Below are 115,343 nucleotides of genomic sequence, written 5' to 3' on the forward strand. Positions count from 1 at the left end.
TCACCTTGTTGACTTCGTCGTAGTTGTCGAACAGGTAGGGCAGGTCGAACACCTCGAATTCCTTCACCCCCAGCGGGCCGAACTTGGCCAGGCTGGGCGCCAGCATCTGCACCGCGCCCAATTGCAGCGCTTCCAGCTCTTCCTTGTCCTTGTACAGCTGGCTGTTGGGATAGACCTGCACCTTCACCCGGCCGTGGGTGCGCTGTTCGGCCAGTTTCTTGAAGTATTCTGCGGCCTTGCCCTTGGGGGTGTCCGGCGACACCACATGGCTGAACTTGATGACGATTTCGCCGGCGGCCTGGGCGAAGCCGGACAGGGTGAGGCTGGCGCAGATGGCCAGCGCAGCATGCTTCAGTTTCATGAAAATGTCTCCAATGACTTTGTAGCTTTAGTTATGTATGCAAAACCCGGTTATACCGATGTTATTTTGCATAAAGTAGAAGCTCTAGCCCCGCCTGGCCATTAGGGAATTCCTGCATGCCGTTTTTCGCTGCGGCGCCGGGTGGGCTTGGTATCATCCGGAATCCTCTCCCTAGATGTGACGTCCATGGCCGTATTCGATACCCGCATCCGCCGCGCGCCGCGCCTGTTGTGGCTGAGCGTCAGCCTGGCGCTGATCGCGCTGCTGCTGGCGCTGTGCAGCCTGAGCTATCTGGTGTATCGCGACTGGCGCGACGAGCAGCAAGACAACCTGATCCAGGAGGTGCTGTGGCTGGAGCAGTCGCTGCGCATGCATCTGGAAGGGCATCAGGAATGGGGCGACAACCTGGCGCGCGATATCGCCGCGGGCAAGGTGGACAGCCGGCGCTTCGCCCATCTGGCGGCGTTTTACATGCGGGAAAATCCCGAGCTGGTGACGATAGAACGGGTGGACCCGCAGCATCAGGTGCAATGGGACCCGCACGGCATCCGCCGCGATCGCCGCAGCCTGGGACCGGCCGAGTTCGACGGACTGTGGCGCGCGTCGCGCCTGTTGCGCTCCAGCTACGGCGCGCCGTACCAGGGCGGCGACGGCAAATACCGTTTCGATTTGGCGGTCCCCATCGTGCGCGACGGCCAGCTCTTGGCCGGCCTGCGCTTCTCCTACCAACTGGACGCGCTGCTCTACCACCAGGTGCCGTGGTGGATCGCATCGAAGAACTACATCAGCATTCTCGACCTGGGCGGCAAGACGCTGGCGCAGAAGTTCGACGCCGCCGAGCATCCCGGCAACATCTCGCACCAGACCAGCTTCGACCCGCCCGGCTACGGCCTCTATCTGCGCGCGGTCAGTTACCGCAGCGGTCTGGGACTGACGCTGCCGGTGTTGACCGGGGTGATTGTATTGTTGCTGCTCACGCTGTGGTACGCGGTGTGGCGCATCCGCCGCCACATGCGCGAGCGCGCGCTGGCGGAGCAGAGGCTGGCCAAGGAGGTGTCGCTGCGCCAGGCGATAGAGGATTCGATGAAGAGCGGCCTAGTGGCGATCGGCCTGGAGGGCGAAATCGTCCGCGTCAACCGCGCCTTCTGCGACATGCTGGGCTTCTCGCAGGACGAGCTGGTGGGCAGCTACCCGCCGCATCCGTTCTGGCCGTTGGATCAGCACGGCGTGCTGGCCGAGGCGATGGACGCGGTGCGCGACAACCGCCAGCCGGAGCTCGGCTTCGATCTGACGCTGATGCGCAAGCGCGGCGACATCCTGGTGGTGCGCTTGTTCGCCACGCCGCTGGTGGAGGAGGACGGCAGCCAGCGCGGCTGGATCGCCTCGATGTTCGACATCACCGAACGCCAGCGCCAGCGCATGGCTCTGGGAGCCGCCCACCGCCGCTTCCTCACCGTGCTCAACGGCCTGGCCGCCGGCGTCTGCGTGGTGGACGAAAGCAGCGCCCAACTGTTGTACGCCAATCCCGGCTTTGCCGAGTTGTGGCTGGTGGGCGACGCCGACGCGCCGTGTTGTGTGCTGCTGCCTGGCCTGACGGCCGGAATGGCGGGTGAGGAGATTGGCCAGGAATTCATCTTCACCGGCGACCAGCGCTGCCTGCTGATCCGCCGCCGCCGCATCGAATGGGTGAATGGCGAGGCGGCCTGGCTGGCGATACTCAGCGACGTCACAGCCGACAGGCGGCGCGAAGAGCGCGAGCAAGCGCAGCAGGAGCGTTTCCAGAACACCGCCCGGCTGATCGCGATGGGCGAGATGGCCTCGACGCTGGCGCATGAGCTCAACCAGCCGCTGACCGCCATCAATACCTACGCCGCCGGCGTCAGCCGCCGCCTGCCGGAGCAACTGGAGCTGCCGGCCGGGGTGCGCGACGCCATCCACGCCATCGCCGAGCAGTCGCGGCGCGCGGCGCAGATCGTCAGCAGCATCCGCGCTTTCGTCAAAAAACACGAGCCGCAACTGGAGCGGGTGGAGCCGGCGCGGGTGGTGCTGCGGGCGCTGAGCCTGGCTGAGCCGCTGGCCGCCAAGCACGGCGTCAGCCTGCAACTGGAGCCGGACCGCCGTTCCTGCCTGCTGGACATGGACCCGGTGCTGATTGAGCAGGTGCTGCTCAACCTGATGAAAAACGCCATCGAGGCGCTGGTGGAGGCCGAGACGCCGTCGCCGTCGGTGCAGCTGCATACCTGCGTAGGCGACGGCAAGTGGCGGGTGGAGGTGGTGGACAACGGTCCCGGCCTGGCCGCCGGCATGCAGGACAACCTGTTCACGCCGTTCTACTCCACCAAACCGGAAGGCATGGGCATCGGTCTCAACATCTGCCGTTCCATCGTGGAATTCCACCGCGGCGAGTTCGGCGCGGTCAGCAGCCCGGCCGGCGGCTGCGTGTTCTGGTTCAGCCTGCCGCAGGCGGGCAGGGCGGTTGAATGAAAATGCCAATGCGATTTTCTTTGTCGCAATAAGGGCGTTGCTGCATCGCGCGGCTCTGGACGAAGCATGCTCAAGCCTTGAGGGAAGCTTAGGCGCGTGCCGCCATTACCGGCATGCCCAGCCGCTTGAAGGTATTCAGAGTTGCACTGCGGATATGAGCCTTTGCCGTCTGGCGCTCGGGTTTATATGAGGCTAGCCGGTCACCCAACAATTTGAAGCGCAGCATTGTCGTTCCGCTCAAACTGCGGCGACGATAGTTGTTCCAGTTCTTTCAGAACCGCCTGTCCAGGTAGCGGATCGCGGCCAACGTGGCATTACGCGTTTGGGTAAAATCCGCATCCTCCTACTGTATGGCATGCGCGCTCTCTAGCCGGCCACTTCGGGGATATTTCGCGGCCAGTGCTACTGGACGCATGTCTTGCCGCTCAAACTGGCCAGACATGCGACGCGGCACGTGCCGCGCCGCATGCTTGTTGACGCCGGCGCGATCGGCAGTGCCGGCCTTATGCCGTCTCGCGCAGGGTTTTGGCCGCGGCCACCATATTCGTCAAGGCCGGGATCACTTCCGCCCAGGCGCGGGTCTTCAGGCCGCAGTCGGGGTTTACCCACAGGCGCTCGGCCGGGATGCGCTCGGCGGCCTTGCGCATCAGCTGCACGATATGCTCCTGCGTCGGGATGTTAGGCGAGTGGATATCGTACACGCCGGGACCGATCTCGTTCGGATAGTTGAAGTTGTCGAAGGCGTCCAGCAGCTCCATGTCCGAGCGCGAGGTCTCGATGGTGATTACGTCGGCGTCCATGTCGGCGATCGACTTGATGATGTCGTTGAACTCCGAGTAGCACATATGGGTGTGCACCTGGGTTTCGTCGCGCACGCCGTTGGCGGTGATGCGGAACGACTCCACCGCCCAGTTCAGGTACTCCTGCCATTGCGATTTGCGCAGCGGCAGGCCTTCGCGCAGCGCCGCCTCGTCGATCTGGATTACCCGCACGCCGGCCTTTTCCAGGTCGAGCACTTCTGCGCGGATCGCCAGCGCCAGCTGGTAGCACGATACCGAACGCGGCTGATCGTCGCGGACGAAGGACCAGTTGAGAATGGTGACCGGGCCGGTCAGCATGCCCTTCATGGGCTTGGCGGTCAGCGATTGCGCGTACCGGATCCACTCGACGGTCATCGCCTTCGGGCGGCTGATGTCGCCGAACAGGATGGGCGGCTTCACGCAACGCGAACCGTAGGACTGCACCCAGCCGAATTGGCTGAAGGCGTAGCCGTCGAGCTGTTCGCCGAAGTATTCCACCATGTCGTTGCGCTCGGCTTCGCCGTGTACCAGCACGTCGAGTCCCAGGGCTTCCTGCTCGCGCACGCTGCGGGCGATTTCGGCCTGCATCGCGGCCTGGTAGCCGGCTTCGTCCAAGGCTCCGCTCTTGAACTGGCTGCGGGCCTGGCGGATCTCGGCCGTCTGCGGGAAGGAGCCTATCGTCGTGGTCGGGTAGGCCGGCAGCTTCAGCAACTGGGCCTGTTTTGCCGCGCGTTGCGCATAGACGCTGCCGCGCTGTCCCAATGCCGCGTCGATCTTGCCCAGCGCGGCTTTGACCGCGGGGTTATTGACGCGCGGCGAGGTGCAGCGCGCGGCAATGGCGGCCTGGTTGGCGGAGAGTTCGCTGCGCACCGCATCGCGCCCGGTGTTCAGGGCGGTGGCCAGCACCGTCAATTCATCCAGCTTTTGCAGGGCGAAGGCCAGCCAAGAGCGAATGTCGCCATCGAGCTTCTGTTCGCTGTCCAGATCCACCGGCACGTGCAGCAGCGAGCATGAGGGCGCGATCCACAGCCGCTCGCCCAATTGCCTGGAGATGGGTTCGAGCCAGTCCAGCGCGCTGGACAGATCGGTCTTCCAGATGTTGCGGCCATTGATGACGCCGAGCGACAGCACCTGGTCCGCGGCAAGTTGCGCGAGGACGCGGTCGACTTCGGCGCGCGCATTGATGGCGTCGATATGCAGGCCCTGAACCGGCAGTTGGCAGGCCAGCGGCAGATTGTCTTGCAGTTGGCCGAAATAGCTTGCCAGCAGCAGCTTGACTTTGCCGGTGTTCAGCGCGGTGTAAGCGGTCTGGAAAGCTTTCTGCCAATCGCAGTCCAGTTCGGTCACCAGCGCGGGCTCGTCGATCTGCACCCATTCGACGCCCTGCTTCGCCAGTTCCGCCAGCAATGCGGCGTAAACCGGCAGCAGGCGCGGCAGCAAGGCCAGCCGGTCGGAATCGTCCTTGGCTTTGCCCAGCCAGAGGTAGGTTACCGGCCCGATCAGCACCGGCTTTGCCTTCACGCCCAGGCTGCGCGCTTGCGCCAGCTGCTCGAGCAGGCGCGAGGCGTCGAGCGAGAACTCGGTCGCGGCGCTGAACTCCGGCACGATGTAGTGATAGTTGGTATCGAACCATTTGGTCATTTCGCCGGCGGCGACGCCGCCGCAGCAAGCGGCGTGCTCTTCGGCGCTCTCGGCCGAACGGCCGCGCGCCACGCGGAAATAGTTGTCCAGCGCATCACCGTGGAAGCCACGCACCCTTTCCGGCAGATTGCCGACGGTGAAGCTGATGTCGAGCACCTGGTCATAGAAGGAGAAATCGCCGACCGGCACATGATCCAGCCCGGCCTGGTTTTCCCAATGGCGCTGGCGCAGCTGTGCGCCGACCGCCTTAAGCTCCTCGCGCGAGGACTGGCCTTTCCAGTAGGACTCGAGAGCGAACTTCAGCTCGCGTTTGGCTCCGATGCGGGGGAAGCCCAGGTTATGCGTAAATGCCATGATTTCTCCTTCGCTTAATAACTTAAAGTAGCACCATCGTAGAGCGGCCTATCCATGAAGGAAAATGGTATTGTTTCATTCATCAATGAATATATTTCATGTAAAATGCCGCATGGCCATTCTTGAACGCATCCATCTGGCGATCATCCGCGCGGTCGACCAGCACGGCTCGCTCACCGCCGCCGCCGAACAGCTGCACCTGACCCAGTCCGCGCTAAGCCATACCGTGCGCAAGCTGGAAGATCAGCTGGGCGTGGCGATTTGGCGCCGGGAGGGACGCAGCCTCCAGCCGACCCAGGCCGGCGAATACCTGCTGGCCGTCGCCAACCGGCTAGTGCCGCAGCTGGCCCACGCCGAAGAGCGGCTCAAGCAGTTCGCTCTGGGAGAGAGCGGCGCGCTGCGCATCGGCATGGAATGTCATCCCTGCTATCAGTGGTTGCTGAAGATCGTCTCGCCCTACCTGGCTTCTTGGCCGACCGTCGATGTCGACGTAAAGCAGAAATTCCAGTTCGGTGGCATCGGCGCGCTGTTCGGCTACGAGATAGACATGCTGGTCACCCCGGACCCGCTCTTCAAGCCGGGGCTGCGCTTCGTGCCGGTGTTCGATTATGAACAGGTGCTGGTGGTGGGGCCTGGACATCCGCTGCGCGATGTCGCGCATGCCAAGCCGGAACATCTGATCGAAGAAACGCTGATCACTTACCCGGTCTCGATAGACCGGCTAGACATCTATACTCAGTTCTTGATGCCGGCGGGCATCCGCCCAAAGCGGCACAAGCCGATCGAAACCACCGACATCATGCTGCAGATGGTGGCCAGCGGCCGTGGCGTCGCCGCCCTGCCGCGCTGGCTGGCGGAGGAATATGCCGCCAAACTCGACGTCGCCGCCGTGCGGCTGGGACGCCATGGCATCGCCAAGCAGATCTTCCTCGGCATTCGCGAGACCGATGCCGACATCGACTATATCGGCGCCTTTATCCAATTGGCCCGCGCGCATCAGGAACACACGCGGAAAACGACATGAACGACTTCAAACGCCAATCTTTGCCGCTGCCCAACGGACAAGACAAGGTATTGCTGCATTCCTGCTGCGCGCCGTGCAGCGGCGAAGTGATGGAGGCCATGGTCGCCTCCGGGATCGACTTCACGATCTTTTTCTACAACCCCAATATCCATCCGCTCAAAGAGTACGAACTGCGCAAGAACGAGAACATCCGCTTTGCCGAGCAGTTCGGCGTGCCGTTTATCGACGCCGACTATGACCGCGACAACTGGTTTGAACGGGCCAAGGGCATGGAGCACGAGCCGGAACGGGGCATCCGCTGCACCATGTGCTTCGACATGCGCTTCGAGCGCACCGCGCTGTACGCGCACGAGCATGGCTTCCCGGTCATCAGCAGCTCGCTGGGAATTTCGCGCTGGAAAGACATGAACCAGATCAACGACTGCGGCCATCGCGCCGCAGCCCGCTACCCCGGCCTGAGCTATTGGGACTACAACTGGCGCAAGGGCGGCGGCTCGGCGCGCATGATAGAAATCAGCAAGCGCGAAAACTTCTACCAGCAGGAATATTGCGGCTGCGTGTATTCGCTGCGCGACAGCAACAACCATCGCGTATCGCTGGGACGCGAGCGGATCAAGCTGGGCGTGCTCTTCTATGGCCAGGAGAAAGTCTGATCAGGTTGGGGCTAGGCTGATATCTTCCGGAACTTGCCGGTGGTATGACCGTTTACCTCTAAGGCGTCCTGGCTACGTGCCGAAAGCGCGATAACACGGGTTTGTGTGAACGTGGCGGGCTCGCTTATGTTTTCCCATGGGCTTTTCTCATCGCCCGCCATTTCCGCAGTATTCTTCTTCACGCGGCATGAGGCAGTCGAACCTGCGCCAGGCAAGCTTCTCCCTGCACGGCGTTTTTGCTGGGGCGCTTTGCGTCTTGGCCAACTGCCGTTTCCGAGCTGTGGAGGTTGTTCCGGCAGTAGGGCGGCTCGAAACAAGCCAGGGCCGTGTGGCGTGGACTGGATGATTCCGCCGAGCGCTTGGGTTAGGGCGGCGCCGAAAGCGCTAGTCCTGCCTCAGCGTTGCTATCACCAATGCCACGGCGCGCGATGCCTGGCGGCGGCTGGTGTAATAGAGATGGTATCCGACATGGGTGGGAAACCAGTCCTTCAGCACCCAGGCCAGCCGTCCAGCATCGACGTGGGCTTCGACCAGCTCTTTGGGCAGATAGGCCAGGCCCAGGCCCCCCAGCGCGGCATCGAGCATCTGGTAAGTGGAGCTCAGCACCAGTTGCCCATCCACGCGCACTTGCAACTCGCGCGCGCCATTGCGCAACTCCCACGGCATCAAGGACTCATGGGTAGGCAGCCGCAGATTGATGCAGTTGTGCCGCGTCAGGTCCTGAGGCGTTTCCGGTGCGAGGCGGTCAGCCAGGTAGGCCGGCGCGGCCACGATGGCCATCGTCATGTCCGGACCGATGCGTGCGGCAATCATGTCTTTTTCCACCTGGCCGCCCAGGCGGATGCCTATGTCGTAGCCTTGCTCGGCGATATTGACCAGTCCATAGTCATTGCTCAACTCGATGCGCAGATCGGGATACTGCCGCAGCAAGGGGTGCAGCCGCGGCCACACATAGGTGTTGGCGGCGTAATCCGTTGTGGTGATGCGCACCGTGCCGCTGGGACGGTCGCGTAATTTGCGCAGCGTTTCGAGTTCTCGATCGATTTCCTCAAGCCGCGGGGCGATGGCGGCCAGCATGCGGCGGCCGGCCTCGGTAAGCGCCACGCTGCGCGTGGTGCGGGTAAACAGCAATAGCCCCATGCGCGCCTCTAGCGCCCGGATGGTGCGGCTGGTTGCCGATTGCGAGAGGCCTAGCTGCGCTGCCGCGCGGGTGAAGTTGCGCTCGCGGGCCACAGTGATGAAGGTCAGCAGGTCGTTCAGGTTTTCTCGAATCATTCATGCTCCATGGCATAAGCGCATGCCGATTCTGCCAGCTTATCGGCGTCGGCGGCATTCTATAAAGTATTCACCACTGAGACGCTACCGTATCGGCGCCGCCAATCATCGTTTTTGATCAGGAAAATTCGCCATGGAACTGAAGCGCGCAGGTTCGCAGCCTTCGATACAAGGATCAGAAGATTATTTCACCGGCACCGTGCGCATCGACCCGCTCAACGCTCCGCCAGAACCGGCCCGGGTATCGGTGGCTAGCGTGACGTTCGAGCCGGGCGCGCGTTCGGCATGGCATACCCACCCCTTGGGGCAGACGCTGATCGTGACCGCTGGCTGCGGCTGGACCCAATGCGCGGGCGGGTCTATCGTCGAAATCCGCGCGGGCGACGTTATCTGGTGTCCGCCGGGCCGCAAGCATTGGCATGGCGCGTCGGCAACCACCTCGATGACCCACATCGCGGTGCAGGAGTCGCTCAACGGCAAGAATGTGGAGTGGCTGGAGAAAGTGACCGACGAGGAATACATGGTCGGCCCGACCGGCTCTGCCCATTCTCATAGCCATGCTTGACCGGCGCCGCGATACGGAGAATACGTTATGAGCGGCACCACGCAAGCAGGCCCCAGCCTGGAGGCTATCCGCAGCGTCGCCCCGGCGCTGGCACACTTTACCGAGACCGCCGTCGGCGGACTGTGGGATCGCCCCGAGTTGAGCCGGCGCGACCGCAGCATGGTCACGCTGGCCGCGCAGATCGCGTGCAACCAGACCGGCCAGTTGGGCGGCACTCTGGATTACGCGCTCGCCCACGAAGTGAGGCCGGGAGAAATCGCCGAGGTACTGATCCATCTGGCGTTTCATGCCGGTTGGGGCAACGCCATGGCCGCGGTGTCGCCGGTGCGCGACGCGTTTGCGCGCCATCAGGTCAACCCGGCCGACGGACCTTGCCTTGCTGCCCTTGAACGAAGCCGCCGAAGCGCAGCGCGCGGCCAATGTGCAGGACAATTTCGGCGCGGTGGCGCCGGACGTGGTGCGCAATACCGCCGACCTGCTATGCCGCAATCTGTGGCTGCGTCCGGCGTTGGCTCCGCGCGACCGCAGCTTGGTTACGGTCAGCGCGCTGGTGGCGGCTGGCCAGGTTGCGCAGATTCTCTACCATCTGAACCGTGCCATGGACAATGCTCTGACCCAGGCCCAGGCGGCTGAAGCGCTGACGCAGCTGGCGTTCCATGCCGGCTGGCCGCATGTGTTCTCCGCCATGCCGGCGTTCAAGGAGGTCTTTGCCAGCCGGGCGCAATGATGCGGCGCGGTGAAAACGCCGCGCGCCTGATCTTGATCGCTGCCTTGATTGCCGGCTGTCTATTCGCATGCGTTTGCGGCTGGTCTGTTGCCGCCGTTTCCGTCGGCATTCTGCGGCGATGCCGGATTGGCGTTTGCCAAGGTCGGCAGATGTCGGCAAGACCGCCCCGCGCGGAGTGTGCCGTTTCAGGGGAACGCTTGGGTTCCCACTGGCATTCGATGGTTCGTCTTTCCCATTCTTCCGAATATGATTTCGGCATTTTTCTGCGTAGAATCAGACTCCTGCACCCGCTGGGCGACTCCTATCCGATGTCGGGGCTGGTCTCTGTCAAATCCGTGCGTGCCGGTTCCGGCACGCAAGCGCAGGAGAGTCATCGTGTCAAAACCGTTCATCGCCCGAGGCGCAGCCTTGCTCGCCCTGGCCTGCCAATTGCCAGGCGCGCATGCGGCTGCCGGCTATCAGGCGCTGGTGCAGCGCACCGCATACGGCATTCCGCACATCACCGCCAGCAATGAAAGAAACCTGGGATACGGCGTCGGCTATGCCTACGCGCAAGACAATTTCTGCCTGCTGGCCGAGGAGATTGCCACCGCGCGCGGCCAGCGTTCGCGTTATTTCGGCATGTCTGGCAGCTATGACAGCCCGGACAGCGAACCGATACCCAATACGCTCAGCGATTTCTATTACGCGTTTTTGAATTCGGATCAGGCCGTCGGGGCCAGTTACAATCGCCAGCCCGGCGAGGTGAAGAACCTGATCGACGGCTATGCGGCCGGGGTCAACCGCTATCTGCGCGAGACCGGTGTTGGCAGCCTGCCGACGGCTTGCCGAAACCAGCCGTGGGCGCGGCCGCTGGAGGGCCTGGACCTGATCCGCATGATGCGGCGTTACGCGGTGACATCGTCCGGCGCGCAATTCATCGCGGCGCTGCAGGCGGCCGCGCCGCCGGCGCCCGGCGCTGCGCGCCAGTTGCGGCTGCCGTCCGCCGGGGAGCCGCTGCGCGGCTTGTACGGCAGGCAGCGCAATAGCCGGCATATGGGTTCCAACGCCATCGCGCTGGGACGCGAGGCCACCCAGTCTGGCGCGGGCATGCTGTATGCCAATCCGCATTTTCCGTGGACCGGCGCTTACCGGTTTTACGAGCAGCACCTGACCATACCCGGCAAGGTCGATGTGATGGGCGTCTCTCTGGGAGGGCTGCCGCTTGTCAACATAGGTTTCAACCGCGCCGTCGCCTGGACCCATACCGTCAACACCTCGCAGCATTTCACCCTGTTTGCTTTGCATCTGGTGCCGGGAGACCCGCTGCGCTATGTCGTCGACGGCGAGGTCAAACCATTGAAGCCCGCCACGGTGAGCATTGTCGGCCGCGACGCCAATGGCGCATACCGCACGCTGAAACATACTTTCTACCTGAGCGAGCTGGGGCCGATCGTGGCGCTCCCGGGACAACTGGATTGGGATGGCGCCACCGCTTATGCGCTGGCCGACGCCAATCAGGCCAACGATCGGTTGCTGGATGCCTGGTGGCGGATGAGCCAGGCCGGCTCATTGCCGGCGCTGCGCGCCGTAGTGGAGTCGACGCTGGGCTTGCCATGGGTGCATACGCTGGCGGTGGACCGGGCCGGCAGCGTTTATTTCGGCGATATCACCGTGGTGCCCAATGTCGACAAGGCCAAGCAAGACGCCTGCGTGCCGGCAGCGGCGCGCCCGCTGCTGGGCCAGGGCGTGATGGTGCTGGATGGCGGCAGCGCCGCTTGCCGCTGGGGCAATGCCGCGGGAACGCCGCAACCGGGCATTTTTGCTGCCAGGGATCTGCCTGCCATCACGCGCAGGGACTTTGTCCAGAACAGCAACGACAGCGCCTGGCTGACCAACCCCGCGCAGCCGCTGACCGGCTACCCCGATATCGTCAGCGCGGCCGGCAAGGAGCTGAGCGCGCGCACTCGCTACGGCTTGCAGGAAATCCAGGCGCGGCTGGGAGGGCGCGGCTGTGGCCGTTTCTCCGTGGCCGGCGTGCAGGCGATGGGGCTGGCCAACCGATCTTACTATGCGTCCTTGCTGCTGGATGATCTCAACGGGCTGTGCCGGACATCCGGCGCCGGCCAGGCGCCCGCGGACGCTTGCCGGGTGTTGGCCGGTTGGGATGGCAAGGCGGAGCTGGACAGCGTGGGCTGGCCGCTGTTCCAGGCCTGGAGGGAGCAGATGAACGGCAGCGGCGTGGATTACTGGACGCAGGCTTTTGATTCCGCCCGCCCGCTGGATACGCCGCGCGGCCTGCGCATCGGCGATCCGGCCGTCGCCGCCGCCGCCCGTACCGCGCTGTTCAATGCGGTCAAGGCCTTGAAGTTAGCCGGCATCGATTATGCCAAGCCCTGGGGCGATATCCAGGTGGCGGTGCGCGGCGCGCGGCAGATTCCCATCCACGGCGGCGGCGGGGAGGACACCTACAATGTCATCGAAAGCAGCCCGTTGGGCAATGGCGAGCTCAATCCCGGATTCGGCTCCTCATTCGTGATGACGGTATCGTTTGAAACCGGCATGCCGCGCGCGCAGGCTTTCCTCACCTATTCGCAGTCCAGCAATCCCGACTCGCCGCATTACGGCGACCAGACCGAGCGCTTCAGCCGCAAGCAGTGGATCAGTCTGCCATATACCCAGGGCGAGATCCGCCGCGATCCGGCGTATTCCTTCCGCTGGCTGAGGGAGTAGTCCGGGCGCAGGTGAAAAATTGCCGGGAAACGCGCAAGCGTTTTCCCGGCACTGTGGTTCCGCGGCGGCCCGCACGCCATGCATGGGATTAGCGGCCAGGGTTCAGGCCGGCGTCTTCACGCTTACTTCAGCTGCCAGTCGGTGACCTTTAGCACCGCCGCATCGGCGTTTTTCAGATCGGTTTCGCCAATGCCCAGCAAGGTGCTCCATTGCTTGACGCGGTTCTTGCCGTTGGGCGGCTGGTTGTAGTCGTTGGTGTCCACAATCTTGCTGCGCTGCGCATAGAAGCTGGTCATGAAGGTTTTTTCGTCGGAGCTGCTGCCGGAGCGGGACAACACGCCGGCCAGCGTGCCGGAGTCGCCGCTGGCACCTTGATTGAGCGCGGTGTCGACGAAGGCGCCTATCGTCAGCGCGGTGCTGAAGCCGCGCTGGCGGGCCTGCTGGATGCTGAATTTGATATAGACGTTGTAGAAGGTGTGCCACATCGCCTCGCGCCAGGCGGCGTTGCTCTGCAGCGCGCCTATCTTGCCGCAGAAGGTTTTCTTGTCGTCGCTGATCTTGAGGATGGCACCCTGCATCGAGCCGTGCGCGCCGGCGCGGTTCAGGCCGCCGATGATGGAAGGATTGGCGGCGCCGCTGGCGGCGTCGAACTCCTTGAATAGCGCCGGGCCGTCCGGGCCGCCGTCGTTGGGGCCGCCGGTAGTGGCGCCGAAGATGCCGATGGTGAAACCGCGCCTGTCGCCGATGTCCTCGCAATAGCCGTAGAACTTGGTCCAGTCCAGCGAATCCTGCTCCGGCTTGTTGATCAGCTTCATGATGTTGTCCCACTGCTCGCCGTCCAGACCGGTGTTGGTCTTGAGAAATTGCAGCGTGGCCGGCGAGAAGTTGGCGTCGTGGTCGGATGTCTTGGCGGCGGTTTTCGCCGCGGGCCGGCAATTGGCGCCGGCGATCCAGGGCTGGCCGCCATTGGCGGAGGCCCCGGCGGACGGGATATTGCCCTGGGTCCAGTAGGCGGCGGTGTAGTTGACGCCGTCGCGGCTGGCCGCGCCGCCGGCGGAGTAGGCCGTGGCGCGGTTCCAGGCGGGGCTACAACTCTCCATCCGGGCGGCCTGCCTGGCGGGAGCGCCCGCGCTGGAGCCTTGGGCGGAGGCCTGGCCTGCCAGGGCCAGTGCGCCAACAGCGGATAGGCAGGTCAACATGATCTTGGACATATTTCTTGCGGTTGCGTTTTCCAAAGTATTCTCCGAAACGGCTGAAGGGAAGTGTTTTCGAGGCTGAGCCCCGGGTGAGACAATTTCCGTTGCGACATCGGAACTGCGGATAAAGCGTGAAGCGCCGGAAATAAGCTGATGCAGGCAATATGAGGCATTTATATGTCAATTGAATTATTTGCGCAACTCGTCTGTACAACTGTTGCAAGAATATAACGGTTTGATTTGAAAAATACTTTCCTTGAATTGACTGACCGCTTCGTGCGGTCTGGTTGGCATTGGTCCAGAGCGCCGGTTTTCGCTGCAGATGGTTTAGCGTCGCGCCGGCTATATTGAACTGATGCATGCGTAATGTTTTGCGGCGGCATGGCGGCGCAGAAGCGCTGACAGAGTCTTTAATCGGGTGAACAGTTCATGAATGGCGCCAGGTGGACCGATACGGCGACGCCGGCTGGCCAAGGCGATGCCAGGCGTGTGGATAAGGCGAGGACGCTGGCATTGCATCCGGCCATGTCGCCGTCCCGGGCGATGCGGGTGGTAGCGGCGGAATGCCTGCGCCATCTGCAGGCCAATCTGCCGGGCGCGCGGCTCGGTGCGGACCGGGAATTTGTTCATCAGGCGCGGGTGGCGCTGCGCCGGCTGCGCTGCGCATGGAAGATATTGCCTCCCAGCACCAGGGCGCTGGCCAGGAGCGGCATCGCCGAAGATCTGAAGTGGCTGGCATCCGTGTTGGGCCAGGCGCGCGATCTGGATGTGCTGCTGGATGAAACCCTGCCGGCGATTGAGGCCGCGGCGGATGAGGCTATCGGTTTTGACGCGCTCCGGCGCGCATTGCGGCTGCGCGCCGATGTTTGTCGGCGGGAAGCGCGCGCGGCGTTGGACTCCGCTCGCTGCGCGGGGCTGCTGTCGTCCCTGCAGGCCTGGCTGGATGAAAAAGCAGAGGCTGAGGGCGATGGCCGACTGCTGCCGTTTGCCCAGCAGGTTTTGCGCGGGCAGCGGCGTCGGCTCTGCCGGCTGGCGCGCGGCTGGAAAATATTGAATCCGGAACAGCGGCACGATCTGCGCAAAGAGGCCAAGACCCTGCGCTACGCGGCGGAGTTCTTTGCCTCTTTATACGGGGACGGCGAGGTGTCGCGTTATCTGTCCCGCTTGCAGCATGTGCAGCAGGGGCTGGGCGAAATGAACGATGGCGTGGCCGCCCGGCGTTTGCTGGCGCAGTGTCGGGCGGAGGGGGATGGCGAATTGGCGCGGGCGGCAGGCTTTGTCGATGGCTGGTTGGCCCATGCCGCGAGCCAGGCCAAGGGGCGGCTGGGACAGGCGCTGGAACGCCTGGAGCAAGCCGGCCGCTTTTGGTGAGGCCAGCGCTCAGGCGCGAGCGATGCTGGCTCCGCCATCCGCGAACAAGGCCGCGCCGCTGGTCAAACCGGACAGATCGGCTGCCAGATACAGCACCGATTTGGCAATCTCGGCCGAACTGGCCAGCCGTCTCAGCGCGTGCAGGTTTTCCACCCAGGCTCGCTGTTCCGGTGTTTGCATGCGGCTTGTCCCATCTCGGTGTCCGTGCCGCCGGGTAGCAGCGCGTTCACCCTCAATCCATGCGCGCCGTATTCCGCCGCCAGCGATCTGGCCAGGCCCACCAGCGCGGCATAGGCGGCCATGCCGGGCAGGCCTAGGGCGTGGCCGACAAATGATGAGGTGAAGATCAGCGAGGTGTTTTCTCGCTGCACCATGGCCGGGATCTGGTATTTGGCGCAGAGAAAGGCGCTGGTGAGATTACTGTCCAGCGTCTGCTGCCAGTCCGCCAGCGCGAGATCCGGCAGGCTGCCCAGCGTGCCCAGCGCGCCGGCATTGTTGAAGGCGATGTCCAGTCCGCCAAAGCGACCAAGCGCCAGTGATACCGCCTCCTTGGCGCAACGCTCATCGCTGGCATCCGCTGCCAGTGCGATAGCGCTTCTCCCGCGGCGGAAATCTCGTCCACCAGTCTGTCCAGTAAAGCAGCGCGGCGCGCCACGCCACGGCGACAATGTTGGACCTTCGCTGGCGAACAGTTTGGCTGTGGCGCGGCCTATGCCGGAGCTGGCGCAGGTGATGATGGCGGTTTTGTGGTTCAGCAGGCCCATGTTTTGCACCCTTATATATGGTGTGGTCGAGCCGTCAGTGTCGGCGATGGCGGCTTGCCCGGCATTCCGATTCTTGCCGACCTGTGTGGTCGCGGTCCGGCTAGGCGCATTGGCTGCTTTGGATCCGGAGGCGTCGCGCCAAGCCTGATGGGGAGTGGCCGCACCTGTCTAAAAGACCCTTGCTGTCGTCCTGGCCGCCTCGCCGTTATGCGCACCTGCCCGCGGATCAGGTCTGAAGTGGAACGGCCGCCATCCCTAGGGACGGCGGCCGTGTGTTTTTCGGCGCAGCCGGACTCAGATTCAATCCTTGTGCGCGTGGTCGACCGGCTCCAGTACCGTCTCGCGGGCTTCCGGCAGCAAGTCCGGGTAATCGCGGCTGTAGTGCAGGCCACGGCTTTCTTTGCGCAGTAGCGCGGAGCGGACGATCAGCTCAGCGGTCTGCACCAAGTTGCGCAACTCGATCAGGTCGTTGCTGACATGGAAGTTGCTGTAGTACTCGTCGATTTCGCCTTTCAGCAAGTCGATCCGGTGCAGCGCGCGCTGCAGCCGCTTGTTGGTGCGGACTATGCCGACATAGTCCCACATCGCGCGGCGCAGTTCGTCCCAGTTGTGCGAGATCACCACCTCTTCGTCTGGGTCGGTGACGCGGCTGTCGTCCCAGGCAGGAATCGCCGGCAGCTTGATCTTGTCGGCCGCCAGGATGTCCGCCGCCGCCGCCTTACCTATCACCAGGCATTCCAGCAGCGAATTGCTGGCCAGGCGGTTGGCGCCGTGCAGGCCGGTGCTGGCCACTTCGCCCACCGCGTAAAGTCCGGCCACGTCGGTGCGGCCGGCCAGGTCGGTGACGATGCCGCCGCAGGTGAAGTGCACCGCCGGCACTACCGGTATCGGCTGCTGGGTAATGTCTATCCCCAGCTCCAGGCAGTGGGCATAGATATTGGGGAAGTGATCCTTGATGAACTGCGCCGGCTTGTAGGAAATGTCCAGGTAGACACAGTCCAGGCCGTGTTTCTTCATTTCAAAGTCTATTGCGCGCGCCACCACGTCGCGCGGCGCCAGTTCCGCGCGCGGATCGTGTTGCGACATGAAGCGGGTGCCGTCCGGCAGCTTCAATATGCCGCCTTCGCCGCGCACCGCTTCGGAAATCAGGAAGGACTTGGAATGCGGGTGGTACAGGCAAGTGGGGTGGAACTGGATGAATTCCATATTCCCCACCTTGCAGCCGGCGCGCCAGCCCATGGCGACGCCGTCGCCGGTGGCGGTGTCCGGATTGGTGGTATATAGGTATACCTTGCCGGCGCCGCCGGAAGCCAGGATGGTGTGTTGGGCGGCGATGGTCACCACCTCGTCGCTGTTCTTGTCCAACGCGTATACGCCGTAAGCCTGCTTGCCCGGCTGGCCCAGCTTGGCCGAGGTGATCAGGTCTATCGCGATATGGTGTTCCAGCTCGGTGATGTTGGGATGGGCCTTGATCTTTTGTCCCAGGGTGCTTGTCACGGCGGCGCCGGTGGCGTCGGCGGCATGGATGATGCGGCGGTGGCTGTGGCCGCCTTCGCGCGTCAGGTGATAGCCGGTCTGGTGTTCGTCATCGCGGGTGAACGGCACGCCCAGCTTGATCAGCCAGTCGATCGCTTCTTTGGAGTGCTCGACGATGAAGCGGGTAGTGCCTTCGTTGCACAGTCCGGCGCCGGCGATCAGGGTATCGCGGATATGGTCTTCCACCGAGTCCTCGGTATCCAGCACCGCGGCGATGCCGCCTTGCGCATAAGTGGAATTGCCCTCCAGCAGATCGCGCTTGGTGATTAGCCCCACTTTGCGCTTTTCCGCCAGATGCAGCGCCAGCGTCATGCCGGCCAGACCACTGCCAATAATCAGAACATCAAACTTGAGCATATTTTAGAGTGTCCACGGCAGGCACCACGTGTGCCATATGCATGGGAGCGTAGCAGAATCGCCTGTTGGCGCGTAGCCATGGAGTTGTTTTCAGCGGGGTGTCGCAGTGAACTGTGGCAAATTTCTTGCCGTATCGGACAGACTATGAAAATTCTTTCCAGCCCAGTTTCATTGCACATCAATGACTTGGGTGGGTGGGTGCCGGTTTTTTGCATTTCATCCGGCAAAAGGTGTTGACGAGGGTGGGGCGCGGCGGTATAGTTCGCCTCCTCAGCTGACGCAGCGAACGAAACAAGCCGAACGAAACAGGTTCCGGCGGTGTTCGAAGCGGCCGGCACTGCTCTTTAACAGAACGAATAACCGATAGGTGTAAGTGCTTGGCGAAAGCCAAAAACTTGCACTGCAAGAGACAAGAAATACTTGTTTTATTTCTTTGAACTTGCGTGCCAGAAAATTTGCTATGAGATTGAACTGAAGAGTTTGATCCTGGCTCAGATTGAACGCTGGCGGCATGCTTTACACATGCAAGTCGAACGGTAACAGGGAGCTTGCTCCGCTGACGAGTGGCGAACGGGTGAGTAACGCATCGGAATGTACCGTGTAATGGGGGATAGCTCGGCGAAAGCCGGATTAATACCGCATACGCCCTGAGGGGGAAAGTGGGGGACCGTAAGGCCTCACGTTATACGAGCAGCCGATGTCTGATTAGCTAGTTGGTGAGGTAAGAGCTCACCAAGGCGACGATCAGTAGCGGGTCTGAGAGGATGATCCGCCACACTGGGACTGAGACACGGCCCAGACTCCTACGGGAGGCAGCAGTGGGGAATTTTGGACAATGGGCGCAAGCCTGATCCAGCCATGCCGCGTGTCTGAAGAAGGCCTTCGGGTTGTAAAGGACTTTTGTTCGGGAGGAAATCCCGCTGGTTAATACCTGGCGGGGATGACAGTACCGGAAGAATAAGCACCGGCTAACTACGTGCCAGCAGCCGCGGTAATACGTAGGGTGCAAGCGTTAATCGGAATTACTGGGCGTAAAGCGTGCGCAGGCGGTTTTGCAAGTCTGATGTGAAAGCCCCGGGCTCAACCTGGGAACGGCATTGGAGACTGCAAGACTAGAGTGCGTCAGAGGGGGGTAGAATTCCGCGTGTAGCAGTGAAATGCGTAGAGATGCGGAGGAATACCGATGGCGAAGGCAGCCCCCTGGGATGACACTGACGCTCATGCACGAAAGCGTGGGGAGCAAACAGGATTAGATACCCTGGTAGTCCACGCCCTAAACGATGTCAATTAGCTGTTGGGGGTTTGAATCCTTGGTAGCGTAGCTAACGCGTGAAATTGACCGCCTGGGGAGTACGGCCGCAAGGTTAAAACTCAAAGGAATTGACGGGGACCCGCACAAGCGGTGGATGATGTGGATTAATTCGATGCAACGCGAAAAACCTTACCTGCTCTTGACATGTACGGAACTTGCCAGAGATGGCTTGGTGCCCGAAAGGGAGCCGTAACACAGGTGCTGCATGGCTGTCGTCAGCTCGTGTCGTGAGATGTTGGGTTAAGTCCCGCAACGAGCGCAACCCTTGTCATTAGTTGCCATCATTAAGTTGGGCACTCTAATGAGACTGCCGGTGACAAACCGGAGGAAGGTGGGGATGACGTCAAGTCCTCATGGCCCTTATGAGCAGGGCTTCACACGTCATACAATGGTCGGTACAGAGGGTCGCTAAGCCGCGAGGTGGTGCCAATCTCATAAAACCGATCGTAGTCCGGATCGCACTCTGCAACTCGAGTGCGTGAAGTCGGAATCGCTAGTAATCGCAGATCAGCATGCTGCGGTGAATACGTTCCCGGGTCTTGTACACACCGCCCGTCACACCATGGGAGTGAGTTTCACCAGAAGTGGGTAGGCTAACCGCAAGGAGGCCGCTTACCACGGTGGGATTCATGACTGGGGTGAAGTCGTAACAAGGTAGCCGTAGGGGAACCTGCGGCTGGATCACCTCCTTTCTAGAGAAGGCGATCGTCAAGTACTTACAGCCTATCGGTTATTCTGTTAAGGGCAGCCAGCTCCTTGTGGGGCTGGCGTAGAAGTTTACTGGGTTTGTAGCTCAGCTGGTTAGAGCACTGTGTTGATAACGCAGGGGTCGTAGGTTCGAGTCCTACCAGACCCACCAGTTGGGGGATTAGCTCAGTTGGGAGAGCACCTGCTTTGCAAGCAGGGGGTCGTCGGTTCGATCCCGTCATCCTCCACCACAACTCAAACACAAGCGAACTCGGAAGAGTTTGGTTCTGTTTGCGTTGTAATTTTAACGCCCGATCTTTAACAAACTGAAGAAGCCGAATATATAAGACGGCGAAATGAAAGCGTAGAGTTAATTCTGTACGCGGACAAATCGTCATCTTGGGTATTTGATTGTATCTAAGGCTGCGTCGCCATATCAAAAGGGGCGGTGCAGTCGTCGCACAAACACGCTCTGTCATGAAGTGACGTAGGTTACTGAAATGATAGGGTCAAGCGACTAAGTGCATCTGGTGGATGCCTTGGCGATCACAGGCGATGAAGGACGTGTAAGCCTGCGAAAAGCGTGGGGGAGCTGGCAATAGAGCTTTGATCCCACGATATCCGAATGGGGAAACCCGGCCCTTAGGGGTCATCCCGTGCTGAATACATAGGCACGAGGAAGCGAACTCAGCGAACTGAAACATCTAAGTAGCTGAAGGAAAAGAAATCAACCGAGATTCCGTAAGTAGTGGCGAGCGAACGCGGAACAGCCTGTATGTGATAGAGATTGCGTTAGTGGAAGGTTCATGGAAAGGACCGCCATAGTGGGTGATAGCCCCGTACACGAAAACGCATTCTTGGTACTAAGCATACGAAAAGTAGGGCGGGACACGCGAAATCCTGTTTGAAGATGGGGGGACCATCCTCCAAGGCTAAATACTCGTGATCGACCGATAGTGAACCAGTACCGTGAGGGAAAGGCGAAAAGAACCCCGGGAGGGGAGTGAAATAGAACCTGAAACCGGATGCATACAAACAGTGGGAGCGGACTTGTTCCGTGACTGCGTACCTTTTGTATAATGGGTCAGCGACTTACATTCAGTGGCAAGCTTAACCGAATAGGGGAGGCGTAGGGAAACCGAGTCCGAATAGGGCGAATCAGTCGCTGGGTGTAGACCCGAAACCGAGTGATCTATCCATGGCCAGGATGAAGGTGCGGTAACACGCACTGGAGGTCCGAACCCACTAGTGTTGCAAAACTAGGGGATGAGCTGTGGATAGGGGTGAAAGGCTAAACAAACTCGGAGATAGCTGGTTCTCCCCGAAAACTATTTAGGTAGTGCCTCATGTATCACTTCCGGGGGTAAAGCACTGTTATGGCTAGGGGGTCATTGCGATTTACCAAACCATGGCAAACTCTGAATACCGGAAAGTGCCAGCATGGGAGACAGACAGTGGGTGCTAACGTCCATTGTCAAGAGGGAAACAACCCAGACCGCCAGCTAAGGTCCCAAATGATCAGTTAAGTGGTAAACGAAGTGGGAAGGCATAGACAGCCAGGATGTTGGCTTAGAAGCAGCCATCATTTAAAGAAAGCGTAATAGCTCACTGGTCGAGTCGTCCTGCGCGGAAGATGTAACGGGGCTCAAACTGATAACCGAAGCTGCGGATGGGCACAGTCAAATGTGTCCGTGGTAGGGGAGCGTTCTGTAGGTCTGTGAAGGTGTGTCGAGAGGCATGCTGGAGATATCAGAAGTGCGAATGCTGACATGAGTAGCGATAAAGCGGGTGAAAAGCCCGCTCGCCGAAAGCCCAAGGTTTCCTACGCAACGTTCATCGGCGTAGGGTGAGTCGGCCCCTAAGGCGAGGCTGAAAAGCGTAGTCGATGGGAAACGGGTTAAAATTCCCGTACTTTTGTGTAGTGCGATGTGGGGACGGAGAAGGTTAGGTCAGCAGACTGTTGGAATAGTCTGTTCAAGCCGGTAGGTGTGAAGAGTAGGCAAATCCGCTCTTCTTTAACACCGAGACGTGATAACGAGGGTCTACGGACCTGAAGTGACTGATACCACGCTTCCAGGAAAAGCCACTAAGCTTCAGCTACACAAGAACCGTACCGCAAACCGACACAGGTGGGCAGGATGAGAATTCTAAGGCGCTTGAGAGAACTCAGGAGAAGGAACTCGGCAAATTGATACCGTAACTTCGGGAGAAGGTATGCCTGTTGTGGTGTAAGACTTCGCGTCTGAAGCTATGACAGGTCGCAGAGAATCGGTGGCTGCGACTGTTTAACAAAAACACAGCACTGTGCCAACACGAAAGTGGACGTATACGGTGTGACGCCTGCCCGGTGCCGGAAGGTTAAGTGATGGGGTGCAAGCTCTTGATCGAAGCCCCGGTAAACGGCGGCCGTAACTATAACGGTCCTAAGGTAGCGAAATTCCTTGTCGGGTAAGTTCCGACCCGCACGAATGGCGTAACGATGGCCACACTGTCTCCTCCTGAGACTCAGCGAAGTTGAAGTGTTTGTGAAGATGCAATCTACCCGCTGCTAGACGGAAAGACCCCGTGAACCTTTACTGTAGCTTTGCATTGGACTTTGAAGTGGTTTGTGTAGGATAGGTGGGAGGCTATGAAGCCTGGACGCTAGTTCAGGTGGAGCCAACCTTGAAATACCACCCTGACCCCTTTGAGGTTCTAACCTTGGTCCGTGATCCGGATTGGGGACAGTGCATGGTAGGCAGTTTGACTGGGGCGGTCTCCTCCCAAAGTGTAACGGAGGAGTTCGAAGGTTACCTAGGTACGGTCGGAAATCGTGCTGATAGTGCAATGGCAAAAGGTAGCTTAACTGCGAGACCGACAAGTCGAGCAGGTGCGAAAGCAGGACATAGTGATCCGGTGGTTCTGTATGGAAGGGCCATCGCTCAACGGATAAAAGGTACTCCGGGGATAACAGGCTGATACCGCCCAAGAGTTCACATCGACGGCGGTGTTTGGCACCTCGATGTCGGCTCATCACATCCTGGGGCTGTAGCCGGTCCCAAGGGTATGGCTGTTCGCCATTTAAAGTGGTACGTGAGCTGGGTTCAAAACGTCGTGAGACAGTTTGGTCCCTATCTGCAGTGGGCGTTGGAAGTTTGACGGGGGCTGCTCCTAGTACGAGAGGACCGGAGTGGACGAACCTCTGGTGTACCGGTTGTCACGCCAGTGGCATCGCCGGGTAGCTAAGTTCGGAAGAGATAACCGCTGAAAGCATCTAAGCGGGAAACTCGCCTGAAGATGAGACTTCCCTGGAGGCTAGACCTCCCTGAAGAGTCGTTCGAGACCAGGACGTTGATAGGTCGGGTGTGGAAGCGCTGTGAGGCGTGAAGCTAACCGATACTAATTGCTCGTGAGGCTTGATCCTATCATTTGAGTGGCTTGGGAAACTGAGTGACGAAGATGGAGTGTGAGTGCGACACAATTGAGTACCCGAAAAAATATTCAGAACGCGTTGAGAGACGAGTTCAGGCTTCTTGAGTTTGTACCAGTTTATGTCTGGTGGCCATAGCGAGGTGGTCCCACGCCTTCCCATCCCGAACAGGACCGTGAAACGCCTTAGCGCCGATGATAGTGTGGCATTCGCCATGTGAAAGTAGGACACCGCCAGACGCCCGATAGCGGAACCCCAGCTCAATGAGCTGGGGTTTTTGCGTTTGGCGCGCCGGATGAGTTTGTTGAAACCCCATGGACTGATTCCATGGGGTTTTTGCGTTCGGCGGTAGCGCGTTCAGCGATCCAGCCCGCCCAGCAGCACGTACTTGATTTCCAGGTAGTCCTCTATGCCGTACTTGGATCCCTCGCGGCCCAGGCCCGACTGTTTGACGCCGCCGAACGGCGCAGCCTCGTTGGACAGCAGGCCGCTGTTGACCGCTACCATGCCGTATTCCAGGCCTTCGGCGACGCGGAAGATGCGGCCGACGTCGCGCGCGTAGAAGTAGCTGGCCAAGCCAAATTCGGTGTCGTTGGCCAGGCGGATGGCTTCTTCCTCGGTTTGGAAGCGAAACAACGGCGCCAGTGGGCCGAAGGTCTCCTCGCGGGCGACTTTCATATTGCTGGTGATGTTGCCGATCAGCGTCGGCTCGAAGAAAGTGTGGCCCAGCGCGTGGCGCTTGCCGCCGGCGATCAGCGTGCCGCCCTTGGCGAGCGCGTCGGCGATGTGCTCTTCCACCTTGGCCACGGCGTTGTGGTCTATCAGCGGCCCCTGGGTGACGCCGGCCTCCAGGCCGTTGCCTACTTTCAGCGTGGCGACGGCGGCGGCGAATTTGGCGGCGAAGGCGTCGTAGACGCCGTCCTGCACATAGATGCGGTTGGCGCAGACGCAGGTCTGGCCTGCGTTGCGGTATTTGGAGATCAGCGCGCCTTCCACCGCCGCGTCCAGGTCGGCGTCATCGAACACGATGAAGGGCGCGTTGCCGCCTAGCTCCATCGACACTTTCTTCACCGTGCCGGCGCACTGGGCGATCAGCTTGCGGCCCACTTCGGTGGAGCCGGTGAAGGAGAACTTCTTCACCGTATCGCTGCCGGTCAGCACCGCGCCGATTTCGCCGGAGCCGCCGGTGATGACGGAGAGTACGCCGGCCGGGATGCCGGCGCGCTCGGCCAGATCGGCCAGCGCCAGCGCCGACAGCGGCGTCTGGCTGGCCGGACGGACCACCATGGTGCAGCCTGCGGCCAGCGCCGGGGCGACTTTCCGGGTGATCATCGCGCTGGGGAAGTTCCACGGCGTGATGGCGGCGGTGACGCCGATCGGCTCCTTGGTCACCAGCACGCGGCGGTCAAGGGCAGGCCCCGGCACGATGTCGCCGTAGATGCGCTTGGCCTCCTCGGCGTACCACTCGATATAGCTGGCGCCGTAGGCGATCTCGCCTTTGGCTTCGGCCAGCGGCTTGCCCTGTTCGGAGGTCAGGATAATGGCCAGGTCTTGCTGGTGCGCCATGATCAGGTCGAACCAGCGGCGCAGGATGGCGGCGCGCTCCTTGGCGCTCTTGGCCTTCCAGGCCGGGAAGGCGCGGGCGGCGGCGGCCACCGCGCGTTCGGTTTCGGCCGCGCCCATTTTGGGCACCTTGGCGATTGGTTCGCCGGTGGCCGGGTTGTGCACGGCGATATGCAGGCCGCTGTCGGCCTCCAGCCATTGGCCGTCCAGATAACATTGCTGGCGCAGCAGGGTTGGGTCTTGCAGCTTCAACATAGTGGTGTCCTTGTGCGGATAGGGGCGGTGCGGCCCGCTGGCCCTCCCGCATTTTGGAGGAGGGCTGCATCGCTGATCGGATGTGGTCAGGCCTTCAGCGCGGCTTCCAGTGTGCCCAGCGCCTCGGCGAAGACTTCATCCTCGATGGTCAGCGGGAACAGGAAGCGCACCACATTGGCGTAGATGCCGCAGGTCAGCAGAATCAGGCCGTTGGCCAGCGCGTGTTGCTGCACTTTCTTGGCGAAGTCCGCATCCGGGGTAGGGCTGCCGGGCTGATTGAATTCCACGGCGATCATCGCGCCCAGGCCGCGTACTTCGGCGATCTGCGGCACGGCGCTCTTCAGACTGTTCAGTTTTTCCTTCAGCGCATCGCCCAGGCGCTGGGCGCGCTCGGTCAGCTTCTCGCTTTCGATCACGTCCAGCACCGCGTGGGCGGCGGCCACCGCCAGCGGGTTGCCGGCGTAGGTGCCGCCCAGGCCGCCGGGCGCCGGCGCGTCCATCACTTCGGCGCGGCCGGTGAGCGCGGACAGCGGGAAACCGCCGGCCAGCGATTTGGCCATGGTGATCAGGTCCGGCACCGCGTCGAAATGCTCGCTGGCCAGCAGTTTGCCGGTGCGGGCGAAGCCAGATTGAACCTCGTCGGCGATCAGCAGGATGCCATGGCGGTCGCACAACGCGCGCAGCGCCTTGACCCATTCCGCCGGGGCGGCGTAGAAGCCGCCTTCTCCCTGCACCGGCTCGTAGATGATGGCGGCGACGCGAGCCGGGTCGATGTCGTATTTGAACAGTCTTTCGAGGCCGGTGAGCGATTCCGCTATCGAGACCCCGTGCAGCGCGTTGGGATAGGGCGCGTGGTAGACATCGCCGGGGAAGGGGCCGAAGTTCAGCTTGTAGGGCGCCACCTTGCCGGTGAGCGCCATCCCCATCAGGGTGCGGCCGTGGAAGGCGCCGCCGAAGGCGATGATGCCGGGGCGGCCGGTGAAGGCGCGCGCCACTTTGACCGCGTTTTCAACGGCTTCTGCGCCGGTGGTGAACAGCGCGGTCTTCTTGGCGTGGCTGCCGGGAGTCAGCGCGTTCAGCTTTTCCGCCAGGCTGATGTAGGACTCGTAGGGCACCACCTGGTAGCAGGTATGGCTGAAGCGCGACAGCTGCTCCGCCACCGCCGCTTCCACCTTGGGGTGCAGGTGGCCGGTGTTGAGCACGCCGATGCCGCCGGCGAAGTCGATGTAGCGGCGGCCTTCGGTATCCCATACCTCCGCATTCTTCGCCCGTTCGGCAAAGAAACCGCACATCACTCCCACGCCGCGCGGGGTGGCGTCGGCCTTGCGTTGCATCAGTTGCTGCTGGCTCATGGAGATCTCCTCGGGGCCGCGTGGCGATCGCTTGGCGATGCTCTGGCGTTGTCGATATCGGCGCTGGCGGCATGCCGGCGCGTTAGCAGATCATTCTATGATCGTGTTTAGCAAAAAGCTACATGTGCAATGAAAAGTTAAACACTTGTGGCGGCAGGGGCACAGCGAGACAGCGGGGGCAGGGGCGCGCCGCACGGTTTGGCGGCCATGCGGCGCGGCAAAGGCGGGATTTAGCGGACGATCACCTGGTTGACTTCGCTCAGCACTTGCGGCTCCAGCTGGCCGGCGGATTGCGCCAGCGCCAGCTTGGCGGTGAGATAGCTGTACTTGGCGTTGGCCAGGGTGGTGACGGCGGTGTAGTAGGCCTGTTCCGCCTGCAGCAGGTCTATGCTGGTGCGGATGCCCACTTCCTTGCCCAGCCGGGTGGAGTCCACCTTGCTCTTGGCCGACAGCAGCAACTGCTGCTGGGCGCGCACCAGCGCGGCGCCGTTGGTGACGCCCAGAAAGGCCTTGCGCACATCCTCCTTCACCTGGCGGCGGGTGGCTTCCAGCTGGTCGCGCGCGGCGTCGCGCAGTGCCACCGCCTCGCGTACCTGGGAGCTGATGCCGCCGCCGGAGAACAGCGGCACGCTGACTGTGACGCCGATATTGCTGCCGCGGGTGTGCGGATAATTGCCGGACTGGTTGTTCACATTGTCGGTATAGCCGGTGTTGAGGGTGACGGTGGGCAGGTGGTTGCCGCGTTTTTCGGTGACAGTCTGCTCCGCCAGCTGCAGGTTCTGTTCGGCGCTCTTGATGCGCAGGCTGTTGCGTTGCGCCAGATCCAGCCAAGCTTCCAGGCCGGCGGGTTTTGGCGGGTCTAGCGGCAACTGGTCGCGCACGGTCTGGATGGCGGCCGGGTCCAGACCGGTCAGCCGCTGCAGATTGTGCTGCGCCAGCTCCAGATTGTTGGCATCGTTGATTTCCTGCGCCACCGAGCCATCGTAGCCGGCCTGAGCCTCGTTGGTGTCGGTGATGGTGGCGGTGCCGACCTCGAACGCGGTCTTGGCCTGCTGCAGCAGGTTGAGGTAAGTCTTTTTGCTGGCGCGGGTGGCGGCCAGCGTGTCCTGGGCGCGCAGCACGTCGAAATAGGCCTGGGCGATATCCAGGATCAGCTGCTGCTCGGCGGCGTCGAAAGTGGTGTCGGCCAGCTCCGTGCCTATCTTGCCCTTGCGGTAGCCGGTGTATTTTCCCGTATCGAACAGCGGCTGCTGCAGGCCCAAGGTGTAGCCGTGGGTTTCATAAGGAGAGTTGCGCACCACATTGCCATAGGCGTCGGCGATGGAGGAGGGCTGCAGCGGGTTGTTGTATTGGTAGTTGCCGTTCAGGCTGACCTGCGGCAGCAGCTGCGAGCGGCCTTGCACCAGTTTTTCCTGGCCGGCGTCGCGTTGCGCGCGCGAGGCGGAGAAGTCGGCATTGTAGTCGCGGGCGGCCTGCCAGGCACCGACCAGATCGAAAGCCTGGCTGGGGAGGGCAAAGCCCAGCATCAGCAGGCTGCCCAGTAAGGTGAGACGGTTGTTCTTCATTTAGTGCTCGTTATTTTTGCTGTGGAATCGCTTCTTGCTGCTCATCGCGCCTCACGCCGAACCATTGGGCGTACAGCGCCGGCAGGAACAGCAGCGTCAGGACTGTGGCCACCAACAGGCCGCCCATGATGGCCACCGCCATCGGTCCCCAAAAGGTGCTGCGGGTCAGCGGGATCATCGCCAGAATGGCGGCCAATGCTGTCAGCATTATGGGCCGAAAGCGCCGCACAGTGGAACCGATGATGGCCTCGAAGTGGTCTATGCCCTCGGCGATGTCGTGCTCGATCTGGTCCACCAGGATCACTGAATTGCGCATGATCATGCCGGACAGCGCGATCACCCCCAGCATCGCCACGAAGCCGAAAGGCGCTTGGAAGGCAATCAGCGTAAGGGTTACGCCTATCATGCCCAGCGGCGCGGTGAGCACCACCATCAGCGTGCGCTGGAAGCTCTGCAACTGCAGCATCAGGAGTGTCAGAACTGCAACAATCATCAACGGCGCCACCGCGGCGATGGCCTTTTGCGATTTACCGCTGGATTCCAGCGTGCCGCCGGCCTCGATGTGGTAGCCCAATGGCAGCGTTTTCTCCAGCGCGGCCATTTTCGGCGACAGCTGGGTGGAGACGTCCGCGCCCTGCACGCCATCGGTCACGTCGGCGCTAACGGTGATGGCCGGCAGACGGTTTCGGCGCCAGATGATGCCTTCTTCCGGCTGGTAGTCGATATGGCCGATCTGTGAAACCGGCACGAAGCGGCCGCTGGCGGTTTGCAGCATCAGATTGCCTAGACCGGCGACGTTGTTGCGCTCTTCCGGATTGAGACGGGCGACGATGGCTATGCTCTGGTTGCCTTCGCGGTACTGGCTGACCGCGCTGCCGGAGATCAGCATCTGCAGCTGTTGCGACAATTGTTGCGACGACAGACCCAGCGCGGCGGCCTTGTCCTGGTCGATGTCTATCCGCAGCGCTTTGGCCTGTTCGCCCCAGTTCTGATTGACGTGTAGCGTGGACGGATGGCTGCGCAGCAGTTTCTCCACCTGTTCGGCGATTTTGCGCACTTCATCGTGGTCTGGCCCCATCACGCGGAACTGCACCGGATAGCCCACCGGCGGGCCGTTTTCCAGCCGGATGACGCGGCCGCGAACCAGCGGGAAGTCATTGTCGAAAATCTTCTCCAGCCTGGCCTTGACGGTTTCGCGCACATGCTCGTCGCGCGTCATCACCATCAACTGCGCGTAGTTGGTGTGCTGCTGCTGCTGGTCCAGCGGCAGGTAGAAGCGCGGACTGCCGCTGCCAACATAGCTGGTGACGCTGAGGACATTGCTGTCGGCGCGCGCCAGTTGTTCCATCTTTTCCACTTGCTGCAGCGTGGCCTGGTAGCTGGCGCCGCGCGGCAGCCACATGTCCACCATCAGCTCCGGCCGGTTGGACGAGGGGAAGAACTGCTGCGCCACCAGCAGGCGGAAGGCGATCAGCGATAGCGCGAAGGCGGCCAGCGTGGCGGCAATCACCGTCTTGCGGTGGTCCAGACACCATGTCAGCAGCGCGCGGAAGCGTTGATAGAACGGTTTCTGGTAGACATCGTGCGCTTCATGATGGGCATGGCTGGGCAACAGCTTGTAGCCCAGATAGGGGGTGAACACCACCGCCACTATCCATGACAGCACCAGCGCGATGCCGACCACCGCGAACAGGCTGAACACATATTCGCCGGCCATCGATTTGGCCAGCCCCACCGGCAGGAAGGTGGCAGCGGTGATCAGGGTGCCGGTCAGCATTGGAAAAGCGGTGCTGGTGTAGGCGTAGGTGGCGGCCTGGAACTTGTTCCAGCCTTGCTCCAGCTTCAGCGACATCATTTCCACCGCGATGATGGCATCGTCCACCAAGAGGCCCAGCGCGATGATCAACGACCCCAGCGAGATGCGCTGCAGGTCGATGTTGAAGAAGTACATCGCCAGGAAGGTCATCGCCAGCACCAGCGGAATGGACAGCGCCACCACCACCCCGGTGCGCAGGCCCAGGCTGAAGAAGCTGACCGCCAGCACGATCACCACCGCCTCCAGCAGCGAGCGCATGAATTCGCCGACCGCGTCTTTTACCACCTTGGGTTGGTCGGACACCGCGTGGATCTCCACCCCCAGCGGCAGCTTGCTCTTGATGTTGCCGACGGCGAGGTCCAGGTTGTTGCCCAGTTTCAGCACGTCGCCGCCGCTTTTCATGCTGATGGCCAGCGCCAGCACCGGCTTGCCGTTGAAGCGCACGCTGGTGGCGGGCGGATCGATATAGCCGCGCTTGACGCTGGCGATGTCGCCCAGCCGGAAAGATTTGCCGGCCACGCTGACCGGCGTGGCGGCCACCGCCGCCACCGAATCGTATTTGCCGCTGGGGCGCACCCAGATGCGGTCGGACGCGGTTTCAAAGGTGCCGGCCGGCGTCATCGCGTTCTGCTGCTGCAGCGCCTGCCAGATGGCGCGGGTATCCAGGCCCAGGCTGGCCAGCTTGGCGCTGGCGAGGTCGACATAGATGCGCTGTTCCTGCTTGCCCAGCACCTGCACCTTGGCCACGTCGGGCACCCGCAGCAGCTCCTGCTTGGCGGCCTCGACGTAGCGCCGCAGATCCTCGTAGCTGAAGCCGTCGCCGCTGAAGGCGTAGATGTTGCCGAAGGTGTCGCCGAACTCGTCGTTGAAGAACGGTCCCTGGGTCCCGGCGGGCAGGGTGTAGGCGATGTCGCCCAGCTTCTTGCGCACCTGGTACCACAGCTGCGGCACGTTTTTGGGCGGCACGTCTTCGCGCAGCGATAGCACCAGCAGGCTTTCGCCTGGCTTGGTGTAGCTTTGCACGTAGTCTATCTCGCCCATCTCCTGCAGTTTTTCCTCCAGCTTGTCGGTGACCTGCTGTTCCATCTGCTCGGTGGTGGCGCCCGGCCATTGGGCTTGCACCAGCATCGCCTTGAAGGTGAATTCCGGGTCTTCCTTCTGTCCCAGCTGGGTGTAGGCCCAGGCGCCGGCCAGCATCAGCACCACCATCAGGTAGCGCACCAGTGCCTGGTGCTGCAACGCCCATTCGGAAAGATTGAGTTTCTTCATCATGCCTTCCTTACTGGGCCAGCAGCTTGACGCGCTGCTGCTCGCGCAGCAGGTGCACGCCGGCGGTCACTACCTTGTCGCCGGGACGCACGCCGTCGGCGATGGCGATGCTGTCGTTGTCGACGGTGCCGACGCTGACCGGCTTGCGGCTGACGCGCAGGCTTCGTGGATCGATCAGCCAGACGTAGTGCTTGCCTTGCAGATCCAGCACCGCGGTCAAGGGCAGGCTCAACGCCTGGCCGACCGCGTGGCCGGGGATGCGCACATTGGCGGTCATGCCCAGCTGAAGCGCGTGGCTGTCGCCGGACAGCGCGATGCGGGCCGGGTAAGTGCGGGTGGCGGGGTCGGCGTCCGCTGCCAGCTCGCGCAGTGCGCCTGGCAGCGGCGCGCCGCCCTTCCACAGGCTGATCTGGAAGCCGCCGGCGCGGCGCACCTGCTCCAGCGCGTTTTCCGGCACCTGGATCGCCACTTCGCGCGCGCCGTCCTGCGACAACTTGGCCACCGGCTGGCCGGCCGCCACCACCATGCCGGGCTCGGCCTGCATCTGGCTGACCACGCCGTCGGCGTCGGCGGCGAGCGTGGTGTAGTCGGTCTGGTTGCGGCTGGAGGCCAGGCCGGCGCGCGCCTGGTCCACCTTGGCGCGGGCGGCGGCGACACCGTTCTGCTGCGCGTCCACCTGGGCCTGGCTGATGAAGGCCTTGGCCAACAGCTCGCGGTAGCGCTTCAGATTGAGCTGCTGCTGGGCGAGATCGGATTCGGCCGCCGCCAGTTGCGCCTGCTTGGCCGCCAGATCGAGCTGGTAGTCGCCGGGATCCAGCCGGGCCAGCGGCTGGCCCTTCTTGACGTGCTCGCCGCTGTTGACCAGCTTGGCCACCACCTTGCCGGCCACGCGGAAGGCCAGCTGGGTTTCGTGGCGGGGGCGGATTTCGCCGGCGTAGCTGTCGCCGCTTGGCGCGGCGCTGCCGCCGGCGATAACGTAGCGCACCGGGCGGATGTCTTGCTGCGGGGCGGGCTTGTCCTGGCAGGCGCTGAGGGCCAGTGTCCCCAGTAGGGCCAGCCAGAGGCGGGCGGCGGGATGCTTCATGATTGCGGTTCCATTGCGGCGGACTGATGCAGTCCTTGCAGAATCAGCTGCAGCGACGATTTGAGAAAAGCCAGCGGGTCGGCGGCCAGCGTGTCGCAGCAGCCGGACACCTGGGCGAAGGAGTGGCCGAGGATCATGGTGGTCAGCATCGGCGCGATCAGCGTGTCGGCGGCATGCTCGATGTTGACCGGACGGTATTCGCCGCTGGCGACGCCGCGCTGCACGATGAGGCCGATCAGCTGGCGCGCCGGCCGGATCACCTCCTCGTAGTAGAACTGCGCCAGCTCGGGGAAATTGGCGGCTTCGGCCACCATCAGCTTGCACAGGCCGGCGGAGCGGGTGGAGCCGATATGCAGCCACCAGTCGTCCAGCGCCAGCGCCAGCAGCTGGCTGGAGCTACCCGGCAGTAGCTCCAGCTGTTGCCGCATTTCCTGGAAGCGCGCGACGATGGTGGCGCGCACCACCGCCTTGAAGATTTCTTCCTTGCTGTGGAAGTACAGATAGGGGGTGCCCTTGGTGACGCCGGCCGCTTGGGCGATGTCTTCCATCTTGGTGGCGCGGTAGCCTTTGTCGACGAACAAGGTCAGTGCCGCGTCGAGGATTTCGCCGGGGCGGGCGTCTTTCTTGCGCTGCCAACGGCTGGTGCCGGTTTCCGTCATCAAGCTCTTTCTGAATATTGGTTCAGTAATGTCGGCACTGTATGTCTTTTGGACAGGTGTCGGCAATTAATAAATTACTGTTCAGCAAGCTGGGTGATTAAAATGCAACACCGTAATCCGAATCGCCGCCCAGCCGTTAAACGCTGGGGAAACGAGCCCCGCTACAAGGAGAGAGAAAGTGGCAATCGACGCAGCCGATAAGGCGAACATCCTGGCCGAGGCGCTGCCTTACATCCGCCAGTTCGCCGGCAAGACCATCGTGATCAAGTACGGCGGCAACGCCATGACCGACGACGCGCTGAAAGAGGGCTTCGCCAAGGACGTGGTGCTGCTCAAGCTGGTGGGCATGAACCCGGTGGTGGTGCACGGCGGCGGCCCGCAGATCAACGACCTGCTGGCGCGCGTCGGCAAGCAGGGCGAGTTCATCCAGGGCATGCGCGTCACCGACCAGGAAACCATGGACGTGGTGGAAATGGTGCTGGGCGGCCTGGTCAACAAGGAAATCGTGTCGCTGATCAACAAGCACGGCGGCAAGGCGGTCGGCCTCACCGGCAAGGATGGCCACTTCATCCGCGCGCGCAAGCTGTTCCTCAAGTCCGACAACGAGGAGGAAATCGATATCGGCCAGGTGGGCGAGATCGAGCAGATCGATCCGGCGCTGGTGTCTTTGCTGGACAGCCAGGACTTCATCCCAGTGGTGGCGCCGATAGGCGTGGGCGCCGACGGCGAGGCCTACAACATCAACGCCGATCTGGTGGCCGGCAAGCTGGCGGAAACGCTGAAGGCGGAAAAGCTGGTGCTGATGACCAACACCCCGGGAGTGCTGGACAAGAAGGGCCAGTTGTTGACTGGACTCACCGCGCAGCGCATCGACGAGCTGTTTGCCGACGGCACCATCTCCGGCGGCATGCTGCCCAAGATCAGCTCCGCGCTGGACGCGGCCAAGAACGGCGTGAGCGCGGTCCACATCATCGACGGCCGCGTCAAGCACGCGCTGCTGCTGGAAATCCTCACCGCCGCCGGCGTAGGTACCATGATCCGCGCCTGACCTTTCCCCTGTGGAGCCGGTCATGGCGGTGATCTATAGTTATGGCATACCGTTGCGCGCGGCAGGATGGCAGGCCGGCGCGCGGCGGTACCACAGGCGATAAGGGGAGATAATATGCAAACCGTAAGACAACTGCTGGACGGCAAGCCGGTGCGGGCGCTGGTGTACGTCAGTCCAGACAATACCGTGTTCCAGGCGCTGCAGGTGATGGCGGAAAACGATATCGGCGCGGTGCTGGTGATGGAGTCGGGCGATATCGTCGGCATTTTTTCCGAACGCGACTACGCCCGCCGCATCGTGTTGCAGGGCCGCACCTCGGCCGGCACCAAGGTGCGCGACATCATGACCAGCCGGGTGGTGTACGTGACGCCGCAGGAGACGCTGGAGGACTGCATGGGCCTGATGACTGAAAAGCGCATCCGCCATCTGCCGGTGATGGAGGGGCAGACGGTGCTGGGCATGCTGTCGATCGGCGATCTGGTGCGGGCGACGATAGACGAGCAGGCGCAGGTGATCAACCACCTGGTGCATTACATCCAGTCCGCCTGAACTCCACGGCCCGCCAATGCGGGCCGCAGTTTTTCATCGGCTCAGGCTGGTATCGGCACGATACGTTGGCGCAGCGCCAGCAGCGCCGGCGCTACCTGTGCGCGCATGGCGGCGGCGTCGAAGGCGAAGGCCGGCCCGCTGGCGTTGAGCGCCATCGCCGGCTGGCCCGGCAGCAGCGCCGGCAGGTGCGTGCCCACCGCCATCACATCCGCCTCATACTCGCCGAAAGACGCCGAGTAGCCGTGACAGCGGTAATCGGCGCAGGCCTGCTCCAGTCGATGTTCCAGCTGTGGCCATTCCACGCCGTAACGTCCGGCCAGCCGCGGCAGCAAGGCCTGTTGTTCGGCGCAAGGCAGGCCGGCGAAGTAGGCGCGGCCTATCGCGGTGGTGGCTAGCGGCACCCGCGATCCGGTGGACAGCTGCACTGACACCCGGGACCGGCTGCGGCAGGTTTCCAGATACACCATGTCGCTGCCATCGCACAGCGCCAGGCTGACCGACACATTGTTGGCCAGCGCGAATTCCCGCATCAAGGGCGCCGCCGCCGCGCGCAGATCGTAGCCGGCCAGCGCCGCCGACCCCAGTGACAGCAGGGCCAGGCCCAGCCGGTATGGGCCGCCATCGCCCTCCTGTTGCAGATAGCCCAGTCGCGTCAACGTATGGCTCAGCCGCGACACCGTGGACTTGGGCAGGCCGGTGCGGCGTGCCAGTTCCTGGTTGGACAGCGCGCCCTCGCCGGGGCGGAACGCCGCCAGCATTTCCAGGCCGCGCGCCAGCGCGGTGACGAATTGCCGGTCTTCTTCCTGTTGCATCTTGTTCCTCATCACGACAACGGTTTTGCCACATGACGGGTAAATCGCTTTACAAGCCCGGGGCAGAGTGTTTAGTCTATTTTGCATGGTGAAATTCAATTCCGCAATGCGGAATTAATCGGGAGAAAGCATATGGCAGCACCCTCGCAGCGCGCCCCCTTCGTCTGGGAAGATCCCCTGTTGCTGCTGGATCAGTTGACCGACGAGGAGCGGCTGGCTCAGCAGAGCGCGCAAGACTACTGCCAGCAGCGTTTGTTGCCGCGGGTGCTGATGGCCAATCGCGAGGAGCGTTTCGACCGCGAGATCATCAACGAGATGGGCGAGCTGGGTTTCCTCGGCTGCACGATAGAAGGCTATGGCTGCGCCGGCCTGAGCCATGTGGCCTACGGCCTGGTGGCGCGCGAAGTGGAGCGGGTGGACTCAGGCTACCGCTCGGCGATGAGCGTGCAGTCCAGTCTGGTGATGCACCCGATCTGGGCCTACGGTTCCGACGCGCAAAAGGACAAATACCTGCCCAAGCTCGCCAGCGGCGAATGGTTGGGCTGTTTCGGCCTGACCGAGCCCGACTCCGGCTCCGATCCGGCCAGCATGAAAACCCGCGCCCGCAGGGTGGACGGCGGCTATCTGCTGTCTGGCAGCAAGATGTGGATCACCAACAGCCCGGCCGCCGATGTATTCGTGGTGTGGGCCAAGGATGATGACGACGAGATCCGCGGTTTCATCCTGGAGAAGGGCATGAGCGGCCTGTCGGCGCCGGCCATCCATGGCAAGTTTTCCTTGCGCGCCTCCATCACCGGCGAGATCGTGATGGACGACGTGCTGGTGCCGGAGGAGCAGCTGCTGCCGGGCGTCAAGGGCCTGAAGGGACCGTTCGGCTGCCTGAACAAGGCGCGCTACGGCATCGCCTGGGGCGCGCTGGGCGCCGCCGAGTTTTGCTGGCACGCCGCCCGCCAGTACACGCTGGAGCGCGAGCAGTTCGGCCGTCCGCTGGCCGCCAATCAGCTGATCCAACTGAAGCTGGCCAATATGCAAACCGACATCGCGCTCGGCCTGCAGGCCGCGCTGCGGGTGGGCCGGCTGCTGGACGAGGGCAAGGCGGCGCCGGAAATGATCTCGCTGATCAAGCGCAACAATTGCGGCAAGGCGCTGGATATCGCCCGCCTGGCGCGCGACATGCACGGCGGCAACGGCATCTGCGACGAATTCCATGTGATCCGCCACGTGATGAATCTGGAGGCGGTCAACACTTACGAGGGCACGCACGATGTGCATGCCCTGATTCTGGGCCGAGCCCAGACCGGTATTCAGGCGTTTGCCTGATAAGCCGGCGTGGCCGGAGGGCCGGCCGCGCCGTTGATTCCTGTCTGTCCTTTGGGGGCCCGGCTTGCCGGGCCACTTTTTTTTGCGGCGGGCAGCGGCGGGAGGCGCCCTGGCGGGCGCGAAGCCGAATCATTGAATTTCGCTGGCCAGAAAAGGAGAACGCGATGTCCGGAGCATTAGCGGGTATCAAGGTGGTGGATCTGAGCCGGGTGCTGGCCGGGCCGTGGGCCAGCCAGCTGCTGGCCGATCTGGGCGCCGATGTGGTCAAGGTGGAGCGTCCCGGCTGCGGCGACGACACCCGGCAGTGGGCGCCGCCCAGCCTGCCGGACGGCAAGGCCGCCTATTTCCTGTGCACCAACCGCGGCAAGCGTTCGCTGACGGTGGACATCAGCCAGAGCGCCGGCCAGGAGATCATCCGCAAATTGGCGGCCGAGGCCGACGTGCTGCTGGAGAACTACAAGGTAGGCGGCCTGAAGAAGCACGGCTTGGACTACGCAACGCTGGCCAAGCTCAATCCGCGGCTGGTGTATTGCTCGATCACCGGCTTCGGCCAGGACGGCCCCTACGCCAATTTGGCCGGCTACGACTACATCGTGCAGGGCATGTCCGGCTTGATGAGCATCACCGGCCCGGCCGACGGCGAACCGCACAAGGTGGGGGTGGCGGTGTCCGACCTGTTCACCGGCCTCTACGCCGCCAACGCCATCCAGGCGGCGCTGCTGGCGCGGGAGAAGAGCGGCGCTGGCCAGCATATCGACATGGCCCTGTTCGATTGCTCGCTGGCGATGCTGGCCAATGTTGGCTCCAACTGGCTGGTTGGCCAGACGGTGCCGCCGCGGCTGGGCAATGCCCACGCCAATATCGTACCCTACCAAGTGTTCGCCGCAACCGACGGCTACTTCATCCTGGCCTGCGGCAACGACAAGCAGTTCGCCGAAGTGTGCCGGTTGATCGGCCAGCCGCAATGGGCGCGCGACAGCCGCTACGCCACCAATCCGCAGCGGGTCGCCCACCGCGCGCAGCTGGTGCCCCTGCTGGCGCAATCCTTCCGCCGCCAGAGCCGCGACAGCTGGCTGGACGCGCTGGACAAGGCCGGCGTGCCATGCGGGCCGATCAACAATGTGGACGAGGCTTTCGCCGATCCGCAGGCCCAGGCGCGCGGCATGCAGCTGGCGTTGGAGGATAATGTCGGACAGGAAGTGCCGCTGGTGGGGTGTCCGATCAAACTTTCCGGCACGCCAGTCGAGTACAATCTAGCCCCTCCCGCTCTGGGAGAACATACTGAGCAGATTTTGCGCACGCTGGGTTATGGCGAGTCGGACATTGTCGCATTGCGCAACAGTGGTACCGTTTAAACGCTTGTTTGATTTTGACGGCGTCAGCGCTTCATAGCATGATGTCAATCAAATCAATAAGTCCCGGCGGGCGCAAAGGAGAAACGGTGCAACGCGAATACATGGAATACGATGTGGTGATCGTCGGCGGCGGGCCTTCCGGCTTGTCGGCGGCGATCCGTCTGAAACAGCTGGCGGCGGAAAAGGGCCGCGACATCAGCGTCTGTCTATTGGAGAAGGGCTCGGAAATCGGCGCCCACATCCTGTCGGGCGCGGTGATTGAAACCGGCGCGCTCGCCGAGCTGCTGCCCGACTGGAAGGAACGGGACGCGCCGCTGAACACCCCGGCCGGCGCCGACCGCTTCCTGTACCTGACCGAGACCGAGTCCATCCAGCTGCCGACGCCACCGCAGATGAACAACCACGGCAACTACATCGTCAGTCTGGGCAATTTCTGCCGCTGGCTGGGCGCGCAGGCCGAGAGCCTAGGCGTGGAGATTTATCCGGGATTCGCCGCTGCCGAGGTGCTGTACCACGCCGACGGCTCGGTCAAGGGCGTGGCCACCGGCGCGGTCGGCACCGGCAGGAACGGCGAGCTGGAAGGCGAGCCGGGCATGGAGCTATGGGCGAAGCAGACCATTTTCGCCGAAGGCTGTAGGGGCTCGCTGACCAAGACGCTGTTCGAGCGCTTCAAGCTGCGCGACGGCGCCGATCCGCAAACCTTCGGCCTCGGCATCAAGGAATTGTGGGAAGTGAAGCCGGAAAACCATCAGCCCGGCCACATCACCCACACCGTCGGCTGGCCGCTGGACACCGCTACTTACGGCGGCTCCTTCCTTTACCATTTGGAAGACAATCTGGTGGCGGTGGGCTTCGTGGTGGGACTGGACTACCAGAACCCCTATCTGTCGCCGTTCGAGGAGTTCCAGCGCTTCAAGACCCACCCGGCGATCAAGAAGGTGTTCGAGGGGGGGCGCCGCATTTCCTACGGCGCGCGCGCGCTGAGCGAGGGCGGGATCCAGAGCCTGCCCAAGCTCACCTTCCCGGGCGGCGTGCTGGTGGGCGACACCGCCGGCTTCCTCAACGTGCCCAAGATCAAGGGCACCCACACCGCGATGAAGTCGGCGATGCTGGCGGCGGAGGCGGTGTTCGAGCTGCTGGGCGACGAGGCCCAGGCCGAGGGCGGCGAAGCCAAGGCTTATTCGGCGAAGTTCCGGCAGAGCTGGGTGCGCGACGAACTGTACAAGGTGCGCAACATCCGGCCGTCGTTCCGCTGGGGGCTGTGGCCGGCGATCATCTATTCGGCGCTGGACACCTTCCTGTTCCGCGGCCGCGCGCCGTGGACGCTGCGCCACAAGCACGCCGACAACGAAACGCTGAGGCAGGCCTACGAGTTCAGTCCTATCCAGTATCCCAAGCCGGACGGCGTGCTGACCTTCGACCGCCTGTCGTCGGTGTTCATTTCCAACGCCAACCACAGCGAAGACCAGCCGGCGCACCTGAAGCTGAAGGACGCTTCGGTGCCGGTCTCCGTCAACCTGGCGCTGTACGACGCGCCTGAGCAGCGCTATTGCCCGGCCGGAGTGTACGAGATCGTCGGCCAGGACGAAGGTCAGCCGCGCTTGCAGATCAATGCGCAGAACTGCGTGCACTGCAAGACCTGCGACATCAAGGACCCCACCCAGAACATCAACTGGGTGACGCCGGAGGGCGGCGGCGGCCCCAACTACCCCAATATGTAAGCCGCCCGCCAGGGCCGAAAAATCGGGCCGTTTTCGCGGATGGCCCGGTTTTTTCTTGTCCGATCAGGCTGTTGCCGATCAAGGCAGCGGGAATTATGGCTTGACGGCAGCTGCTATCGTTGGCAGCATGCTGCACATGACTGATCGAATTGCCGTCTTGTTCCACAGCTATTCCTATTGGTACCGCCCATCCTGGCGGCGCCAGGGATAGGCTCGGCCAGACGACAAAGAGGTCAGCGAGCACATTCCCGACAAATGCCGCCGGTTACCGGTGGCATTTGTTTTTTTGACCCGACAAAGAGCGAATGATCTCCGGTCCGATCGCACCGTTTCAGATCCGGAGACACAAGCCATGAACGAAGTCCGCGACGCCCTTTCCCTCGCCCGCAGCCAAATCGCCGTAGCCGCGGGCCAGACGCTGTGCCCGGTCGCTCTGGTGACTGACGGCGAGTGGCTGGCCTATCGTCCCGGACTGCCGGCCGGGCAGTTGTCGTCCTGGCTGGCCGCCTGCGACGGCGGCGTCTGCCTGCTGGAGTCCATGTTGCCGGAAATCCGCCAGCTGGCGTTGCTGCTGGCGTTGCGGCGCGGTCTGCCGCAACAGGCCACGCCGCCGCGCATCGCCGAACCGGCCGACTGGCTGGCGGCGCGCATCCTGCTGCTGCAGTGGCGGCAGGTGGCGCTGGGGTTGGACGAACTGGCTCTGCTGGACTGCGCCAACCGTCGGGCGGCGGAGTGGGCGACGGCGGTCGGACTGGAGCCGCGGCCGGCCTTGCCGGTATTGTTGCCGGCCGGTCGCGGCATCGCTTGCCTGCAAGGTTGGAGCGCGCAGTGGATGGCGGCGGCCGGCGGTGGCGGCGCATCCGCGGCCATCGCGTCCAGCAGGCAGGCACGCGCGGGTTTGGCCGCCCGTTGCGAGATATTGCTGGATTGCTAACCCCCACTGGAGATAGAGTATGGAGCTGGAGCTGCACGACGAAGGCGAACGCAAGCTGAATAATCTGACCCTGGCGGTGTACATCCTGCAGGCGGTCAGCCTGTTTGTCGGTGTCACCGGCCTGGTGGGCGTCATCATTAACTACGTGAAGCGCGACGACGTGCGCGGCACTTTCTACGAAAGCCATTTCGAGTGGCAGATCAAGACCTTCTGGCTGTGGCTGCTGGGTACGGTGGTGGGCGCCGCGCTGTGCCTGATCCTGGTCGGCTACCTGGTGCTGTTTGCGCTGTGGATCTGGTACATCTACCGCATTGTGCGCGGCTTTCTGAACTTCAATGACCGCAGGCCGATGCCGTAGTAATGAAAAGGCGGGCGCCTAAGCACCCGCAAACGGCTCTGCGCGAACCGAAAAACCTGGCCGAACCGTCGCTCCGGCCTGAGTTGCTGTGCAGACATGCTAAACCGCCGCTTTGCCGGCACCCAGTGAAACCCGTTGCGATATTGCGCCACATCAAGCCTGGCAGGCGCAGGCCGGCTTTGGCACAATGCGCAGCCTCAATCTATACCTGCCATCATGCAAGCCGAAGACCTGCAAAGCCTCACCACCCGCGCCATGCCCTTTGGCAAGCACAAGGGTACGCTGATTTGCGAGCTGCCGGGCAACTATCTCAACTGGTTCGCCCGCGAAGGCTTCCCTCCGGGCGAAATCGGCCGCTTGCTGCAACTGATGCAAGAACTCGACCACAATGGTCTGACTTATCTGCTGGACCCGATTAGAAAGCGTTAACAATGGCAATCCAATGGTTTCCCGGCCATATGAACAAGGCGCGCAAGGATATTACCGAGCGCCTGAAAGAAATCGATGTCGTAATCGAGCTCTTGGACGCTCGCCTGCCGGCCTCCAGCGCCAACCCGATGCTGGCGCGGATGGCCAAGGGCAAGCCGCGGCTGATGATATTGAACAAGCAGGATCTGGCCGATCCGGCTATCACCTTGCAGTGGCTGGCCTGGTACAACGCCAAGCCCAATACCCAGGCCATGGGCATGGATGCGGGAGAGCGCGCGCCGGCGCAAAAGCTGGTGGCCGCCTGCCGTGAGCTGGCGCCTAATCGCGGCGGTCTGGAAAAACCGTTGCGGGTGCTGATCTGCGGCATCCCTAACGTCGGCAAGTCCACGCTGATCAACAGCATGTCCAGCCGCAAGATCGCCAAGACCGGCAATATGCCCGGCGTTACCAAGAACGAGCAGCGCATCATCCTGGCCGACGACTTCGAGCTGTTCGACACCCCCGGCATGTTGTGGCCGAAGATAGAAGTGGAAGAGGGTGGCTACAATTTGGCGGCCAGCGGCGCGGTGGGCCGCAACGCGATGGACGAGGAAGAGGTGGCGTTGGAGCTGCTGAAATATCTGCTGGCCCATTACGCCCCGGAACTGGCTGCCCGCTACAAGCTGGACGAGGTGGATGGCCGGCAAGACTGGCAGGTGCTGGAAATGATAGGCAAAAAGCGCGGCGCGGTGCTGTCCGGCGGCCGCATCAATATGCAGAAGGCGGCGGAGATCGTGCTGACCGACTTTCGCGACGGCCAGGTGGGCCGCATCACGCTGGAGCGACCGGACGAATGGCTGGCGTGGGAGAAGCGCGCCAAGGTCATCGCCGCCGAGCGCGCGATCCTGCGCGAAGAGAAGCTGAAGGAAAAGGAAGGCCGCAAGCAGGGTAGCCGCTGACGCCAGAAGCCAAAAGGCCCGGAGAACCGGGCCTTTTGGTTTGGGATGGGCGCGGACTCAGGCGATGGTATCGACGATGCTGCCGTTGGTGCTGTCGGCGACCGCCTGTCCGGCCAGCGCCGGATTGCTCTGCAGTATGGTCGCCCAGTTGCCGTTGAGGCTGGAGGCGGCGCCGCCGCTACTGCCCAGCGTCTGGTTCAGCACTTGCTGGTCGGTGCTCTGCCGAGCGCTTTCGCCGCTGCTGGGACTGAGCGCGCTGCCTTGCAACACGCCGGCGGTGGCGAAGCTGTTGAGCAGGCCGGCCGGGTCGTAGGTGGCGTCGCTGCTGTCGCCGCCGCCCAGCAGCACCACGGTGCTGGCCTCCTGCGACAACTGCGCCGCCTGGGCGGCGAGAGCGGGCGTGGAGTTGCCGTTTTGCACCACCGGGGACGGCACGGTGCCGCCGTTGAGCAGGGCGGCGCTGGCCAGCGAAATCTGTGCGGTCTGGCTGATGCTCATGGCGAACCTCTTGATGGAAAAGCCTGCCCGTGCAGTATGGCAAGTTCGCGCGCCAGACTCAATGGTGGTTAACAGCTGCTAACAAAACAAAGACTTAGCGCCATTTTTTCTCAGCCGCGCAGCAGCATGGCACCGGCGGCGATGAACAGCAGCGCGATCAACTGGCCGGCGCGCACGCTCCAGTGGACGCCGATTTCCAGGCAGGCCTGTTGCGGCCGGGCGGGGTTGTAGTACACCTGAACCGTCGCGCCGGCCGGATAGCGCTGGATGATTTGCTCGGCCAAGGCCTGGTTGGAAGAGAAACCTGGTTCCGGGATGCGGCGCTGTGTCGAGAGATGGCGCTGGCCGGCCACTTCATAACGGTAGGCAAGCAGCGCGCGGTATTCGCGCGCATCGCTGTTGTCGCCGCCGCAGCGCTGGCGCCAGTCAAGCGCGCTGCTTTCCACCCGGCCCGCCACGCTGGGCCAGCCTTGAGCGGCATCGGCCAGTCGGGCTTGTCGCCAGAGATAGGCGAAAGCGGCGACGCCGATGGCGATCAACAGCCAGGCCGGCCATTTTTCCAGCATGGGGTAGGTCTTGTGTCAGACGGCGGTGCCGGGGTGGTCGAACCAGGTGGTGAGGATGGCCTGGGCGGCCACCTGGTCCAGCGCCGGTTTCTGCTTGCGGCCGCGCAGGCCGGCTTCTTCCAGCAGGCTTTCGGCGATCACCGAGGTGTAACGCTCGTCCACCAGCCATACCGGCAGGTTGAAGCGGCCTTTCAGCCGGTTTGCGAAGCGGCGCGACAGCGCGCTCATCTCGTGTTCGACGCCGTCCTGATGCATGGGCAAGCCCACCACCAGCTGCGCCGGCTGCCATTCGCTGATCAGCTTGCCGATGGCGGCGAAGCGTTCGTCGGTGACGACGGTGTCTATGGTGGCCAGCGGATGGGGAATGCCGAGCAGGATGTCGCCGACGGCGACGCCGATGCGGCGCTCGCCGAAATCAAAAGCCAGTACGCAACCGTCAGGCATGGCCGACTTCCGAGGACAGCAGGGTGGGGTCGATTCCCAGCAGCGCCATCGCGGCGTCGTAGCGCTCTTCGCAGGGCAGGTTGAAGACGATGGCCAGATCGGCGGGCACCGTCAGCCAGCCGTTGTCGGCGATTTCCTTCTCCAGCTGGCCGCCTGACCAGCCGGCGTAACCCAGCGAGATCAGCAGCCGCTCCGGCTTCTTGCCTTCCGACACCGCCGCCAGCACATCCTTGGACGTGGTCAGCGCGATGTCGTCGGTGACCATCAGGCTGGATTGCCAGTTGCCGGCTGGAGCATGCAGCACGAAGCCGCGGTCCGGCTGCACCGGGCCGCCGAAGTAGACCAGGCCGGTGCGGGTGTCCTCGTCGTCCAGCGGCAGATCGATCTGGTCGAACAGCTGCGCCATGGCGATGCCGGACGGCTTGTTGACGATCAGGCCCATGGCGCCGTGTTCGCCGTGTTCGCACAGGTAGACCAGCGACTTGGCGAACAGCGGATCGCCCATGCCGGGCATGGCGATCAGGAAATGATTGCTCAGCGATAAGGGTTCCATATGGCCATTATGGCACAACTGGCCAGGAGCCAGGCTAGCGCAAATTGCGTCGGCGCGGCGCTGGCGGCCATGCCGCACCGCTGGCGCGGCGGGCCTGATAAAATGCCGGTTTTGCCTATCTCGACTACGAGCAGTGAGGATGTCTTGCGCCTGACCCATATCAAGCTTGCCGGTTTCAAGTCATTTGTCGACCCCACCAGCATCGCGGTGCCGGGGCAACTGGTGGCGGTGATCGGCCCCAACGGCTGCGGCAAGTCGAACGTGATCGACGCCGTGCGCTGGGTATTGGGTGAATCCTCCGCCAAGCAGTTGCGCGGCGAGTCGATGCAGGACGTGATCTTCAACGGCTCGTCCAGCCGCAAGCCGGTGTCGCGCGCTTCGGTGGAGCTGGTTTTCGACAACGGCGACGGCCAACTGACCGGTCCCTGGGGCCAGTACAGCGAAGTGGCGATCAAGCGGGTGCTGACCCGCCAGGGCGAGTCCAGCTACTACATCAACAACCAGCAGGTGCGCCGCCGCGACATCACCGACCTGTTCCTCGGCACCGGCGTCGGCGCGCGCGGCTACGCGGTGATCGAGCAGGGCATGATCTCGCGCATCATCGAGGCGCGGCCGGAAGAGCTGCGCGCCTATCTGGAAGAGGCGGCCGGCGTATCCAAGTACAAGGAGCGCCGCCGCGAAACCGAAAACCGCCTGTTCGATACCCGCGCCAACCTGGAGCGCATCGCCGACTTGCAGCAGGAGCTGGAGCGCCAGGTGGAGCGCCTGTCCGAACAGGCGGAGGTGGCCGCCCAGTACCACGACCTTAAAGGCGCGCTGACCCACAAGCAGAACCTGCTGGCGCTGGCGCGGCGCGAGGAGGCGGCGCGCAGCGAGGCGCACGCCCGCGCCGAGCTGGCGCGGATAGAAACCGAGGAAGCCGCGCTGGAAAGCGCGGCCACCCATCTGGAGGCCGAACAGGATACGGTGCGCGAAAGCCATTTCGCCGCCAGCGACGCAGTGCACGAGGCGCAGCAGCAGCTGTTCGAGGCCAATGCCCAATTGGCCAGGCTGGAAGAGGCGCAGCGTCACCGCGAGCAAAGCCGCCAGCGGCTGGAGCGCGACCTGGCCGCCGCGCGCAGCGAGCGCCAGCAATTGGTCGACAACCGCCAGCAGGTGGAGGCCGAGCTGGACGACTGGCTGCCGCGGCTGGAAGAGGCGCAATTGCGGCAGGAGGAGGCGCAGATGGCGCTGGAGGACGGCGCCGACGAGCTGCCCGGCGCCGAGGCCGCCTTCCGCGCGCTGGATCAGCAGCAATCGCAGATGGTGGCGCAGCAGGCCAACCTCACCCGCGAGCGCGACCTGTCGCGGCAAAAGATAGAACACTGGCAGCGCGGCCTGCAGCAGCTATCCGGCCGCGAGGCGGCGTTGGCGCGCGAGTTGTCCGATCTGAATCTGCCGGAACACGGCGTGCTGGAAGCCGCCAAGCTGGACGTGGACAAGGCGCGGGCGGCGCTGGACGCGGTGCGCGCGCGGCTGGTGGCGGACGAAGCCAAGCAGGCCGACCTCGCCGCGGAGCGGGAGAAACTGGATCAGCAACTGGCCGCCAAGCGCACCGAGCTGGCGCGCGCCGAGGCCGAGGCGGCCGCGCTGGCGGCGTTGCTGCAACGCGAGGCGGCGGACGAACAGCTGGCAGGCTGGCTGGAAAGCCATCAGCTGGCCGACGCGCCGCAGCTGTGGCAGGCATTGCAGATTGATTCCACATGGCAAACCGCGCTGGAGGCGGTGCTGGGCGAGCGCTTGTCCGCCCGCGCCGCCGGTCTGCCGGATCAACATCCGCCGGCGGCGCTCGTCGTGGTGGATGGCGCGGCCGGCGCGGCGAATCCGCTGCCGCAGCGCAGCTGGCCCAGCCTGTTGGGCAAGGTGCGGGCACCCGCGCCGTTCGACGCCGCGCTGGCCGACTGGCTGGCCGGCATCTACCTGGCCGACACGCTGGATGCGGCGCTGGCGCGCCGGGCGGAGCTGGCCGCCGGCGAGTGCCTGCTGACGCCGGAAGGCCACCGGGTGGATGCGGTCAGCGTGCGTTACCACGCCGAGGTCAGCGGCGACGGCCTGATGGCGCGCAAGCAGTTGCTGGACCAGGCCAGCGCCCGCGCCGAAGGTTTGCAACCGGAGGCGGACAGCCTGCAGAGAAAGCGCGACAGCCTGCAAAGCATGGGCAATATGCTGGCCGAGGCGGTGCGTGGCCAGAGGGGGTCGTTGACCCGGCTGGAAGCGGAGCTGAACGCCGTCACGCTTGAGCATGTCAAGCTGGACCAGGCGGCGCGCCAGGGAGCGGCGCGGCTGGCGGCGATAGAGGCCGAACGCCGGCGGATGGCGGAGGAGCGCGCGCATGCCGAGACAGGCATCGCCGAAGCCGAGCTGATGGGCGAGGAGGCGGCGCTGACCTTGGAAGAACTGGCGCTGCAGCTGGAGGAGGTGAGGCTGGACCGGCTGAACGCCGAAACCGGCCTGCAACTGGCGCGCAACAAGGCGCGCGACGCCGAGCGGGTGCTGCACGAGATCAAGCTGGCGCTCCATAGCGCAGAGCAGAAGGTGGCGGAGCTGTCGCGCCGCGGCCGCGAGTTGTCCGACCGCGACGAGCAATTGCAGCAGAGGCTGGAAACGCTGGCCGGCGAGGCCGAAGTGGTGGACGAGGGGGTGCCGGAAGAAGCGCTGCAGCTGGCCTTGGCCGAACGCGAAACCCGCGAGCGCAAGCTGGCTGCGGTGCGCGACCAGCTCAACCAGTTGACCGAAAAAATGCGCGAGTTGTCGCAGCGGCAGCAGGAAGCCAATGCCGCGCTGCCGGCGCTGCGCGAGGCGCGTTCCGATTGGCTGCTCAAGCATCAGGAAGCCAGGCTGGCAATGGAGCGTTTCGCCGAGGAGCTGGCGCAGGCGGAGGCCGACGAGGCGGCGCTGCTGGCCGATCTCAACGACGGCGTGAAACCGAACGCGCTGGCGGCGGAGATCGCCCGCCTGGCGCGCGCCTTGGAAGGCCTGGGCGCGGTCAACCTGGCGGCGCTGCAGGAGCTGGACGAGGCGAAGAAACGCGGCGAATACCTGGCCAGCCAGTCCGACGACCTCAACCAGGCGATGGCGACGCTGGAAGAGGCCATCGCCAAGATCGACGGCGAAACCCGCGAGATGTTGCAGGCAACCTACGAGGCGGTCAACGCCAAGATGCGCGAGTTCTTCCCGACGCTGTTCGGCGGCGGCCGCGCCGAGCTGGTGCTGACCGGCGAGGATCTGCTGGATGCCGGCGTGCAGATCATCGCCCAGCCGCCGGGCAAGAAGAACAGCACCATCCATCTGCTATCCGGCGGCGAGAAGGCGCTGACGGCGATGAGCCTGGTGTTCTCGCTGTTCTCGCTCAATCCGGCGCCGTTCTGCCTGCTGGACGAGGTGGACGCGCCGCTGGACGACGCTAATACCAGTCGCTTCTGCGATCTGGTCAAGCAAATGTCGGAGCGCACCCAGTTCCTCTATATTTCCCATAACCGGCTGACTATGGAAATGGCCGAGCAACTGGTGGGGGTGACCATGCAGGAGCAGGGAGTGAGCCGCATCGTGGCGGTGGACATCGTCGAAGCATTGAAGATGCGCGAGGCCGTCTGACATCGCCCTTGACGCGGCGCAAGCCGGTCGGCGCGGACGGATGGCATACTGCGCCGCCGGCACGATAGGCCTGATCGAAACCATTCTGCAGACCAAACACTGACGCGCGGGCGCGGCGGGCAGGCATGCCGCCGCGCGCTTGCCATTGTGGAAGTGAAGTCATGACTGTAAGCATCAAACGCTGGGAACCGGAAAACGTCATTTTCTGGCTGAGCCGGGGTCGCGGTATCGCCCGGCGCAATCTGTGGCTGTCCACCTTCTCCCTGCATCTCAATTTCAATATCTGGATGATGTGGAGCATGGTGGTGGTCAACCTGCCGGCGGTGGGCTTCCTGATCTCCGACCAGCAGCAGTTCCTGCTGGTGTCGATACCGCCGCTGGTGGGCGCGCTGATGCGCTTGGTCTATTCCTGGGTCTGGAGTTGGGTGGGCGGCGGCTTGTGGCTGGGCTTCTCCACGCTGCTGCTGTTGCTGCCGGCCTGCGGCGTGGGCGCGGTGGTGCGGGACATCGCGTCGCCGTTCTGGCAACTGTTGCTGGTGGCCGGCTTGTGCGGCATCGGCGGCGGCGCCAGCGCTTCGCATCTGTCCAATACCAGCTTTTTCTTCCCCAGGTCGGAAAAGGGTCTGGCGATGGGGCTCAACGCCGGCCTCGGCAATCTGGGCGTATCGGTGGCGCAGTTGCTGATCCCGCTGTGCATTCTCTATCCCTTGTTCGGCGTCCATGGCGGCGAGCCGCAGGTCTGGGGCCGCGGCGGCGAAGTGCATTTCGTCTGGTTGCAGAACGCCGCCTATGTCTGGCTGCCGCTGGTGCTGATCGTCGCCGCAGCCTGCCTGCTGTACGCGCATGATCTGCCCAGGCTGCGCATCACTCCGCGGGATCAGCTGGATGCGATGCGTGATCGGCACACTTGGTATATCTGTCTGCTGTACATGGGCAGCTACGGCACGTTTCTGGGTTTTTCCGCCGCCTTTCCGTTGTTGGCGCGCAGCATGTTTCCGCTGGTTGACGCCAGCCCCTATCTGTTTGTCGGCCCGATGGCATGCGCCTTGTCGCGTCCCTTGGGCGGCTGGATGGGCGACCGGATAGGCGGCGGTATCGCCACCGTGGCCAGCAATCTGCTGATGGCGCTGGGCACCGCGGGGGTTTATCTGAGTCTGCCGTCGGCTAGCAGCGGCGGCGAGTTCGCTTGGTTCCTGGCGATGTTCTTGCTGATTTTCTTCGCCGCCGGGGTAGGCAACGGTTCATCCTACCAGTTGGCCCCCAAGGTGTTTCTGCTGCTGGCCGGGCGCGAGGCGCAGCTGCGCGGCGACAGCCTGCAGCAGGCTTATGCCCGCGGCGGCAGGCGCGGCGCGTCGGCGATGAATGTCAGCTCGGTGATGGCGGCCTTCGGCGGCTTTGTCATTCCCAAGGCTTTCGGCTCGTCGTTGAGCTGGTTTGGCGGCTTTCTGCCGGCGTTCGCCATGTTCTTTGCGTTTTACCTGCTGTGCACGGCGGTGGCCTGGTGGCATTACAGCCGTCCCCAGGCGGCCATGCGCTGCTGAGCGGAAGATTAGCGCGATGTGGCGGGCCGGTTTGCTGTCCCTGGGCTTGCATGCGCTGGCCATTGCCGGCTGGTGGTGCGGGGGGACGCATCATTCGCTCCCGGTTGTCGCGGAGACGCCGGTGATGGTGACGCTGTCGGACGCGGCGGAGCGTTCCGCCCATATGGGCGGCGCGGCGGCGGCTGGAGGCGGGGTCGAGCGCCGGGCGGACGCGCGGGCGTCGGCGCGCCGCCGCTCGCTCAAGGCCGCAGCGCCTGTGGCGACCGCGCCGCGACAGGCAGCAATGGCGACGGCACCGGCTACCGGGCTTACGGGAGGGGTGGAGGCATCTACGCATGCCGGCGCGGCGCAGAAAGAAGAAGGCCGGAGCGATGGCGACCATGAGGCGCTGTATGGTCCGGCCTATCTGGAGAATCCGCAGCCCTCTTACCCAGAGCGATCGCGTCAGCTGGGGGAAGAGGGCGAGGTGCTGCTCAGGGTGAGGGTCGGCGCAAACGGCCAAGCCCTAATGGTTACGCTGGCGCGTAGCAGCGGCTTCCATCGTCTGGATCAGACGGCGATGGATGCCGTGGCGCGATGGCGTTTCGTTCCTGCCAGGCGTGGTGGTACAGTGGTCGAGTCGGAATTGACCGTGCCTGTGCGCTTTCAGCCATAGCGTGGCGCGCCTGACGGCGATCGGAGTCAGGCTGGTTCGTTCTCCTGCTGTTCCAGCGCCTGGCTGAAGCTGGCGCGCAGCCGACCCAGTTCGTTGCAGAAGCCGGACAGGTCCTGCTCGCCGAATTGCTGGAAGGCGTTGTGCATGTAGTCCAGATGGGCGGGAAAGGCCTGGCTGAACAATTGCTGGCCATGGGGAGTCAAAGCTACGAACACGCTGCGGCGGTCGTTGGGCTGCATGCTGCGGGTGACGATGCCCTTGTCTTCCAGGCGGTCGAGCACGCCGGTCAGGGTGCCTTTGGTGATAAGCGTGTGGTCGGACAGTTCCTTGCAATTCATGCCCTGGCTGTTGCCGAGGGTGGTGACCACGTCGAACTGTGGCGGTGTAAGTCCGAGCCGGCGGATGTTGAAGCTGGCGAACTGTTCAAAGGCCTGGTAGGTGCGCGACAATTCGCGCACGACCGGCAGGAAACTGGCTTGATCGGATTTTTTCATCGTAAAAGAGTCCCCGTGCTGTTCTAAGCAGTGTTGTACAGACTAGTACGGCCCTGTGACAGAGTTATCTCCAATTCTGGCACGCGATCCGGATAAATTCGCCTGTCTGAAATGTCATATTCATCCTGGTGAATTTTTCTGAGCGTTATACAGTGTTACGGAGAAAACCGTAGCTGGTCTAAGGGTCTGGACCCGCTTTGATCGGGCGCCGGCGGCGCGCCGTTCCGCTGTCAGGCGGAGCCGCCGTTTTTGCGCAGAGGTTTTGTCAAGCGTTTTTCTAATGCCAAATGGCGCGAGATGGCGGGCTTTCGTTATAATGATGCTGAAATGCCCGCGGCAGGCGGGCTGGCCGCCGGACGGGCGCGGTCGGAAGATGACAGAATCGAGGGAGGCTGGCTGGCCGGATCGCCATGGGCGCGGCAGTCGGCCTCGATTATTCGCCTTAATGCGGAATGGCTAATGAGCGAATTGCAGATTGGTGTATTGATTTTGGGCGGCGGCGTGATCGCCCTGGTGTTCGGTTTCAACATGTTTCAGGAGTGGCGTTTCCGCAAGCGGACGCACCGGGCTTTCGCGCGTCCGCATGGCGATGTGCTGCTGGACGTGCCCAAGAACAATGTGCGCGACGGCGTGAGGGCCGACCGGATGGAGCCGGTGCTGGTCGATGAGGAGCTGGATCGGGATGAGGACGCGGACGCGTCGCAGTTCGAGATCCCGGCGATGGAGCCGCCGGCCTGGGAACCGCAGATCGCGCCGCGCCATGAGCCGGCGCTGCAGCACGTCGACGTGCCGGTGATGGACGAAGAGGACGAGGCGGAGCTGGCGATGGATTCCGCCGATCATCAGGCGCTGGTGGTGGCGATGCTGGATCCGTCGCTGGACTTCATCGCCGAAGTGATGTTCCACGAGCCGCACGAACTGGCGGCGATGCCGCGCTTCAATGTCGGCAAGCGCACCCAATTGATAGGCCGCACCGAGCGCGGCCTGTGGAAGGTAGCCGAGGCGTTGCCCGGCACCCGCTACAAGCAGATCAATGTCAGCATGCAGATGGTGGACCGCTCCGGCTCGGTCAGCGAACAGGAGCTGGCCGCCTTCTGCCAGCAGGTGTCGCGTTTTGCCGAGGACCACGACGCGGCGGTGAGCTTTCCGCAGCGCCAGCAGAAGCTGGTGGCGGCGCGCGAGTTGGACCGCTTCTGCGCCGATGTCGATGTGCTGATCGGCATCAATATCGTCCCCAGGGCATCGATCGAGGGTGCCCGGCTGCGCAGTTTCGCCGAGGCGGCCGGCCTGCAGCTGGAGCCGGACGGCGCCTTCCATTACCTGGCAGATTCCGGCAACACGCTGTATTCGCTGGTGGCGGCGGACCAGATGCCGTTTACCTTCCATACGCTGTTGGACAAGTCGTTCCCGGCGCTGACCCTGCTGTTCGACGTGCCGCGCGTGGCCGGCGGGGTGGATGTGTTCGACCGCGCCGTGTATTTCGCCAAGCAGTTGGCGCAGGAGTTCGACGCGCAACTGGTGGATGACAACCGCCGGGCGTTGACCGAAGCCGGCCTCGCCCGCATCCGCGACCAGTTGCTGCATATTTACGGCAGCATGGACGACAGGGGCATCGCGCCCGGCAGCGTGGCCGCCTTGCGCCTGTTTGCCTGAATGCAGAACCGATTGTGAAAGGGCCGGCGATGCCGGCCCTTGCCGTTTGAGAATATCCGATGACCCAAGCCCATTCCGAATTGCGCGCCGGACAGCTGCGCGAGCTGCTCAACCGCTACGGCCATGAATACTACGTGCTGGATGCGCCGACGGTGCCTGATGCCGAATACGATCGGTTGTTCCGCGAGCTGCAACAGCTGGAGGAGGCGTTCCCCGAGCTGCGCCGCGACGACTCCCCCACCAGCCGCGTCGGCGGCGCGCCGCTGGCCGAGTTCGGCCAAGTCACCCACGCGGTGCCGATGCTGTCGCTGGCCAACGCCTTTTCCGACATGCAACTGGACGATCCGGCTGAACGCCACGCCGAGTTGACCCAGTTTGACGAGCGAGTGCGCAAGGGGCTGGACGCGACGGATATCGAGTACGCCACCGAGCCGAAATTCGACGGCCTGGCCATTTCCCTGCTGTATGAAAACGGCGTGCTGACGCGCGCGGCCACCCGCGGCGACGGCATCACCGGCGAGCAGGTGACCGAGAATGTGCGCACCATCCGCGCGATTCCGCTGAAGCTGGAGAACGCGCGGCCGCCAGCGTTGCTGGAGGTGCGCGGCGAAGTGCTGATGCTGAAGCACGACTTCGAGCGCCTGAACGCCGATCAGCTCGCCCGCGGCGACAAGGCCTTTGCCAACCCGCGCAACGCCGCCGCCGGCAGCCTGCGCCAACTGGATTCGCGCATCACCGCGCAACGCCGCCTGTCCTTCTTCGCCTACGCCATCGCCCAGGTGGCGGGCGCCGGCTGGCCGGCCACCCACCAGGGCGAGATGGGCTGGCTGGCCGAGCTGGGTTTTCCGGTGGTGGAGGCTTCGCTGCGTCCGGTGGTGCGAGGCGCATCGGGCCTGGCCGGCTATTACGAGACGGTGATGGCGCGCCGCGCCGGCCTGCCGTTCGAGATCGACGGCGTGGTGTACAAGGTCAACCGCCGGGATCTGCAGGATAGGCTTGGCTTTGTCTCGCGCGCGCCGCGTTGGGCGATTGCCCACAAGTTTCCAGCTGAAGAGGCGTTGACCCAGGTGGAGGCCATCGAGGAGCAGGTGGGCCGCACCGGCGCCATCACCCCGGTGGCGCGGCTCAGGCCGGTGTTCGTCGGCGGCGTCACCGTCACCAACGCCACCTTGCACAATGAAGACGAGGTGCGGCGCAAGGATGTGCGCGTCGGCGACACCGTGATCGTGCGCCGGGCCGGCGACGTGATCCCGGAGGTGGCGGCGGTGGTGCTGGAGCGCAGGCCGATGCAGCCGGCGGCCGGCGGCGACCTGTTCAGCGCTGCGGAGGAGCCGCGTTACCCGGCCTACAGCCTGCCGGCGGCGTGCCCGGTATGCGGCAGCCACATCGTGCGGGAAGAGGGCGAGGCCATCGCCCGCTGTTCCGGCGGCCTGTCCTGCCGCGCGCAGCGCAGCCAGGCGATCCAGCACTTCGCCGGCCGGCGCATGATGGACATCGACGGCCTGGGCGAGCGCTACATCGACAAGCTGGTCGAGTACGATTACGTGCGCGGCGTGGCCGACCTTTACCGGCTGAAACTGGAAGACTTGCTGGAAATGAAGCGCCGCGCCGACGAGGACGAGGGCGTCACGCCGGAGACGGTGAAGGCCGGCAAGGTAGCCAGCAAGTGGGCGGAGAACCTGATCGAGGCCATCGACGCCAGCCGCGCGCCGCCGCTCTCGCGGTTGCTATTCGCACTGGGCATCCGCCATGTCGGCGAGTCCACCGCCAAGACGCTGGCCGACTGGCTGGGCCGCATGGCGCTGATCCGCCGCTGCCCGGCGGCGTTGTTCGCGGCGTTGCCGGACATCGGCGCGGTGGTGGCGGATTCGCTGGCGGACTTCTTTGCCGAGGCCAACAATGAGGCAGCGCTGGACGCCTTGCTGCGCGAGGTGCGGCCGGCTGACGAGCGCGAGCCGTCGCCCAGGTTGCGCGAGCGCCTGGATGAGGCCGCGCTGCTTGCCAGCCTGCGCATTCCGCGGCTGACTGAAATCCGCAGCCAGCAACTGCTGGGCCAGATCGCCGGCTTGTCGGCGTTGGCCGGCGCGGAGCGCCGCCGGCTGTTGGATCTGGAACTGCCGGCCGAGGTGATCAACGCGCTGGCCGACTGGCTGGACCAGCCGGACAAGCGCGCGGCGCTGGCCGCGCTGGCGCAATTGCGCGAGGAGGTGCTGGCCGCATTGCCGCAGGCGGCGGAAGCGGAGGTCTTGCCGCTGGAGGGCAAGACCCTGGTGCTGACCGGCACGCTGCCGACCTTGAGCCGCGACCAGGCGAAAGCCATGATAGAAGCCGCCGGCGGCAAGGTGTCCGGCAGCGTGTCGAAGAAAACGCATTACCTGGTGGCGGGCGAAGAGGCGGGCAGCAAGCTCGCCCGCGCGCAGGAACTGGACATTGCCATATTGGACGAAGCCGGCCTGCAGGCCTTGCTGGCCGGAAACTGACAGGAAGACGACATGGCGCTCAAGGCAGTGGTGAAGGCCGATTTCGCCGCAGGCAACCGTCTGGCGGCGGCTGGCGATTACGCGGGAGCGATCGCCGTTTTCGACCGCTGCCTGGCGATAGACGCCAGGGACTGGCAGGCGCTGGCCAACCGGGCCAACGCGCATCTGCAACTGGGCGACAGCGCCCGCGCGCTGGACGATTACCTGGCCGCGGCGGCGCTCAATCCCGCCTCGCTCAACATCAAGAGCAATCTGGCGGTGCTGTTGAAGGAATTGGGCGAGCTGGAGCTGGCGTCCGGCCTGCTGCAGGAAGTGCTGGCGGCCGATCCGGACCATGTCGACGCCTGGAGCAATCTGGGCATCGTCCGCCAGCATCAGCTGCATTATCAGGAGGCCATCGCCTGCCTGCTCAAGGCGATAGAGCTGGGCGGCGCCACCGCCGCGCGCTGCAACAATCTGGGCAATGTCTGCACCAGCGCGCTGTTGCTGGACGATGCCGTCTCCGTGCTGCAGGGAGGGCTGGAGTTGGCCCCCGACGACGCCAATCTGCAGTTCAGCCTGTCTATCGCGCTATTGCTGGCCGGCCGCTACGCCGAGGCCTGGCCATTGTACGAGGCGCGCTGGCGCAGCATTCTGCAAGCCCGGCACGACGGTCCGCGCTGGCGGGGCGAGGCGCTGGGACGGCGCACCCTGCTGCTGTGGTCGGAGCAGGGGTTGGGCGACAGCCTGCAGATGGCGCGTTTCCTGCCGCGCATCCGCGCCGAGCATCCGGACGCCGAACTGTTGCTGGCCTGTCCGGCCACCTTCCACCGCCTGTTTGCCCAGTTTGACGGCGTCAAGCTGCTGGAGGCCGACGCGGCGCCCGCCTACGATTGCCAGCTGCCGCTGATGTCCTTGCCGGGCGTATTGGGCGTGACGCTGGACAATCTGCCGACCAAGGCCTATTTACAGTCGAGGGCTGGCCTCGAGCCGAATCTGCCGGACAGCCCGCGCTTGAAAGTGGGCGTGGTATGGGAAAGCGGCCGCTGGGGCGTGGGCATCGCCGACGCCTGGCGCCAGCACAAGTCGGTGCCGCCGGCCCTGTTTGCCGATATCTGCAGAGTCCCAGGCGTGGATTTCATCGCCTTGCAGCCCGGCGCCGCGCCGGCTGAACTGCAGGGGCTGGTGAAACAGCCGGCCATCGCCGACTTCGCCGATACCGCGGCGCTGGTGGAGGAGATGGATCTGGTGATCTGCGTGGACACCGCCATCCTGCATCTGGCCGGCGCGATGGGCAAGCCGGTGTGGGCGCTGCTGCGCGCCGAGAGCGCGCCGTTTTTCCTGGCGGATGCGCCAAGCGCGCCGTGGTATCCGTCGGTGCGGCTGTGGCGCCAGCCCTTGCCGGGCGCCTGGCAGCCGGTGGTGAAAGGCCTGATTGCCGCCTTGCGGCAGCAACCGGCATTTTGACCTGAAGCCAAGTCGGGCTAGAATGCGGCCCTGTCATTGTTCAAATCGTCATTGCGTTACGGAATCGAGATGAAAAAGATCACCAAAGCAGTCTTTCCGGTAGCTGGCCTGGGGACCCGTTTCCTGCCCGCCACCAAGGCCAGTCCGAAAGAGATGCTGCCTATTGTCGACAAGCCGCTGATCCAGTATGCGGTGGAAGAGGCGATTGCTGCCGGCATGACCGAGTTGATCTTCATCACCGGCCGCAACAAGCGTTCGATCGAAGACCATTTCGACAAGGCTTACGAGCTGGAAACCGAGCTCGAATACAAGAACAAGCACAAGCTGCTGGAACTGGTGCAGGAAATCATCCCGCCGTCGGTGTCGTGCATCTATATCCGCCAGACCGAGGCGCTGGGCCTGGGCCATGCGGTGCTGTGCGCCCGCCCGGTGGTGGGCGACGAGCCGTTCGCGGTGATCCTGGCCGACGACCTGATCGAAGGCGCGCCGGGCGCGATGGAACAGATGGTGCGGCTGTTCGACGAGACCCATGCCTCCATCCTCGGGGTGGAGATGGTGGCGCCGCAGGACACCAGTTCCTACGGCATCGTCAAGGTCAAGCCGGATGCGCATGGCCGCCAGGCCGTCGAGCACATCGTCGAGAAGCCGCGCCCGGAAGAGGCGCCGTCCAATCTGGCGGTGGTGGGGCGCTACATCCTGACGCCGCGGATTTTCGACAAGCTGGTGAACACCGGCGCCGGGGCAGGAGGCGAAATCCAGCTGACCGACGGCATCGCCGCGCTGATGAAAAGCGAGACCGTGCTGGCGCTGCCGTTCAAGGGCACCCGCTACGATTGCGGCTCCAAGCTGGGTTATCTTAAGGCCACCGTCAACTACGGCCTGAAGCACCACGAGGTGGCGGACGAATTTGCCGCCTTTTTGGACGGTTTGAAGCGCAACTGATTGTTTTATCCGTTTACGCCGCCGCATCCCGGCGGCGTCGCCTGTTCAGTCAAGGAGTCATCATGCCTAATATTTCCGAAGCCCGCGGGCTGATCAACAGCGCCGATGTGCTGTTCAGCGCCGAGGAAGTCAGCATTGCCGTCGATCGGATGGCGGTGGAGATCACCGAAAAACTGGGCGAGGAATACCCACTGGTGTTGTCGGTGATGGGCGGCGCGGTGGTGTTCACCGGCCAGCTGCTGCCGCGCCTGGCTTTCCCGCTGGACTTCGATTACGTCCATGTTTCCCGTTACGGCGACAAGACCCATGGCGGCGAGCTGGTGTGGAAGCAGGCGCCGAAGGAAGATGTGCGCGACCGCGTGGTGCTGGTGCTGGACGACATCCTGGACGAAGGCCACACCATGGCTGCCATCCGCGACAAGGTGATGGAGATGGGCGCCAAGGCCTGCTTCAGCGCGGTGTTCGCCAACAAGCTGATCGCCAAGGAAAAGCCGATCGCCGCCGACTTTGTCGGTCTGGATGTGCCGGACCGCTATGTGTTCGGCTACGGCATGGACGTGCGCGGCGCCTGGCGCAATCTGCCGGCGATCTATGCGTTGAAGTAAGACTGCGCATCGGCGGTTCCGCAGCCGCGCCCGGCATTGCCGGACGCGGCTTTTTGTCGCGCCGGCTCAGGCCGACGACTGTTGTATCAGCTCGCGCAGCCGCTGCAGCGATGCCTGCAGCTTCTGGTCGGTGCCGACCTTAAGGTCGAGCTGGCGGATGGTTTCGCCGAATTCGCTGACCGCCATGTCAAGTTTGTATTCCTGTTCGTCGGTGAGGCCGAAGCCTATCGCCAGATGCTGCACCTGCGAGCAGAACTCCAGCACCCGCTCGCTGATTTCGGTGTTGAAACGGGCATGCTGCACTTCCAGCGACGTCAGCGCCTCGGTCATTTCGTGAATGCTGACCCCCAGCACCTGATTCTGGCGTTGCAGCTGCGACTCGTTGCGTATGCTTTGCAGCCGGCATTCGGCCGCGTCGGCGATGATGGCCAGATGGTCGCGCAAGCGGCCGACGCGGTCGGGATCGCTTTCCGGCATATTGTGCAGCAGCAGGGTCAGGTGCGGGTAGTTGATGCACATGCGGTTCTTGAACGAGAAGATGCGCTCCATCGTCTGCAGATTGTCGAGGATGGAGGACGCCAGCGGCGAGCAGTTTTCGCCGTCGGCGCCAATGTCGACCACGCTGTAGTCGGGACGGCGCAGCCGGATGCTGCCTTTCAGATCGTAGCCGTTGCGTATGGTTTCCAGCAGCTGGCTGGCCAGCGTCAGCTCGTTGCCGCATTCCTGGCTGCGGCGCATGAATTCAAGCACGACGCCGAGCTCGCCGGCATTGGTCATCGCCTCGAAGGCCACGCTGCGCACGTTGGCGATCTCGGCGCTCAGCTGGTGCTTGTGCTGGCTGGCGCGCTGCGCCAGCTGGATCTTGTAACGCAGCAATTCGCCGTCTATCGGCTTGTCGAGGAAGTCGTCGCAACCGGCGTCCAGTCCGGCCAGCTTGGCCTCGTTGCCGGTGTTGGACGATAGGAACACGATCTGCATCCTGGGGTCGGCCTGCCGCAATTCGCGGCAGACGGAAAAACCGTCGATCCCGGGCATGATGACGTCGCACAGCGCCAGCGCCGGCGGGGCCTGTTCGCGCAGCGCGGCCAGCACGGCCTCGCCGGAGTCGAACAGCTGCAGCAGCCAGTCTTTCCCCAGTTCGTCCTGGATGAACATGCGTTGCAGCGGATCATCGTCTATTGCCCAGATGGTGAAGTCCGTGTTTGTCATGGCGCGCCCTTGCGGTTGTGCGGTTCTGCTGTGGTCCTGCCTCAATCTATAGCCTGTTCCGCCGCGGATGGTTCGCCCAGGGCCTGACCGATTTGCTGCAGCACCTGTTCCAGTTGCCCTTGCAGCTGTTCCAGCAAGGCCGGCACGGTTTGGAATTGCTGGTCGCGGCAGGCCTGCTCCAGTTGGCTGGCGGTCTCGGCCAGCGGTTCGGCGCCTATGGTGCGCGCGCTGCCTTTCAGGGTATGAGCCTGGCGCTGGAGCGCCTCCCTGGCCTCATTGCCAGGATCTAGCCGGAAGCCGGCAGCCTGCGTCCGCCAGTGCTCGGCGAAGCTGCGCAGCATGCGTTGGTAGCGTTCGGTATTGCCGCGTATCCGCGCCAGCGCGCCGACGGTGTCGAACTGCCGCAGCGTTTCGATGCGTAGGTCCGCGGACGCACGCTGCCGTTCGGATGGCGGCGGCGCGGCGGCCTCCACCGGAGAGGCGCACCACTTGGCCAGGGTTTGCCAGAAGGTGTCCAGATCTATCGGTTTGCTCAGATAGTCGTCCATGCCGGCCGCCAGCGCCTGGTGCCGGTCTTCGGGACGGGCGCTGGCGGTCATGGCTATGATGGGCAGTCCTTTCCGGTCCGGCAGCGCGCGGATCCGCCGGGTGGCCTCCAGTCCGCCCATCACCGGCATCTGCATGTCCATCAGGATCAGGTGGTAGTGCTGGCGCTGGACGGCCTCGAACGCTTCTTGGCCATTCATCGCCGTGTCCACGGCGGCGCCGGTGTCTTTCAGCAGCTCGCAGGCGTATTGGCGGTTGAAGGCATTGTCCTCGGCCAACAGGATGCGGTAGCCCTTGAGTGAAATGTCTTTCTCCGCCAGCTCCGGCGCGGCGTGGATCTGCTGATCGGATTTTTCCAACGGCAGTTCCACGGTGAAGACCGACCCCTCGCCGGGCGCGCTGATCACCCGAATGCTGCCATGCATCGCTTCCACCAACTGATGGCAGATGGCCAGTCCCAGGCCGGTGCCGCCGAAGCGGCGCGTGGTGGTGGCGTCGGCCTGCATGAACTGGCTGAACAGGCCGGAGCGGGTTTCGGCGTCCATGCCTATCCCGCTGTCGCTGATGATGAACAGGCAGCGGCTGAATTGCGGAGAGTCGTCCAGGCAGAGGCCCTGCAGGCTGACGAAGCCGCGCTCGGTGAACTTCACCGCGTTGGACAGCAGATTGGTCAGGATCTGCTTCAGCCGCAGCGCGTCGCCCAGATAGCCGTGGCGGAAGCCGTCCGGCCAGTCCGTGGACAGTTGCAGCCGTTTCTGGTCGATCAGCGGTTCGATCAGCGACAGCGAGCTGCGGCAGATGTCGTCCAGCCGGCAGGGGTGGATGTCCAGCGTGAAGCGGCCGGAGCGGTATTTGGAAAAGTCCAGGATGTCGTTGATGATGCCCAGCAGCGACTTGGCGGCTTCGCGCACGTTTTGTAGGTAGTCGCGCTGCTGCTGGCTGAGGCTGGTGGCCAGCGCCAGTTCGGCGAAGCCGATGATGGCGTTCATCGGCGTGCGGATCTCGTGGCTCATATTGGCGATGAACTCGTCTTTCAGCTGGTCGGCCGAACGCGCTTCGTTCAACGCGTACTCCAGCTCGGTGGTGCGCTCGGCGACCAGCTGCGACAGCCGGGCCTGCTGGTCCACCAGGAAGGCTTCGGCTTCCTTCTGCAGGCTGATGTCGCTGATGGTGCCCCGGATCAGCGCGGAGGGCGCTACGCCGTCCTGCTCCAGCATCGCGCTCTTGTTCAGCACCCAGCAGTATTTGCCGTCATGCCGGCGCACCCGGTAGCGGGTTTCGACGAAGGGCGTCTGGCCGGACAGCAGCGCGCGCATGCTTTGGTTGCGCGAAGGGATGTCGTCGGGATGGATCAGCGCGTTCCACTGGCTGCTGGGGCCGTTGATCATTTCCGGCTGATAGCCCAGCTGGGCCAGCCAGCTGGGGGAAAAGTGGATTTCGCCGCTCTGCACATTATATTCGAACACCCCCATGCCGGTGGATTCCAGCGCCTCGCGCCAGCGCTGCTCGTTGAGCCGCATCGCTTCCGCGGCCTCGATCTGCGAGCTGATGTCGTGCACTTCGGCCACGAAGTGGGTGAGCAGGTTGTGGCTGTCGTAGATCGGCGTCAGCGACATGTTGTTCCAGAAGCGGCTGCCGTCCTTGCGCCGGTTGTGCAGCAGCACCGAAACCGGCTTCGCATGGGTAATGGCATGCTCCAGCACCTGCATGGTGGCGGGGTCGTTGTCGTCGTCCTGCCAGAAGCGGTAATGCTTTTCGTGGATCTCGCCTTTCGAATAGCCGGTTATCCGGCTGACGCCGTCGTTGACGAACACGGTGGGGAGCTCCGGCATGCGGGCGTCGGCGATCAGGAAGCCGGTGGACATCGACTCGATGCCCCGCAGCAGCAGGTGCACTTGTTCATCGGCCTCGTGCATCCGGGTGATGTCGTTGAAGATCAGCACCGTGCCGTCTTGATCCAGGCCTTGCTGCTGCAGCGAAACGCTGTTGAGCTTCAGCCAGATGCGGCTGCCGTTCGGCCGCTGCATCGCCAGCACCATGCCGTCCGGCGCGGGCTGCCGCGCCTGCATGAAGGGCGTGCCGTCCTCCTGCGCGCACTGCCGCCACAGGGAATGCACGTCCATCCGCTCCAGCTGGCTCGGCTTCAGGCCCAGAATCGTCGCGGCCGCCGGGTTGCTGGCCAGGATGCGTCCATCCTTGTCGTGGATCAGCACGCCCTCGCCGAGGGCGTTGACGAGGGCGCGGTAGCGCTGCTCGCTGGCGAGCAGAGCCAGTTCCATCCGCTGCGGCTCGCTCTGGTCAGCGATGATGCCGATGAATTGCCGCTTGCCATCGACCTGGAATTCGCTGGCGCACAGGCGCAGCGGAAAGATTTCGCCATTGCTGCGCAGCCCTTGGGCGTGGATTTCCGGAGCGTCGGATGGGGAGCGGCCGCCGTTCAGGTAGCCGGCGATGTATTTTTCGAACTGGCTGCGGTATGGCTCGGGCATCAGCATGGTGACTGACTGGCCGAAAGTCGCGGCGGCGCGGTGGCCGAAAATGCGCTCGGCGGCGCGGTTGAACAGGCCGATGCGGCCGTCGGCATCGATGGTGATGAAGGCTTCCGCGGCGTTGTCGATGATGCTGGACAGGCAGGTTTGCTGCTGCTGCCATTGTCGCAACCGCCATGCTTGGCGCCGCAAGCGCCATTGCGCGATGGCTTGCGCCAGCAACAGCGCCAGGCACAGGCCGGCCAGCATCCACCCGGAGGATGGAAGCGGTTGCCGCGTGGCCAGATAGACCAGCAGCAGGGCGGCGCCCGACAGCAGGACCAGCGGCATCAGCCGGTTGATGACAATCAACTTGCGCAAGGCCGTACTCCAAGAAAGCTAGAATATTGCTCTAGTTGTAGTACGGCGCGCGGTGGTTTGGCGGATGACGCGCTGGTGCCGGGCAGGGATTACGCCGCGGCCTGGGGCAGGATGCCGCTTTCATGATGCTGCAGCCGCACCGGCCAGCGGTAGACCGCCAGCAGGCGTTCCGGCGTCAGCACCTGGGCCGGGGAGCCGCAAGCCACCACCCGGCCGGCCTCCAGCAGCGCCACTTGGTCGGCGTAGTCCGCCGCCAGCGTCAGATCGTGCAATACCTGCACCACGGTACGGCCCTGGCCGGCCAATTCGCGCAGCAATTGCTGCAACTGGTGCTGATGGCGCAGGTCCAGGTGATTGGTGGGTTCGTCCAGCAGCAGCACCGGCGCCTGCTGCGCTAGCGCGCGGGCGATGGCCGCCCGTTGCTTTTCCCCGCCGGACAACTGCTCCAGCCGCTTGCCGGCGTAATGCTCCATCTCCACGGTGGCGAGCGCGGCCTGCACCGCGGCGCGGTCCTGCGCGCCGGGACGGGTGAAGGCGCCCAGGTAGGGCATGCGGCCCAGCGCGACGAATTCGGCCACCGTCAGCGGGATGTCGGTCGGCAGGTGCTGGGGAACCCAGGCGATGCGGCGCGCGCGCTGCAGGGTGTCCATTCGGCACACGCATTGGCCGGCGAGGCGCACCGCGCCGTGGCTGGGGATGGACAGGCCGGCCAGCAGCCGCAGCAGGGTGGTCTTGCCGGCGCCGTTGGGGCCGAGCAGCGCGCTGACCCGGCCGGCGGGCAGGTCCAGCCGGATGTCGTGCAACAGCGTCCGTCCGCCTGCCTGGTAGCCAAGCTCGCGGACTTTCAGGGTGTGGGTGTCAGGCATCGAGCGGTCTCCCTTGTTGACGGCGGAAAATCCAGATGAAGAACGGCGGGCCGGCGAAGGCGGCCATCAGGCCCACCGGCAGGTCCAGCGGCCAGGCGATGTTGCGCGCCAGGGTGTCCACCGCCAACAGGAACAGCGCGCCGGCCCAGGCCGACAGCAGGATCAGCCGGCGGCGGCAGCCGCCCACCAGGAGCGCGAGCGCGTTGGGGATCATCATGCCGACAAAGCCGATCACGCCCGATAGCGCCACCGCGCCGCCGGTGGCCAGCGCCGCGCCTATGGCGGCCAGCCGGCGGGTGCGCACAGTATTGATGCCCAGCGAGCGGGCGGTTTCCTCGCCCAGCAGCAGGCAATCCAGGTCGCGGCCTATCGCGCACAGCAGCGCGATGCCCAGCGCCGCCACTGCGAGGCATAGGCCCAGCCGGCCGGGCAGGGCGGCGGACAAGTTGCCGGCCAGCCAGCTGCTGGCCGAGCGCAGCGTCAGATCGTCCGACATGAAAAGAATCAGGCTGGAGAGCGCGCCGCAGAAGGCGCCCACCACCAGTCCCATCAGCAGCAGGCCGGCCAGGCCGCCCTTGACCAGCCGGGCCAGCAGCAGGATCAGCCAGGTGGCGGCCAGGCCGCCGGCAAACGCCGCCAGCGGCAGCGTCAGGCCAGTCAGGCCCAGCGCCAGCACCGCGATCACCGCCAGGGCCGCGCCGCTTGAGGTGCCGATCAGGCCGGGGTCGGCCAGCGGGTTGCGGAACAGCGCCTGCAGCGCGGCGCCGCTGGCGGCCAGTGACGCGCCCACGCCCAGCGCGGCGACGATGCGCGGCAGCCGCAATTGGCTGACCAGCGGGTCGGCCAGGTCCGGCCAGGCGAACTGGCCGGCCGAACTCGACAGCGCCAGCAGCGGCAGCGCGATGCTGGCGAGGATCAGGCCGGGCCACAGCAGGCGGTGGCTGATGGCGCTCACATCTTCACCATCTGTTCCACCACCGCCGGGCTGTCCAGGCCTATCAGCATGGCTTGCTGCGGCGGCAGCAGATAAATCCGCCCTTGCTTGCCGGCTGGGGTGGCGGCGACCTCAGGCCGTTTGGCGAACGCGTCCTTGCCGCCGTAGACCGCCGCGGTGTGGCTGCCCAGGATGATCACGTCGGGCTTCAGCGCCTGCCAGGCATCGCGGCTCAGCGGTTTGAAGCCGTTGAGGCCGGCGGCGGCGTTGATGCCGCCGGCGGAGCGGATCAGGGTGTCCGGCGCGGTGTCCTTGCCGGCCACCAGGCTGCCGTCGTAACTCACCAGATAACGGATATTGCGCGCCGGACGCGGCTGCATCTGCTGCTGCCAGCCGCTGGCGAGCTTGCCGGCGGCGTCGGCGCGGCCCAGCAGCTGCCCCACCTTGCGGATGGCGTCGGCGAAGTCGCCGCCGTCCTCGCGGGCCGATACCTCTTCGGCCCGCAGTTTCAGCAGCTTCAGTTGCGGCCACAACGTCGGCGGCTGGGCGGCGGCGCTGCCCAGTACCAGGGTGGGTTTGAGCTTGGCGATGGTTTCCGCGTTCAGCGCGCGTGAAAAGCCCACCACTTGGGCGTGGGCCAGCTGCGGCTCCTTGCTGCTGCGGTCGCGGCCCACCACTTCGTTGGCGGCGCCCAGCGCGACGACGATCTCGGCGATGTCAGGCGTCACCACCACCAGCCGCTCCGCGGCCTGGGCCGAAACCGCCAGCGCCGCCAGCAGCGCGGCTGCGATGAGGGGCTTAGGCGACATCTTCTTGCTCCAGCGGCGGCAGTTCGCCCAACAGTTTCACCCACTCCACCCGCTCGGCGCGGCCGGGCTTGCGCTCGCCGAAGAAGGTGGCCAGCGATTCTCCCTGGTCGTCGAACAGCTCCAGCGAGGTGACCACGCCATTGTCGCCCGGCTTGCGTGTGATCCAGGCCTCGGCGATCAGGTCGGTGCGCAGATGCAGGTTGAAGTCGGGGTCCAGCACGTTGAGCCAGTCGCCCATCACCTGGACATTGCGCACGGCTCCGGTGTGGATCTGGATCATGCCGCGGTTGCCGACGAATACCATGATGGGGGTTTCGGTGCTGGCCGCGCGGCGCAGCAACTGCTCCACCGCGTCTTCGCGCACGCGCCAGGCCTGTCCCGGCGGCGCCAGGCGGAAACCCTGGCGGCGCGACACTTGCCAGCGGCGCAGGAAGGAGTGGAAGGCATGCACGTCGGTCAGGCTCTGCCATTCGGCCTGAAAGGCCGACTGGTCGATCTGCTGGTCGGGCAGTTCGGCGGCGGCGGCCTGGACCGGGTCCAGCTGCAACGCGTCGGCCTGGGCGGCGAAGCGCGCCGCCAGCGCGTCGTAGGCGGCGACGTCGCTGTCCTCGGTCAGGTAGACCTTGTGCACCGCCTCGCCGTGGCGGTCGAAGAACTGCAGGCTGCGTTGCACGCCGCGCGGCGTTTCGTTCCGCACCGCGAAACCGTGGCGCCAGTGGAACAGGAAGATGCGCAGGTCTATCACCGGGTTGATCGCCAGGCCGACCTTGCCGTCGATTTCGACATTGGCGTAGTCGCCCTTGGTTTCATGCACGCAGGCGTGGTTGCGCGTCAGCGCCATCACCCGGCCCAGCGGGGCCAGGGCGGCGAGCAGTTGCGGCCATTCCGGCCGCAGCGGCGTGGCGGCCGGATCGGCGGCCACCAGTTCGCATTCGCTGACGCCCAGTTGCTCCGCGGCGTCGCGCGCGCGCAGGCGGGGTTGGCTGGCTTTGAGCGTCTGGTAGCGATCCCATAGCTGGCTCATGGTGTTCTCCTGTGATGCGCGGGCAGGTCAGCCGCCCGCATGGATGGGGAATCAGAATTGATATTCGACGCTGGCGCTGAAGTTGCGGCCCGGCTGGGTGTAGCGGTCCAGCGTGACGTCGTTGGCGGCCATGCCGCGCACGTCGGCGGCCTTCCAGTATTTGCGGTCGAATACGTTGAACACGCCGGCGCGAATGGTGGTGCGCTTGGCCGGCTTCCAGTAGGCGGTCAGGTCCAGCGTGGCGTAGCCGGGGGTGGCGAAGCCGGGGCTTTGCGCAGTGGAGCCCGGCATGGCGGCTACCGCGGCCACCCGGTTGTTGCGCGCGGCGGCGCGCAGCAGCGCTTCGCCGCCGAATTGCGCCTGGTCGTAGCGCAGGCCCAGCACCGCCGACAGCGGCGCGATCGAGGCCAGCGGAATGTTGTTGTCCAGGTCCTGGCCATGGGCGTAGGCGAGGGAGGCTTGGGTCTGCCAGCCGGGGGCGAAGCGCCAGGCGGCGCGGGCTTCGGCGCCCTTGATGTCGACGCGGCCGATGTTCTGGTACTGGTAGGTCAGCAGTCCATTGATCGTGCCCAGGCTGGCCTGTTCGATGAAGTCGCGGTAGCGGTTCTGGTAGGCGGTCAGGCCGAAGTCGAAGCTGTCCCACTGGCCTTTCAGGCCCAGTTCGATGCCGCGGCTGGTTTCCGATTTCAGGTTGGGGTTGGCGATCACCTGATAGCCGTAGGCACGGTTGACGAAGGCCATGTTGGCGTCGTCGAACGGCGGCGCGCGGAAGCCGGACGACAGCTGGGCGAAACCGGTGTAATGGCTGGCGAACGGGATGCTCAGGCCCAGCTTGGGGGAGAAGGCGCTGTCCTGGAACGAGGGAACCGGCTGGCCGCCGCTATTGGCGTAGGCCTGGTCGGGCTGGGTGCTCATCTTGTAGTGGTCCCAGCGCAGCGACGGCGACAAGGCGATGCCGTTCGCGAACTTCATTTCATCCTGCACGAATAAGCCGACGCGGTCGGAGGTGCTGTCCGGGAAGGTCTTGCTGGGGAAGGTTTCGCCGCCTATCGTGTTGCTGGTGCTGCCGTTGGCGTTGTACTGGGTTTTCAGCCGCGGCCGGCTGGTGTCGGTGCGGGAGAGGTCGGTGCCCCACAGCAGCTGGTGCTCGGCCGACAGCGCATTGAAGCGCTGCTCGGCCTCCAGCGTCAGGCCGAGAATTTTCTGGTAGAAGTTGTAATTGGACTGGACCTGGCTTTGGTTGCCGAACAGGCTGTAGCTATTGTCGGCGTTGTTCAGCTTCTGCTGGTAGAGCTTGACCGCCAGCCGGTCCAGCGGACCCAGTTGGCGCGCCTCCCAGGACAGCGACACGCGGTTGCGCAGGGTGCGGTCGGCGGCGGTCTGGGCCTGCTGCGCCGGCACCGGGCGGCCCCTGGAGACATAAGCCGGATAGAGGGTGTTGAGCAGATTGCTGTCGGTGTCGCGGCGGTAGTGTTCCAGCGTCAGTTCCAGCCTCTGCTGCGGCGTGAGCTTATAGCCCAGCTTGGCCAGCAGATTGTCGCTGCGCCAGTCCTGCGGATTGGGCGCGGTGCGGGCGGTAGTGGCGCTGTCGTTGCCGCCCATATTGTCGGCTTCGTGGCCGTTGCGGTGGGTGTAGATCAGCATGGCGTCGGCGCGTTCGCCCTTGGCGCCCACGCCGGCGCTGCTGCCCCAGCTGTTGTCGGCGCTGGCGCCGAAAGCCTTGACGTTGCCGCCCACGCCTTGTTCTTCCGGCACGAAGTCGTCCACCGTCTTGGTGCGATAGCCGATCACGCCGCCGATGGCGTCGGAGCCGTACAGGCTGGAGGTGGGGCCTTTGACGATGTCGATGGCGCGCAGCGTTTCCAGCTCGACGAAATCGCGTCCGGCGATGGCGCCGTTGCCGTTGCCGCCGCCGTCATAGGCCTCGGGCAGCCGCTCGCCGTCTATCAGCATCAGGATGCGGTTGCCGTCGATGCCGCGGATGGTGTAGCCGGCGTTGCCGCGGCGGTTGGGATCGGTGGCCACTTCCACGCCGGGCTCGTATTTGACGGCGTCTGCGATGCCGCGGGCGAGGCGGTCGTCCAGCTTGTGGCGCGAGATCACGCTGGCGTTGGGCGCGGTTTCCGCCAGCGGTTTTTCGCTGCGGTGGGCGGTGACCTGTACGGTATCCAGCGTGGGAGCGGCGGGGTCGGCAAAAGCCGGCCAGGCGGCAGCCAGGCTCAGCATCAAGGGGGTGGCGCGGAACAGGGCCATGGAAACTCCAGTATTGTTGTCGTTTCCGCTGGCTGGCTGTCGGCTGGCTTGCGGGGTATTACTTGATCAGTATCAGTTTGCCGTTGCGGGTCAGCTGCAGGCGGTAAGTCTCGCCCTGATGCTCGATCAGGATCTCCCGCCCTTCGCCGAACAGCTGGCTGCTGTGCAATCGCGGCGGCGTGGCCGCCTTGCCCGGCAGCTGGGGCGGCTTGCCGTTGTGATGTGTATTCATTTGCTAATGATAACTATTATCATTTAAATCGGCAAGCAGGCCAGCCCGCAATCGCGCGACGGGGGCGGCACCTGTTGTCAAAGGGGTCTCCGGGCGGTTGGCGGGCATTGACGGACGGGTGAATCATGCATGAAGGCAAGTTCAAAGAAATTATTCAAGCAGCCGGCCAGGGCGAGGATTTCCTAGCATCAGCCGAAAGGATTCGGTCATAATCGGGGATAAAATGGCCGCAGCCTGCCGCTTGGCCCATGCCCGATGAAATCGGCTCATGGCGCGGCGGCACATAACAAGCAACAGGGGAGGCGTATATGTTGGCGATTATCGGCGGTAGCGGGCTGGCACAGTTGTCGGTATTGGAAGTGACGCATCGCCAAGTGGTGCGCACGCCTTATGGCGATCCTTCCTGCGCGCTGACTTTCGGCCATCTGGCCGGACAGAATGTCGTGTTCATCGCCCGCCATGGCTACGGCCATTCGCTGGCCCCGCATGAAATCAATTACCGCGCCAATCTGTGGGCGCTGCACAACCAGGGCATCAAGGGCGTCATCGCCATCGGCACGGTCGGCGGCATTCGTCCGGACATGGCGCCGGGGCGGCTGGTGGTGCCCGACGACATCATCGATTACAGCTGGGGCCGCAAACATACTTTTTTCGAAGGGCCAGAGCGTCCGGTGGTCCACGCCGAGTTCACGGCGCCATATGACGACGGCCTGCGCCGGCGCCTGCTGGCGGCGGTCGCGGAGAGCGGCCGCAGCGGCGTGGATGGCGGCGTCTACGCCTGCACCCAGGGGCCCAGGCTGGAGAGCGCGGCGGAAATCCTAAGGTTGGAGCAGGATGGTGCCGATATCGTGGGTATGACCGGCATGCCGGAGGCGGCGCTGGCTCGCGAGTTGGAGTTGCCGTACGCGCATCTGTGCCTGGTCAGCAATTGGGCGGCTGGCAAGGGCGGGGCATCCTCGGTGCAGTTCGACCCGGCCACCGGGGCCTTGGGAGTGGAGGCCGTCACCGCGACCTTGCTCTGTTTGATGGCGGGCAAATAGTCGGCGGCGCGGCAAAGCAGCAGGAGTGTAGCCGATGAAAGCAGTAATTCTGGCAGGGGGGTTGGGCACCCGCATCAGCGAGGAAACCCATCTCAAGCCCAAGCCGATGATAGAGATCGGCGGCAAGCCGATCCTGTGGCACATCATGAAAATGTACTCGGCGCACGGAATCCACGATTTCATCGTGTGCTGCGGCTACAAGGGCTATGTGATCAAGGAGTATTTCGCCAATTACTTCCTGCACATGTCCGATGTCACATTCGATATGAAAAACAACCAGATGGAAGTCCACCACCGCAATGTCGAGCCGTGGCGGGTCACGCTGGTGGATACCGGCGCCGATACCATGACCGGCGGACGCCTGAAGCGGGTGGCCGAATATCTCCGGGATGAAGAGGCGTTCTGCTTCACCTATGGTGACGGCGTGGCCGATGTCGACATTTCCGCGCTGATCGATTTCCACCGCGGGCATGGCAAGCCGGCCACGCTGACCGCGGTCCAATTGCCGGGGCGTTTCGGTGCCTTGCAACTGGATGACGACCAGGTGCAAAGCTTCGTCGAAAAGCCGCCGGGTGACGGCGCCTGGATCAATGGCGGTTTCTTCGTATTGTCGCCTGAGGTGCTGGAGCGCATCGTCGACGACAACAGCAGCTGGGAGGGGGCGCCGCTGGCCGGATTGGCGGCCGAGGGTTTGCTGATCAGCTACCGGCACCGCGGCTTCTGGCATCCGATGGACACCCTGCGCGACAAGGTTTATCTGGAGGACCTGTGGCAAAGCGACAGGGCGCCGTGGAAGACATGGTGATCCGCCTGACTGCGGCGGCCCATTGCCGTTGGCGTGGAATTGCCGGATGGGTAATTGTGCCGCGCCGCCAGAGGATGGCTCAAGAAATGCCGGCGCCGTCCGATGAAGTGGCTAGGTTGTTTGATCGTCTGGTTTAAAACAATAATTAATAATTTTTACATGGTCCGTTCGCGCAGGCCATGCTGGAGACGGAAGTGAAGATGGCGGCAAGCAGCTTGGCGCAGGCGCGGTTGCAGGATCAGGTGGCGGGACTGGCCCAGGCCTGGGACGCCGTCCTGCCTGAGGCGCCGGCCCGGCAATGCCCGTCGGAGCGTTTGTCGGCCTCGGGTCCGCGCCGCTTCGCGGCCATCTTCTTCACGCTGCGGGACGGGAGGACGCTTGCCATGGCGATGGTCTTTCCCGCGCGGCCCGTTCCGGCCGTCCGTCCGGACTCGATTTCAACAGCGCCTGCCGCAGTCCTGCCGCCGCCGGCGCGCCAATTCGGATTGCCCATAATCCGCGCCGCTCCCACCCCGTTTCGATCAGAAGCGCATCGGCGCCGGCTTGCCGCTGCGCGGCAAGCTCATAGTGCGGCGCCCGCCCGCCGGCCGGCAAACGGCTCCAGGCAAGCGCCGCGGGATCGGATGGCGGAACCGTCGTCCGGCCATTCGGTGATGTTCGATTGATGCAGTCGTCGGCAGGGGGGAGCAAGGCGCGGCAGCCGGTGCCCGTGCGGCAGCGGCCTGTTTCTTAGATTTACCATTCCAGATGGAGATGCAAATGAAGTCCTTCCACATTGAAAGCACGCTGATCGCCGATGCTGAACCGAGCTACATCATCGCCGAAATCGGCATCAACCATAACGGCAGCCTGGAGCATGCGCTGCGGCTGATCGACACCGCCCACGAGGCCGGCTGCAATGCGGTGAAGTTCCAGAAGCGCACGTTGGACGTCGTCTACAGCGCCGAGGAAATGGCGCGTCCGCGCGACAGCCTGTTCGGCCACACCAATGGCGACCTGAAGCGCGGCCTGGAGTTCGGCATCAACGAGTACCGCCGCATCGACGAATATTGCCGCGAGCTGGGCATCCACTGGTTCGCCTCCTGCTGGGACGAGGACTCGGTCGACTTCATCGAGCAGTTCAACCCGGTGGCCTACAAGATCGCCAGCGCCTCGCTGACCGACGACGGCCTGCTGCGCCACACCCGCGCCACCGGTAAGCCCATCATCCTGTCCACCGGCATGAGCACGCTGGAGCAGATCGACCATGCGGTCGAGGTGCTGGGCACCGACAAGTTGGCCATCATGCATTGCTGCGCCGCCTATCCGTCCAAGTACGAAGATCTGAATCTGCGGGTGATTCCCACGCTGCGCGCCCGCTACGGCGTGCCCACCGGCTATTCCGGCCATGAAACCGGCCTGGCGTCGTCGGTGGCGGCCGTGGCGCTGGGCGCCTGCCTGCTGGAACGCCACATCACCACCGACCGCGCGCTGTGGGGTTCGGACCAGTCGGCGTCGCTGGAGCCCAGCGGGCTGAACCGCTTGGTGCGCGACGTCAGGCTGGTGGAGTCGGCTCTGGGCTCGGACCAGAAGCGGCTGCTCGATTGCGAGGTGCCGGTGCAGCAGAAGTTGCGCCGCAAATGAGCGCGGCCGCGCCAATCCGGGCGGTATTGCTCGATGTGGACGGCACGCTGACCGACGGGCGTTTCGCCTGGGGGGTGCAAGGCGAGGTCTTGCGCCATTTCTCCTTCAAGGACGTGATGGGCATCAGCCGCTGGCGGCGCAAGGGCGTGCTGTTCGCGCTGGTGTCGGGCGAGAGCGATCCCGCTCTGCAGCGCTTTGCCGACAAGGTCGGCATTCCGGCCGACCTGTGCTATCTCGGCTACGCCGACAAGGGCGAGGCGTTGGACGATGTGCTGGGCCGGCACGGCCTGCGGGCGGAACAGGTGGCGATGATGGGCGACGACGTCAACGATCTGCCGGTGATGGCCAGGGTGGGTTTCAGCGCGGCGCCGGCCGACGCCGTCGACGCCGTCCGCGAGGCGGTGACGATGCTGAGCACGCGCAACGGCGGCTACGGCGCGGTGCGCGAGGTGCTGGATCATCTGGGACGGGCCGGCCGTTTGCCGGCAAGCGATATTCTCCGGCGCTGACAGGCGCGGAGCGAGTGGAAGCGAAATGCGAGTAGCGGATTACATCATGCAGCGCCTGGCGGCGCTGCAAGTGAAGCAGGTCTTTTTTCTGCCCGGCGGCGGCGCCATGCACCTGAACGACGCGCTGGCCATCCGGCCGGAGCTGGAGCCGGTGCTGTGCCTGCATGAGCAGGCGTGCGCCATCGCGGCGGAAGCTGCGGCCAAGCTCAGCGGTGGGCCATCGGCCTGCCTGGTCACCAGCGGCCCCGGCGCCACCAATGCGATCACCGGCACCCTGGGCGCCTGGCTGGACTCCACCCCGGTGTTCTTTCTGTCGGGCCAGGTCAAGAGCAGCGACCTGAAGGGCGACAGCGGCCTGCGCATGCTGGGCGTGCAGGAAGCCGATATCGTGTCCATGGTGTCGTCCATCACCAAGATGGCGGTGACGCTGACCGAGCCGGAACAAGTGGCGGCGGTGTTCGACCAACTGGAGCACGCGGCGCTGAGCGGGCGGCGCGGCCCGGTGTGGCTGGACGTGCCGCTGGACGTGCAGTCGGTCCAGGTGGAGCCTGAGCAACTGGCCCGCTGGCAGCCGCCGGCGCCGGAGGAGGCGCCTGACCTGGCCGCCGCGGCTAGTCAAGCGCTGCAACTGCTGGCCAGGGCCGAGCGCCCGGTGATCATCGCCGGACACGGCATCCGCATGGCCGGTGCCGCCGATGCCTTCCGCGAGCTCTACCAGACGCTGCAGGTGCCGGTGCTGACCACGTGGCTGGGCATGGACCTGATCGAGGACGACCATCCCCTTTATGCCGGCCGGCCCGGCTCCATCGCGCCGCGCTGGGCCAACTTCGCCCTGCAGAACGCCGACTTCGTGCTGGTGCTGGGCGCGCGGCTGGACATGGCGATGACCGCTTACGCGCACAGCCGCTTCGCCCGCGGCGCGGTCAAGGTGGTGGTGGACATCGATCCGGCTGAAATCGACAAGCTGCAGATGGAGATCGCGCTGCCGCTGGCGGCCGACGCCGGCGATTTCATCCGCGAGCTGCAGCGGCGGCAAGACGGCGGCGCATCCGGGAAATGGCAGGTCTGGCTGGCGCGGATCGCGGGCTGGAAGGCCAGTTATCCGCTGCTGCTGCCCGAGCATTACCGTGCCGAGGGGCCGCTCAGCCTGTACCGCTTCAGCGATGTGCTGTCGGAGCGGATGGACGGGCGCGACGTGATCGCGCCGGCCAGCTCCGGCTTCGCCGCCGAGCTGTTCCTGCTGGCACTGAGGCTGAAGGACGGCCAGCGCTGCTTCCACAACCGCGGCACCGGCTCGATGGGCTTCGGCCTGCCGGCCGCGGTCGGCGCCTGCCTGGCCTCCGGGCGGCGGCGCACCATTTGCGTGGAAGGCGACGGCGGCCTGCAGATGAATGTGCAGGAGCTGGCGACGCTGGCCAGCCAGAAGCTGCCGGTCAAGCTGTTCATCATCAACAACTCCGGCTACGCGTCGATCCGCACCTCGCAGCAGAACTATTTCCAGCGCCAGCTGGGCGCCGACGCCCGCAGCGGCCTGCAACTGCCCGATCTGGCCAGCCTGGCGCGCGCCTACGGCCTGCCGTATGTGGCGATACGCAACGAGGACGAGCTGCACTATGGCCTGAGCGCCGTGCTGGACTGTGACGGACCGGTGCTGTGCGACGTCAGCATCCTGCCGGAGGAGCCGCGCGTTCCCCGCGTCGCCAGCCGGGTGGCGGAGAACGGCAAGATCGTGTCGTCGCCGCTGGAGGATCTGTTCCCCTTCCTGCCCCGCGAGGAACTGCAAAGCAATATGCACATTCCCTTGCTGGAGGAGAGCCTGGGCAATGGCTGATCCGCTGTTTTCGCTGCAGGGCCGTTGCGTGGTGGTGGCCGGCGCGTCGCGCGGCATCGGCCTCGCGCTGGCCGAGGGGCTGGCGCGGCAGGGCGCGGCAGTCGTCGGCTTCGGCCGCACCGCCGCGGTAGCGGTCGAGGGTTTCCAATACCATTGCTGCGATCTGAATGATGGCGCGGCGCTCGAGGCCTTGCTGGAGCGGATATGCGCCGGCCATGGCGCGATCGACGCCTATATCCACGTGGCCGGCATCACGGTGCCGGCCGGCGATGGCCTGCAGGGCGTGGAGCAGTTCGAGCAAACGCTGAGCGTTAACCTGGTGGCCGCCTACCGCGCTTGCCGCTCGGTGGGTTTGCGGATGGCGGCGGCCGGCGGCGGCTCCATCGTCACGGTGGCCAGCATAGGCGCGCTGCAGGCGTTTCCGGGCAACCCCGGCTATGTCGCCGCCAAGGGCGGTCTGCGGATGATGAGCAAGTCGCTGGCGTTGGATCTGGGGCCGTCCGGCGTCCGGGTCAACTCGCTGCTGCCGGGCTATTTCCGCACCGAGATGACCGAGCAGAGCTATCAGGACCCCGACAAGCGCGCCGCGCGCGCCGGGCGCACCATGCTGGGGCGCTGGGGGCGGGTGGAGGAGCTGATCGGCGCGGCGGCTTTCCTGGCGTCGGACGCCAGCAGCTACGTCACCGGCAGCGATTTGATCGTAGACGGCGGCTGGAGCGCCAAGGGATTGTGATGAACACCATAGGATTCATGCAGGGGCGGCTGGTCGACAAGGTAGACGGGAAGATACAGGCGTTTCCCTGGCGCGATTGGCGGCTGGAGTTCGAGCGGGCGGCCGAGCACGGCTTCCCGGTGATGGAGTGGACGCTGGACCATCAGGATCTGCGGCGCAATCCGTGCATGACGGCGGAAGGCCGGGCCGAGATCGCCGGGTTGTGCCGGCTTCACCGGCTCGCCATCGACTCCATGACTGGAGATTGCTTCATGCAGGCGCCGTTCTGGAAGGCCGACGGCGAAGCGCGGCGGGCCTTGCTGCAGGAGTTCGACGACGTGGCGGCGGCATGCGCCGCCATCGGCGTCCGTTACCTGGTGGTGCCGCTGGTGGACAACGGCAGCCTGGAGACCCCCGGCCAGTGGGATCTGTTGACCGAGTCGCTGCGGCAGCGGGCCGGCGCGCTGGCGCGGAGCGGAGTGGCGGTGGTTTTTGAAACCGATCTGGCGCCGGACGATTACGCCCGGCTGATGGCGCGCCTGCCGGAGCCGTGCTTCGGCGTCAACTACGACATCGGCAACAGCGCCAGCCTGGGTTTCGATCCCCGCGAAGAGTTCGCCGCCTATGGGCGGCGCATCGTCAATGTCCATGTCAAGGACCGGGTCCGCGGCGGCAGCACCGTGCCCTTGGGCAGCGGCGACGCCGATTTTGCGGCGGTGTTCGCCGGCCTGCGGGCGCTGGGCTACGGCGGCAACCTGATCCTGCAGACGGCCAGAGCGGACGATGGCCGCCATGCCGAAGTCTTGTCGGATTATCGCCGCTTTGTCGTCGATGGCTGGGAGCGGGCGCGTGGATCTTGAACTGGCGGGCAAGCGCGCGCTGGTGACCGGATCGTCGCGCGGGATAGGCCGGGCCATCGCCGGCGCGCTGCGCGCCGAGGGCTGCGAGGTGGTGCTCAACGGCCGGGAACCGCTGCGGTTGGCCGAAGCCGCCGCGGCGCTGGGCTGCGACAGCCTGGCGGCCGACGTGACGGACGCCGCCGATTGCGCGCGGCTGTTCGAAACCGTCGAGCAGCGCTACGGTCGTCTGGACGTGCTGGTGTGCAATGTCGGCAGCGGCCGCTCCTTGCCGCCGGGGCGGGAGGATGGCGCCGAGTGGCTGCGTATGCTCAATCTCAACCTGATGGCCGCGGTCAATGCGATCCAGGCCGCCAGGCCGCTGATGGCCAGGACCGGCGGCGCCATGCTGTGCGTTTCCTCGATCTGCGGCCAAGCCGCCTTGGGCGCGCCGCTGGCCTATTCGGCGGCCAAGGCGGCGCTGGACAGCTATGTGCGCGGCGCGGCGCGGGTGCTGGCCGCTGACGGCATACGGCTGAACGCGCTGGCGCCGGGCAATGTGCTGTTTTCCGGCTCGGTCTGGGAGGGCAAGCTGGCGCAGGACGAGGCTGCGGTGCGGCAGATGCTGGAGCGCGAAGTGGCGCTGGCGCGGCTGGGCAGCGATCGCGAGATCGCCGATACCGCGGCGTTCCTGTGCTCCGCCCGTGCGTCGTTCACCACTGGCAGCGTGGTGGTGGTCGACGGCGGGCAGTTGCGCGCGTGATGATGAAAATACTGAACCGGCGCCGTGCTTGCGCCGGAGGCGGGATGGCTGATGAGCTACGATAAATTCAATTTGGCCGGCAAAGTTGCGGTGGTGACAGGTGGCGCCGGTCTGCTGGGCGTGCGCCACGCGCAGGCGCTGATCGAGGTCGGTTGCCAGGTGTTCCTGGCGGATATAGACGAGCGGGCGCTGGCGGCGGCTTGCGCCGAACTGGGCGAGCAGGCGTTGCCGCTGGCGCTGGACGTGACTTCGGAAGCGTCGGTCGCCGCCGCCGTCGAGCAGGTGCTGGCGCGTGGCGGCCGGGTCGATATCCTGATCAACAACGCCGCGATCGACCCCAAGGTCGGCAAGGTGGGGCTGCAGGAGCCGTCGCGGCTGGAGAATTTCTCGCCGCAGCAGTGGGACCGCGAACTGGCGGTCGGTCTGAGCGGCGCGTTTCTGTGCAGCAAGCATTTCGGCGGCTGGATGGCTGCGAACGGCGGCGGAACCATCCTCAACATCGCCTCCGATCTATCGGTGTTCGCGCCGGACCAGCGCCTCTACCGCAAGGATGGATTGCCGGACGACAGGCAGCCGGTGAAGCCGGTGACCTATTCGGTGATCAAGACCGGCCTGATAGGCCTGACCCGTTATTTGGCGACGTATTGGGCGGAGGCCGGCGTCAGGGTCAACGCGCTGTCGCCGGGCGGCGTTTTCAATCAGCAGCCGGACGAGTTCGTGGCGAAGCTGTCCCGGCTGATCCCGCTGGGGCGGATGGCGGAGCGCGACGAATACCAGGGCGCGGTGCTGTTCCTGTGCTCGGACGCATCCAGCTACATGACCGGCCAGAACCTGGTGATGGACGGCGGCCGCAGCGTCTGGTAGCCGTCCAGGCCAGGGGGCCGCGGTTTCTGCAGCGGCTGGAGGAGTGTAGGTTTCGCTTGGGAGTTTTATGGCTTCGATCCATATTGCCGATCGCTGCTTGTGCTGCGGCGGGGAGCAGCTCAGCGCGTTCCCGGCGGTTTTGATGCCTTTTGTCGCCCACCGGGCGCTGGGTTGGCAGCCGGTCAGGATCGCCGAAGACTGGCAGATGGCGCATCTGCAGACCGGCATCGCCTATTCGGTCTGTAATACGTTGTATTGCAGGGATTGCCATTTCGTTTTTCTCGACATGCGTTTTGATGGCGAGGCGATGGCCAATCTGTACCGCGACTACCGCGGCGACGAGTATGTGGCGCTGCGCGACCACTACGAGCCGGGTTACGCGCAACGCAATGCCGGCCTGCTGGACGGCATGGGGTATGTCGATAAGGTCGAGGATTTCATCGGCGGCGTGGCGCCGGGGATAGCCACCGTGCTCGACTACGGTGGCGACACCGGAATCAACAGCCCGTTCCGCCACCGCGCCGAGGTGTTTGTCTATGACATTTCCGGCTGCGAGGTGGTGGATGGCGCGAGAAGACTAAGCCGGGACGAGTTGCGGCGCGGCGCCTACGATCTGATCGTGCTGAGCAATGTGCTGGAGCACGATCCGGACCCGGAGCGCCTGCTGCGGGAGGTTTGCCGTTACATGGACGGCGGGACCCATCTGTATCTGGAAGTGCCGGCTGAGCAATTGTTCATGCGCTTTGGCGAGGGGATGGACGCCGCGCGGAACAAGCATCATTGGCACGAGCACATCAACTTTTTCACCCGGCCGTCGCTGCAGCGCTTGCTGGCGCGGTGCGGCTTGGCGGCGCTAGCCAGCGCCACCCTGGTCATAGACGAGGCGCGGCCGAATCTGCAGGTGGTCGGTGTGCTGTGCCGCCTTGTCGGCGGAGGAGCGGGGAATGGGTGAATATCTCTTGCGCGAAGCGTCTTGTCCGCTATGTCGGGACGCAGCGGCGGTGATGCTGGAACTGACCTTATCCAAGCGGATGGCTTTGCCCCGGGAGGTCGCCATCGGCTGTTGCCCTGCATGTCAGTTTGCTTTTGTCAGCCCCAGGCAGCCGTCCGCCTATCTCGATTATTATGCGGCGGTCTGCAACGACCAGTTGTCCGGCGAGAATGGCATCTCGGAGCGGGAGCGCATCCGCTACCTTGCCCAGATCGATGCGCTGCGAGAGTTTGTCGATACTCCCGGCCCGTTGCGGATTCTGGACCTGGGCTGCGGGCGGGCGGGGCTGTTGCGGACGATGCAGGCCGAATTTCCCCAGCACAGCTATGTCGGCTGCGATCCGGTGATCGCCGGCCACTACCAGCAGATCGATGGGGTGCCCATGTTTCGCGAGTTGGCCGAGCTGCCGGGCAGCTTCGACGTGGTCATCATGTCGCACGTGCTGGAGCATGTCGTCGATATCGACAGCATGGCCAGTCTGCCGGCGATCATGTCGCCGGGCGCGGTGCTGTATGTGGAGGTGCCCGACGCCTTGCGCTACGCCGACTGCCCGCGGCGCGAGTATATGTACTATGTGGATCGGCTGCATGTGAATCATTTCACGCCAACCTCTCTGGCCAAGGTTTTGGGCAGATGGGGGGGAAAGGCGCTGCGGAGCGGCAGGCAGAGTTTCCACTACAAGGATGGCGGCGATTATCCGGCCATTTACCTGATCGCCGGCTTCGATGCTTCGCCGGAGCCGCCCGGCATGGTTGGCGATGACGACCTGCCGCTGGCTCTGGAGCGCTATTTCGCGCAGGAAAAGGCGCGGGCCAGGCAATGGCGAGCGCAGCATCCGCAGTCCGGCGCGGTGGTGGCGTATGGCTTTGGAGACAATTTCTTCCGAGCGCGAATGGCTGGAGGGCCGTTGGCGGAGTTGGAGTTGGCCGGCGTGGTCGATGCGCGTTGGCGCGAGCTGGCGCAAAGCGAGCATGCCAAAGAATACCGTTTTTACAGTTTGGAAGACGCGGTGAGCCGACTCCCCGACGCCTGCTACATGGTGACGTTGTCCTGGGCTGCGGAAGAGGTCGCTGTCCGGCTGCGGCAAGCCGGAATCAAGAATGTGCAGATTATATGATCAACCGTTATTGGAAGTGAGCACGAGTGGTTTCTGATTTGGCAAGCCATCAGCGCCGTCTGCTCGATGAATGGTATGACGGGCTGTCCTGCAAGGTCGGCTGGCGTGGCCTGGAGAGTGGTCATCTGTTGATCACCGGCGGCACCGGCATCATCGGCCGCGCGCTGTTGCGCGCGTTGCGGCACTGGCGCCGCGGCGGCGCGCGGTTCCGGGTGACGGTGCTGAGCCGCGACCCCGCTGCGTTTCTGGATCGGTATCCGGAATGGCGCAACGAAGACTGGCTGGGGTGGCAGAGCGGCGATGTCCGCAAGCTGTTGATACCGGACGATGTCCGCCTGGTGATCCACGGCTCCGGCGAGAGCCATGCCAGCAGCCTGTCGCCGCTGGAGAGCTGGGACCTGAACTACCAGGGCGCCCGGCGGGTGTTCGACCAGGCCGCCCGGCTGCCCGGCTGCCGGGTGCTGCTGGTGGGGTCCGGCGCGGTATACGGCAAGAACCCGTTCACGCAGCCGATCCGAGAAGACTGCGCGATGGGGCCCGACCCGCTGCAGCCGCCTTCGGAATATGGCGAGGGAAAGCGGGCGGTGGAGCTGTTGGGCACGCTGTATCGCCAGCAGTTCGGCCTGCAGGTGGTTTCCGCCCGCTGTTTCGCTTTCGCCGGCCCGGACATGCCGTTAGACGCCCATTTCGCCTTCGGCAATTTTCTCGGCAGCGCGCTCGCCGGCGATGATATCGTCATTCGCGGCGACGGGCGGCAGGTGCGTTCCTTCCTGGCCTACCCGGATCTGGCCTTTTGGCTGTTGCAACTGCTGCAGTGCGGGCGAGATGGCGCGGCATATAATGTCGGTTCGGACCAGGAAGTCAGCATAGTTGAACTGGTCGAGCAGATCAGGCAGCAACTGAATCCCTCATTGGCCCTGCATGTGCAAGGGCAGGCGGTGGCCAGCAGCGCCAGCGGTTATTATGTTCCCGATATCAGCAAGGCGCGCGAAGAGATGGACCTGCAGGTCTGGACGCCATTGCCGGACCTGATTGCGCTTACCGCCCGGTATTACCGGCCGGACCACACGTAAAAAACAGTAGATAGGGAAACCATGCGAACGCTCTATAGTAAACGTCCCCATCCTTATTACATCATGGCTCCCGACTATCGGCGCAATTCGGCCGGGGTGCGGGTCATGCACATGCTGTGCGATGCCTTGAACCGGTCCGGGCAGGAGGCCTACATCACCACGCGCGAGTGCAATCCCGACTTGCGCACGCCGTTCTTGAACGAAGAGCAGTTCGACTACTACAAGGCGAACCACATCGAGCCCATCATCATCTATCCGGAGGTGGTGAGCGGCAATCCCATGCGCGGCAGGGTGGTGGTGCGTTATCTGCTGAATCGGCCCGGTTTTCTGGGCGGCGGCTCCTATGGCAGCCAGGACATATTGTTCGCCTATGGCTCCGGCCTGGTGCAGGAGGGAATGCCCAAGGATCAGTTGCTGTTCCTGCCCCCTGTCGATCTATCGATTTTCCGTCCGCCGGAAGATCCGGCCAAACGGGTGCCGGGCAAGGTTTGCTACTATCAGGGACGCAAGCGCCAGGCCTTGATCGATCCGGCATTGCTGCCGCCCGACGCGGTGGAAATTACCCAGCAGTATCCGGACAGCTGGGAGGCGCTGGCCGACCTGTTCCAGAGCTGCGAGTATTTCTATTCCGGCGAGGTGTCGGCGCTGGCGGCCGAGGCGGTGTTGTGCGGCTGCGTAGGCGTGGTGATGCCCGGCGAGTGGGCGCAGAGCGCCTTCTGCCAGGAGGAGACCGGATCGTTCGGCGTCGCCTGGGGCACCGCCCCGGACGAGATCGAGCGCGCCAGGCAGACGATGCCGTTGCTGCGCGAACAGTTGGAGAAACAGGCCGAGGCCTTTTGGCCGGCGCTGGACCATTTCATCGAGGTGACGCAGCGGGCCGCCGTCGAGAAGGCGGAACAATTGCGCATCGAACGCACCACGCCGCGCAAGCCGCGCATCGGCGTGCTGACGCGCGACAACCTCGACACCGCCTGCTACAAGCTGCGGCTGGGCGACGCGCTGGGGCTGATGGAGCCGGTGTTCGACTGCCATCACTTCAAGTATCAGTCTTCCTATATGTTCGACGGCCAGTATCCGTTCAAGTCGGACAACGAGTTCGTCGAGCAGATGGACCTGTTCATCGTGCAACGGGTGTTTCCCTTCCCGGAATACCGTCCGGTGCTGAACGAGATGATCGCCTCGGGCAAGCCCATCGTCTACGAGCTGGACGACTGGCTGCTGGGCATGCCGGAGCAGCATGCGATGCACAATCTGTGCCAGCCGTCGTTCGAAGGCATCGAATGGCTGCTGCCGCAATGCGCGTTGGTGACGGTGACCACCGAGGCGCTGGCCGAGAAGGTCAGGCCGTATAACGACAAGGTTCTGGTCTTCCCCAACCTGCTCGCCAGCGAGCGCCTGGTCGAGCCTTTGCCGCGCCAGGGCAAGATCACCATCGGCTTCGCCGGCACCAGTACCCACGATAAGGACATGGCGATGCTGTCCGCCGCCTTGCAACGCATCTATGGCGAATACGCCGGCCAGGTGCGCTTCGTGTTCTGGGGCGAGGTGCCGCCGGGCTTCGTCGGCGTCAAGGACGCGCGTCAGGTGTCCGACTTCGTCAGCTACAACGATTACCTGCGGGATCTGGCCGAGCTGCGCATCGACATCGGCATCGCTCCGCTGCTGGCCAGCGAGTTCAACGACTGCAAGTCCGACCTGAAATGGCTGGAGTATTCGGTGGTCGGCGCGGCGGCGGTGGTGTCCGATGTGGAGCCCTACGCCTGGTTGAAGGACAGCGGTCTGGCCACGGTGGTGGAGAATACCGAGCAGGCCTGGATCGACGCGCTGAGTGAGCTGATAGACAAGCCTCAGCTGCGCGAGCAGCGCGTCGCGGCGGCGCGCCGGCACATTGTCGAGCACCGGCTGCTGGAACACCGCGTCGGCGAGCTGTTCCAGAGTCTGGCCGAACGGTTGCCCGAGCATCTGCGTCCCGAGGCGCCGGTCGAACTCGGCCGCATCACCACCCGCACCACGGTGGAGTCGGACATGGAAGCGCTGGGGGTGTACCGCCGCTGGGTGAAGCAGCACAATCTGCGCGAAGTGCATGCCGAGCAGTTGGCCGAACGGATGATGCTGGCCTGGAGCCAGCGGCCGATGTTCAATCTGATCGCGCTGGCGCCGGCCGGCAGCCTGGAGCGGCTGGCGGAAAGCTTCGCGGCGATGGAGCGGCAGCTGTACCGCAGTTGGCGCCTGATCGTGGTGTCGGACAGCTCGGTGCCGGACCCGATCTTCACGAACAGCGATCAATTGGGCTGGGTACAGCTGGACAGCCTGGACGACGACCAGGCGGTGACCACGGTGATCAATGGCGTCATCGCCGACATTCCGGCGGAATGGACGATGCTGCTGCCGGCCGGCTTTCAGTTGCAGCCGCACGCGCTGGTGCGCCTGGGCGAAGCGATCCACACCCATCCCGAGTGGGCGGCGATCTATTCCGACAGCGACATCATTTCGCCGATGGGCGAGCGTTTCCGCCCCGCTTTCCGTCCCGACTTCTCGATCGACTACCTGCGCTCGATGGATTACATCGGCCAGGCGGTGGCGTTTTCGACGATCAAGCTGTCGATGATAGGCGGCTTCCAGGCCTATCCGCAGGCGCATTGCTATGATGCGCTGCTGCGCTTGTACGAACAGTTGGGCGACGGCTGCATTGGCCATGTCGACGATATGCTGATATCGCTGCCCTGGGTCGACCCCAAACTGGACCAGCTGGGACAGGCGTCGCGCCAGATCGCGCTGGAAAACCATGCTGCCCGCGGCGGCTTGCCGGTCAAGGTCGGCGAGGGACTGGTGTTCGGCACCTACCATTACGAATACCAGCTGCTGGCCCAGCCGCTGGTGTCCATCGTGATTCCGACCCGCGACAAGCTCGAATACCTGGAACCCTGCCTGGAAAGCCTGTTCGGCCTGACCGGCTACCAGAACTTCGAGGTGCTGATCGTCGACAACCGTTCCGAACAGCCGGAAACCTTCGAGTATTACCAGCAGATCAGCGCGCGCTATCCGGGCCGGGTGCAGGTGCTCGACTACGACGCGCCGTTCAACTTCTCGGCGCAGTGCAATCTGGGCGCCAGGGCGGCGCACGGCGAATACCTGCTGTTGCTGAACAACGATACCGAGGTGGTGCTGGAGAGCTGGCTTGAGCGCATGTTGGCCACCGCCCAGCAGCCGGGCGTCGGCGCGGTCGGCGCCCGCCTGCTGTACCCGGAGGTGGGCAAGGTGCAGCACGCCGGCATCGTGCTGGGCATGCCGGGCGGCATGTTCTCGGTCGCCGATCACGTGTTCGAGGGTCAGGACTTCATGCAGGGGGGCTATCAGAATCGTAGCCTGACGATGCAGAACTACTCAGCGGTGACCGCCGCCTGCCTGCTGCTGGAAAAGCAGATCTACGACGCGGTCGGCGGCATGGACGAGCAGCAGTTCAAGGTCTGCTTCAATGATGTCGACCTCTGCCTGAAGATCCAGGCCGGCGGCCTGCGCAATGTCTACAATCCCTTCGTCGTGCTCTACCACCACCACGCCAAGAGTATAGGCCGGGTCACCACCGACCCGCGCCATGCGCTGGAGGCCGCGGTGCGCGAGCGCGAGGAAATGGAGGCGATGCTGGCCCGCTGGATGCCGGTGCTGGCGCGCGATCCCGGATTCAACCGCCATCTGTCGCTGCGCAGCAAGCGGGTCGACATCGAGGCGCAGCGCGTCGTCGCCTGGGACCCGCAACTGCCGGGACGCAAACGGGTGCTGGGTATGCCGGTTCCCGGCGGCAGCGGCGAATACCGGCTGAGCCAGCCCTTGTCGGTGTTGCAGGAGAAGGGCAGGCTGGATGGCGAGATCCATCAGCCGTCGGTCGGCATTCCCTCCATCATCGAGCTGGCGCGGCAGGCGCCGGACACCCTGTTGCTGCATACCGGCATCAGCGACTACATCTACGATTCGGTGTCCGCCTTCCGCGAATACCTGCCGGGCATGCGGGTGGTGTTCGGCCTGGACGACCTGGTCGGCGGCACGCCGGAGAAGAGCAATCTGTACGACCACTGGAAGCGCCATTATCCCGACGCCAAGCAGCGCCTGCGTCGGGTGCTGAAGCTGTGCGATGCCGCGGTGGTGTCGACCGAGCCGCTGGCCGAACTGACCGCCGGCATGGTCGGCGAGGTGGTGGTGGCGCCCAACCGCCTGCGCAAGACCATTTGGGGCAAGCTGAGCTCGCAGCGCCGGGCGGGCAAGAAGCCCCGGGTGGGCTGGATCGGCGCCGGCCAGCACCGCGGCGACTTGGAGCTGCTGTACGAGGTGATCCTGCAGACGCACGAGGAGGTGGAGTGGGTATTCATGGGCATGTGCCTGCCGCAGTTCCGCCCCTTTGTCGCCGAGATGCACCACGCGGTGCCGTTTGGCGAGTATGCGCCGGCGATTGCGACGCTGAATCTGGATCTGGCGGTGGCACCGCTGGAGGTGAACAGCTTCAACGAGGCGAAGAGCAATCTGAGGCTGTTGGAGTACGGCGCGCTGGGATGGCCGGTGGTGTGTTCGGACATCTTCCCCTACCAGACCAACGCCGCGCCGGTCTGCCGGGTGTCCAACCAGGCGACCGCCTGGGTAGAGGCGATTCGCGCCAGGATCTACGATCTGGATGCCGCCGAGGCCGAAGGCGATGCGCTTAACGCCTGGGTACGCCAGCATTACTGGCTGGAGGAGCATCACGAGGACTGGTTCCGCGTGCTGCACGGCTGAGGACAGCCTTGTTTCGATGAAATGGCCCTGCGGGGCCATTTTTTATTGCCATGGCGGATGCGCGCATTTTTTTGGTAATAGTGCCATTTTCATACAAGTTCCCCGCGAATGGCCGATCTGTTGGCTAAGCAGCTAGTCAATCATTCGGCCGGTTTGGCCATCTAGGGGAAAAACATGGCAATTACCGTTAATACCAACTTATCGTCGTTGCAGGCGCAGATCAACCTGAACAGCTCCAGCAACTCGTTGTCGCAATCGTTGCAGCGCCTGTCGTCGGGCCTGCGCGTCAACAGCGCCAAGGATGACGCCGCCGGCCTGGCCATTTCGCAGACGCTGACCTCGGCGATCCGCGGCAACAACCAGGCGATCAAGAACGCCAACGACGGCATCTCTGTCGGCCAGACCGCTGAAGGCGCGCTGGGCCAGATCGCCAACAACCTGCAGCGCATCCGCGAAATCGCGGTGCAGGCGTCCAACGGCTCGGTCAGCAACACCAACCGTTCGCAGCTGCAGAACGAAGTGGACCAGCTGACGCAGGAAATTTCGCGCACCGTTCAGACCACCCAGTTCAACGGCACCAACCTGCTGTCCGGCGGCGCCACGCTGACTTTCCAGGTGGGTTCGTCCGGTTCCAGCGACAACCAGGTTTCGGTGTCGGCGACCGACCTGAGCAAGGCCGGCTCGCTTAACGCCTATAACTCCAGCCTGACCAATACCGGCACCATCAACGTCACTACCCAGTCCGGCGCTTCGGCGGTGCTGTCGTCGCTGGATGCCGACATCGCCAGCATCTCCAACGTGCGTTCCACGTTCGGCGCGGTGCAGAACCGTTTCGACGCGGTGGTTTCCAATTTGCAGAACTACACGCAGAACCTGACCGCGGCCAATAGCCGCATCATGGACGTCGACTTCGCGTCGGAAACCGCCAACCTGACCAAGAACCAGATCCTGCAACAGGCCGGCAGCTCCATCCTGAAGCAGGCCAACTCCCTGCCGCAGGCGGCGCTGACGCTGCTGCAGTAAGGATCTTGCCGCGTCGCCGTCTGCTAGGGCGGCGGCGCGGCCGCGCAACGAATGACGATTGGGAAAAGGCGATGGCGATGAAATGATGTGAGGCGGGGCGCTGGCTGACGGATTGCAAAATGTGAAAATTCACACTTTGACCGTAAAGTTCGGAATGGACTGGCCGATATGCAGTGTAAGCAAGCCTCTTTGCCCACACTGAGTATCAGGAGAGTCATCATGGCCATTACCGTCAACACTAATATATCGTCGCTGCAAGCACAGATTAACCTCAACAATTCGCAGAGTTCCCTGTCCCAGTCTTTGGAACGCCTGTCTTCCGGTTTGCGCATCAACAGCGCCAAGGACGACGCCGCCGGTCTGGCCATTTCGCAGACGTTGACGTCTGCCATCAATGGTAACAACCAGGCGATCAACAATGCCAACGACGGTATTTCCGTAGGGCAGACCGCTGAAGGCGCGTTGGGCCAGATCGCCAACAACCTGCAACGTATCCGCGAAATCGCGGTGCAGTCCTCCAACGGCTCGGTCAGCAACACTAACCGTTCGCAGCTGCAGAACGAAGTGGACCAGCTGACGCAGGAAATTTCGCGTATCGTTCAGACGACGCAGTTCAACGGCACCAGCCTGTTGTCCGGCGGCTCCACGCTGACTTTCCAGGTGGGTTCGTCCGGCGCGGCCAACAACCAGGTATCGATCTCCTCGGTCGACCTGACCTCGGCCGGCGTGCTCTGCAGCTACAACTCGTCTCTGAGCGCAACGGGTACGATCAATATCACGACCCAGTCCGGCGCGTCGGCGATACTGTCGTCGCTGGATGCGGACATCGGGGAAATTTCCACGGTGCGGTCGACTTTCGGCGCGGTGCAGAACCGGTTTGACGCCGTAGTGTCCAACCTGCAAAACTACGTGCAAAACCTGACCGCAGCCAACAGTCGTATCGTGGATGTGGACTTTGCATCGGAAACGGCTAATCTGACACAGAACCAGATCCTGCAACAAGCGGGCGCCTCGATTCTGAAACAGGCCAACGCACTGCCCCAAGCAGCCTTGACACTGCTGCAGTAAGTATAGACTGATGGTATAGCCAGTCTGCAACTCCGGTTGGGCAGCCGGAGTTGCAGCCATTAGGAGCGTGATCATGCAAATCCCTTCCATTTTGTCGCCAGCCTCCACGGTTGCGACTAGCCCGGTGCCGCGTCAGCAACAGGTTGAATTGGCGCAAGCGTCTTCTAGTGATCAGAGTCAGCCGGTTTTGGCTGATTCGACTCAGGCTGTGGCTGCGGCTGGGCAGAGCCAGCAGCAACAGTCGTCTGCCGATGCGCAGAAGCAGCAAACCGATCCCAAGCAATTGCAAGATTCGGTGAGCCAGTTGAACAACGCGGCGTCGCTGTACAATAGCTCGCTGCAGTTTTCGGTTGATAAGGACACCGGAGCCACCGTGGTCAAGGTGATCGACAAGTCCAACAACCAAGTGATTCGCCAGATTCCGTCTGAAGAAGCGTTGCGTATCGCCAAGGCGATAGGCGATTTCAAAGGACTTTTGCTGAAGGACAAAGCCTGATTACGACTGTCCCGATGCGGCTATAACATGGGCATAACATGACAGCCATTACCAGTTCCGTGGGTGCATTGGATGTACAGGGCATCGTCAGCCAGCTGATGATGATCGAAAGACAACCGCTGAATGCCAGCCTCAACAGGTCTGACCAGTACAATACGCAGCTCAGCACCGTCGGCAAGCTGAATTCGTCCTTGTCCGCCTTGCAGACCGCGATGACATCCTTGTCGTCCGGCCGTTTCCTGCAGGTGTTCAAGGCGACCGTCAGCGATTCATCGATGGCGGCGGTCTCCACCACCAGCGGTGGCAATTCCGGCACCTACCAGGTGGCGGTGAACAATCTGGCGACCAACCGGCAACTGGTGTTCGACCAGGCCGGCGGGCAGAACATCGCCGATCCCAAAACGGCCATCAGCGGCGCGCCCGACCAGCTGACTTTCCAGATCAACGGAAAGGCCCAGACCGTCAAGCTGCGCGATAAGCCGGGCGACGCGGTGAGCCTGCAGACGATCAACGACAAGATCAATGCCGCGGGCATCGGTCTGAACGCCACCATCGTGCAGAACGGCGGCCAGTACAAGCTGGTGCTGGCCTCGGTGGATTCCGGCACCGACAACCAGTTCACCATTACCGGCGGCGGTCAGGATTCGCATTCGACCGCGGGCTCCTCGCTGGCGGGATTGACGCAGAGCGACAACGGCGCCAAGGAGTCGCAGAATGCCCAGAATGCCAGCCTGACCGTGAATGGCGTGGCCATTACCGCGGGCAGCAACAAGGTGTCCGACGCGATTCCCGGGGTGGAAATTGATCTTTACAAGGCAGGCAGCTTCACCGTGTCGCTGTCGCCTGACAGCGCCGGCGTAGGCAAGGGCCTGCAAGCGTTTGTCGATGCGTACAACCAGGTGGTGAGCGACGTCAAGGCGGCGCGCAGCGGCACCATGAAGGGTAATTCATCGATACTGGATATCCAAACCAGACTGCAGCAGGTGCTGTCGACCCCGGTGGCGGGCGCCGATCCGGTCAACTCGGTGGCTTTCCTGTCGCAAGCCGGCATCTCCTTGCAGAAGGACGGCACGCTGAAGTTGGATCAAACCGCCTTCAACGATGCGTTGAAGAAAGATAAGCAGGCGGTGACCAACCTGTTCGGCAACGCCGCCAATACAGGCTTTGCCCAGCGTTTCAACCAGGAGATCAACGCCATGTTGGGGCCAACAGGCCTGATAGAAACCAGCAAGGCCACGATCAAGAGCCGGGTCAGCACGGAGACGCAGTTGCAAAGTTCGCTGCAGGCCCGGCTGGACTCGAAGCAGACCCAGTTGTTGCAGCAGTACACGGCGTTAAATAAAACCCTCGCGCAGATGCAGGCGGGGTCAAACAGCCTGCTCAGCCTGATTTCCAGGTAAAATCACGCCGGGCGGCACCAGCCGTTCGGTGGCTTTAGAAATGATGGTGACCCATGCTGAATTCACGAATGCTCAAGCAGTTCAATCAGGCATATGCCAATGATGCTTTGAAGACTGCGGTTTATGGGGCCAGCCCGGTTGGTATCGTCGTGATGCTGTATGAAGGGGCGATCAAGGCGATCAATTCGGCAAGCGTTGCCATTGATGCCGGCCGCTTCGACGAAAAGGCGCGGATGATTTCCAAGGCCGTGGACATCCTGGAAGGCTTGCGGGTGGCGCTGGATCTGGATCTGGCTTCCGAGGCCGCGGTCAATCTGAATGACCTGTACCTGTACATGAAGTTGCGTCTGGCCAAGGCCAGCCTGAAGAACGACAAGGATATGCTGGCGGAAGTCCGGGGCCTGCTGGAAACCATTCTTCCGGCGTGGCAGCAGGTCGATAAGGACAATGGTATGAAGCCGCAGAGCGCCAACGGCCAGCCTGGAGCCTGAAGGTCGCCATGGAGCAGCAATTTGCAATGACCGAAGGCGGTTTGGCTGAACTGATCAACTCTTTGGAACCGTTGGCTCAACAGACGCTGGAGGTGGCAAGGAACCATGAACGGCGGCGCTTCGTCGAGTTGTATCGCCGGCAGGAAGCCTACACCCAGCAGTTGTTGAAAAGGCTCGAAGCCGGCGAGCGCCAAAGCCTGAATGCTGAACAGCGCGACACCCTGCGCCGGGTGCTGGCTTTGCGCGGACAGATCCAGCAGCAGATGGCTGGCTGGGCGGAGCAGCTCAAGCACGAGTTGCAGGCGCTGCGTCAAAGCTCCAAGTTGAACCGCCAGTACAAGCTGTAAGGGCTGACTGGTTTGCCAATGCTGGATCGACAGGGGGCGGACCAGGCCGGAACTGAGTATCGGGTGGTGGGGTTTTGACTTGGGTTGTGCTGTATTTCGCCATACACTTAAAGTCAATGCGGATGTTCACCCGAGGGGAATTCTCCATGTCCGGCGCCTTGTTCCCTTATCTGATGGTCGTACTATGGCTGATGCTGGCGGTTGTGGTAGTTTATCTTTTCGGCAGGGTGCAGCGGCTGGAAAGCAAGCGGGACAGCCTGACTTCGCTGTACCTTGATCAGCATCAGCAGCAGATCAGCTCGCTGCAGCGCGATGTCAGCCGGCTGCAGTCGCGGCTGGAGCTGCACTCCCAGGCCGAGCCTGGGCTGAGCCCGTATAATCAGGCCATCGAGATGATACGCCAGGGGTTGACCGCCTCCGAGGTGGCGTCGCGTTGTGGGATTTCCCGCAGCGAAGCGGAGCTGATCGTCTCACTTTACCGTAACAGTCCCACTTCATGATTCCGTCCTTACCCAATGCGGTCGCCACCACCACGCAAGGTGCGCAAAGCCTCAATCAGCTGCGGACCTCGGTAGACGGCGCCCGGCTGCTGGAGGCGTTGGTCCAGCCCTCGAAACCGCCATCGCTGATGGTGGGAGAGTTGTTGACCGCCAAGGTGGCGGATCAACTGGGCAATAACCAGCTGGCGGTGCTGATCAAGAACGGCTTGTTCACGCTCAGCCTGCCGCCGGGCGTGAACCCTTCCGGCGATACCCTGAATCTCAAGGTGGTCTCGCTGGAGCCGGCCCTCACCTTCGCGCTGCAGGACGGCGGCAAAGACGCGCCGCCGCCTCAGGATAGCTCGGTGGCGGTCAAGCTCAGCCAGGCGTCCCGCTACCTCACCACCTTGCTCAGTTCCGGCGAGTCGGCCGCGCCGAGCAAGCCGCTGCAACTGGACGCGGCCGAACATCCTCCCGCCCAACTGGCTAGGCAACTGCAGCAGGACGTCAAGCAGAGCGGCCTGTTTTACGAATCGCATCTGAAGGACTTCAGCAATGGCCTGCATCCGCTGGAGCAGCTCAAGCAGGAGCCGCAGGCCAAGCTGACGCTGACGCTGCAGGCGTTGGACGAAGGCTCGAAAAGCAGCCAGAGCCAGGCTCAGACCAAACCGCAGCTGCAGGAGCTGGGCGGCCTGGTGCAGCGTCAACTGGATGGCTTGGAAAACCGGGCCGTGCAGTTTCAGGGCCTGGCCTGGCCCGGCCAGCCGATGCAGTTGCAGATCGAGCAGGAGCAGTTGCAGAACGAGCGCCGCGGCGACGGGCAGGAGGAGATTCCGGTCTGGAATACCAGCTTGTCGTTGGAGTTGCCGGCCTTGGGCGGCATGGCGGTGAGAGTGCGTTTGGTCGGCCAGGCGGTGCAAGTTTCTTTCAGCGCCGACGAGGGCGATACCGGGCAGAGAATCCAGCAGAACGCCGCTCGGTTGCAAAGCGGCATGGCGGCGGCCGGACTGACCCTTGCCAGTTTGGTAGTAAATCAGAATGAACCAACAGAATGACGACAAGCGCCGCTCAGCGGTGGCGCTTTCCTATCAGGATGGGCATCGCTCGCCGCGGGTGGTGGCCAAGGGCTACGGCCAGATGGCGCAGCGCATTATCGAGTGCGCGCAGGACGCGGGGGTTTTCGTCCACGATTCGCCGGAGCTGGTTTCCCTGCTGATGCAGGTGGACCTGGACAAGCACATTCCTCCCGAGCTTTACCGCGCCGTGGCGGAAATCCTGGCCTTTGTCTATTACCTGGAACGGCAGGCGGGCGCTGGCGGCGCCGAATTCGAAGACTGGCTCGCCGGCCGCAAGACGCCGGTCAACAATCCCTGATTTCCCCCTCTGGCGCACCGCGGCGCAATCCCCTATGCTCAGCCGATTGCGGATCATCAATCGGAGAATGGCATGCACATCGGATATATCGGCCTTGGCATCATGGGCCGTCCCTGCGCCCTCAATCTGCTGAAGGCCGGGCATCGAGTCAGCGTCTGGGCGCGGTGCCCGGAGAGCGCGGCCGCCTTGCTGGACGCGGGAGCCAACTGGGCGGAAAGTCCGGCTGCGCTTGCCGGCCAAGTCGAGGTGCTGGTGACCAATGTATCGGATACTGCCGATGTCGAGGCCGTGCTGCTGGGCGAACAAGGCGCGGCGCAGGGCGCGCGCAGCGGTCTGATTTGTGTGGACATGAGCACCATTGCGCCCAATGGCGCGCGCCGGATTGCCGCGCAGTTGGCTGGGCATGGCATCGAGTTTCTGGATTGCCCGGTCTCCGGCGGCGAGGTGGGCGCGGTCAACGGCACGCTTACCATCATGGTGGGCGGCAACGCCGATGCGCTGAAAAAAGCCCGCCCGGCGCTGATGGCGATGGGCCAGACCATCACCCATATCGGCGCTAGCGGAGCCGGCCAGGTGGCCAAGGCCTGCAATCAGATCGCGGTGGCGGTGGGCGTGGCGGCGGTGGCGGAAATCGTCAAGCTGGCGCGCGCCTGCGATGTCGACCCGGCCCCGGTGCGCGCCGCGCTGCTGGGTGGATTCGGCCAGAGCCGAGTGCTGGATGTGCATGGCCAGCGAATGATAGACGACAATTACGCGCCGGGCTTCAAGGCCAAGCTGCACGCCAAGGACATGCATATCGTGATGGATACGGCGCGGGAGCAGGGCATCAGCCTGCCGGCGGCCGAGCGTACCATGCAGCTGATAGACCAGCTGGTGGCGCAAGGCGAAGGCGAATTGGATTCATCGGCGATTGCCCGGCTGATCTGGCGGCAGAACTGAAGCTGCAATGTGAAAACGGGCCGGCGTGACGCCGGCCCGTTTCACATGTCGGTAGTCCGCGCGAATTTAGGCGATGCGGTCTTTCAACTGCTTGCTGGCGACAAAAGCCACTTTGCGCTTGGCGGCGATCTGGATGGTTTCGCCGGTTTTCGGATTGCGGCCGGTGCGGGCTGCGCTTTCCTTAACTTTGAACTTGCCGGCAACGATGCTTAGCTCGCCGTTGCCGGCCAGGGTGTCCAGCAGTACTTCGTCGAAAGCGCCCAATACACGCAGTACATCGGCTTTGTTGAGGCCGGACTTGTCGGAGAGGAGGGCAATCAGTTCGGCTTTTGTCATGGTGTGCGTCTTTCGCGAGGAGTAAAACCTCATTTTCTGCGATTTTGCAGCGCTGATAAAGGTGAAAAAGCATAATTCGCTTATAAATGCCTATTCAATGCGCGTGACCGTGGTGGCTCCGCCGCAGATTGCCGCTTTACGGGCCGGAATTATCCCATATGGCTGTGATTAATACCGGATTTCTTCTGGCGATGGCCGTCGAGGCCGGGCGCGCCGGTTTGCCGGCGTTGGAGCTTCGCGATCGGGCTGATGGCCGGCATGCGGCAGAATTGGACTGCCCCGGCTCCTGTAGGCATTCCTGCCTTATGATTTGAGCATAGGAGGATGTCCATGAGCACACCGCGTTTCACCCCAGAATTCAAAGAGGAAGCCGTCAAACAAGTCACCGAGCGTGGCTACTCCGTAGCCGAAGTTTCTGCTCGGCTTGGGGGTTCCAGCCACAGCCTGTACAAATGGGTGAAAGCAGTCAGTCCGGATAACTCGGAGAAACAGGCTGCCGAGCTGATCGAGGCCAAGAGCGAAATCCTTCGCCTGAAGGCGCAACTGCGGCGCACAGAAGAAGAGCGAGATATTCTAAAAAAAGCCGCGCGGTACTTTGCCAGGGAGTCCGAGTGAAGTACCGCTTCATGAACGAGCATCGTCATGCCTGGCCACTGACGACCATGTGTCGTTTGTTGCAAGTTGCCCGCGCCGGCTTCTATCAATGGCTACATCGCCCCGAGTCCGACCACGCCAAGGAAGATGCTAGATTACTGGCTCTGATTCGTGACTCGTGGCGGGCCAGTGGTGGGGTATATGGATCTCGCCGCGTTCTGGGTGACCTGCGCGAAATCGGCGAGCAGTGTGGCAAGCATCGTGTCGCCAGAATCATGCGGCAACACAGAATCAAGGCTCAGCGCGGCTATAAAGCCCCACGGCCCATTGCAGGGCGCCCCTCTTTGTTGGCCCCCAACCATCTGAACCGTGAATTCACGACATCACAGCCTGACCAAGCTTGGGTAACGGACATTACCTACATCCGCACCTGGCAGGGCTGGCTTTATCTAGCGGTGGTGATCGACTTGTTCTCACGCAAGGTGGTGGGCTGGTCGATGAAACCGACATTGAACCGCGAATTGGCGCTGGACGCCCTGCTGATGGCGCTGTGGCGGCGCAAGCCGACTGGTCGCGTGCTGGTTCATTCGGACCAAGGGTCGCAATATGGCAGTGATGACTGGCACCGTTTCTGCGTCTCCCACGACCTTGAACCCAGCATGAGCCGACGTGGCAATTGCTGGGATAACGCCGTAGCTGAGTCCTTCTATCAGCAGTCTGAAGAAGGAGCGTATCCGCAAACGGATTTACAAAACCCGCGACTTGGCCAAGTCAGATGTATTCGATTACATCGAAGTTTTTTACAATCGAACCCGCCGCCATAGTTACCTGGGCGGCATCAGCCCCGAGGCTTTTGAAAGGGCTTCGGCGTGAGGCAGAAATTTGTCTACGGTACCCGGGACAGTCCAGCCCAGGATTTATGCAACAGCGCCGTGTCAGGCCGTTTTCTTCCGGCCCTTGGTAATCGGCGTCACGTTGTAGGCCTCGCCCTTGTCCAGGGCATCGAGCAGCCCGGCCCACTTGTTCAGGGCGTCGCGGCGCTCATTGAAATAGTCGTGCCGGTTGTAGATGCCCTCCACCCCGCCAATCTTGTGATTCAGGCAGCGCTCGGCAACAACGGGATCTATTCCCAGTTCAGCCAGGTGAGTGCGGGCCGTGCGGCGTAGATCGTGGATGGTGAAGTCCGCCACGTCCGGCATGTGTGGCTTGACCTTGCCCAGGGCGGTGCCGATGGTGCCTTCGTGGATGTGCGGCACCATGCGGTGTTGCATCTTGCGGGCCGGCAACACCCAGGCGCTGGGGCCGGCCAAGTCAAACAGCTGCTGCAGCCATTCCACGGCCAGGACGGGCAGGGGGATGTCGATAGGCTTGCCGGTCTTGCTGCGCTCGCCTGGCAGGTGCCAGACGCTGGCCGGCAAGTCGAACTCTTCTTTGCGCGCGGCGCACAGCTCCATCTTGCGGACGCACAGCAGCAACAGCAGGCGGATGGAGAGGTCGTTCTCCACGCTGAAGCCGCGGGCCAGCTTCATGGCCTGGAACAGCTTGGCCAGCTCGTCGCGGCTCAAGGCGCGGTCGCGCGACTCTTCCTTGCCGCCGGCGTCGCCCAGGTCGAAGGCGCTGGCCGGGTTGATCTCGATGATGTGGCGCTTGATGGCGTAGTCGAACATGCGGCGGGTCCAGCGCAGCACGTCGTTGGCGATGGTGGGCGCGCCGCGCTTGACGATGGATTGGAGCATGTCGTCGATGTGGCGGGGCTTGATGTCCTTCACCTTCATCTTGCCCAGCATGGGGCCGATGTCCTTGTCGATCCGGCGCCGCACGATGTCCGGGTGCTTCCAGCGGCCCAGAATCATCCGCTCGTAGTACTCGTTGGCCAGAACCAGCATGGTGATGGCGTTCTTCTCTTCCTCGATCTTGGCCAGCGCCGCGGCCTTGCGTTCCTGCTTCTCGCCGGCCACGTCGTAGCCCAGCGCCACGCGGGCGGCCATTTCACGAGCGGCTTCCCGTGCTTTGGCCAGGGACAGTTCCGAGTAGGTGCCCAAGACGATGACGCGTGGTTTCCCTGCGAACTTGTAGCGATAGCGCCAGACCGGCACGCCGTAGTTCTCGCGGAATATCAGATAGAGGCCATCTCCATCTGCACGGCCTTCAAAACGTTCGTCTGCTTTGATCCAGGCCCGGATTTGCATGTCGGTCAGCTTGCCCAATGTCCACACCTCGAATACTGAGTAGACCCCTCAAGTCCGCGCCGCTGCTGGATCAGGAAAATTCTGAACAGCGAATAGCGGCGTGTACCCCTAACTTCTATGCAAAATGTCAGGGTGTACACCCAGGGGTACACGGAAAGTATGCGCTTTGTTGACACTCCATGACACAACTTGCAATGAATAAAGCCCCGACTGGCGGGGCTTTTGTGGTTTCGATGACACGCCGTGGCGCGTCGTGAAAGCTTACTCGATGTTTTGAATTTGCTCGCGCATTTGTTCGATCAGAACTTTCAGCTCCACCGAGGCCTGGGTGGTGTCGGTGGATACCGATTTGGAGCCTAGGGTGTTGGCCTCGCGGTTCAGTTCCTGCATCAGGAAATCCAGCCGCTTGCCGGACTGGCCGCCAGACTTGAGGATACGGCGCACTTCGGAAAGATGGGTGGTCAGGCGCGACAGCTCCTCGTCCACGTCTATCTTTTGCGCGAACAGCGCGAATTCCTGTTTCAGCCGGTCTTCATCCACGCTGCCCAGCGCCTCTTGCAGGCGGCCGGACAGCTTGGCCATGTAGTTTTCCAGGATCTGAGGCAGCTTGGGCTTGATCGCGGCGACGATGGCCTCCATCGACTCGATGCGCTCGATCAGCACGGCCTTCAGCTTTTCGCCTTCGCGGCCGCGGGAGGCGTTGAAGTCGGCCAGCGCGGTTTGCAGCGCGTCCAGGCACAGCTGCTGCAGCACCTCGGGCGCCAACTCGTTGCTGCGCAGCACGCCGGGCCAGCGCATCAGCTCGCCTACCGACAGGCCCTTGCTGTCGCCGGTTTGCCGCTGGATCTCGCCGGATACTTCCAGCAGGCGGGTAAGGAAGGCCTGGTTCAGCTCAAGGGTGGGGGCGGCGCTGTCCACCTGGTTGAGGCCGACGCGGCATTCCAGTTTGCCGCGGGTGACGCGGGCGGCTATCTGCTCGCGCAATTGCGGTTCGATGATGCGCAGCTCCTCCGGCAGGCGCATCTGCACGTCAAGGTAACGGTGATTGACTGCGCGAACTTCAAGGCTCAACATGCCGCCAGGGAATTCCCGGGTAGCGGCGGCAAAGCCGGTCATGCTTAGTATCATGCGGGGCTCCTGATATCTGTCCAAATTGCAAATGCCGGGCCCGAATTGCTTTGCTAAGCTCAATTCAGGGCCAGTGGACACTATAACAACTGCCATCCGATGACTCAATCCAGCAAGCAAACCGCGCTATCGGCGGGTTACAGGCTCGCCGAGTACACAATCGTGCGCCAACTGTCGGTTGGCGGCTTCAGTGTTGTCTATCTGGCGTTGGATGATGGCGATCACAAGTTCGCCATCAAGGAGTATTTGCCGCGCAACCTGGCCGAGCGCAACCACGATGGCGAGGTGACGGTGCCGCATGAGATGGACCGGGATGCCTTCAATCTGGGCCTGAAATGCTTTTTCGAGGAGGGCCGGGTGTTGTCCGGCATTGCCCACCCCACCGTGGTGAGGGTGAGCAATTTCTTCCGCGCCAACCAGACAGTGTACATGGTGATGGAGTATGCCGACGGCCGCTCGCTGGGGCGCGAGCTGGAGCTGGCAGGCGGGAGGATGGAGGAGAGGCTGATCCGCAAATGGTTTGCCGCGCTGCTCTCCGGTCTGCGCGAGGTGCACAGCCAGCGCCTGCTGCACCTGGACATCAAGCCGGCCAACATCTACCTGCGGCGCAACGGCGTGCCGCTGCTGCTGGATTTCGGCGCGGCCCGCCAGACCCTGTTGCGGCGCGACAAGGATTTCGCCGCCATGTACACGCCGGGTTTCGCGGCGCCGGAGCAATATGAGAAAGATCAGCCGCTGGGGCCGTGGACCGACATTTACGCGATCGGCGCCTGCCTGTATGTCTGCATGGGCGGGCAGACGCCGCAGAATGCCAGGGAGAGGCGGGAGCAGGATTTGCTGGTGCCGGCCGGCAAGCTGTTCCGCCATCTTTACTCGCGCGAATTGACCGAGCTGTGCGACCGCTGTCTGGCGCTGGAACCGGAGGCGCGGCCAACGACGGTGATGGAAGTGCAGAAGCGGCTGCTGGAAACCGAATACAGTAGCCCCGAGCCGCAATCGGCAGAGGGCAACCGGCTGGTTGGCTGGATCAAGGGCCTGGCTGGCGGCCGCCATCGAGAGGGGACGGAATGAAATTGTCGATCTTCCAGGAAAGCAGGGTGGGCGGCCGCAGCTATAACCAGGACAGGTTGACGGTGGCTCATTCGAGCGAGGCGGTGATGCTGGTGGTGGCCGATGGCATGGGCGGTCATATGCGCGGCGAAGTGGCGGCGCAGATTACGGTGGATCTGCTCAGCGAGCTGTTCTACCAGCAGGCCACCCCGGTGCTCAGCCATCCCAACCGCTTTCTGGTCAACGTCATCAGTTCGGTGCACCAGGTAATCCTGGAATATGCCACCGATCACCGGCTGCCGGATGTGCCCAGCACCACGGTGGTGGTGGCCATCATCCAGCAGGGCTATCTGTACTGGTGCCATGTCGGCGATTCGCGCCTGTATCTGCTGGACCAGAAGGGCTTGCGTTTGCGCTCGCGCGACCATTCTCAGGTGCAGCGGCTGATAGACCAGGGCCTGTTGAACGAGGAGGCGGCCAAGACCCACCCGGAGCGCAACAAGATCTACAACTGCCTGGGCGCCTCCAGCGACCCGGAAATCGATATCGGCGATCGGCAGGAGGTCGGGCCGGGCTGTTCCATCGTGCTGTGCACCGATGGCTTGTGGTCGCAGGTGCAGGACGACGAGATGGAGAAGGTGTTCGCCGGCCGCCACGTCAACCAGGTGCTGCCGGCGCTGATCAATGTGGCCGAGCGCCGCGCCGGGGCCGGCGGCGACAATCTGTCGGCGGTGGCGGTCACGCTGCTGGACGACGGGGTGGAACTGGGCGAGCGCGGCGATGCGCTGGACACCGAGAAGACGCCGCCGCAGAAGGGCGGGCGCTTGATCCTGGAGTCCAATCTGGAGACCATGCACCAGGAAATCCTGGCCAGCCAGGTGAGCAAGGGCAGCTGAGGCCGGCGCCGTCGCGGCGGGCTGGTATAATCGCCGCCATTCCCACATTTTCCCCAAGGCCATCATGCGACCTTCCCAACGTAATCCCGACGCGATGCGCGTCGTGCGTCTGACCCGTGGCTACACCAAGCATGCCGAAGGCTCGGTGCTGGTGGAGTTTGGCGACACCAAGGTGATCTGCACCGCCAGCGTGGAGGAGACGGTTCCGTCCTTCCTCAAGGGCAAGGGCCAGGGCTGGGTGACGGCGGAATACGGCATGTTGCCGCGCTCGACCGGTAGCCGCATGCGCCGCGAGTCGGCGGCCGGCAAGCAGTCCGGCCGCACCCAGGAAATCCAGCGCCTGATCGGCCGCTCGCTGCGCGCGGTGATAGATCTGGCCAAGCTGGGAGAGCGCCAGATCGTCATCGACTGCGACGTGATCCAGGCCGATGGCGGCACCCGCACCGCCAGCATCACCGGCGCTTACGTGGCGCTGGCCGACGCCATCGCAGGCCTGATCCGCGCCGGCAAGCTGGACGCCAGCCCGCTGCGCGACCAGGTGGCGGCGATTTCCGTCGGCATTTATCAGGGCCAGCCGGTGCTGGATCTGGATTATCCGGAAGATTCCGCCTGCGAAACCGACATGAACGTGGTGATGACCGGCAGCGGCCGTTTTGTCGAGGTGCAGGGCACCGCCGAGGGCGAGCCGTTCAGCGAAGAGGAGATGCTGGCGATGCTGGCGCTGGCGCGCAAGGGCATAGGTGAGCTGTTGCAGCTGCAGCGCCAGGCGCTGGCGGGCTGACGCCGCCTGCTCGACGCATGAAACAAAGCCGCCCATCGGGCGGCTTTTTCATTTCCTGGCAGGTTTGCCGGACTTGGCGATGAAGGCCTGCAAGGCCTGGCGGAACATGGGCGCGGACACGCTCATATTGTCTTCCTGCTTGCGGCGCGCCGCCGGCGGCGCCGAACTTTGCACCGCGACGATGGTGGCTTGGCCCTTGGCGTCGATGATGAAGATCGGCGAGCCGCTATTGCCTTCCAGCGTGTCGCAGCGGTGGGTCAGGCGGCCGTCGTCGCGCAGCTTGGTGGCTTTGCAAGCGTGGTGCACGCGCAGGTGGCGCTGGTCGTCCACCGGGTAGCCGCCCTGGGTGACGGTCCAGTTCTGCCGGGCCAGCAACTGGCCCAGTTGCGCGCGGTCGCCGGAGAATACGGGAATGGTGCCCTGACGGTTGCCCAGCGGCGTGGCCAGCCGGACGAAGGCGAAGTCGCGCGGCGCGATGCGCGGCGGGATGTACAGTCCGTCGCGCTTATGGATCAGTCCTTTCAGGAAGGCCTTGTCCACCTGGACTTCCTTGACCCGGCTGAGCGCCTGGTATTCATTGCCCCACAGTCCAACGGTGAAGCTGACGGCGGGGTCGAAGCGGCCTTTTTCATCGACGAAGCAGTGGCCGGCGGTCAGCACCACGTCGGGCGCCACCAGGGTGCCGGTGCAGATGGTCTGGGAGCGGGTTTCCAGCTGGCCGACGGTCTGCCACGGCATGTGGTCGGGGCGTTCCAGCACCCGGTCGTCCTTGCCGAAGAACAGGATGCGGTGTTCCTTGCTGAGGGGGGCTGCATGGGCGAGGGTGGACAGCAGGGCAAGACAGAGGGCAATGCGTGGCAGCTTCATCGGATGGCACCTGGCAATGAAAACGGGGCGCATAGCGCCCCGTGCAATACAATGCCGCAGCTAGTAAGCCGCGGCGTCCGCGCCTGAATTACTTGGCGGCGGAAGCAGCGGCTTTCTTGCCAGCGTGCTTTTTAGCTTTCTTGGCCGGAGCGGAAGCGTCTTTCTTGGCTGCTTGGGCTTTCTGAGCAGCGGAAGCTTCTTTCTTGGCTACGTGCTTTTTAGCGTGCTTGTGGGCAGCTTTTTTAGCCGGAGCGGAAGCGTCGGCCTTGGCGGCTTGGGCTTTTTGAGCAGCGGAAGCTTCTTTCTTCGCAGCGTGCTTTTTAGCGTGGTGCTTGTGAGCCTTCTTGGCTACCGGAGCGGAAGCGTCGGCCTTGGCGGCTTGAGCTTTCTGAGCGGAAGCTTCTTTCTTGGCTACGTGCTTCTTGGCTTTTTTAGCCTTCGGAGCGGAAGCGTCGGCCTTGGCGGCTTGAGCTTTCTGAGCAGCGGAAGCTTCTTTCTTGGCAGCGTGCTTTTTAGCGTGGTGCTTGTGAGCCTTCTTGGCTACCGGAGCGGAAGCGTCGGCCTTGGCGGCTTGGGCTTTCTGAGCGGAAGCTTCTTTCTTGGCTGCGTGCTTCTTGGCTTTTTTAGCCTTCGGAGCGGAAGCGTCGGCCTTGGCGGCTTGAGCTTTTTGAGCAGCGGAAGCTTCTTTCTTCACGGCGTGCTTTTTAGCGGCGTGCTTGTGAGCCTTCTTGGCTTTCGGAGCGGAAGCGTCGGCCTTGGCGGCTTGGGCTTTTTGAGCAGCGGAAGCGTCTTTCTTGGCTACGTGCTTTTTAGCGTGCTTTTTGGCAGCTTTTTTAGCCGGAGCGGAAGCGTCGGCCTTGGCGGCTTGAGCTTTTTGAGCAGCGGAAGCTACTTTTTTCTTTTCAACTTTTTTGGCCTTGTGGATGGCCGGAGCGGAAGCAGCAGCTTTTTCAGCGGCGAAACCGTTGGCGGATACCAGGCTGAAAGCAGCGGTCAGGGCGAGCAGAGCCAGCTTTTTCATTTACGAAACTCCTAAGTTTCTTTCGATTGGGGTGAAACGGACCCGTAAAAGTCCTAATTCAGGCCGTGATGCTATCGGTGGCAAGGGGGGAGCGTCTAGGGGAGGCATGTATCTCAATGTTACAAAATGTACATCAGGCTGTTGGCCAACGCAGCAGGAAGCGCGCGCCGCCCATTGGCGAGCTCTCCACTTTGACGCTGCCGCCGTGGGCGCGGGCAATGCCGGCGACGATGGCCAGGCCCAGCCCGTGGCCGCCGGTCTTGCGGCCGCGGCTCTCGTCCAGCCGCACGAAGGGGTCGAATACCCGATCGCGGTCTTCCTCCGGAATGCCGGGGCCGTCGTCGTCGACGATGATGCAGTAGTCCTGCTTGTCGATCAGGATATGGGTGGCGACGATGGAGTTGGCGTGGCGGCGGGCGTTGGATAGCAGATTGTCCAGCGCGCGGGTGATCAGGTGCTCGTCGGCTATGATTTCCAGCGCTCCGCCCACCGGTTCTATCCAGTGGATTTCTTGCGCCAGCGCAGCCTGGCCGGCGATGCGGTCCAGCGCCCACGGTATCGCGTTGAAGCTGGCCAGCCTGAGCGGCGCTTCGGGTCGGTCCAGCTTGGCGTGGAACAGCAGCTCTTCCACCAGTTTGTCGATGGCGGTGAGGTCGCGCTCTATCGCCTGGCGCTCCGGCGACTCCTCATCGCCGTCCAGCAGCGCCATTCGGTAGCGCAGGCGCGCCAGCGGCGTGCGCAGCTCGTGCGCCACGGCATTGGTCAGCGTCTTCTTGCTGTTGAGCAGGATGGAGATGTTGTCCGCCATGTGGTTGAAGGCTACGCCCAGATGGTGGACGCCGGAGTGCGGCGGCAGGTTGACGCGGGCACTGAGGTCGCCGTTGGCCAGCCGGCCTGCGCCGCGCTCCAGCGCCACTAGGTCGCGCCAGTGCGGCCGCATCCACAGGAACACCGGTATGGCCAGCGACAGGCCCAGCAGGCCCAGCAGCGCATAGTCGAACCACTTCAGCCGGTGAAGGAAGAACAGGTAGCGTAGCGGGCCGGCCACCAGCAGGTAGTTGCTGTCCTGCAGCTTCTGCAGGAACAGGTACTTGTCCTCCAGCATCACGATCTCGCCGCGGTCCAGCGCCTGGCGCGATTCGTCGTCCAGGATGTAGTTGCTCATCTTTTCCACTTTGACGCGGAAAGTGAAGCCGTAGTCGGCGTTGGCCAGCGTCTCGCTCCAGCGGTCCTCCGGCACGCCGCGCAGATCGGCCTCGATCAGCGACAGCGTGGTGCGCAGCAGGTCGGCCAGATAGCGTTCGCCGACGTCGTCCACCGCCTGCTTGTAGACCACGCCCACCATGATCACCGCCACCAGGAAACAGGACATCAGCAGCAGGTAGAACTGGATGAAAAGACGGCGCATCCGCGCTTACTCCCAGCCGGACAGCGAGAACAGATAGCCGCGGTTGCGCACGGTCTTGATGCGGAACGGCTCGCTGGGGTTATCGCCCAGCTTTTTGCGCAGCCGCGAGATCGCCACGTCTATGCTGCGGTCCAGGCCGTCGTAGCTGACGCCGCGCATTTCCTTCAGCAGCACGTCGCGGTTCAGCGTCTCGCCGGCGTGGCTGGCCAAGAGCCACAGCAGGTCGAAATCGGAGGTCGACAGGGGAATCTTTTCGCCTTCCAGCACCACGTCGCGGCTGACCGGGTCTATCGACAACTGGCCGAACACCGCCTTGCGCGAAGCCTTGGAGGCCTGCTGGGCGTCCGCCGCCGGCTGCGCCGGGCGTAGATTGCGCAGCTGGGCCCGCAGCCGCGCCACCAGCACCGACGGCGGGGTGGTCTTCAGGATGTAATCGTTGGCGCCCAGCTCCAGCCCCAGGATCTGGTTCATGTCGCTGTCCAGCGAGGTCAGCATGATGATGGGGCCGTCGAACTTGGGCCGTAGCTCGCGGCAGATCGACAGGCCGTCCTTGCCGGGCAGCATGATGTCCAGCAGCACCATGTCCGGCGCCTCGCGGGCGATGGTGTCCAGCGCGGCGTCGCCGCGCGGCTCCACCACCACTTCCATTTCATGGCGCGACAGGAAGTCGCTGATCAGTTCCGCCAGATCGGCGTCGTCTTCTACAAATACGATGCGGTGGGTCATGCGTGGGTCCATGCGATTGATTACCGGTTTGCCGGCAAGTATCTCGCGCCCAAGGCCGCGGCTCAAGTGCGGCGGCCCACGCTGTGGATCGGCAAGCGGCTTAGCCTGGGGCGCGGCCGGGCAGGAACAACGGATTGAAGCCGATGCGCGCGAAGCCGGCTTCGCCGGCCAGCAGGTCCAGCGCCAGGCTGGCCAAGTCGTCGGCGCCGGCCTCCGCGTCGGCGTCCAATAGCTGCGATATCTGCTTGAGCGCGCCATGGCACTCGCCGCAGGCCTCCACTTCCCGCGCGCCGCGCGCCTGGTGCGGCTGCTGATGGTCGGGTTCGGCGGGGGCGCGGTCCTGCGCCGCCAACGAGTAGTAGAGGAGGTCGCGGCTGTTGCCGCAGGACAGACAGCGCACCCGGCCCACCGGCCAGGCGTGGCTACACATCGAACAGACCACGTAGCGCTGGGCGTGGCCGCTGTCGCCGCGCTGCAGCAGCGAGGCCAGCGGCAGGCCGCCGCAGCATGGGCAACGCGCGCCCTGGCTTTGCGGCGCGGGCAGCGGCCGCTGGCGGATGCTGCGGGTGGCCTGCGCCTGCAGCGCGGCGCCCAGCAGCGGCAGCGCGGCGAACAAGGGGCCGTCCGCCGGATAATCGCCATTGAGCAGATTCTCCGCCAGCCGGCTGAGCGCGACGGTTTCCAGCGCCAGCACCGCGGTCAGCGCGGACTGCACCGGCGCGGGCAGCTGCAGGCCAAGCGACTGGGACAGCCGCAGCATGGCCGAATGCGGATCTAGCCGGGAGGCGTCGTGCAGCGCCTGTTGCTGATGGCAGACCGCGGCGCACAGCCGCAGGAAGTCGGCCATGGCGTGGCCTTCCGCCAGTTGCCGCAGGCGGTCGGCGCGGCGGGAGAAGATGTCGGCGGCGGGCCGCAGGATGTCCGGGTGGAGCAGGGGAGCGTGGTCGGCCTGGATTTCCGCCGCCGGCAGCATCGGTTGGCTGTGGTTCATGTGGTGGATGGGCGGAAGAAGGATTTCATTTGCGGCCCATCATCTGCTTGTACCAGCCGGGATGGTGTTTTTTCGCCCAGGCATGGGTGACCATGCCCTCCACCATTGCGCGTATGGTGCCCTTCACCCACAGCGCGGCGTAGATGTGGACGATGATGCTGGCGATCAGCAAGGTGGCGGCGCAGGCGTGCAGCAGCAGCGCGATCCGGATCAGCGGGATGGGGAAATAGCCGGCGAAATAGGGCCGCCAGGCGATGACGCCGGTGATCAGCATGGTGGCCACGCACAGCGTCATGATCCAGAACATTGCCTTCTGGCCGGCGTTGTACTTGCCGGTTTCGCCCACCTCGCGGCCCTTGAGCACGCTTTTCACCGCCCGCAGCCATTTGAGGTCCTCGCCGTTGAACAGGTTGTGGCGCCAGTAGCGGAAGAATTGGCGGAAAAAGCCCAGGAACATCAGCACCCCGACGAAGGGATGGATCATCCGCGCCAGCTGCGGCGTGCCGAACACGCCGGTCAGCCAGAAGAAGCCCGGATAGAACAAGCCCAGGCCGGAGAGGGCCAGCAGGATGAAGCAGGCGGCGACTATCCAGTGATTGATGCGCTCGGCGACATTGTAGCGTTGAATCAGCTGTTCTTTCATGACTTATCCTCCGGATGATCTTCTTCTTCATCGGCGCGGTTGGGGCCGACGCTGAGGTAGTGCAGGAAGCCGAACAGGCCGGCGGCGGCGATGCCCAGGGTGGCCAGCGGCTTGAGCCAGCCCTTCCACAGTTGCACGGTGGGGCTGATCGCCGGGTCTTTGGGCAGGCCGGAATACTGTTCCGGCTTGTCGGCGTGGTGCAGCACGTACATCACGTGGGTGCCGCCGACGTCTTGCGGGTCGTACAGGCCGGCATTGTGGTAGCCGCGCTGCCTGAGGTCGACGATCCTCTCCTCGGCCACTTCCTTCATGTCTTCCTTGGAGCCGAACTGGATGGCACCGGTGGGACAGGTCTTGACGCAGGCCGGCTCCAGGCCGACGGCGACGCGGTCGGAGCACAGCGTGCACTTGTAGGCTTTGTTGTCTTCCTTGCTGATGCGTGGAATGTCGAAGGGACAGCCGGCGATGCAATAGCCGCAGCCTATGCAGTTTTCCTGGTGGAAATCGACGATGCCGTTGCTGTACTGCACGATGGCGCCGGGCGACGGGCAGGCCTTCAGGCAGCCGGGGTCGGCGCAGTGCATGCAGCCGTCCTTGCGGATCAGCCACTCCAGCTTGCCGTTGCTTTCCTCCTCGGCGAAGCGCATCACCGTCCACGCCTTGGCGGACAGGTCGACGGGATTGTCGTAGACGCCGACGTTGTGGCCCACTTCCTCGCGGATGTCGTTCCACTCGGAACAGGCCACCTGGCAGGCCTTGCAGCCTATGCAGGTCGTCACGTCGATCAGCTTGGCCACTTCCAGGGTCTGCCGCGCCTTGGGGCTCTCGGTGGGGCTGGCGGAGCGGCGGTGGATGTCCAGCGATTGCAATGGCATGGCCGTGGCTCCTTACAGTTTTTCCAGTTTGACCAGGAAGGCTTTGTATTCGGGCGTCTGGGTGTTGCAGTCGCCCACCGCCGGCGGCAGCGAGTTGGTCAGGTAGCCGGGCCGCGCTACGCCCTCCCAGCCCCAGTGCAGCGGGATGCCGATCTGGTGCACGGTCTGGCCGTTGACCTTCAGCGCCATCAGCCGCTTGGTGACCACCGCCTTGGCCTTGACGAAGCCGCGCTTGGAGCTGACTTTGACCATATCGCCCTGGACGATGCCTTTTTCGCGGGCCAGCGCCTCGCCGATCTCGACGAACTGCTCGGGCTGGGCGATGGCGTTGAGCAGCACCGACTTGGTCCAGAACTGGAAGTGCTCGGTCAGCCGGTAGGTGGTGCCGACATAGGGGTAGTCCTGGTGGGTGCCCAGCCGTTCGCGGTCGGTCTTGAAGATGCGCACCGCCGGGCTGCTCACCACCTTGGGGTGCAGCGGATTGGTGCCTATCGGGCTTTCCATCGGCTCGTAGTGTTCGGGGAAGGGGCCGTCCACCAGCTTGTCGGCCGAGAACAGCCGGCCCACCCCTTCCGGATTCATGATGAAGGGCTGCATGCCGGAGTCCGGCGCGGCGTCTATCTTGAAGTCCGGCACGTCGCCGCCCACCCACTTCTCGCCGTTCCAGCTGATCAGCTTGCGCTTCGGGTCCCAAGGTTTGCCGGAGGGGTCGCAGGAGGCGCGGTTGTACAGGATGCGGCGGTTGGCCGGCCACGACCACGACCAGCCCGGCGTGTTGCCCAGGCCGGTGTCGGTGTTGTCGCGGCGCGCCATCTGGTTGCCGGCCTGGGTCCAGCAGCCGGAGAAGATCCAGCAGGCGCAGGCGGTGCGGCCGTCGTCCTGCAGCAGCGCGAAGCCGGGCAACTGCTCGCCCTTCTTCACCGCGATCTTGGCCGGATCCGCCGGGTCGGGCAGGTCGGAGAGCGCCTTGCCGTTCATCTCCATCGCCAGCTCGGCCGGGGTGGGCGAGGCCGGGTCGCGGTAGTTCCAGTTGACCTTGAGGATGGGGTCGGCCAGCTTGCCGCCTTCCTTGCGGTACAGCTCGCGCACGGCGACGAACAGCTCGCCGATGATCTCGTTGTCGCCCCTGGCTTCGCCGGGCGGTTCGGCGCCTTTCCAGTGCCACTGCAGCCAGCGCGCCGAGTTGACGATGGAGCCGTCCTCTTCGGCGAAACAGGTGGACGGCAGGCGGAACACTTCGGTCTGGATCTTGGCGGGATCGACGTCGTGGGTGTCGCCGTGGTTCTGCCAGAAGGTGGAGGTCTCGGTGGCGATGGGGTCGATGATCACCATGTATTTGAGCTTGGAGAAGGCCTCGGTCACCTTGGCGACGTCCGGGAAGCTGGCCAGCGGATTGAAGCCCTGCACGATGAAGCCGTTGATCTTGCCCTGGTGCATCAGTTCGGCGATGTGCAGCACGTCGTACATCTTGTCCCACTTGGGCAGCCAACCGTAGCCCCAGTCGTTGTCTTTTGTCGCGTTGTCGCCCCACATCCATTTCATCAGGCTGACGAAGAACTTGGGGGTGTTGCTCCAGTAGTTGAGCTGGCCGGCCTGCAGCGCCTTGGGGGTGGTCTTGGCCAGATAAGTGGCCAGGTCGGGGTGGTCGGCTTCGCTGGGCAGCGTCAGGTAGCCGGGCAGGCTGGTGGACAAGAGGCCCAGGTCGGACAGGCCCTGGATGTTGGAATGGCCGCGCAGCGCGTTCACGCCGCCGCCGGGCATGCCGATATTGCCCAACAGCAGCTGGATCATCGCCATGGTGCGGATGTTCTGCGAGCCGGTGGTGTGCTGGGTCCAGCCCAGCGCGTACAGGATGGTGCCGGCCTTGTCAGGTTTGGCGGTCTCGCCCAGCTGCCTGCACACTTCCAGAAAGCCGTCGGTCGGCGTGCCGCAGATATTGTTGACCGTTTCCGGCGTGTAGCGGGAATAGTGCTGCTTCATCAGCTGCCACACGCTGCGCGGGTGTTGCAGCGTGGGGTCGGTTTTGGCCAGGCCGGCTTCGTCCAGCTCGTAGCTCCAGCTGGACTTGTCGTACTTGCTCTTGGCCTCGTCGTAGCCGGAGAACAGGCCTTCGTCGAAGTGGTAATCCTCGCGCACGATCAGCGACGCGTTGGTGTAGGCCTTGACGTATTCCCACTGTATCTTGTCGTTCTGGATCAGCCAGTTGATCACGCCGCCCAGAAAGGCGATGTCGCTGCCGACGCGGATCGGCAGATACAGGTCGGAGACGGCGGCGGTGCGGGTGTAGCGCGGGTCGACCACGATCAGCCGGGTGCCGCGCGTCTTCTTGGCCTCTATCGCCCACTTGAAGCCCACCGGGTGCGCCTCGGCGGCGTTGCCGCCCATCACCAGGATGAAGTCGGCGTTCTTGATGTCCACCCAGCTGTTGGTCATCGCGCCGCGGCCGAAGGTGGACGCCAGCGCCGATACCGTGGGGCCGTGGCAGACCCGGGCCTGGGCGTCGGTGGCGACGATGCCCAGGCTGCGGATGAATTTCTGCGAGATCACGCCGGTTTCGTTGGAGCCGGCCGAGGCGGTGAGCATGGCGGTGGACAGCCAGCGGTTGATGGGCACGCCGGCGGCGTTTTTTTCCACCACGTTGGCGTCGCGGTCGTCCTTCATGTGGCGGGCGATGCGGCGTATCGCCTCATCCCAGCTGATGCTCTTCCACTCGTTGCCGCCGGCTTCGCGCACTTCCGGATATTTCAGCCGCTTGGGGCTGTGGATGAAATCGAGCAGGCCGGCGCCCTTGGGACAGAGCGAGCCGCGGCTGACCGGATGGTCCGGGTCGCCCTCGATATGGTAGATCGTTCCGCTGGCGTTCTTGGCGCCGTCGCCCAGCCCGTAAAGGATCAGGCCGCAGCCGACCGAACAATAAGTGCAGGTATTGCGGGTTTCGCGCGCGCCCATCAGCTTGAATTGCCGCACTTCCGCCAGCGCCATCTGCGGGGCGAAGCCCATGGCGACCAGGCTGGAGGCGCCCAACTGCGCCGCGGTCAGCTTGAACAGCTGGCGTCGGGTGACTTCCATCGTCCATCTCCTCAAGGGTATCCGCACGCTTGGGAGGACGGATATCCAAAACTGATAGCTTTGTTGCTTTTGCTATTTTTTATGCTACTCCGATGCGGAGGCTATGACCATTTATCAAAAGTGGTTTTGTCTCGTGACGCGCGGAAGCCGGCAGCGGCGGCGATTGGCGGGGGATACTGCAGGAGGGAAAGGGGAAGCCAGCCGCTACAAGGCCGGCCGACCAGCCGCGGGTGGCTGATCGGTCTGTCTGAGCTTATTTGTAGCAGTTTGTTGCAATTCTTACTGTTCTAATTGCGAATAAATATGAATTTATCGGCTACCCTGCCAGCCGCCGCCCAGCGCCTTGAGCAGGCTGACGCTGGCGATCAGCTGGCTGCCGCGCAGCTGAGCCTGCGTGCGCTGGGCGGTCAGCTGGTTTTGTTGGACGATGGCCAGGGTCAGCGCGTTGTCCAGGCCTTCGCGGTAGCGCAGCTTGGCGATGGCGTAGGCCTTGTCCTGGTTGCGCACCGCCTCGTCCTGCTGCCGGCGCGCGGCATCCAGGCCATGCAGCGTGCCCAGCGCGTCCTGCGCCTCCTGCACCGCCTGCAGCACGCTCTGGCGGTAGTTGGCCAGCGCGGCGCGGTAGCCGGCCTGGGCGTAGTCGACATTGGCGCGGGTGCGGCCGTTGTCGAACAGCGTCTGGGTGGCCTGCAGGCCTATGGACCAGATCAGCGCCGGTGTGGAGAACAGGTTGGCCAGGCTGGAGGATTCGCTGCCGGCGTAGGTCGGCATCAGGGTCAACTGCGGAAAATAGGCGGCGCGGGCCACGCCGATCTGGGCGTTGGCGGCGGCCATCGCCCGCTCGGCGGAGGCGATGTCCGGACGGCGCTGCAGTAGCAGGCTGGGCGCGCCGGCCGGAATCTGCGGCGCGCTGGCCGGCAGCGCGCCGGGCGCCAGGCGGAAGCCGGCGGCCGGAGTCCCGCTGAGGGTGGCCAGCAGGTCCTCGTTCTGGCGGCGCTGGTTGAGCAGCAGCTCGCGCTGGGCGCGGTTGGCGGCCACGGCGGCGGTTTGCAGCGCCTCGTCGCCGGCGGCGTCCAGCCCGTTCCGGCGGCGGATGCGGGTCAGCTCCAGCACCCGCTGCTGCGCGGCGACGATGCCGTCCAGCAGGCGTATCTCCTCGTCCTGCTGGCGCAGTTGCAGATAGACGCTGGCCAGCTGCGCTGTGAGCAGCAGCTGCACATTGGCCTGTTCGGCGGCGGCCTGTTCGGCGCTGGCGCGCGCGCTTTCGATGTCGCGACGCACCCGGCCCAGCCAGTCGATTTCATAGCTGACGCCCAGCGTGGGTTTCAGATCGTTTTGCACCACGCTGCTGTTGCTGGAGCCGTAGGCCGACAGCGGCCGGTCGGCGGAGATGCGGCTGCGCGACGCCGCGGCGCCTAGACTGACCGCCGGCAGCGCGGCGGCGCCGTGGACGCGGCTTTGCGCCTCGGCCTGGTCCAGCCTGGCCAGCGCGGCCTGCAGCGTCGGGCTGCGCGACAGCGCCTCGCTTTCCAGCCGGTTCAGTTCGCCGTCGCCGAAGGCGCTCCACCATTCGGTCTTGGGCAGCGCGTCGGCGGGGGCGGCCGGCAGCCAGTCATTGTCGCTTTTCCATTGCGCCGGCAAGTCGCTTGCCGGGCGCTGGTAGTCGGGGCCGACGGCGCTGCAGGCGGCGGCGCCGAAGGACAGGGCGATCAGCAGGGGGAGGGCGCGCATCGCCTCATTCCCCCTTGGCGGCGGCGACGATGGCCACCGCCTGACCGTTGTTGATCGAATCCGGCGGGTTGACGATCACCTTGTCGCCGGCTTGCAGGCCGGCCTTGATCTCCACCTCGTGGCCGTAATCGGTTCCCAGCTCGACGGTTTGCAGCCTTACCCTGTTGTGGACGTCCACCACCGCGACGCGGCTGCCCTTGGCGCCGAACTGCAGGGTGTTGGTGGGCAGGGTCAGGCTGTTGCCCTTGGGCAGCTTGAGCGCGGTGTCGACGTACTGGCCCGGCAGCAGGCCGTGGTCGGCGTTGGCCACTTCCACTTCCACCTGCAGCGTGCGGGTGGCGGGATCGATGGCGCCGGCGGTGCGCGCCACCTTGCCCTTGACCGGCCGGCCCGGCGCTTCCTGGCGCAGGATGTCGACCTTCTCGCCGACGCGGATGTCGCCGGCCTGCGCTTGCGGCACGTAGACATACAGATGCAGCTTGTCGATCTGCGCGGTGGCGAACAGCGCCTGCGCGCTGCCGCCGTTGCCGGCGTTGACCAGGCTGCCGGTATCGATGTTGCGGCGGGTGACGATGCCGTCGAACGGCGCGGTCACGCGGGCGAAGTCCTGCTGGTCGCGCAGCCGCTTGAATTCAGCGTCGGCCTGCTTGTAGGCGCTTTCCTTCTCGTCCAGCTCCTGCTGCGATACGGCGTCCTGGGCGCGCAGCGTCTTCCAGCGCAGCCAGGCGGTTTTGGCCAGCTCCAGGTTGGCGCGGGCTTCCTGCACCTGCTTGTCGATGTCGGGGATGTCCAGTTCGGCCAGGAGATCGCCTTTTTTCACCGGCTGGCCGATGTCCTTGTACCAGCGCTTGATGTAGCCACTGGTGCGGGCGTAGATCTGCGCCTCGGCCATGCCTTGCAGTGTGGCCGGCAGGGTCAGTCTGGCGTCGCCATGGCCTGGCTTGGGCGACACCACGCTGACGACCAGCGTCGCATGGCTGGCGGCGTCGCTGGCCAGCGCTTCGGTATTGGCGCGGCGCACCAGCAGCGTGCGGGCCAGGCCCGCCAGCAGCAGGATCAGGATGATCGCGGCGGCGATGCGTGTCTTGCGCACCACCGCGCTGCGGCTGGTGTGGTGCAGATGCAGTTCGGGCAGGCCCTGATGGGTGTGGCGTGGTTCAGTCATGTCAAGCGTCCTGTGCGGGAGTCCGGGCGTTGGCCGCCGCGTCTGCCGCGTGTTGTTTGCGTTTTGCCAGGTAACGGTGGAAGCTGGCGAACACCACCGGCACGAACAGCAGCGTGGAGACGGTGGCGAACAGCAGGCCGCCGATCACGGCGCGGCCGAGCGGGGCGTTCTGCTCCGAGCCTTCGCCGATGCCGATGGCCATCGGAATCATGCCTATGATCATCGCCAGCGCCGTCATCAGCACCGGGCGCAGCCGGGTGGCGCCGGCCTCCAGCGCGGCGGACAGCGGCGGCAGGCCTTCGTGCAGCCGCTGGCGGGCGAAGGAGACCACCAGGATGCTGTTGGCGGTGGCCACCCCCATGGTCATGATGGCGCCGGTCAGCGCCGGCACGGAAAGGTCGGTGCCGGTGAGGATCAGCAGCCAGGCGATGCCGGCCAGCGCCGCCGGCAGCGCGCTGATGATGATGAAGGGGTCCAGCCAGGACTGGAAATTCACCACGATCAGCAGGTAGACCAGCACGATGGCGCCGAGGATGCCGACGCCGAGGCCGAGGTAGGACGACTGCATGGTTTCCACCTGGCCGCGCATGTGGATCTGGCTGCCCTTGGGCAGATGGACCTGCTCCTCGGCGATGATCTGCTGGATGGCGCCGGCCACCGAACCCAGATCGCGGCCGCGCGCGCTGGCGTAGAGGTCGATCGAAGGCAGGATGTTGTAGCGGGTGACGATGGCGGCTTCGCGTCCCGGCGCGGCGCTGACCAGATTGCCCAGCGTCTGCTGGCTGGCGGCGCGGCCGCCGGCCGGGTTGATCGGCAGCTGCATCAGCTGGTCCAGCGTGCTGATCTGGTATTGCGGCGTCTGCGCCTGCAGGTTGTAGACGATGCTGTTGGCCGGATTCAGCCAGAACGCCGGCTGGGTCTGCTGGCTGCCGGACAGCGGCAGCAACAGGTTCTGCGCCACGTCGAGCGGCGCGATGCCCATGCCCTGCATCCGCGCCCGGTCCATGGCGAGCTGGATCGACGGCGAGTCCAGCCGCTGGTGCACATGCACGTCGGCCGCGCCCGGCACCGCCTTGATCCGCGACAGCAGCCGGCCGGCGAAGGCGGCGTTGTCGGCCTGGCTCTTGCCGACGATCTGCACGTCGATGGCGGCGGGTGAGCCGAAGTTGAGAATCTGGGTGATGATGTCGGCAGGCTGGAAGAAGAACTCCACGCCCGGGAAGCGTTTTTCCAGCACCTTGGGCAGGGCGTCGATATAGCCGCTGCTGGGCTGATGGTCGGGTTTGAGCGAGATCAGCACCTCGTCGTCCAGCGTGCCTATGGTGCCGGAGTTGCTGTAGGACAGGTTGATGCCGCTGTACGGCAGGCCGATGTTGTCGATGATGGAGTCCAGATCGGCGGGCGGAATCACGCCGCGGATGACGGCGTCGACCTGGTCGGCCAGGACTGCGGTGTTCTCGATGCGGATGCCGGTGGGCGCGCGCACGTGCAGCTTGATCTGGCCGGTGTCCACCTCCGGAAACAGGTCGCGTCCCAGCAGCAGGTACAGGCCGCAGGAGGCCAGGCAGAAGCCCAGGAAGCCGGCGATGAAGCTCTTGCGGTGGGTCAACAGGTGGCTGAGCAAGTGCACGTACAGCTCGCGCAGCCGCTCGAAGCGGGCGTTGAAGCCTTCATGTACATGGTGTATCCACCGGTCGACGCGGCCGTTGCCATGGCGGTGGCCCATCAGCAGCAGCGCCAACGTCGGCACCAGGGTCCGCGACAGCACGTAGGAGGCCAGCATGGCGAAGACCACCGCCTCGGCCATGGGCACGAACAGGTAGCGGGCGACGCCCTCCAGGAAGAACATCGGCACGAACACGATGCAGATGCACAGCGTGGAGACGAAGGCCGGAATGGCGATTTCGCCGGCGCCGTCCAGGATGGCGGTATACAGCGGCGAACCCATATGCAGGTGGCGCTCGATGTTTTCTATCGTCACCGTGGCGTCGTCCACCAGAATGCCGACCGCTAGCGCCAGGCCCCCCAGCGTCATCACGTTGATGGTTTCGCCTATCGCGTGCAGCGCGACGATGGACGAGAAGATGGACAGCGGGATGGAGATGGCGATGATGGAGGTGGTGCGCCAGTTGCCCAGGAACAGCAGCAGCATCACCGCGGTGAGCACCGCCGCCACCAGCGCCTCGTGAATCACGCCGCTGACCGCGGTCTTGACGAAGATCGACTGGTCGGCCAGCAGGCTGATCTGGATGCTCTTGGGCAGCAGCGGCAGCAGGCTGGGCAGCTTTTCCTTCAAGTGGTTGACCACGTCCAGCGTCGAGGCGCCGCCGTTCTTGTAGATCGACATCATCAGGCCGCGCTGGCCGTTCTGCTTGACGATGTTGGTCTGCGGCGAGAAGCCGTCGCGCACGTGCGCCACCTCGCGCAGGAATACCGTGGCGCCGTTCACCGTCTTCACCGGGATGTTGTTGAGGCCGGCGATGGTGTCGGGCGAGCCGTTCAGCTCCACATTGTATTCGGTGCCGCCTATCTTGGCGGTGCCGGAGGGCAATGCCAGGTTCTGGCTGTTGACGGCGTTGACCACGTCGGCCGGCGTCAGGCCCTTGGCGGCGATGGCGCGGGTGTCCAGGTCTACCGACAGCAGGCGCACCTTGCCGCCGTAAGGATAGGTGATGGCGATGCCCGGTATCGTCACCAGCTGCGGTCGGAGAATGTTGACGGCGGTGTCGAACACGTCCTGTTCCGACATCGATTTGCTGGACAGCCCCAACTGGATCACCGGCACGCTGGAGGCGGTGTACTTGATGATCAGCGGAGCGGTCGCGCCCGGCGGCATCTGCT

At 64.0% G+C, this 115,343-nt stretch carries 90 protein-coding genes, 2 tRNA genes, 3 rRNA genes and 3 pseudogenes (2 of these 98 only partly in view); 58 read left to right on the forward strand and 40 right to left on the reverse strand.

Annotated features, from left to right (window positions below; genetic code table 11):
• Positions 1-361: the 5' portion of a TRAP transporter substrate-binding protein gene (locus BI347_RS04010; RefSeq protein ID WP_071111055.1), read on the reverse strand. The gene continues 644 nt to the left of window position 1, outside the view; 361 of the gene's 1,005 nt are visible here — the first part of the coding sequence; its start codon is at positions 359-361; the stop codon falls past the left edge of the window.
• Positions 362-547: 186 nt separating this feature from the next.
• Here BI347_RS04010 and BI347_RS04015 point away from each other — a divergent pair, with 186 nt between their 5' ends.
• Positions 548-2,845: a PAS domain-containing sensor histidine kinase gene (locus tag BI347_RS04015; protein ID WP_071111054.1), complete on the forward strand. Its 2,298-nt coding sequence runs from the start codon at positions 548-550 to the stop codon at positions 2,843-2,845.
• A gap of 503 nt (positions 2,846-3,348) precedes the next feature.
• On the opposite strand, the gene metE is transcribed toward BI347_RS04015, so the two are convergent.
• Complete coding sequence (gene metE / locus BI347_RS04020; protein WP_071115353.1) at positions 3,349-5,640, reverse strand: 5-methyltetrahydropteroyltriglutamate--homocysteine S-methyltransferase; 2,292 nt, start codon at positions 5,638-5,640, stop codon at positions 3,349-3,351.
• 112 nt (positions 5,641-5,752) lie between these two features.
• Between metE and BI347_RS04025 the strand changes: the two genes are divergently transcribed.
• Together BI347_RS04025 and BI347_RS04030 are read left to right on the forward strand one after the other, a co-directional pair.
• A complete protein-coding gene (locus BI347_RS04025) occupies positions 5,753-6,664 on the forward strand; it encodes a LysR family transcriptional regulator (RefSeq protein WP_071112008.1) in 912 nt (303 codons plus the stop codon).
• Positions 6,661-7,317 carry an epoxyqueuosine reductase QueH gene (locus BI347_RS04030; protein ID WP_071115354.1) on the forward strand — a complete coding sequence of 219 codons (657 nt, stop codon included), beginning with the start codon at positions 6,661-6,663 and terminating at the stop codon, positions 7,315-7,317. Before BI347_RS04025 ends, BI347_RS04030 begins: the two co-directional genes overlap by 4 nt.
• Positions 7,318-7,701: 384 nt before the next feature.
• Here BI347_RS04030 and BI347_RS04035 read toward each other — a convergent pair whose 3' ends face one another.
• Positions 7,702-8,592, reverse strand: a complete 891-nt coding sequence (locus BI347_RS04035; RefSeq protein ID WP_071115355.1) for a LysR family transcriptional regulator — start codon at positions 8,590-8,592, stop codon at positions 7,702-7,704.
• 133 nt (positions 8,593-8,725) lie between these two features.
• On the opposite strand from BI347_RS04035, the gene BI347_RS04040 reads away from it, so the two are divergent.
• From BI347_RS04040 to BI347_RS04050, 4 genes and pseudogenes are all read left to right on the forward strand, one after another.
• A complete protein-coding gene (locus BI347_RS04040; protein ID WP_071115356.1) occupies positions 8,726-9,157 on the forward strand; it encodes a (R)-mandelonitrile lyase in 432 nt (143 codons plus the stop codon).
• Between the two features lie 27 nt (positions 9,158-9,184).
• Positions 9,185-9,472, forward strand: a pseudogene (locus BI347_RS24940) (carboxymuconolactone decarboxylase family protein); the annotation flags it as partial.
• Between the two features lie 61 nt (positions 9,473-9,533).
• Positions 9,534-9,884, forward strand: coding sequence for a carboxymuconolactone decarboxylase family protein (locus BI347_RS24510; protein ID WP_206600304.1), 351 nt, complete (start codon positions 9,534-9,536; stop codon positions 9,882-9,884).
• A 375-nt stretch (positions 9,885-10,259) separates the two neighbouring features.
• A complete protein-coding gene (locus BI347_RS04050; RefSeq protein WP_158020728.1) occupies positions 10,260-12,596 on the forward strand; it encodes an acylase in 2,337 nt (778 codons plus the stop codon).
• A 122-nt stretch (positions 12,597-12,718) separates the two neighbouring features.
• On the opposite strand, the gene BI347_RS04055 is transcribed toward BI347_RS04050, so the two are convergent.
• On the reverse strand, positions 12,719-13,807 hold the full coding sequence (locus BI347_RS04055; protein WP_071115358.1) for a chitosanase: 1,089 nt from the start codon (positions 13,805-13,807) through the stop codon (positions 12,719-12,721).
• 414 nt (positions 13,808-14,221) lie between these two features.
• On the opposite strand from BI347_RS04055, the gene BI347_RS04060 reads away from it, so the two are divergent.
• Positions 14,222-15,163, forward strand: coding sequence for a CHAD domain-containing protein (locus BI347_RS04060; RefSeq protein ID WP_083338689.1), 942 nt, complete (start codon positions 14,222-14,224; stop codon positions 15,161-15,163).
• Positions 15,164-15,172: 9 nt separating this feature from the next.
• Here BI347_RS04060 and BI347_RS04065 read toward each other — a convergent pair.
• Positions 15,173-15,927 (reverse strand): annotated as a pseudogene (locus BI347_RS04065) (SDR family oxidoreductase).
• 300 nt (positions 15,928-16,227) lie between these two features.
• Positions 16,228-17,820 (reverse strand): L-aspartate oxidase, encoded by a 1,593-nt coding sequence (gene nadB / locus BI347_RS04070; RefSeq protein ID WP_071111046.1) that lies wholly within the window; start codon positions 17,818-17,820, stop codon positions 16,228-16,230.
• Positions 17,821-18,288: 468 nt separating this feature from the next.
• Between nadB and BI347_RS04075 the strand changes: the two genes are divergently transcribed.
• The 5 genes from BI347_RS04075 (at position 18,289) to rrf (ending at position 23,467) form a co-directional block, all read left to right on the forward strand.
• Positions 18,289-19,824, forward strand: a 16S ribosomal RNA gene (locus BI347_RS04075).
• A 90-nt stretch (positions 19,825-19,914) separates the two neighbouring features.
• Positions 19,915-19,991 (forward strand) — tRNA-Ile (locus tag BI347_RS04080).
• Between the two features lie 3 nt (positions 19,992-19,994).
• A tRNA-Ala gene (locus tag BI347_RS04085) sits at positions 19,995-20,070 on the forward strand.
• Positions 20,071-20,326: 256 nt separating this feature from the next.
• A 23S ribosomal RNA gene (locus BI347_RS04090) occupies positions 20,327-23,222 on the forward strand.
• A 130-nt stretch (positions 23,223-23,352) separates the two neighbouring features.
• Positions 23,353-23,467: ribosomal RNA gene (gene rrf, locus BI347_RS04095) — 5S ribosomal RNA — on the forward strand.
• Together the 16S, 23S and 5S rRNA genes with 2 tRNA genes alongside form the textbook arrangement of a ribosomal RNA operon.
• Positions 23,468-23,585: 118 nt before the next feature.
• Here rrf and gabD read toward each other — a convergent pair.
• The 6 genes from gabD to BI347_RS04125 form a co-directional block, all read right to left on the reverse strand.
• Entirely contained in the window at positions 23,586-25,046 is a 1,461-nt protein-coding gene (gene gabD, locus BI347_RS04100; RefSeq protein ID WP_083338690.1) for an NADP-dependent succinate-semialdehyde dehydrogenase, read from the reverse strand.
• Between the two features lie 86 nt (positions 25,047-25,132).
• The gene (gabT, locus tag BI347_RS04105) at positions 25,133-26,398 is read right to left on the reverse strand and encodes a 4-aminobutyrate--2-oxoglutarate transaminase (RefSeq protein ID WP_071115360.1); all 1,266 of its coding nucleotides are present in this window, start codon (positions 26,396-26,398) and stop codon (positions 25,133-25,135) included.
• 230 nt (positions 26,399-26,628) lie between these two features.
• Positions 26,629-27,963: a TolC family outer membrane protein gene (locus tag BI347_RS04110; protein ID WP_071115361.1), complete on the reverse strand. Its 1,335-nt coding sequence runs from the start codon at positions 27,961-27,963 to the stop codon at positions 26,629-26,631.
• A 10-nt stretch (positions 27,964-27,973) separates the two neighbouring features.
• A complete protein-coding gene (locus BI347_RS04115) occupies positions 27,974-31,051 on the reverse strand; it encodes an efflux RND transporter permease subunit (protein ID WP_071115362.1) in 3,078 nt (1,025 codons plus the stop codon).
• Positions 31,052-31,058: 7 nt separating this feature from the next.
• The gene (locus tag BI347_RS04120; protein WP_071112198.1) at positions 31,059-32,132 is read right to left on the reverse strand and encodes an efflux RND transporter periplasmic adaptor subunit; all 1,074 of its coding nucleotides are present in this window, start codon (positions 32,130-32,132) and stop codon (positions 31,059-31,061) included.
• Positions 32,129-32,791: a TetR/AcrR family transcriptional regulator gene (locus tag BI347_RS04125; RefSeq protein ID WP_071112199.1), complete on the reverse strand. Its 663-nt coding sequence runs from the start codon at positions 32,789-32,791 to the stop codon at positions 32,129-32,131. The genes BI347_RS04120 and BI347_RS04125 overlap by 4 nt, the downstream gene beginning before the upstream one ends.
• A gap of 178 nt (positions 32,792-32,969) precedes the next feature.
• Between BI347_RS04125 and argB the strand changes: the two genes are divergently transcribed.
• Positions 32,970-33,839, forward strand: coding sequence for an acetylglutamate kinase (gene argB / locus BI347_RS04130; RefSeq protein ID WP_071112200.1), 870 nt, complete (start codon positions 32,970-32,972; stop codon positions 33,837-33,839).
• Positions 33,840-33,953: 114 nt separating this feature from the next.
• Positions 33,954-34,388, forward strand: coding sequence for a CBS domain-containing protein (locus BI347_RS04135; protein WP_071112201.1), 435 nt, complete (start codon positions 33,954-33,956; stop codon positions 34,386-34,388).
• Between the two features lie 41 nt (positions 34,389-34,429).
• Here BI347_RS04135 and BI347_RS04140 read toward each other — a convergent pair whose 3' ends face one another.
• Complete coding sequence (locus tag BI347_RS04140) at positions 34,430-35,200, reverse strand: IclR family transcriptional regulator (protein ID WP_071115363.1); 771 nt, start codon at positions 35,198-35,200, stop codon at positions 34,430-34,432.
• 132 nt (positions 35,201-35,332) lie between these two features.
• On the opposite strand from BI347_RS04140, the gene BI347_RS04145 reads away from it, so the two are divergent.
• From BI347_RS04145 to ylqF, 7 genes are all read left to right on the forward strand, one after another.
• Positions 35,333-36,520, forward strand: coding sequence for an acyl-CoA dehydrogenase (locus BI347_RS04145; RefSeq protein ID WP_071115364.1), 1,188 nt, complete (start codon positions 35,333-35,335; stop codon positions 36,518-36,520).
• Between the two features lie 164 nt (positions 36,521-36,684).
• Complete coding sequence (locus BI347_RS04150) at positions 36,685-37,875, forward strand: CaiB/BaiF CoA transferase family protein (RefSeq protein ID WP_071112204.1); 1,191 nt, start codon at positions 36,685-36,687, stop codon at positions 37,873-37,875.
• A gap of 101 nt (positions 37,876-37,976) precedes the next feature.
• The gene (locus tag BI347_RS04155) at positions 37,977-39,596 is read left to right on the forward strand and encodes an electron transfer flavoprotein-ubiquinone oxidoreductase (protein ID WP_071112223.1); all 1,620 of its coding nucleotides are present in this window, start codon (positions 37,977-37,979) and stop codon (positions 39,594-39,596) included.
• A gap of 352 nt (positions 39,597-39,948) precedes the next feature.
• Positions 39,949-40,530: a hypothetical protein gene (locus BI347_RS04160; RefSeq protein WP_071112205.1), complete on the forward strand. Its 582-nt coding sequence runs from the start codon at positions 39,949-39,951 to the stop codon at positions 40,528-40,530.
• 19 nt (positions 40,531-40,549) lie between these two features.
• Entirely contained in the window at positions 40,550-40,888 is a 339-nt protein-coding gene (locus BI347_RS04165) for a DUF4870 family protein (protein WP_071115365.1), read from the forward strand.
• A gap of 216 nt (positions 40,889-41,104) precedes the next feature.
• Complete coding sequence (locus BI347_RS04170) at positions 41,105-41,317, forward strand: DUF3820 family protein (RefSeq protein ID WP_071112207.1); 213 nt, start codon at positions 41,105-41,107, stop codon at positions 41,315-41,317.
• A gap of 2 nt (positions 41,318-41,319) precedes the next feature.
• Positions 41,320-42,255 (forward strand): ribosome biogenesis GTPase YlqF, encoded by a 936-nt coding sequence (gene ylqF / locus BI347_RS04175; protein WP_071112208.1) that lies wholly within the window; start codon positions 41,320-41,322, stop codon positions 42,253-42,255.
• 57 nt (positions 42,256-42,312) lie between these two features.
• Here ylqF and BI347_RS04180 read toward each other — a convergent pair whose 3' ends face one another.
• From BI347_RS04180 to BI347_RS04195, 4 genes are all read right to left on the reverse strand, one after another.
• Positions 42,313-42,753 carry a hypothetical protein gene (locus BI347_RS04180; protein ID WP_071115366.1) on the reverse strand — a complete coding sequence of 147 codons (441 nt, stop codon included), beginning with the start codon at positions 42,751-42,753 and terminating at the stop codon, positions 42,313-42,315.
• A 110-nt stretch (positions 42,754-42,863) separates the two neighbouring features.
• A complete protein-coding gene (locus BI347_RS04185; RefSeq protein WP_071115367.1) occupies positions 42,864-43,319 on the reverse strand; it encodes a DUF3592 domain-containing protein in 456 nt (151 codons plus the stop codon).
• 15 nt (positions 43,320-43,334) lie between these two features.
• Positions 43,335-43,763, reverse strand: a complete 429-nt coding sequence (gene ruvX, locus BI347_RS04190) for a Holliday junction resolvase RuvX (RefSeq protein WP_071112211.1) — start codon at positions 43,761-43,763, stop codon at positions 43,335-43,337.
• The gene (locus BI347_RS04195) at positions 43,756-44,316 is read right to left on the reverse strand and encodes a YqgE/AlgH family protein (RefSeq protein ID WP_071112212.1); all 561 of its coding nucleotides are present in this window, start codon (positions 44,314-44,316) and stop codon (positions 43,756-43,758) included. Before BI347_RS04195 ends, ruvX begins: the two co-directional genes overlap by 8 nt.
• Before the next feature lie 144 nt (positions 44,317-44,460).
• Here BI347_RS04195 and smc point away from each other — a divergent pair, with 144 nt between their 5' ends.
• The 3 genes from smc to BI347_RS04210 all read left to right on the forward strand — a co-directional run bounded on the left by smc (position 44,461) and on the right by BI347_RS04210 (position 50,145).
• On the forward strand, positions 44,461-47,949 hold the full coding sequence (smc, locus tag BI347_RS04200; protein ID WP_071116336.1) for a chromosome segregation protein SMC: 3,489 nt from the start codon (positions 44,461-44,463) through the stop codon (positions 47,947-47,949).
• A gap of 161 nt (positions 47,950-48,110) precedes the next feature.
• The gene (locus BI347_RS04205) at positions 48,111-49,490 is read left to right on the forward strand and encodes an MFS transporter (RefSeq protein WP_083338692.1); all 1,380 of its coding nucleotides are present in this window, start codon (positions 48,111-48,113) and stop codon (positions 49,488-49,490) included.
• Between the two features lie 127 nt (positions 49,491-49,617).
• A complete protein-coding gene (locus BI347_RS04210) occupies positions 49,618-50,145 on the forward strand; it encodes an energy transducer TonB (protein ID WP_158020730.1) in 528 nt (175 codons plus the stop codon).
• Between the two features lie 26 nt (positions 50,146-50,171).
• Here BI347_RS04210 and BI347_RS04215 read toward each other — a convergent pair whose 3' ends face one another.
• On the reverse strand, positions 50,172-50,639 hold the full coding sequence (locus tag BI347_RS04215; RefSeq protein ID WP_071112215.1) for a MarR family winged helix-turn-helix transcriptional regulator: 468 nt from the start codon (positions 50,637-50,639) through the stop codon (positions 50,172-50,174).
• Positions 50,640-51,098: 459 nt separating this feature from the next.
• Here BI347_RS04215 and BI347_RS04220 point away from each other — a divergent pair, with 459 nt between their 5' ends.
• The 5 genes from BI347_RS04220 to BI347_RS04240 all read left to right on the forward strand — a co-directional run bounded on the left by BI347_RS04220 (position 51,099) and on the right by BI347_RS04240 (position 57,765).
• Positions 51,099-52,292 carry a cell division protein ZipA C-terminal FtsZ-binding domain-containing protein gene (locus BI347_RS04220; protein WP_071112216.1) on the forward strand — a complete coding sequence of 398 codons (1,194 nt, stop codon included), beginning with the start codon at positions 51,099-51,101 and terminating at the stop codon, positions 52,290-52,292.
• 59 nt (positions 52,293-52,351) lie between these two features.
• A complete protein-coding gene (gene ligA / locus BI347_RS04225) occupies positions 52,352-54,772 on the forward strand; it encodes an NAD-dependent DNA ligase LigA (RefSeq protein WP_071115370.1) in 2,421 nt (806 codons plus the stop codon).
• A gap of 12 nt (positions 54,773-54,784) precedes the next feature.
• A complete protein-coding gene (locus BI347_RS04230) occupies positions 54,785-56,218 on the forward strand; it encodes a tetratricopeptide repeat protein (protein WP_071115371.1) in 1,434 nt (477 codons plus the stop codon).
• Positions 56,219-56,287: 69 nt separating this feature from the next.
• Positions 56,288-57,160, forward strand: a complete 873-nt coding sequence (gene galU / locus BI347_RS04235; protein WP_071115372.1) for a UTP--glucose-1-phosphate uridylyltransferase GalU — start codon at positions 56,288-56,290, stop codon at positions 57,158-57,160.
• A 62-nt stretch (positions 57,161-57,222) separates the two neighbouring features.
• On the forward strand, positions 57,223-57,765 hold the full coding sequence (locus BI347_RS04240; protein ID WP_071112220.1) for a hypoxanthine-guanine phosphoribosyltransferase: 543 nt from the start codon (positions 57,223-57,225) through the stop codon (positions 57,763-57,765).
• A 66-nt stretch (positions 57,766-57,831) separates the two neighbouring features.
• On the opposite strand, the gene BI347_RS04245 is transcribed toward BI347_RS04240, so the two are convergent.
• The 8 genes from BI347_RS04245 to hemP all read right to left on the reverse strand — a co-directional run bounded on the left by BI347_RS04245 (position 57,832) and on the right by hemP (position 68,487).
• Entirely contained in the window at positions 57,832-58,974 is a 1,143-nt protein-coding gene (locus BI347_RS04245; protein WP_071115373.1) for a response regulator transcription factor, read from the reverse strand.
• A 41-nt stretch (positions 58,975-59,015) separates the two neighbouring features.
• Positions 59,016-62,369 carry a PAS domain-containing hybrid sensor histidine kinase/response regulator gene (locus tag BI347_RS04250; RefSeq protein WP_071115374.1) on the reverse strand — a complete coding sequence of 1,118 codons (3,354 nt, stop codon included), beginning with the start codon at positions 62,367-62,369 and terminating at the stop codon, positions 59,016-59,018.
• A gap of 89 nt (positions 62,370-62,458) precedes the next feature.
• Entirely contained in the window at positions 62,459-63,235 is a 777-nt protein-coding gene (locus BI347_RS04255; RefSeq protein WP_071115375.1) for an ABC transporter ATP-binding protein, read from the reverse strand.
• Positions 63,228-64,190 (reverse strand): FecCD family ABC transporter permease, encoded by a 963-nt coding sequence (locus BI347_RS04260; protein ID WP_239690818.1) that lies wholly within the window; start codon positions 64,188-64,190, stop codon positions 63,228-63,230. The genes BI347_RS04255 and BI347_RS04260 overlap by 8 nt, the downstream gene beginning before the upstream one ends.
• Complete coding sequence (locus tag BI347_RS04265) at positions 64,187-64,978, reverse strand: heme/hemin ABC transporter substrate-binding protein (RefSeq protein ID WP_071115376.1); 792 nt, start codon at positions 64,976-64,978, stop codon at positions 64,187-64,189. Before BI347_RS04265 ends, BI347_RS04260 begins: the two co-directional genes overlap by 4 nt.
• A complete protein-coding gene (locus BI347_RS04270) occupies positions 64,968-66,002 on the reverse strand; it encodes a hemin-degrading factor (protein ID WP_071114454.1) in 1,035 nt (344 codons plus the stop codon). Before BI347_RS04270 ends, BI347_RS04265 begins: the two co-directional genes overlap by 11 nt.
• A gap of 51 nt (positions 66,003-66,053) precedes the next feature.
• Positions 66,054-68,255, reverse strand: a complete 2,202-nt coding sequence (locus BI347_RS04275) for a TonB-dependent hemoglobin/transferrin/lactoferrin family receptor (protein WP_071115377.1) — start codon at positions 68,253-68,255, stop codon at positions 66,054-66,056.
• A gap of 58 nt (positions 68,256-68,313) precedes the next feature.
• Positions 68,314-68,487: a hemin uptake protein HemP gene (gene hemP / locus BI347_RS04280; RefSeq protein WP_071114456.1), complete on the reverse strand. Its 174-nt coding sequence runs from the start codon at positions 68,485-68,487 to the stop codon at positions 68,314-68,316.
• Positions 68,488-68,795: 308 nt separating this feature from the next.
• On the opposite strand from hemP, the gene BI347_RS04285 reads away from it, so the two are divergent.
• The 24 genes from BI347_RS04285 (at position 68,796) to BI347_RS04400 (ending at position 93,032) form a co-directional block, all read left to right on the forward strand.
• Positions 68,796-69,527, forward strand: a complete 732-nt coding sequence (locus BI347_RS04285; protein WP_071114457.1) for an S-methyl-5'-thioinosine phosphorylase — start codon at positions 68,796-68,798, stop codon at positions 69,525-69,527.
• Positions 69,528-69,561: 34 nt separating this feature from the next.
• On the forward strand, positions 69,562-70,332 hold the full coding sequence (gene rfbF, locus BI347_RS04290; RefSeq protein ID WP_071114458.1) for a glucose-1-phosphate cytidylyltransferase: 771 nt from the start codon (positions 69,562-69,564) through the stop codon (positions 70,330-70,332).
• 179 nt (positions 70,333-70,511) lie between these two features.
• Positions 70,512-70,997, forward strand: a complete 486-nt coding sequence (locus BI347_RS04295; RefSeq protein ID WP_071115378.1) for a hypothetical protein — start codon at positions 70,512-70,514, stop codon at positions 70,995-70,997.
• Between the two features lie 94 nt (positions 70,998-71,091).
• Entirely contained in the window at positions 71,092-71,955 is an 864-nt protein-coding gene (locus tag BI347_RS04300) for an N-acetylneuraminate synthase family protein (RefSeq protein ID WP_095210851.1), read from the forward strand.
• The gene (locus BI347_RS04305; RefSeq protein ID WP_071115379.1) at positions 71,952-72,464 is read left to right on the forward strand and encodes a KdsC family phosphatase; all 513 of its coding nucleotides are present in this window, start codon (positions 71,952-71,954) and stop codon (positions 72,462-72,464) included. Before BI347_RS04300 ends, BI347_RS04305 begins: the two co-directional genes overlap by 4 nt.
• Positions 72,465-72,489: 25 nt before the next feature.
• Positions 72,490-74,295, forward strand: a complete 1,806-nt coding sequence (locus BI347_RS04310; RefSeq protein WP_083338693.1) for a thiamine pyrophosphate-binding protein — start codon at positions 72,490-72,492, stop codon at positions 74,293-74,295.
• Positions 74,288-75,028, forward strand: a complete 741-nt coding sequence (locus BI347_RS04315; RefSeq protein ID WP_071115380.1) for an SDR family NAD(P)-dependent oxidoreductase — start codon at positions 74,288-74,290, stop codon at positions 75,026-75,028. The genes BI347_RS04310 and BI347_RS04315 overlap by 8 nt, the downstream gene beginning before the upstream one ends.
• Positions 75,028-75,867, forward strand: coding sequence for a sugar phosphate isomerase/epimerase family protein (locus BI347_RS04320; protein ID WP_071114463.1), 840 nt, complete (start codon positions 75,028-75,030; stop codon positions 75,865-75,867). Before BI347_RS04315 ends, BI347_RS04320 begins: the two co-directional genes overlap by 1 nt.
• A complete protein-coding gene (locus BI347_RS04325) occupies positions 75,857-76,606 on the forward strand; it encodes an SDR family NAD(P)-dependent oxidoreductase (RefSeq protein WP_071114467.1) in 750 nt (249 codons plus the stop codon). The genes BI347_RS04320 and BI347_RS04325 overlap by 11 nt, the downstream gene beginning before the upstream one ends.
• Positions 76,607-76,657: 51 nt before the next feature.
• Positions 76,658-77,470, forward strand: coding sequence for an SDR family oxidoreductase (locus BI347_RS04330; protein ID WP_071114468.1), 813 nt, complete (start codon positions 76,658-76,660; stop codon positions 77,468-77,470).
• A gap of 67 nt (positions 77,471-77,537) precedes the next feature.
• Positions 77,538-78,422 (forward strand): class I SAM-dependent methyltransferase, encoded by an 885-nt coding sequence (locus BI347_RS04335; RefSeq protein ID WP_071115381.1) that lies wholly within the window; start codon positions 77,538-77,540, stop codon positions 78,420-78,422.
• Positions 78,415-79,578 (forward strand): class I SAM-dependent methyltransferase, encoded by a 1,164-nt coding sequence (locus tag BI347_RS04340; protein WP_083338694.1) that lies wholly within the window; start codon positions 78,415-78,417, stop codon positions 79,576-79,578. The genes BI347_RS04335 and BI347_RS04340 overlap by 8 nt, the downstream gene beginning before the upstream one ends.
• 38 nt (positions 79,579-79,616) lie before the next feature.
• Complete coding sequence (locus tag BI347_RS04345) at positions 79,617-80,651, forward strand: NAD-dependent epimerase/dehydratase family protein (protein WP_158020732.1); 1,035 nt, start codon at positions 79,617-79,619, stop codon at positions 80,649-80,651.
• Between the two features lie 21 nt (positions 80,652-80,672).
• Complete coding sequence (locus BI347_RS04350) at positions 80,673-85,415, forward strand: glycosyltransferase (protein ID WP_071115383.1); 4,743 nt, start codon at positions 80,673-80,675, stop codon at positions 85,413-85,415.
• 174 nt (positions 85,416-85,589) lie between these two features.
• Entirely contained in the window at positions 85,590-86,438 is an 849-nt protein-coding gene (locus tag BI347_RS04355; protein ID WP_071113118.1) for a flagellin N-terminal helical domain-containing protein, read from the forward strand.
• A gap of 219 nt (positions 86,439-86,657) precedes the next feature.
• A complete protein-coding gene (locus tag BI347_RS04360; protein WP_071115384.1) occupies positions 86,658-87,506 on the forward strand; it encodes a flagellin N-terminal helical domain-containing protein in 849 nt (282 codons plus the stop codon).
• 73 nt (positions 87,507-87,579) lie between these two features.
• The gene (locus BI347_RS04365; protein WP_071113116.1) at positions 87,580-88,002 is read left to right on the forward strand and encodes a flagellar protein FlaG; all 423 of its coding nucleotides are present in this window, start codon (positions 87,580-87,582) and stop codon (positions 88,000-88,002) included.
• A 38-nt stretch (positions 88,003-88,040) separates the two neighbouring features.
• A complete protein-coding gene (fliD, locus tag BI347_RS04370; protein ID WP_071115385.1) occupies positions 88,041-89,402 on the forward strand; it encodes a flagellar filament capping protein FliD in 1,362 nt (453 codons plus the stop codon).
• A gap of 68 nt (positions 89,403-89,470) precedes the next feature.
• A complete protein-coding gene (fliS, locus tag BI347_RS04375; RefSeq protein ID WP_239690819.1) occupies positions 89,471-89,893 on the forward strand; it encodes a flagellar export chaperone FliS in 423 nt (140 codons plus the stop codon).
• 8 nt (positions 89,894-89,901) lie between these two features.
• Complete coding sequence (locus BI347_RS04380; protein ID WP_139166971.1) at positions 89,902-90,240, forward strand: flagellar protein FliT; 339 nt, start codon at positions 89,902-89,904, stop codon at positions 90,238-90,240.
• A gap of 146 nt (positions 90,241-90,386) precedes the next feature.
• Positions 90,387-90,740, forward strand: coding sequence for a DUF2802 domain-containing protein (locus BI347_RS04385; protein WP_071113112.1), 354 nt, complete (start codon positions 90,387-90,389; stop codon positions 90,738-90,740).
• The gene (gene fliK / locus BI347_RS04390; RefSeq protein ID WP_071113111.1) at positions 90,737-91,774 is read left to right on the forward strand and encodes a flagellar hook-length control protein FliK; all 1,038 of its coding nucleotides are present in this window, start codon (positions 90,737-90,739) and stop codon (positions 91,772-91,774) included. Before BI347_RS04385 ends, fliK begins: the two co-directional genes overlap by 4 nt.
• A complete protein-coding gene (locus BI347_RS04395) occupies positions 91,758-92,093 on the forward strand; it encodes an EscU/YscU/HrcU family type III secretion system export apparatus switch protein (RefSeq protein ID WP_071113110.1) in 336 nt (111 codons plus the stop codon). Before fliK ends, BI347_RS04395 begins: the two co-directional genes overlap by 17 nt.
• A gap of 72 nt (positions 92,094-92,165) precedes the next feature.
• A complete protein-coding gene (locus tag BI347_RS04400; protein ID WP_071115386.1) occupies positions 92,166-93,032 on the forward strand; it encodes an NAD(P)-dependent oxidoreductase in 867 nt (288 codons plus the stop codon).
• Between the two features lie 66 nt (positions 93,033-93,098).
• On the opposite strand, the gene BI347_RS04405 is transcribed toward BI347_RS04400, so the two are convergent.
• A complete protein-coding gene (locus tag BI347_RS04405) occupies positions 93,099-93,368 on the reverse strand; it encodes an HU family DNA-binding protein (RefSeq protein WP_071113108.1) in 270 nt (89 codons plus the stop codon).
• A 330-nt stretch (positions 93,369-93,698) separates the two neighbouring features.
• Here BI347_RS04405 and BI347_RS22505 point away from each other — a divergent pair.
• Positions 93,699-94,835: pseudogene (locus BI347_RS22505) on the forward strand (IS3 family transposase).
• A 62-nt stretch (positions 94,836-94,897) separates the two neighbouring features.
• Here BI347_RS22505 and BI347_RS04415 read toward each other — a convergent pair.
• The gene (locus tag BI347_RS04415; protein ID WP_071113105.1) at positions 94,898-96,169 is read right to left on the reverse strand and encodes a tyrosine-type recombinase/integrase; all 1,272 of its coding nucleotides are present in this window, start codon (positions 96,167-96,169) and stop codon (positions 94,898-94,900) included.
• Positions 96,170-96,412: 243 nt separating this feature from the next.
• Positions 96,413-97,279, reverse strand: a complete 867-nt coding sequence (locus tag BI347_RS04420; protein WP_071115387.1) for a YicC/YloC family endoribonuclease — start codon at positions 97,277-97,279, stop codon at positions 96,413-96,415.
• Positions 97,280-97,378: 99 nt separating this feature from the next.
• Between BI347_RS04420 and BI347_RS04425 the strand changes: the two genes are divergently transcribed.
• From BI347_RS04425 to rph, 3 genes are all read left to right on the forward strand, one after another.
• On the forward strand, positions 97,379-98,350 hold the full coding sequence (locus BI347_RS04425) for a serine/threonine protein kinase (protein ID WP_071115388.1): 972 nt from the start codon (positions 97,379-97,381) through the stop codon (positions 98,348-98,350).
• Positions 98,347-99,225, forward strand: coding sequence for a PP2C family protein-serine/threonine phosphatase (locus BI347_RS04430; protein ID WP_071113102.1), 879 nt, complete (start codon positions 98,347-98,349; stop codon positions 99,223-99,225). Before BI347_RS04425 ends, BI347_RS04430 begins: the two co-directional genes overlap by 4 nt.
• A 64-nt stretch (positions 99,226-99,289) precedes the next feature.
• A complete protein-coding gene (gene rph / locus BI347_RS04435; RefSeq protein WP_071113101.1) occupies positions 99,290-100,006 on the forward strand; it encodes a ribonuclease PH in 717 nt (238 codons plus the stop codon).
• 48 nt (positions 100,007-100,054) lie between these two features.
• Here rph and BI347_RS04440 read toward each other — a convergent pair whose 3' ends face one another.
• From BI347_RS04440 to BI347_RS04490, 11 genes are all read right to left on the reverse strand, one after another.
• Positions 100,055-100,873 carry a trypsin-like serine peptidase gene (locus BI347_RS04440; RefSeq protein ID WP_071113100.1) on the reverse strand — a complete coding sequence of 273 codons (819 nt, stop codon included), beginning with the start codon at positions 100,871-100,873 and terminating at the stop codon, positions 100,055-100,057.
• 88 nt (positions 100,874-100,961) lie between these two features.
• Positions 100,962-101,894 carry a hypothetical protein gene (locus BI347_RS24245; protein WP_071113099.1) on the reverse strand — a complete coding sequence of 311 codons (933 nt, stop codon included), beginning with the start codon at positions 101,892-101,894 and terminating at the stop codon, positions 100,962-100,964.
• Positions 101,895-102,027: 133 nt separating this feature from the next.
• The gene (gene rstB, locus BI347_RS04450) at positions 102,028-103,302 is read right to left on the reverse strand and encodes a two-component system sensor histidine kinase RstB (protein ID WP_071113098.1); all 1,275 of its coding nucleotides are present in this window, start codon (positions 103,300-103,302) and stop codon (positions 102,028-102,030) included.
• Positions 103,303-103,308: 6 nt separating this feature from the next.
• Entirely contained in the window at positions 103,309-104,028 is a 720-nt protein-coding gene (rstA, locus tag BI347_RS04455) for a two-component system response regulator RstA (protein ID WP_071113097.1), read from the reverse strand.
• A 100-nt stretch (positions 104,029-104,128) separates the two neighbouring features.
• On the reverse strand, positions 104,129-105,019 hold the full coding sequence (fdhE, locus tag BI347_RS04460) for a formate dehydrogenase accessory protein FdhE domain-containing protein (protein ID WP_071115389.1): 891 nt from the start codon (positions 105,017-105,019) through the stop codon (positions 104,129-104,131).
• A 25-nt stretch (positions 105,020-105,044) separates the two neighbouring features.
• Positions 105,045-105,662: a formate dehydrogenase subunit gamma gene (locus BI347_RS04465; protein ID WP_071115390.1), complete on the reverse strand. Its 618-nt coding sequence runs from the start codon at positions 105,660-105,662 to the stop codon at positions 105,045-105,047.
• The gene (gene fdxH, locus BI347_RS04470; protein WP_071115391.1) at positions 105,659-106,537 is read right to left on the reverse strand and encodes a formate dehydrogenase subunit beta; all 879 of its coding nucleotides are present in this window, start codon (positions 106,535-106,537) and stop codon (positions 105,659-105,661) included. The genes BI347_RS04465 and fdxH overlap by 4 nt, the downstream gene beginning before the upstream one ends.
• Before the next feature lie 12 nt (positions 106,538-106,549).
• The gene (gene fdnG, locus BI347_RS04475) at positions 106,550-109,606 is read right to left on the reverse strand and encodes a formate dehydrogenase-N subunit alpha (protein ID WP_083338697.1); all 3,057 of its coding nucleotides are present in this window, start codon (positions 109,604-109,606) and stop codon (positions 106,550-106,552) included.
• 309 nt (positions 109,607-109,915) lie between these two features.
• Positions 109,916-111,337 (reverse strand): efflux transporter outer membrane subunit, encoded by a 1,422-nt coding sequence (locus BI347_RS04480; protein WP_071115392.1) that lies wholly within the window; start codon positions 111,335-111,337, stop codon positions 109,916-109,918.
• Between the two features lie 4 nt (positions 111,338-111,341).
• A complete protein-coding gene (locus BI347_RS04485; protein ID WP_071115393.1) occupies positions 111,342-112,502 on the reverse strand; it encodes an efflux RND transporter periplasmic adaptor subunit in 1,161 nt (386 codons plus the stop codon).
• A gap of 1 nt (position 112,503) precedes the next feature.
• Positions 112,504-115,343 carry the 3' portion of an efflux RND transporter permease subunit gene (locus BI347_RS04490; protein ID WP_071115394.1) on the reverse strand. 352 nt of this gene lie beyond the right edge of the window, so the window shows 2,840 of its 3,192 coding nt (coding positions 353-3,192); its start codon lies beyond the right edge, outside the window; it ends in the stop codon at positions 112,504-112,506.

It is taken from the genome of Chromobacterium sphagni, from assembly GCF_001855575.1.
Lineage (GTDB): Bacteria > Pseudomonadota > Gammaproteobacteria > Burkholderiales > Chromobacteriaceae > Chromobacterium > Chromobacterium sphagni.

Bases quoted from the DNA above. Each gene is read 5' to 3' on its own strand.
- BI347_RS04015 (WP_071111054.1), top strand. From the start codon at position 548: ATGGCCGTATTCGATACCCGCATCCGCCGCGCGCCGCGCCTGTTGTGG.
- metE (WP_071115353.1), bottom strand. From the start codon at position 5,640: ATGGCATTTACGCATAACCTGGGCTTCCCCCGCATCGGAGCCAAACGC.
- BI347_RS04025 (WP_071112008.1), top strand. From the start codon at position 5,753: ATGGCCATTCTTGAACGCATCCATCTGGCGATCATCCGCGCGGTCGAC.
- BI347_RS04030 (WP_071115354.1), top strand. From the start codon at position 6,661: ATGAACGACTTCAAACGCCAATCTTTGCCGCTGCCCAACGGACAAGAC.
- BI347_RS04035 (WP_071115355.1), bottom strand. From the start codon at position 8,592: ATGATTCGAGAAAACCTGAACGACCTGCTGACCTTCATCACTGTGGCC.
- BI347_RS04040 (WP_071115356.1), top strand. From the start codon at position 8,726: ATGGAACTGAAGCGCGCAGGTTCGCAGCCTTCGATACAAGGATCAGAA.
- BI347_RS04055 (WP_071115358.1), bottom strand. From the start codon at position 13,807: ATGTCCAAGATCATGTTGACCTGCCTATCCGCTGTTGGCGCACTGGCC.
- BI347_RS04060 (WP_083338689.1), top strand. From the start codon at position 14,222: ATGAATGGCGCCAGGTGGACCGATACGGCGACGCCGGCTGGCCAAGGC.
- nadB (WP_071111046.1), bottom strand. From the start codon at position 17,820: ATGCTCAAGTTTGATGTTCTGATTATTGGCAGTGGTCTGGCCGGCATG.
- gabD (WP_083338690.1), bottom strand. From the start codon at position 25,046: ATGTTGAAGCTGCAAGACCCAACCCTGCTGCGCCAGCAATGTTATCTG.
- gabT (WP_071115360.1), bottom strand. From the start codon at position 26,398: ATGAGCCAGCAGCAACTGATGCAACGCAAGGCCGACGCCACCCCGCGC.
- BI347_RS04110 (WP_071115361.1), bottom strand. From the start codon at position 27,963: ATGAAGAACAACCGTCTCACCTTACTGGGCAGCCTGCTGATGCTGGGC.
- BI347_RS04115 (WP_071115362.1), bottom strand. From the start codon at position 31,051: ATGATGAAGAAACTCAATCTTTCCGAATGGGCGTTGCAGCACCAGGCA.
- BI347_RS04120 (WP_071112198.1), bottom strand. From the start codon at position 32,132: ATGAAGCATCCCGCCGCCCGCCTCTGGCTGGCCCTACTGGGGACACTG.
- BI347_RS04125 (WP_071112199.1), bottom strand. From the start codon at position 32,791: ATGACGGAAACCGGCACCAGCCGTTGGCAGCGCAAGAAAGACGCCCGC.
- BI347_RS04135 (WP_071112201.1), top strand. From the start codon at position 33,954: ATGCAAACCGTAAGACAACTGCTGGACGGCAAGCCGGTGCGGGCGCTG.
- BI347_RS04140 (WP_071115363.1), bottom strand. From the start codon at position 35,200: ATGCAACAGGAAGAAGACCGGCAATTCGTCACCGCGCTGGCGCGCGGC.
- BI347_RS04145 (WP_071115364.1), top strand. From the start codon at position 35,333: ATGGCAGCACCCTCGCAGCGCGCCCCCTTCGTCTGGGAAGATCCCCTG.
- BI347_RS04150 (WP_071112204.1), top strand. From the start codon at position 36,685: ATGTCCGGAGCATTAGCGGGTATCAAGGTGGTGGATCTGAGCCGGGTG.
- BI347_RS04155 (WP_071112223.1), top strand. From the start codon at position 37,977: ATGGAATACGATGTGGTGATCGTCGGCGGCGGGCCTTCCGGCTTGTCG.
- BI347_RS04160 (WP_071112205.1), top strand. From the start codon at position 39,949: ATGAACGAAGTCCGCGACGCCCTTTCCCTCGCCCGCAGCCAAATCGCC.
- BI347_RS04165 (WP_071115365.1), top strand. From the start codon at position 40,550: ATGGAGCTGGAGCTGCACGACGAAGGCGAACGCAAGCTGAATAATCTG.
- BI347_RS04170 (WP_071112207.1), top strand. From the start codon at position 41,105: ATGCAAGCCGAAGACCTGCAAAGCCTCACCACCCGCGCCATGCCCTTT.
- ylqF (WP_071112208.1), top strand. From the start codon at position 41,320: ATGGCAATCCAATGGTTTCCCGGCCATATGAACAAGGCGCGCAAGGAT.
- BI347_RS04180 (WP_071115366.1), bottom strand. From the start codon at position 42,753: ATGAGCATCAGCCAGACCGCACAGATTTCGCTGGCCAGCGCCGCCCTG.
- BI347_RS04185 (WP_071115367.1), bottom strand. From the start codon at position 43,319: ATGCTGGAAAAATGGCCGGCCTGGCTGTTGATCGCCATCGGCGTCGCC.
- ruvX (WP_071112211.1), bottom strand. From the start codon at position 43,763: ATGCCTGACGGTTGCGTACTGGCTTTTGATTTCGGCGAGCGCCGCATC.
- BI347_RS04195 (WP_071112212.1), bottom strand. From the start codon at position 44,316: ATGGAACCCTTATCGCTGAGCAATCATTTCCTGATCGCCATGCCCGGC.
- BI347_RS04205 (WP_083338692.1), top strand. From the start codon at position 48,111: ATGACTGTAAGCATCAAACGCTGGGAACCGGAAAACGTCATTTTCTGG.
- BI347_RS04215 (WP_071112215.1), bottom strand. From the start codon at position 50,639: ATGAAAAAATCCGATCAAGCCAGTTTCCTGCCGGTCGTGCGCGAATTG.
- BI347_RS04220 (WP_071112216.1), top strand. From the start codon at position 51,099: ATGAGCGAATTGCAGATTGGTGTATTGATTTTGGGCGGCGGCGTGATC.
- ligA (WP_071115370.1), top strand. From the start codon at position 52,352: ATGACCCAAGCCCATTCCGAATTGCGCGCCGGACAGCTGCGCGAGCTG.
- BI347_RS04230 (WP_071115371.1), top strand. From the start codon at position 54,785: ATGGCGCTCAAGGCAGTGGTGAAGGCCGATTTCGCCGCAGGCAACCGT.
- galU (WP_071115372.1), top strand. From the start codon at position 56,288: ATGAAAAAGATCACCAAAGCAGTCTTTCCGGTAGCTGGCCTGGGGACC.
- BI347_RS04240 (WP_071112220.1), top strand. From the start codon at position 57,223: ATGCCTAATATTTCCGAAGCCCGCGGGCTGATCAACAGCGCCGATGTG.
- BI347_RS04245 (WP_071115373.1), bottom strand. From the start codon at position 58,974: ATGACAAACACGGACTTCACCATCTGGGCAATAGACGATGATCCGCTG.
- BI347_RS04255 (WP_071115375.1), bottom strand. From the start codon at position 63,235: ATGCCTGACACCCACACCCTGAAAGTCCGCGAGCTTGGCTACCAGGCA.
- BI347_RS04265 (WP_071115376.1), bottom strand. From the start codon at position 64,978: ATGTCGCCTAAGCCCCTCATCGCAGCCGCGCTGCTGGCGGCGCTGGCG.
- BI347_RS04270 (WP_071114454.1), bottom strand. From the start codon at position 66,002: ATGAGCCAGCTATGGGATCGCTACCAGACGCTCAAAGCCAGCCAACCC.
- BI347_RS04275 (WP_071115377.1), bottom strand. From the start codon at position 68,255: ATGGCCCTGTTCCGCGCCACCCCCTTGATGCTGAGCCTGGCTGCCGCC.
- hemP (WP_071114456.1), bottom strand. From the start codon at position 68,487: ATGAATACACATCACAACGGCAAGCCGCCCCAGCTGCCGGGCAAGGCG.
- BI347_RS04285 (WP_071114457.1), top strand. From the start codon at position 68,796: ATGTTGGCGATTATCGGCGGTAGCGGGCTGGCACAGTTGTCGGTATTG.
- rfbF (WP_071114458.1), top strand. From the start codon at position 69,562: ATGAAAGCAGTAATTCTGGCAGGGGGGTTGGGCACCCGCATCAGCGAG.
- BI347_RS04295 (WP_071115378.1), top strand. From the start codon at position 70,512: ATGCTGGAGACGGAAGTGAAGATGGCGGCAAGCAGCTTGGCGCAGGCG.
- BI347_RS04300 (WP_095210851.1), top strand. From the start codon at position 71,092: ATGAAGTCCTTCCACATTGAAAGCACGCTGATCGCCGATGCTGAACCG.
- BI347_RS04305 (WP_071115379.1), top strand. From the start codon at position 71,952: ATGAGCGCGGCCGCGCCAATCCGGGCGGTATTGCTCGATGTGGACGGC.
- BI347_RS04310 (WP_083338693.1), top strand. From the start codon at position 72,490: ATGCGAGTAGCGGATTACATCATGCAGCGCCTGGCGGCGCTGCAAGTG.
- BI347_RS04315 (WP_071115380.1), top strand. From the start codon at position 74,288: ATGGCTGATCCGCTGTTTTCGCTGCAGGGCCGTTGCGTGGTGGTGGCC.
- BI347_RS04320 (WP_071114463.1), top strand. From the start codon at position 75,028: ATGAACACCATAGGATTCATGCAGGGGCGGCTGGTCGACAAGGTAGAC.
- BI347_RS04330 (WP_071114468.1), top strand. From the start codon at position 76,658: ATGAGCTACGATAAATTCAATTTGGCCGGCAAAGTTGCGGTGGTGACA.
- BI347_RS04335 (WP_071115381.1), top strand. From the start codon at position 77,538: ATGGCTTCGATCCATATTGCCGATCGCTGCTTGTGCTGCGGCGGGGAG.
- BI347_RS04340 (WP_083338694.1), top strand. From the start codon at position 78,415: ATGGGTGAATATCTCTTGCGCGAAGCGTCTTGTCCGCTATGTCGGGAC.
- BI347_RS04350 (WP_071115383.1), top strand. From the start codon at position 80,673: ATGCGAACGCTCTATAGTAAACGTCCCCATCCTTATTACATCATGGCT.
- BI347_RS04355 (WP_071113118.1), top strand. From the start codon at position 85,590: ATGGCAATTACCGTTAATACCAACTTATCGTCGTTGCAGGCGCAGATC.
- BI347_RS04360 (WP_071115384.1), top strand. From the start codon at position 86,658: ATGGCCATTACCGTCAACACTAATATATCGTCGCTGCAAGCACAGATT.
- BI347_RS04365 (WP_071113116.1), top strand. From the start codon at position 87,580: ATGCAAATCCCTTCCATTTTGTCGCCAGCCTCCACGGTTGCGACTAGC.
- fliD (WP_071115385.1), top strand. From the start codon at position 88,041: ATGACAGCCATTACCAGTTCCGTGGGTGCATTGGATGTACAGGGCATC.
- fliS (WP_239690819.1), top strand. From the start codon at position 89,471: ATGCTCAAGCAGTTCAATCAGGCATATGCCAATGATGCTTTGAAGACT.
- BI347_RS04380 (WP_139166971.1), top strand. From the start codon at position 89,902: ATGGAGCAGCAATTTGCAATGACCGAAGGCGGTTTGGCTGAACTGATC.
- BI347_RS04385 (WP_071113112.1), top strand. From the start codon at position 90,387: ATGTCCGGCGCCTTGTTCCCTTATCTGATGGTCGTACTATGGCTGATG.
- fliK (WP_071113111.1), top strand. From the start codon at position 90,737: ATGATTCCGTCCTTACCCAATGCGGTCGCCACCACCACGCAAGGTGCG.
- BI347_RS04395 (WP_071113110.1), top strand. From the start codon at position 91,758: ATGAACCAACAGAATGACGACAAGCGCCGCTCAGCGGTGGCGCTTTCC.
- BI347_RS04400 (WP_071115386.1), top strand. From the start codon at position 92,166: ATGCACATCGGATATATCGGCCTTGGCATCATGGGCCGTCCCTGCGCC.
- BI347_RS04405 (WP_071113108.1), bottom strand. From the start codon at position 93,368: ATGACAAAAGCCGAACTGATTGCCCTCCTCTCCGACAAGTCCGGCCTC.
- BI347_RS04420 (WP_071115387.1), bottom strand. From the start codon at position 97,279: ATGATACTAAGCATGACCGGCTTTGCCGCCGCTACCCGGGAATTCCCT.
- BI347_RS04425 (WP_071115388.1), top strand. From the start codon at position 97,379: ATGACTCAATCCAGCAAGCAAACCGCGCTATCGGCGGGTTACAGGCTC.
- BI347_RS04430 (WP_071113102.1), top strand. From the start codon at position 98,347: ATGAAATTGTCGATCTTCCAGGAAAGCAGGGTGGGCGGCCGCAGCTAT.
- rph (WP_071113101.1), top strand. From the start codon at position 99,290: ATGCGACCTTCCCAACGTAATCCCGACGCGATGCGCGTCGTGCGTCTG.
- BI347_RS04440 (WP_071113100.1), bottom strand. From the start codon at position 100,873: ATGAAGCTGCCACGCATTGCCCTCTGTCTTGCCCTGCTGTCCACCCTC.
- BI347_RS24245 (WP_071113099.1), bottom strand. From the start codon at position 101,894: ATGAAAAAGCTGGCTCTGCTCGCCCTGACCGCTGCTTTCAGCCTGGTA.
- rstB (WP_071113098.1), bottom strand. From the start codon at position 103,302: ATGCGCCGTCTTTTCATCCAGTTCTACCTGCTGCTGATGTCCTGTTTC.
- rstA (WP_071113097.1), bottom strand. From the start codon at position 104,028: ATGACCCACCGCATCGTATTTGTAGAAGACGACGCCGATCTGGCGGAA.
- fdhE (WP_071115389.1), bottom strand. From the start codon at position 105,019: ATGAACCACAGCCAACCGATGCTGCCGGCGGCGGAAATCCAGGCCGAC.
- BI347_RS04465 (WP_071115390.1), bottom strand. From the start codon at position 105,662: ATGAAAGAACAGCTGATTCAACGCTACAATGTCGCCGAGCGCATCAAT.
- fdxH (WP_071115391.1), bottom strand. From the start codon at position 106,537: ATGCCATTGCAATCGCTGGACATCCACCGCCGCTCCGCCAGCCCCACC.
- fdnG (WP_083338697.1), bottom strand. From the start codon at position 109,606: ATGGAAGTCACCCGACGCCAGCTGTTCAAGCTGACCGCGGCGCAGTTG.
- BI347_RS04480 (WP_071115392.1), bottom strand. From the start codon at position 111,337: ATGCGCGCCCTCCCCCTGCTGATCGCCCTGTCCTTCGGCGCCGCCGCC.
- BI347_RS04485 (WP_071115393.1), bottom strand. From the start codon at position 112,502: ATGACTGAACCACGCCACACCCATCAGGGCCTGCCCGAACTGCATCTG.